General features: G+C 66.0%; 115 protein-coding genes and 1 tRNA gene (1 of these 116 running past the window's edge). 56 read left to right on the top strand and 60 right to left on the bottom strand.

Features of this window, described 5'->3' with window-relative positions; genetic code table 11:
* The 4 genes in view from WKW82_RS16170 to WKW82_RS16155 are tightly spaced (at most 23 nt apart) and all read right to left on the bottom strand, a layout consistent with a single transcriptional unit that may run on beyond the window.
* Positions 1-833, bottom strand: partial view of a CaiB/BaiF CoA transferase family protein gene (locus tag WKW82_RS16170; RefSeq protein WP_340343331.1) — the 5' portion only. Its footprint begins 376 nt before the window's first position; 833 of the gene's 1,209 nt are visible here — the first part of the coding sequence; the start codon lies at positions 831-833; its stop codon lies off the left edge, out of view.
* 19 nt (positions 834-852) lie between these two features.
* Positions 853-1,695 (bottom strand): HpcH/HpaI aldolase/citrate lyase family protein, encoded by an 843-nt coding sequence (locus WKW82_RS16165; protein WP_340343330.1) that lies wholly within the window; start codon positions 1,693-1,695, stop codon positions 853-855.
* A gap of 23 nt (positions 1,696-1,718) precedes the next feature.
* Positions 1,719-2,936, bottom strand: coding sequence for an iron-containing alcohol dehydrogenase family protein (locus WKW82_RS16160; protein WP_340343329.1), 1,218 nt, complete (start codon positions 2,934-2,936; stop codon positions 1,719-1,721).
* Positions 2,936-4,114 carry an acyl-CoA dehydrogenase family protein gene (locus tag WKW82_RS16155; protein WP_340343328.1) on the bottom strand — a complete coding sequence of 393 codons (1,179 nt, stop codon included), beginning with the start codon at positions 4,112-4,114 and terminating at the stop codon, positions 2,936-2,938. The genes WKW82_RS16160 and WKW82_RS16155 overlap by 1 nt, the downstream gene beginning before the upstream one ends.
* A 146-nt stretch (positions 4,115-4,260) precedes the next feature.
* Here WKW82_RS16155 and WKW82_RS16150 point away from each other — a divergent pair, with 146 nt between their 5' ends.
* From WKW82_RS16150 to WKW82_RS16135, 4 genes are all read left to right on the top strand, one after another.
* On the top strand, positions 4,261-5,169 hold the full coding sequence (locus WKW82_RS16150; RefSeq protein WP_340343327.1) for a LysR family transcriptional regulator: 909 nt from the start codon (positions 4,261-4,263) through the stop codon (positions 5,167-5,169).
* A 319-nt stretch (positions 5,170-5,488) separates the two neighbouring features.
* Positions 5,489-6,754 (top strand): acetyl-CoA hydrolase/transferase family protein, encoded by a 1,266-nt coding sequence (locus WKW82_RS16145; RefSeq protein ID WP_340343326.1) that lies wholly within the window; start codon positions 5,489-5,491, stop codon positions 6,752-6,754.
* Positions 6,751-7,539 carry an enoyl-CoA hydratase/isomerase family protein gene (locus tag WKW82_RS16140; RefSeq protein WP_340343325.1) on the top strand — a complete coding sequence of 263 codons (789 nt, stop codon included), beginning with the start codon at positions 6,751-6,753 and terminating at the stop codon, positions 7,537-7,539. The genes WKW82_RS16145 and WKW82_RS16140 overlap by 4 nt, the downstream gene beginning before the upstream one ends.
* A 544-nt stretch (positions 7,540-8,083) precedes the next feature.
* Entirely contained in the window at positions 8,084-9,130 is a 1,047-nt protein-coding gene (locus WKW82_RS16135) for a porin (protein ID WP_340343324.1), read from the top strand.
* A 202-nt stretch (positions 9,131-9,332) separates the two neighbouring features.
* Here the strand turns inward: WKW82_RS16135 and WKW82_RS16130 are convergent, their stop codons facing one another.
* Together WKW82_RS16130 and WKW82_RS16125 are read right to left on the bottom strand one after the other, a co-directional pair.
* Positions 9,333-9,803, bottom strand: coding sequence for a (R)-mandelonitrile lyase (locus WKW82_RS16130; RefSeq protein ID WP_340343323.1), 471 nt, complete (start codon positions 9,801-9,803; stop codon positions 9,333-9,335).
* An 82-nt stretch (positions 9,804-9,885) separates the two neighbouring features.
* Complete coding sequence (locus tag WKW82_RS16125; protein WP_340343322.1) at positions 9,886-10,875, bottom strand: aldo/keto reductase; 990 nt, start codon at positions 10,873-10,875, stop codon at positions 9,886-9,888.
* Positions 10,876-10,950: 75 nt separating this feature from the next.
* On the opposite strand from WKW82_RS16125, the gene WKW82_RS16120 reads away from it, so the two are divergent.
* From WKW82_RS16120 to WKW82_RS16105, 4 genes are all read left to right on the top strand, one after another.
* Positions 10,951-11,853: a LysR family transcriptional regulator gene (locus WKW82_RS16120; protein ID WP_340343321.1), complete on the top strand. Its 903-nt coding sequence runs from the start codon at positions 10,951-10,953 to the stop codon at positions 11,851-11,853.
* A gap of 13 nt (positions 11,854-11,866) precedes the next feature.
* A complete protein-coding gene (locus WKW82_RS16115; RefSeq protein WP_340343320.1) occupies positions 11,867-12,760 on the top strand; it encodes a LysR family transcriptional regulator in 894 nt (297 codons plus the stop codon).
* 124 nt (positions 12,761-12,884) lie between these two features.
* Entirely contained in the window at positions 12,885-13,667 is a 783-nt protein-coding gene (locus WKW82_RS16110) for a carboxymuconolactone decarboxylase family protein (RefSeq protein WP_340343319.1), read from the top strand.
* Positions 13,668-13,669: 2 nt separating this feature from the next.
* On the top strand, positions 13,670-14,746 hold the full coding sequence (locus WKW82_RS16105) for an alpha/beta hydrolase (protein WP_340343318.1): 1,077 nt from the start codon (positions 13,670-13,672) through the stop codon (positions 14,744-14,746).
* Between the two features lie 544 nt (positions 14,747-15,290).
* On the opposite strand, the gene WKW82_RS16100 is transcribed toward WKW82_RS16105, so the two are convergent.
* From WKW82_RS16100 to tolB, 5 genes are all read right to left on the bottom strand, one after another.
* Positions 15,291-15,366 (bottom strand) — tRNA-Lys (locus tag WKW82_RS16100).
* 45 nt (positions 15,367-15,411) lie between these two features.
* Positions 15,412-16,233, bottom strand: coding sequence for a tRNA threonylcarbamoyladenosine dehydratase (locus WKW82_RS16095; protein WP_340343599.1), 822 nt, complete (start codon positions 16,231-16,233; stop codon positions 15,412-15,414).
* 12 nt (positions 16,234-16,245) lie between these two features.
* Positions 16,246-16,998: a tol-pal system protein YbgF gene (gene ybgF, locus WKW82_RS16090; RefSeq protein WP_340343317.1), complete on the bottom strand. Its 753-nt coding sequence runs from the start codon at positions 16,996-16,998 to the stop codon at positions 16,246-16,248.
* Positions 16,998-17,510 (bottom strand): peptidoglycan-associated lipoprotein Pal, encoded by a 513-nt coding sequence (pal, locus tag WKW82_RS16085; RefSeq protein WP_340343316.1) that lies wholly within the window; start codon positions 17,508-17,510, stop codon positions 16,998-17,000. Before pal ends, ybgF begins: the two co-directional genes overlap by 1 nt.
* 20 nt (positions 17,511-17,530) lie before the next feature.
* Positions 17,531-18,844 carry a Tol-Pal system beta propeller repeat protein TolB gene (tolB, locus tag WKW82_RS16080; RefSeq protein WP_340343315.1) on the bottom strand — a complete coding sequence of 438 codons (1,314 nt, stop codon included), beginning with the start codon at positions 18,842-18,844 and terminating at the stop codon, positions 17,531-17,533.
* 162 nt (positions 18,845-19,006) lie between these two features.
* Between tolB and msbA the strand changes: the two genes are divergently transcribed.
* Positions 19,007-20,788, top strand: a complete 1,782-nt coding sequence (gene msbA / locus WKW82_RS16075) for a lipid A export permease/ATP-binding protein MsbA (RefSeq protein ID WP_340343314.1) — start codon at positions 19,007-19,009, stop codon at positions 20,786-20,788.
* Positions 20,789-20,910: 122 nt separating this feature from the next.
* On the opposite strand, the gene rng is transcribed toward msbA, so the two are convergent.
* Genes rng through WKW82_RS16035 form a run of 8 tightly spaced genes read right to left on the bottom strand, consistent with a single transcriptional unit; the run spans position 20,911 to position 27,749 of the window.
* Positions 20,911-22,440, bottom strand: a complete 1,530-nt coding sequence (gene rng / locus WKW82_RS16070) for a ribonuclease G (protein ID WP_340343313.1) — start codon at positions 22,438-22,440, stop codon at positions 20,911-20,913.
* An 11-nt stretch (positions 22,441-22,451) separates the two neighbouring features.
* Positions 22,452-23,057, bottom strand: coding sequence for a Maf family protein (locus WKW82_RS16065; protein ID WP_340343312.1), 606 nt, complete (start codon positions 23,055-23,057; stop codon positions 22,452-22,454).
* Positions 23,054-23,521 carry a 23S rRNA (pseudouridine(1915)-N(3))-methyltransferase RlmH gene (gene rlmH / locus WKW82_RS16060; protein WP_213959318.1) on the bottom strand — a complete coding sequence of 156 codons (468 nt, stop codon included), beginning with the start codon at positions 23,519-23,521 and terminating at the stop codon, positions 23,054-23,056. The genes WKW82_RS16065 and rlmH overlap by 4 nt, the downstream gene beginning before the upstream one ends.
* Positions 23,518-24,204: a ribosome silencing factor gene (gene rsfS, locus WKW82_RS16055; protein WP_340343311.1), complete on the bottom strand. Its 687-nt coding sequence runs from the start codon at positions 24,202-24,204 to the stop codon at positions 23,518-23,520. Before rsfS ends, rlmH begins: the two co-directional genes overlap by 4 nt.
* Complete coding sequence (gene nadD / locus WKW82_RS16050) at positions 24,204-24,827, bottom strand: nicotinate (nicotinamide) nucleotide adenylyltransferase (protein ID WP_340343310.1); 624 nt, start codon at positions 24,825-24,827, stop codon at positions 24,204-24,206. The genes rsfS and nadD overlap by 1 nt, the downstream gene beginning before the upstream one ends.
* The gene (gene hemF / locus WKW82_RS16045) at positions 24,824-25,744 is read right to left on the bottom strand and encodes an oxygen-dependent coproporphyrinogen oxidase (RefSeq protein WP_340343309.1); all 921 of its coding nucleotides are present in this window, start codon (positions 25,742-25,744) and stop codon (positions 24,824-24,826) included. The genes nadD and hemF overlap by 4 nt, the downstream gene beginning before the upstream one ends.
* The gene (gene purD, locus WKW82_RS16040) at positions 25,741-27,027 is read right to left on the bottom strand and encodes a phosphoribosylamine--glycine ligase (RefSeq protein WP_340343308.1); all 1,287 of its coding nucleotides are present in this window, start codon (positions 27,025-27,027) and stop codon (positions 25,741-25,743) included. The genes hemF and purD overlap by 4 nt, the downstream gene beginning before the upstream one ends.
* On the bottom strand, positions 27,024-27,749 hold the full coding sequence (locus tag WKW82_RS16035; protein WP_340343307.1) for a YebC/PmpR family DNA-binding transcriptional regulator: 726 nt from the start codon (positions 27,747-27,749) through the stop codon (positions 27,024-27,026). The genes purD and WKW82_RS16035 overlap by 4 nt, the downstream gene beginning before the upstream one ends.
* 226 nt (positions 27,750-27,975) lie before the next feature.
* Here WKW82_RS16035 and WKW82_RS16030 point away from each other — a divergent pair, with 226 nt between their 5' ends.
* The 5 genes from WKW82_RS16030 to WKW82_RS16010 all read left to right on the top strand — a co-directional run bounded on the left by WKW82_RS16030 (position 27,976) and on the right by WKW82_RS16010 (position 31,863).
* Positions 27,976-28,143, top strand: coding sequence for a hypothetical protein (locus WKW82_RS16030; protein WP_340343306.1), 168 nt, complete (start codon positions 27,976-27,978; stop codon positions 28,141-28,143).
* A complete protein-coding gene (locus tag WKW82_RS16025) occupies positions 28,140-29,171 on the top strand; it encodes a chorismate transformation FkbO/Hyg5 family protein (RefSeq protein WP_340343305.1) in 1,032 nt (343 codons plus the stop codon). Before WKW82_RS16030 ends, WKW82_RS16025 begins: the two co-directional genes overlap by 4 nt.
* A 15-nt stretch (positions 29,172-29,186) precedes the next feature.
* A complete protein-coding gene (locus WKW82_RS16020; protein WP_340343304.1) occupies positions 29,187-29,987 on the top strand; it encodes a lysophospholipid acyltransferase family protein in 801 nt (266 codons plus the stop codon).
* Positions 29,948-30,730, top strand: coding sequence for a glycosyltransferase family 2 protein (locus tag WKW82_RS16015; RefSeq protein WP_340343303.1), 783 nt, complete (start codon positions 29,948-29,950; stop codon positions 30,728-30,730). Before WKW82_RS16020 ends, WKW82_RS16015 begins: the two co-directional genes overlap by 40 nt.
* 116 nt (positions 30,731-30,846) lie before the next feature.
* Positions 30,847-31,863: a TIR domain-containing protein gene (locus tag WKW82_RS16010; protein WP_340343302.1), complete on the top strand. Its 1,017-nt coding sequence runs from the start codon at positions 30,847-30,849 to the stop codon at positions 31,861-31,863.
* A 12-nt stretch (positions 31,864-31,875) separates the two neighbouring features.
* Here WKW82_RS16010 and fabG read toward each other — a convergent pair whose 3' ends face one another.
* From fabG to WKW82_RS15955, 11 genes are read right to left on the bottom strand one after another with little or no spacing between them, the layout of a single operon-like run.
* Positions 31,876-32,616 (bottom strand): 3-oxoacyl-ACP reductase FabG, encoded by a 741-nt coding sequence (gene fabG / locus WKW82_RS16005; protein WP_340343301.1) that lies wholly within the window; start codon positions 32,614-32,616, stop codon positions 31,876-31,878.
* Positions 32,613-33,068 (bottom strand): hotdog family protein, encoded by a 456-nt coding sequence (locus WKW82_RS16000; protein ID WP_340343300.1) that lies wholly within the window; start codon positions 33,066-33,068, stop codon positions 32,613-32,615. The genes fabG and WKW82_RS16000 overlap by 4 nt, the downstream gene beginning before the upstream one ends.
* Entirely contained in the window at positions 33,065-33,808 is a 744-nt protein-coding gene (locus tag WKW82_RS15995) for a methyltransferase domain-containing protein (RefSeq protein ID WP_340343299.1), read from the bottom strand. The genes WKW82_RS16000 and WKW82_RS15995 overlap by 4 nt, the downstream gene beginning before the upstream one ends.
* Positions 33,809-33,949 (bottom strand): hypothetical protein, encoded by a 141-nt coding sequence (locus WKW82_RS15990; RefSeq protein WP_340343298.1) that lies wholly within the window; start codon positions 33,947-33,949, stop codon positions 33,809-33,811.
* A complete protein-coding gene (locus WKW82_RS15985; protein WP_422823498.1) occupies positions 33,946-34,779 on the bottom strand; it encodes a polysaccharide deacetylase family protein in 834 nt (277 codons plus the stop codon). Before WKW82_RS15985 ends, WKW82_RS15990 begins: the two co-directional genes overlap by 4 nt.
* Positions 34,779-37,175: an MMPL family transporter gene (locus tag WKW82_RS15980; protein WP_340343297.1), complete on the bottom strand. Its 2,397-nt coding sequence runs from the start codon at positions 37,173-37,175 to the stop codon at positions 34,779-34,781. The genes WKW82_RS15985 and WKW82_RS15980 overlap by 1 nt, the downstream gene beginning before the upstream one ends.
* A gap of 2 nt (positions 37,176-37,177) precedes the next feature.
* Positions 37,178-37,822, bottom strand: coding sequence for a LolA-related protein (locus tag WKW82_RS15975; RefSeq protein ID WP_340343296.1), 645 nt, complete (start codon positions 37,820-37,822; stop codon positions 37,178-37,180).
* The gene (locus WKW82_RS15970) at positions 37,794-38,771 is read right to left on the bottom strand and encodes an acyl-CoA synthetase (protein WP_340343295.1); all 978 of its coding nucleotides are present in this window, start codon (positions 38,769-38,771) and stop codon (positions 37,794-37,796) included. Before WKW82_RS15970 ends, WKW82_RS15975 begins: the two co-directional genes overlap by 29 nt.
* Before the next feature lie 28 nt (positions 38,772-38,799).
* Complete coding sequence (locus WKW82_RS15965; RefSeq protein WP_340343294.1) at positions 38,800-40,518, bottom strand: ApeI family dehydratase; 1,719 nt, start codon at positions 40,516-40,518, stop codon at positions 38,800-38,802.
* Entirely contained in the window at positions 40,518-41,153 is a 636-nt protein-coding gene (locus WKW82_RS15960) for a COG4648 family protein (protein ID WP_340343293.1), read from the bottom strand. The genes WKW82_RS15965 and WKW82_RS15960 overlap by 1 nt, the downstream gene beginning before the upstream one ends.
* Before the next feature lie 10 nt (positions 41,154-41,163).
* Positions 41,164-41,475 (bottom strand): phosphopantetheine-binding protein, encoded by a 312-nt coding sequence (locus WKW82_RS15955; protein ID WP_340343292.1) that lies wholly within the window; start codon positions 41,473-41,475, stop codon positions 41,164-41,166.
* Between the two features lie 103 nt (positions 41,476-41,578).
* Here WKW82_RS15955 and WKW82_RS15950 point away from each other — a divergent pair, with 103 nt between their 5' ends.
* Positions 41,579-43,099 carry a helicase HerA-like domain-containing protein gene (locus WKW82_RS15950; protein WP_340343291.1) on the top strand — a complete coding sequence of 507 codons (1,521 nt, stop codon included), beginning with the start codon at positions 41,579-41,581 and terminating at the stop codon, positions 43,097-43,099.
* 6 nt (positions 43,100-43,105) lie between these two features.
* Here WKW82_RS15950 and WKW82_RS15945 read toward each other — a convergent pair whose 3' ends face one another.
* Together WKW82_RS15945 and WKW82_RS15940 are read right to left on the bottom strand one after the other, a co-directional pair.
* Positions 43,106-43,747 (bottom strand): DUF1109 domain-containing protein, encoded by a 642-nt coding sequence (locus WKW82_RS15945; protein WP_340343290.1) that lies wholly within the window; start codon positions 43,745-43,747, stop codon positions 43,106-43,108.
* Complete coding sequence (locus WKW82_RS15940; RefSeq protein ID WP_340343289.1) at positions 43,744-44,325, bottom strand: sigma-70 family RNA polymerase sigma factor; 582 nt, start codon at positions 44,323-44,325, stop codon at positions 43,744-43,746. Before WKW82_RS15940 ends, WKW82_RS15945 begins: the two co-directional genes overlap by 4 nt.
* A 149-nt stretch (positions 44,326-44,474) precedes the next feature.
* On the opposite strand from WKW82_RS15940, the gene WKW82_RS15935 reads away from it, so the two are divergent.
* From WKW82_RS15935 to WKW82_RS15860, 16 genes are all read left to right on the top strand, one after another.
* Positions 44,475-44,774, top strand: coding sequence for a BufA1 family periplasmic bufferin-type metallophore (locus WKW82_RS15935; RefSeq protein ID WP_340343288.1), 300 nt, complete (start codon positions 44,475-44,477; stop codon positions 44,772-44,774).
* Between the two features lie 19 nt (positions 44,775-44,793).
* Positions 44,794-45,699: an MNIO family bufferin maturase gene (bufB, locus tag WKW82_RS15930; RefSeq protein WP_340343287.1), complete on the top strand. Its 906-nt coding sequence runs from the start codon at positions 44,794-44,796 to the stop codon at positions 45,697-45,699.
* On the top strand, positions 45,696-46,442 hold the full coding sequence (locus tag WKW82_RS15925) for an HvfC/BufC family peptide modification chaperone (protein ID WP_340343286.1): 747 nt from the start codon (positions 45,696-45,698) through the stop codon (positions 46,440-46,442). Before bufB ends, WKW82_RS15925 begins: the two co-directional genes overlap by 4 nt.
* A 5-nt stretch (positions 46,443-46,447) precedes the next feature.
* The gene (locus WKW82_RS15920) at positions 46,448-46,924 is read left to right on the top strand and encodes a DoxX family protein (RefSeq protein WP_340343285.1); all 477 of its coding nucleotides are present in this window, start codon (positions 46,448-46,450) and stop codon (positions 46,922-46,924) included.
* A gap of 95 nt (positions 46,925-47,019) precedes the next feature.
* A complete protein-coding gene (locus WKW82_RS15915; RefSeq protein WP_340343284.1) occupies positions 47,020-48,405 on the top strand; it encodes a GTP cyclohydrolase II in 1,386 nt (461 codons plus the stop codon).
* The gene (locus tag WKW82_RS15910) at positions 48,402-49,757 is read left to right on the top strand and encodes a URC4/urg3 family protein (RefSeq protein WP_340343283.1); all 1,356 of its coding nucleotides are present in this window, start codon (positions 48,402-48,404) and stop codon (positions 49,755-49,757) included. The genes WKW82_RS15915 and WKW82_RS15910 overlap by 4 nt, the downstream gene beginning before the upstream one ends.
* 57 nt (positions 49,758-49,814) lie before the next feature.
* Complete coding sequence (upp, locus tag WKW82_RS15905) at positions 49,815-50,444, top strand: uracil phosphoribosyltransferase (RefSeq protein WP_340343282.1); 630 nt, start codon at positions 49,815-49,817, stop codon at positions 50,442-50,444.
* A 230-nt stretch (positions 50,445-50,674) separates the two neighbouring features.
* The gene (locus WKW82_RS15900) at positions 50,675-51,682 is read left to right on the top strand and encodes a BMP family protein (RefSeq protein WP_340343281.1); all 1,008 of its coding nucleotides are present in this window, start codon (positions 50,675-50,677) and stop codon (positions 51,680-51,682) included.
* 29 nt (positions 51,683-51,711) lie between these two features.
* Positions 51,712-52,644, top strand: a complete 933-nt coding sequence (locus WKW82_RS15895) for a 5'-methylthioadenosine/S-adenosylhomocysteine nucleosidase (protein WP_340343280.1) — start codon at positions 51,712-51,714, stop codon at positions 52,642-52,644.
* Between the two features lie 4 nt (positions 52,645-52,648).
* Positions 52,649-54,202, top strand: a complete 1,554-nt coding sequence (locus WKW82_RS15890; RefSeq protein WP_340343279.1) for an ABC transporter ATP-binding protein — start codon at positions 52,649-52,651, stop codon at positions 54,200-54,202.
* Positions 54,199-55,260 (top strand): ABC transporter permease, encoded by a 1,062-nt coding sequence (locus WKW82_RS15885; RefSeq protein ID WP_340343278.1) that lies wholly within the window; start codon positions 54,199-54,201, stop codon positions 55,258-55,260. The genes WKW82_RS15890 and WKW82_RS15885 overlap by 4 nt, the downstream gene beginning before the upstream one ends.
* A gap of 160 nt (positions 55,261-55,420) precedes the next feature.
* Entirely contained in the window at positions 55,421-56,344 is a 924-nt protein-coding gene (locus WKW82_RS15880) for an ABC transporter permease (protein ID WP_340343277.1), read from the top strand.
* 2 nt (positions 56,345-56,346) lie between these two features.
* Positions 56,347-57,624, top strand: coding sequence for an amidohydrolase family protein (locus WKW82_RS15875; RefSeq protein WP_340343276.1), 1,278 nt, complete (start codon positions 56,347-56,349; stop codon positions 57,622-57,624).
* A gap of 13 nt (positions 57,625-57,637) precedes the next feature.
* Complete coding sequence (locus tag WKW82_RS15870) at positions 57,638-58,042, top strand: VOC family protein (RefSeq protein ID WP_340343275.1); 405 nt, start codon at positions 57,638-57,640, stop codon at positions 58,040-58,042.
* A 94-nt stretch (positions 58,043-58,136) separates the two neighbouring features.
* Positions 58,137-58,526, top strand: a complete 390-nt coding sequence (locus WKW82_RS15865) for a VOC family protein (RefSeq protein ID WP_340343274.1) — start codon at positions 58,137-58,139, stop codon at positions 58,524-58,526.
* A gap of 16 nt (positions 58,527-58,542) precedes the next feature.
* Entirely contained in the window at positions 58,543-59,091 is a 549-nt protein-coding gene (locus WKW82_RS15860; protein WP_340343273.1) for a hypothetical protein, read from the top strand.
* A gap of 21 nt (positions 59,092-59,112) precedes the next feature.
* Here WKW82_RS15860 and WKW82_RS15855 read toward each other — a convergent pair whose 3' ends face one another.
* From WKW82_RS15855 to icd, 7 genes are all read right to left on the bottom strand, one after another.
* Complete coding sequence (locus WKW82_RS15855; protein ID WP_340343272.1) at positions 59,113-59,634, bottom strand: GNAT family N-acetyltransferase; 522 nt, start codon at positions 59,632-59,634, stop codon at positions 59,113-59,115.
* Positions 59,631-59,936, bottom strand: coding sequence for a putative quinol monooxygenase (locus WKW82_RS15850; protein WP_340343271.1), 306 nt, complete (start codon positions 59,934-59,936; stop codon positions 59,631-59,633). Before WKW82_RS15850 ends, WKW82_RS15855 begins: the two co-directional genes overlap by 4 nt.
* A 43-nt stretch (positions 59,937-59,979) precedes the next feature.
* Complete coding sequence (gene sbcB / locus WKW82_RS15845) at positions 59,980-61,419, bottom strand: exodeoxyribonuclease I (RefSeq protein ID WP_340343270.1); 1,440 nt, start codon at positions 61,417-61,419, stop codon at positions 59,980-59,982.
* A 2-nt stretch (positions 61,420-61,421) separates the two neighbouring features.
* Positions 61,422-62,867 (bottom strand): cardiolipin synthase, encoded by a 1,446-nt coding sequence (gene cls / locus WKW82_RS15840; RefSeq protein WP_340343269.1) that lies wholly within the window; start codon positions 62,865-62,867, stop codon positions 61,422-61,424.
* 80 nt (positions 62,868-62,947) lie between these two features.
* Positions 62,948-65,269 carry an ATP-dependent Clp protease ATP-binding subunit ClpA gene (gene clpA / locus WKW82_RS15835; RefSeq protein ID WP_340343268.1) on the bottom strand — a complete coding sequence of 774 codons (2,322 nt, stop codon included), beginning with the start codon at positions 65,267-65,269 and terminating at the stop codon, positions 62,948-62,950.
* A gap of 54 nt (positions 65,270-65,323) precedes the next feature.
* Positions 65,324-65,683 carry an ATP-dependent Clp protease adapter ClpS gene (gene clpS / locus WKW82_RS15830; protein WP_213959357.1) on the bottom strand — a complete coding sequence of 120 codons (360 nt, stop codon included), beginning with the start codon at positions 65,681-65,683 and terminating at the stop codon, positions 65,324-65,326.
* Positions 65,684-65,876: 193 nt separating this feature from the next.
* The gene (gene icd, locus WKW82_RS15825; RefSeq protein ID WP_340343267.1) at positions 65,877-67,136 is read right to left on the bottom strand and encodes an NADP-dependent isocitrate dehydrogenase; all 1,260 of its coding nucleotides are present in this window, start codon (positions 67,134-67,136) and stop codon (positions 65,877-65,879) included.
* Between the two features lie 199 nt (positions 67,137-67,335).
* On the opposite strand from icd, the gene WKW82_RS15820 reads away from it, so the two are divergent.
* The gene (locus tag WKW82_RS15820) at positions 67,336-67,674 is read left to right on the top strand and encodes a cell envelope biogenesis protein TolA (RefSeq protein ID WP_340343266.1); all 339 of its coding nucleotides are present in this window, start codon (positions 67,336-67,338) and stop codon (positions 67,672-67,674) included.
* A gap of 189 nt (positions 67,675-67,863) precedes the next feature.
* Positions 67,864-68,316 carry a DUF192 domain-containing protein gene (locus WKW82_RS15815; RefSeq protein WP_340343265.1) on the top strand — a complete coding sequence of 151 codons (453 nt, stop codon included), beginning with the start codon at positions 67,864-67,866 and terminating at the stop codon, positions 68,314-68,316.
* 253 nt (positions 68,317-68,569) lie between these two features.
* On the opposite strand, the gene WKW82_RS15810 is transcribed toward WKW82_RS15815, so the two are convergent.
* Positions 68,570-69,151 (bottom strand): superoxide dismutase, encoded by a 582-nt coding sequence (locus tag WKW82_RS15810; RefSeq protein ID WP_340343264.1) that lies wholly within the window; start codon positions 69,149-69,151, stop codon positions 68,570-68,572.
* A gap of 84 nt (positions 69,152-69,235) precedes the next feature.
* Positions 69,236-70,516: an exodeoxyribonuclease VII large subunit gene (gene xseA / locus WKW82_RS15805; RefSeq protein WP_340343597.1), complete on the bottom strand. Its 1,281-nt coding sequence runs from the start codon at positions 70,514-70,516 to the stop codon at positions 69,236-69,238.
* A gap of 322 nt (positions 70,517-70,838) precedes the next feature.
* Here xseA and WKW82_RS15800 point away from each other — a divergent pair, with 322 nt between their 5' ends.
* The 6 genes from WKW82_RS15800 to adk all read left to right on the top strand — a co-directional run bounded on the left by WKW82_RS15800 (position 70,839) and on the right by adk (position 74,758).
* Positions 70,839-71,471, top strand: coding sequence for a MotA/TolQ/ExbB proton channel family protein (locus WKW82_RS15800; RefSeq protein ID WP_340343263.1), 633 nt, complete (start codon positions 70,839-70,841; stop codon positions 71,469-71,471).
* A gap of 84 nt (positions 71,472-71,555) precedes the next feature.
* Positions 71,556-71,981 carry an ExbD/TolR family protein gene (locus WKW82_RS15795; protein ID WP_340343262.1) on the top strand — a complete coding sequence of 142 codons (426 nt, stop codon included), beginning with the start codon at positions 71,556-71,558 and terminating at the stop codon, positions 71,979-71,981.
* Between the two features lie 3 nt (positions 71,982-71,984).
* Positions 71,985-72,965, top strand: a complete 981-nt coding sequence (gene lpxK, locus WKW82_RS15790; protein ID WP_340343261.1) for a tetraacyldisaccharide 4'-kinase — start codon at positions 71,985-71,987, stop codon at positions 72,963-72,965.
* Complete coding sequence (locus WKW82_RS15785; RefSeq protein WP_213959820.1) at positions 72,946-73,128, top strand: Trm112 family protein; 183 nt, start codon at positions 72,946-72,948, stop codon at positions 73,126-73,128. Before lpxK ends, WKW82_RS15785 begins: the two co-directional genes overlap by 20 nt.
* 95 nt (positions 73,129-73,223) lie before the next feature.
* A complete protein-coding gene (kdsB, locus tag WKW82_RS15780; RefSeq protein ID WP_340343596.1) occupies positions 73,224-73,970 on the top strand; it encodes a 3-deoxy-manno-octulosonate cytidylyltransferase in 747 nt (248 codons plus the stop codon).
* A 131-nt stretch (positions 73,971-74,101) separates the two neighbouring features.
* Positions 74,102-74,758, top strand: coding sequence for an adenylate kinase (gene adk, locus WKW82_RS15775; protein WP_340343260.1), 657 nt, complete (start codon positions 74,102-74,104; stop codon positions 74,756-74,758).
* Positions 74,759-74,804: 46 nt separating this feature from the next.
* On the opposite strand, the gene WKW82_RS15770 is transcribed toward adk, so the two are convergent.
* Entirely contained in the window at positions 74,805-75,797 is a 993-nt protein-coding gene (locus tag WKW82_RS15770) for an asparaginase (protein WP_340343259.1), read from the bottom strand.
* Between the two features lie 74 nt (positions 75,798-75,871).
* Between WKW82_RS15770 and lexA the strand changes: the two genes are divergently transcribed.
* The 4 genes from lexA to WKW82_RS15750 all read left to right on the top strand — a co-directional run bounded on the left by lexA (position 75,872) and on the right by WKW82_RS15750 (position 79,203).
* A complete protein-coding gene (lexA, locus tag WKW82_RS15765; RefSeq protein WP_340343258.1) occupies positions 75,872-76,558 on the top strand; it encodes a transcriptional repressor LexA in 687 nt (228 codons plus the stop codon).
* A gap of 113 nt (positions 76,559-76,671) precedes the next feature.
* On the top strand, positions 76,672-76,986 hold the full coding sequence (locus WKW82_RS15760) for a hypothetical protein (RefSeq protein ID WP_340343257.1): 315 nt from the start codon (positions 76,672-76,674) through the stop codon (positions 76,984-76,986).
* 55 nt (positions 76,987-77,041) lie between these two features.
* A complete protein-coding gene (locus WKW82_RS15755) occupies positions 77,042-78,049 on the top strand; it encodes a D-2-hydroxyacid dehydrogenase family protein (RefSeq protein WP_340343256.1) in 1,008 nt (335 codons plus the stop codon).
* Positions 78,046-79,203: an MFS transporter gene (locus WKW82_RS15750; RefSeq protein WP_340343255.1), complete on the top strand. Its 1,158-nt coding sequence runs from the start codon at positions 78,046-78,048 to the stop codon at positions 79,201-79,203. Before WKW82_RS15755 ends, WKW82_RS15750 begins: the two co-directional genes overlap by 4 nt.
* Before the next feature lie 49 nt (positions 79,204-79,252).
* Here the strand turns inward: WKW82_RS15750 and WKW82_RS15745 are convergent, their stop codons facing one another.
* The gene (locus WKW82_RS15745; RefSeq protein ID WP_340343254.1) at positions 79,253-81,511 is read right to left on the bottom strand and encodes a tetratricopeptide repeat protein; all 2,259 of its coding nucleotides are present in this window, start codon (positions 81,509-81,511) and stop codon (positions 79,253-79,255) included.
* 85 nt (positions 81,512-81,596) lie between these two features.
* Here WKW82_RS15745 and WKW82_RS15740 point away from each other — a divergent pair, with 85 nt between their 5' ends.
* From WKW82_RS15740 to WKW82_RS15720, 5 genes are all read left to right on the top strand, one after another.
* Positions 81,597-83,117: a 3-hydroxyacyl-CoA dehydrogenase gene (locus tag WKW82_RS15740; RefSeq protein WP_340343253.1), complete on the top strand. Its 1,521-nt coding sequence runs from the start codon at positions 81,597-81,599 to the stop codon at positions 83,115-83,117.
* A gap of 8 nt (positions 83,118-83,125) precedes the next feature.
* The gene (locus tag WKW82_RS15735) at positions 83,126-83,905 is read left to right on the top strand and encodes an oxepin-CoA hydrolase, alternative type (RefSeq protein WP_340343252.1); all 780 of its coding nucleotides are present in this window, start codon (positions 83,126-83,128) and stop codon (positions 83,903-83,905) included.
* 57 nt (positions 83,906-83,962) lie between these two features.
* Positions 83,963-84,682, top strand: a complete 720-nt coding sequence (locus WKW82_RS15730) for a Crp/Fnr family transcriptional regulator (protein WP_340343250.1) — start codon at positions 83,963-83,965, stop codon at positions 84,680-84,682.
* 145 nt (positions 84,683-84,827) lie between these two features.
* On the top strand, positions 84,828-85,913 hold the full coding sequence (locus WKW82_RS15725) for a phosphotransferase (RefSeq protein WP_340343249.1): 1,086 nt from the start codon (positions 84,828-84,830) through the stop codon (positions 85,911-85,913).
* Between the two features lie 30 nt (positions 85,914-85,943).
* Positions 85,944-87,215, top strand: a complete 1,272-nt coding sequence (locus WKW82_RS15720; RefSeq protein WP_340343248.1) for an acyl-CoA dehydrogenase family protein — start codon at positions 85,944-85,946, stop codon at positions 87,213-87,215.
* Between the two features lie 172 nt (positions 87,216-87,387).
* Here the strand turns inward: WKW82_RS15720 and WKW82_RS15715 are convergent, their stop codons facing one another.
* Positions 87,388-88,272, bottom strand: a complete 885-nt coding sequence (locus WKW82_RS15715; RefSeq protein ID WP_340343247.1) for a DUF3014 domain-containing protein — start codon at positions 88,270-88,272, stop codon at positions 87,388-87,390.
* A gap of 105 nt (positions 88,273-88,377) precedes the next feature.
* Between WKW82_RS15715 and WKW82_RS15710 the strand changes: the two genes are divergently transcribed.
* On the top strand, positions 88,378-89,007 hold the full coding sequence (locus tag WKW82_RS15710) for a flavin reductase family protein (RefSeq protein WP_340343246.1): 630 nt from the start codon (positions 88,378-88,380) through the stop codon (positions 89,005-89,007).
* 13 nt (positions 89,008-89,020) lie between these two features.
* Positions 89,021-89,419, top strand: coding sequence for a cupin domain-containing protein (locus tag WKW82_RS15705; RefSeq protein WP_340343245.1), 399 nt, complete (start codon positions 89,021-89,023; stop codon positions 89,417-89,419).
* A gap of 4 nt (positions 89,420-89,423) precedes the next feature.
* Here the strand turns inward: WKW82_RS15705 and WKW82_RS15700 are convergent, their stop codons facing one another.
* Both WKW82_RS15700 and WKW82_RS15695 read right to left on the bottom strand, forming a co-directional pair.
* A complete protein-coding gene (locus tag WKW82_RS15700) occupies positions 89,424-90,098 on the bottom strand; it encodes a DsbA family oxidoreductase (protein ID WP_340343244.1) in 675 nt (224 codons plus the stop codon).
* 49 nt (positions 90,099-90,147) lie between these two features.
* On the bottom strand, positions 90,148-91,089 hold the full coding sequence (locus tag WKW82_RS15695; protein WP_340343243.1) for a LysR family transcriptional regulator: 942 nt from the start codon (positions 91,087-91,089) through the stop codon (positions 90,148-90,150).
* A 133-nt stretch (positions 91,090-91,222) separates the two neighbouring features.
* Here WKW82_RS15695 and WKW82_RS15690 point away from each other — a divergent pair, with 133 nt between their 5' ends.
* Complete coding sequence (locus WKW82_RS15690; protein WP_340343242.1) at positions 91,223-91,615, top strand: cupin domain-containing protein; 393 nt, start codon at positions 91,223-91,225, stop codon at positions 91,613-91,615.
* 44 nt (positions 91,616-91,659) lie between these two features.
* Here WKW82_RS15690 and WKW82_RS15685 read toward each other — a convergent pair whose 3' ends face one another.
* From WKW82_RS15685 to WKW82_RS15670, 4 genes are read right to left on the bottom strand one after another with little or no spacing between them, the layout of a single operon-like run.
* The gene (locus tag WKW82_RS15685) at positions 91,660-92,427 is read right to left on the bottom strand and encodes an alpha/beta fold hydrolase (RefSeq protein ID WP_340343241.1); all 768 of its coding nucleotides are present in this window, start codon (positions 92,425-92,427) and stop codon (positions 91,660-91,662) included.
* A 19-nt stretch (positions 92,428-92,446) separates the two neighbouring features.
* Positions 92,447-92,878 (bottom strand): carboxymuconolactone decarboxylase family protein, encoded by a 432-nt coding sequence (locus tag WKW82_RS15680; RefSeq protein ID WP_340343240.1) that lies wholly within the window; start codon positions 92,876-92,878, stop codon positions 92,447-92,449.
* A complete protein-coding gene (gene pcaB / locus WKW82_RS15675; protein WP_340343239.1) occupies positions 92,878-94,089 on the bottom strand; it encodes a 3-carboxy-cis,cis-muconate cycloisomerase in 1,212 nt (403 codons plus the stop codon). The genes WKW82_RS15680 and pcaB overlap by 1 nt, the downstream gene beginning before the upstream one ends.
* Positions 94,090-94,107: 18 nt before the next feature.
* Positions 94,108-95,028 carry a shikimate dehydrogenase family protein gene (locus WKW82_RS15670; RefSeq protein WP_340343238.1) on the bottom strand — a complete coding sequence of 307 codons (921 nt, stop codon included), beginning with the start codon at positions 95,026-95,028 and terminating at the stop codon, positions 94,108-94,110.
* Between the two features lie 166 nt (positions 95,029-95,194).
* On the opposite strand from WKW82_RS15670, the gene WKW82_RS15665 reads away from it, so the two are divergent.
* Complete coding sequence (locus WKW82_RS15665) at positions 95,195-95,980, top strand: IclR family transcriptional regulator domain-containing protein (protein WP_340343237.1); 786 nt, start codon at positions 95,195-95,197, stop codon at positions 95,978-95,980.
* A gap of 22 nt (positions 95,981-96,002) precedes the next feature.
* Here the strand turns inward: WKW82_RS15665 and WKW82_RS15660 are convergent, their stop codons facing one another.
* The 3 genes from WKW82_RS15660 to aroC all read right to left on the bottom strand — a co-directional run bounded on the left by WKW82_RS15660 (position 96,003) and on the right by aroC (position 99,227).
* Positions 96,003-96,827 carry a phytochelatin synthase family protein gene (locus WKW82_RS15660; protein WP_340343236.1) on the bottom strand — a complete coding sequence of 275 codons (825 nt, stop codon included), beginning with the start codon at positions 96,825-96,827 and terminating at the stop codon, positions 96,003-96,005.
* 87 nt (positions 96,828-96,914) lie between these two features.
* Positions 96,915-98,105, bottom strand: a complete 1,191-nt coding sequence (locus WKW82_RS15655) for an MFS transporter (protein ID WP_340343235.1) — start codon at positions 98,103-98,105, stop codon at positions 96,915-96,917.
* Between the two features lie 3 nt (positions 98,106-98,108).
* Positions 98,109-99,227, bottom strand: a complete 1,119-nt coding sequence (gene aroC / locus WKW82_RS15650) for a chorismate synthase (RefSeq protein ID WP_340343234.1) — start codon at positions 99,225-99,227, stop codon at positions 98,109-98,111.
* A gap of 377 nt (positions 99,228-99,604) precedes the next feature.
* On the opposite strand from aroC, the gene WKW82_RS15645 reads away from it, so the two are divergent.
* The 3 genes from WKW82_RS15645 to WKW82_RS15635 all read left to right on the top strand — a co-directional run bounded on the left by WKW82_RS15645 (position 99,605) and on the right by WKW82_RS15635 (position 100,778).
* Positions 99,605-99,799: a hypothetical protein gene (locus WKW82_RS15645; RefSeq protein WP_340343233.1), complete on the top strand. Its 195-nt coding sequence runs from the start codon at positions 99,605-99,607 to the stop codon at positions 99,797-99,799.
* Between the two features lie 119 nt (positions 99,800-99,918).
* Positions 99,919-100,230 (top strand): hypothetical protein, encoded by a 312-nt coding sequence (locus WKW82_RS15640; protein ID WP_340343232.1) that lies wholly within the window; start codon positions 99,919-99,921, stop codon positions 100,228-100,230.
* A gap of 125 nt (positions 100,231-100,355) precedes the next feature.
* Complete coding sequence (locus WKW82_RS15635; protein WP_340343231.1) at positions 100,356-100,778, top strand: cupin domain-containing protein; 423 nt, start codon at positions 100,356-100,358, stop codon at positions 100,776-100,778.
* An 11-nt stretch (positions 100,779-100,789) separates the two neighbouring features.
* Here WKW82_RS15635 and WKW82_RS15630 read toward each other — a convergent pair whose 3' ends face one another.
* Both WKW82_RS15630 and WKW82_RS15625 read right to left on the bottom strand, forming a co-directional pair.
* Positions 100,790-101,767 carry an NAD(P)H-dependent flavin oxidoreductase gene (locus WKW82_RS15630; protein ID WP_340343230.1) on the bottom strand — a complete coding sequence of 326 codons (978 nt, stop codon included), beginning with the start codon at positions 101,765-101,767 and terminating at the stop codon, positions 100,790-100,792.
* A gap of 105 nt (positions 101,768-101,872) precedes the next feature.
* Positions 101,873-102,691: an enoyl-CoA hydratase gene (locus tag WKW82_RS15625; RefSeq protein ID WP_340343229.1), complete on the bottom strand. Its 819-nt coding sequence runs from the start codon at positions 102,689-102,691 to the stop codon at positions 101,873-101,875.
* A 205-nt stretch (positions 102,692-102,896) separates the two neighbouring features.
* Here WKW82_RS15625 and WKW82_RS15620 point away from each other — a divergent pair, with 205 nt between their 5' ends.
* A complete protein-coding gene (locus tag WKW82_RS15620) occupies positions 102,897-103,673 on the top strand; it encodes a VOC family protein (protein ID WP_340343228.1) in 777 nt (258 codons plus the stop codon).
* 223 nt (positions 103,674-103,896) lie between these two features.
* Here the strand turns inward: WKW82_RS15620 and cydX are convergent, their stop codons facing one another.
* The 5 genes from cydX to WKW82_RS15595 form a co-directional block, all read right to left on the bottom strand.
* Positions 103,897-104,043: a cytochrome bd-I oxidase subunit CydX gene (cydX, locus tag WKW82_RS15615; RefSeq protein ID WP_340343227.1), complete on the bottom strand. Its 147-nt coding sequence runs from the start codon at positions 104,041-104,043 to the stop codon at positions 103,897-103,899.
* A gap of 150 nt (positions 104,044-104,193) precedes the next feature.
* Entirely contained in the window at positions 104,194-105,348 is a 1,155-nt protein-coding gene (cydB, locus tag WKW82_RS15610) for a cytochrome d ubiquinol oxidase subunit II (RefSeq protein ID WP_340343226.1), read from the bottom strand.
* 3 nt (positions 105,349-105,351) lie between these two features.
* Positions 105,352-106,953, bottom strand: coding sequence for a cytochrome ubiquinol oxidase subunit I (locus tag WKW82_RS15605; RefSeq protein ID WP_340343225.1), 1,602 nt, complete (start codon positions 106,951-106,953; stop codon positions 105,352-105,354).
* Positions 106,954-106,994: 41 nt separating this feature from the next.
* Positions 106,995-108,689 (bottom strand): amino acid ABC transporter ATP-binding/permease protein, encoded by a 1,695-nt coding sequence (locus tag WKW82_RS15600; protein WP_340343224.1) that lies wholly within the window; start codon positions 108,687-108,689, stop codon positions 106,995-106,997.
* 58 nt (positions 108,690-108,747) lie between these two features.
* Positions 108,748-110,715, bottom strand: a complete 1,968-nt coding sequence (locus WKW82_RS15595; protein ID WP_340343223.1) for an ATP-binding cassette domain-containing protein — start codon at positions 110,713-110,715, stop codon at positions 108,748-108,750.
* Positions 110,716-111,029: the final 314 nt, after the last annotated feature.

The raw sequence follows: 111,029 nt of genomic DNA, 5'->3' as shown, positions 1-111,029 counted from the left end.
AAGCGCGGGTCGTCCTTGAGTTCGCCGCGGCCCATCACGTCGAGGATCGCGCGGAAATGGTGGTCACCCGGCGCGTTCAGCACCACGTGACCATCGGCCGTGGCGTAGACGTTGTAAGGCGACACGCCCAGGCCGCCATGGCGATTGCCGGTTCGCGCGGGCGCCTGTTCGCCGCGTGCGTGCAACATGCCGAGATTCGAGGCGAGCGAGGCATAGGTCGCATCCTGCATGGAGACCTCGACGACGCGGCCCTCACCCGTTTTCTCGCGCTCGTACAACGCCGTCATGATGGCCGCATACAGGTGGATGCCGGCCATGAAATCGCACAGCGCGGCGCCGGACTTCACGCCGGGTTGATCGGGGTGGCCTGTGGAGCTGATCACGCCGCACATGGCCTGCATCACGAGGTCCATGGCCGGGTAGTCGCGGTAGGGGCCGTCCTTGCCGTAGCCGGAACTGGAGCCGTAGATGAGCCGCGGGTTGATCTCGTGCAGCGCTGCCGCACCAAGGCCCAGGCGGTCCATCACGCCGGGTGCGAAGTTCTCGACCAGGATGTCGGCGCGCTCCACCATCTCGCGCAATAGTTGGCAGCCCTCCTCCGACTTCAGGTTCAGCGTGACGGGCTGCTTGTTCGAATTGAGCATCGCGAACGGCAGCGCCACGCCGCCCAGGTCGCCGCGGCTGCGCAGGTTCTCTCCGCTCAGGGGCTCGACCTTGATGACTTCGGCGCCGGCCATGGCCATCAGGAAAGTGGCGTAGGGGCCGTTGTAGATGTGCGAGAGGTCGATGACGGTGATGCCGGCAAGCGGCAAGGGTTTCGTGGGCTCGGTCATGGGTATCTCCGGGTGAAGGTCAACGCGCGAGCAGACGCTGCGCGGCGAGGTAGTGCGGTCGGTCCAGCATGCGGCCGTCCAGTGCGAGCGCACCGGCCGTGGGTGCTGCATCGAACGCGGCGACGATGCGGCGCGCTTGTGCCAGCGCGGCCTCGGTCGGCGTGAAGGCGGCATGGATGGGCGCGATCTGGTCGGGGTGTATGGCCACCTTGCCCGAGAAGCCGTCGCGCTCGGCTTCGTCCGCCTCTTCACGCAGGCCGTCCGGGTTGCGGAAGTCCGTGTAGACAGCGTCATAGGCCGGCACGCGTGCCGCGGTGGCGCCCAGCAGCGTGAGCGCGCGGGCCATCGCGTAAGGCGCGGTGTAGCGCTGTGGCGCGTCGCGGTTGGCCCTGGCGCCGATGTCGGCCGCCAGGTCTTCGCCGCCCCAGAACAGGCCGCACAGGCGAGGGCCGGCGTCGGCTGCATAGCTGCCAAGGTGGAACAGGCTGGCGGCGGTCTCGGTCACGATGGGGAGGATGCGCAGCGGTTCGGCTCCGGCCTCGCGTTCGGCAATCAGCGCGGCCAAGCGGGCCACGTCACGGCCGCTCTCGCACTTGGGCAGCATCAGGCCGTAGGGAGCTGCGGGCACGATGGCATCGAGGTCAGCCAGGGCTTCGCCCGTCGCCAGCGCGTTGATTCGCACGAACAGCCGCATGCGCTCGCGGTGGCGGGCCACGAAGTCGGCGCAACGCTGGCGCGCCAGCGCCTTCTCGGCCGGCGGTACGGCATCTTCCAGGTCAAGAATCAGCGCGTCGGCGCCGCTGACGAGGCCCTTGTCGCACTTGCGGTTGTCGTGCGCCGGCACGAAGAGCAGGGATCGCATCGCAATGTCTTTCTTGAGCGCGCCTACCAGGCGCTTTCGAGCACGCCGAGCAGGTCTGCCGCATCCCGCACGGGTCGCGGGTTGTCGCGCACGAACCAGTCGTCCGTCGAGACCGCGGCCAACGCGGGTAACGAATCCCGCGTGACGCCGATGTCGCGCAGACGGTTTGGGCTGCCGAGCTGCGCGAGCAGTTGCGCCATGCCATGCACGACGGCATCCGCCGCGGCGACACCTCGTTCGGTCCGTCCGAAGGCCACGGCCAGTTGCTCCAGACCCGCCACTGCGTGCCGAGCGTTGAAACGCACGACATGCGGCAACACGATGGCATTGGCCAGCCCGTTATCGACATGGAAACGCGCGCTGATTGCATGGCCGAGCGGAATCGCGATGCCGGCGCCGGTGTAGTCCGTCCCGTGACCGCACAGCAGCGACGCAAACATCAAGGCCTCGCGGCCCGCGGGCGCCTCCGCACCCGGCAAGTGCTGCACGATCAGCCGCGTCGCATGCACCAGCAACGCGTCCGAAAACGGATCGCCACGCAGCGACATCAGGCCCTCAAGCGCCATCGCCAGCGTGTTCAGTGTCGCGCTGACGACCAGTGAGCGCGGTGGGGTCTGCAGCAGCGCAGGATGCACGAACACAGCCTTGGCGCGCGTCTTCGGGTCGAACAACGCGAGACGGCTGCCATCCGTGGGATCGAGCAGTGCACTGCCTGCCTTCAGTGTTGCGGTGGTCGGCGTAGTGGGCACGACCAGCTGCGGCAGCTTGGGCGCCAGCAGGCGCGGGCTGCGCAGCACACCATCGGCGCCGCGCTGCGTGCAAAGCTGTCGCGCGTCCGCCTGCTCGGCCAACAGAATGCTGGCCCCGCGCGCCGTGACCACCGCCGAGCCGCCACCGACAGCCACGACGGCATCGGCGCCCAAGGCCTGCAGGTCGGCCGCCGCCGCTTCAACCGCGTCCAGCGGACTGTGCGCGCGCACGCAGGGCAGCACGCCCGCACCACGCTTGCCCAGTGCCTCGTGCAGCAATGCCATCGCCGCCCCATCGCGCGCCAGCGATGCACCGCAGACGATGACCGCGCGCGTGCTCCCCAGTCGCGCTAACTCGCCCTGCAGCGCACTGAGGCTGTCCGCCCCATGGAACAGCCTCAGCTCCGGCACCAGGTGCCGCAATGGAGCCGCCGTTGCACCTTGGGCTTCGCTGGTGTTGCGCGCCTCTTCTGACAGCCGAGCCGAGTTCATCAGAACGTGCCCTGCGACAGGAATCCATCGACCGGGTCGAAGCTCTCGACCAGCCTCTTGCCGACCAGGTCCTTCAGCGCCTCGGTCGCACCACCGCCCAAGGTGCCGTAGCGCACGCCGCGGTAGATGCGCGAGATCGGGTAGTCGTTCGTGAAGCCGTAGCCGCCGTGCACCTGCAAAGCCTCGTTCGCCACACGGATGGCCATCTCGTTCACGAACATCTTGGCAATGGCAGCCTCGTGCGGATCGGGGAAAGGGTTGGCCGTCAGCGCCGCGCGGTACAGCAGGCTGCGGCCGGCCTCGATGTCGCGGTACATGTCGGCCAGCTTCCACCGGATGCCCTGGAACTCGGACACGTGCTGGCCGCGGATGGTCCGCTCACGCACATAGCTGATGGCCTCTTCAAAAGCCGCTTCGGCCAGGCCCAGCGAGATGCTGGGGTTCAGGCAGCGCTGCGTGTTGAATGCCGTCAGCAGCTTCTTGAATCCGCCTTGCCGCAGCAGCACGTTTTCAACCGGCACCTCGACCTGGTTGAACTGGATTTCGGCCAGGTACTCGCCGCCCATGGTGTGGTAGCGGGCCGTGACCTCGAAGCCGGGGCTGTCGCGGTTCACGAGCACGCAGCCGATGCCGTCCCGTCCCGGCGTGCCGTCGATGCGCGTGAACACCACGAACCACTGCGCCTCGTTGGCCTTGCTGATGAGCGTCTTGACGCCCTGGACGATGGCGCGATCTCCCCTGATGACGGTGTTGGTCTTGTAGTTCGGCACGTCGGTGCCGGCATGGGTTTCGGTCATGCACACGGCCAATGCGATCTCGCCGGTCGCAACCTTGGGCAGGATGTCCTGCTTCATGTGCTCGGGCGCATAGGTCGCGATGACCCGGGTCTGTACGCCAAGGCTGCTCATGACGCCCATGGCCGTGGGGTAGCAGTTCTTGGCAATCTCTTCCAGCACCAGTGCGGTGTCGAACACCGGCAGGTTGGAGCCGCCGTACTCCTCAGGAATCGACATGCCCAGTACGCCGATCGCGGCCAGGTCCTGCAGGTTCTCGGACGGGTAGGTGCCGTCCAGGTACTTGATCGAATTGCCCTTGAAATTCTTCGCCTTGCACAGGCTGCGCACGGCACCGATCAGGGCGCGCTGGTCTTCGTTGAGCATCAATCTCTGGCTTTGCATGGGGGATATTCCTTGGGGTGTCTGAACGATGCCGTGCAGTGTCGAATCCGGTCGCCGTCGTGTCCATGGCGATTGCCGGGAGCGTTTGTGCTCGATTCGTGAAGCATCACAATCGGGCCGCTACCACCCGTGGAGAAATGCCTGTGATGATCGATCTCGTGCAGTTGCGCACCTTCGTCGCCGTCGCCGAGGAGCAGCACCTGACGCGCGCCGCCGAACGCCTGCACATCAGCCTGTCAGCCGCCAGCGCGCACGTGCGTGCGGTCGAGTCCACGCTGGACACGCAGCTGTTCGTGCGGGCCAGCCGTCGGCTTGAACTGACACGCGCTGGCGAATTGCTGCTGGGCCGGGCCAAGGCGGTACTGAACGAAGCGACGCTGTTCTCGTCGTTCGCTCGCGAACTCGGTGGCAAGGTCGAAGGGCGCATCGTTGTGGCGTCCAGCAGTGATCCATCGGCCAGCCGTGTCGGCGAGGTGGCCAGTGCGCTGCGCCAACGCCATCCGCTGGTCAGCGTGGACTTGCGAGCACGGCCGTCCTCCAGCGCACGCGAGGGTCTGACGACCGGCGAACTGGACATCGCGCTGCTGCTGGGCCGGCCGACCGACACCGGCTTCAGCTGCTATGCACTCGAGACTTTCGCGTTCCGCGTGGCCGGCCCGGCCGCTTGGAAGCAGCAGATCGAGGAGGCCGACTGGGCCGCGCTGGCCGCCCTGCCCTGGGTCACGCCGACAGGGGGAAGTGCGGCCTACACCACCATGCTCCAGCAGATGTTCGATGAGCGCGGGCTGGTACTGAACTCGGTGGCGACTTTCGACAATGCCATGCTCGGCCGGTCGATGCTGGAGGCTGGTGTGGGCCTGGGCCTGGTGCGCGAAGACTACGCACTGCAGGCCGAACGCCAGGGCAGCGTGGCGCTGTCGCCGCTGGCGCAGGCGCAGTACCCGAGCTACCTGGCGCACCTGGCGAGCCGGCGCGACGACCCGCTGATCCGCGCATTCCTGGAAGCAACCACGGACGTCTGGCCCGACCTGCGGCTCGCCAAACCGCTGGCCTGAAAAGAAAGCCCACCCCCGAATGCGCCTGCGGCGCCGGTGCGACCGCCAGAGGCGGCTGCTCTTGCGGTCCGTCCAACCCTGCACTGGCAGGCTTGGAACCGCGGCCCTCAGCCCCTCGAGGGGGCGCACCCAACGGCCCGGCAAAGCCGGTTCCGTGGGTGCCCACGAACAGGCATTGCCCGCCCGGGTTTCATACGTCGCGGGTCACTCGATTGCGTAGTGGAAAACTGAGATGACGTGCCATCTGCGGCAATCGCGCAGTGACGGTCCCGCAATCGCGCATGGACTTGGCAGGAGGCCCGTTTCTACACTGGCTCGCATGCAGCAGTGTCCCCTTGAGCAACTCGATTTCGCGGAGCTGGTCCGCCCCTCCGAGGTCATCGCCTGGCCGCAAGGTCCGGGCGAACCCCTGGCGCTGACCGAGAGGCTCGTAGCGCAGGGCCCGACGCTGCAACGGCCTACCTTGCTGTTTGGGCTGACGCAGTCCAACACCTTGCAACCTTCCGTCGCGCGCGACTTTGGCCTTCATGCGCTGAACGGTGCGGGCAACAGCCGCCGCGTGACCGCGGTGGCCGAAATCTTTCCAGCGCACCTCAGCGCGCTGCCGAGACTCTTTCGCTCCGGTGATTTGCGCGTGGATGTGTGCCTCGTGCAGGTTCGACCGCTGGCCGACGGCCAATTCACGCTGGGTGTCATCTGCGACTTCACACAGGCCATGCTGCAGAAGGCGCGGCTGGTCGTCGCGCTGCTGAACCCCGCCCTGCCCGCAATGAGGGGCGACACCATCGTCTCGGCGCAGGACATCGATGTTCTGGTTGAAGGCGATGAGCGCATCCTTGATCTGCCGGACGCGGAGCCATCGACGCTGGAGCACGCCGTCGCGCAGCGTGTGGCCGAACTGATCCCCGACAAGGCCACAGTACAACTCGGTGTGGGCACGCTGCCGGCTGCCGTGGCGCTGGCCTTGCGTGGCCATCATGGGCTGGGGCTGCACAGCGGCGTGGTGTCCGATGCGGTGATCGACCTGATCCAGCGCGGCGTGATCACGAACGCGCACAAGGGACCCGACGCAGGCCGCACCGTCACAGGCGGATTGTTCGGCACACAACGCTTGCGCAGCTTCGCCGAGGGGTCGGGCCTCTTCGACATGCGCAGCGCCGACTACACACACCAGCTTTCCGTGATGGCCGGCCTCTCGAAGTTCCACTCCATCAACTCGGGCATCGAGATCGACCTGAGCGGGCAAGTGAATGCCGAGGTGGCCGGTGGCCGCTACCTGGGCGCTGTCGGCGGCTACGTGGACTTCGTCCGCGGTGCTCAAGTCTCACCCAACGGCCGCTCCATCATCGCGTTCCCATCGACCACGCCCGACGGTCGGCATTCACGCATCGTCGCGAGCCTGGGCGAGCGGCCCGTGACGGCGGCCCGCAGCGACGTGGACACCGTCGTCACGGAGCATGGCGTCGCACACCTTCGCGGCTGCTCGCTGGCCGAGCGCGAACGTCGCTTGATCGCCATCGCGCATCCGGAACATCGTGACGCACTGGGCCGCGTCTCGCAACAGAACAAGGACTTGCATTCATGAGCGAACAAGGGGACGTGATCCTGGAGGACATGGGCAACGGCATCTACCGCATCCGCTTGAACAGGCCGGAGCGGTTGAACGCGCTGGGCATGGACAGCGTCGTGGCATTGAAGGCATGCGTGGCCGAGGCGGCGGCCCGGCACGCACGCGTGCTGCTTGTGCAAGGCACCGGACGGGCCTTCAGCGCCGGCGCCGATCTCAAGGAGCGCAAGGGCATGGACCTGGCAGGCAAGCTGGCGCACAACGCGTTGATCCGCGCCGCCATCGATGCGCTGGGCGCTGCGCGCTGCGTGACGGTGGCCGTGCTGAACGGCCTGGCGCTGGGCGGTGGCACCGAGCTTGCGCTGGCTTGCGACCTGCGCATTGCCGCCGCCGGCATCAGCCTGGGGTTGACCGAAAGCCGCATCGGCGCTTTTCCAGGCGCTGGCGGTACGCAGCGCTTGCCTCGCGTCATCGGAGTCAGCCGGGCCCTGCAACTGATGCTGACCGGCGAGCCCGTCAGCAGCGAATACGCCCTGTCGATCGGCCTCGTCAACGAGGTGGTTGCGGCAGTCGAACTGGACGCACGTGCTGAGGCGTTGGCTCGGTTGCTCGCGGGCCGCTCGGCGACCGCACTGGCGACCATCAAGCGGCTTGTGCATGCTGGCATCGAACTGCCGTTGCAATCGGCATTGCAGTTGGAACGCGCGGCGCTGCCCGAGACCCTCGGGTCGGCCGACTACGCAGAGGGGCTGGCCGCGTTCGCGGAGAAGCGTGCTCCTGTGTTCACGGGCGTGCTGCTGTAGGCATTGCGATCGTTCGCAGATCGAGGACGCCGGGTCCCGAAAGCCGCGATGGACGATGAGCGCCCGCCGTTCCGGGACTCGATCTCCAACAGACAAAGCTCAATCCCATTCCCCGAACGCGACTTGCCGACCGCCGTGGCCGTGGCCGTGCTTCAAGTTGGCAAGGGCGGGAGAATCGCAACAACGTTTCCGGATTGATTGCAGGCAGCCCCATCGGATCCACCGATGGCGCTGTGCATGCGCCATCGCGATGAAAAAAGACCCCTGTTCCATCGTCCACGAAATCAGCAACTCGTGTCCCAGAAATGCCGATGGACCGCATGTTTGCTCGTTTCTAGACTGACTCCTGTGTACGAAAGATCAGCTTCGTACCTCTGCACTGGGGTCAATCGGTTCGACCAGAACGCAAAGCCACTCAGAGCAAAGCCGGCCAACGAAAGCCGGAAGCTGAAGAAGACGCGGAGGTCGCCACGTCGGCAATCTCGAACGCACCCTCGCGAGTGCCAGCCACTTTCCACCTGGAACAACCCGGAGACATAGACCCGTGAAAAAAACGCTGCTGATGCTTGCCCTGCTCGGAGCGGCAACCGCCACTTATGCCCAGTCGTCGTTGACGCTGCAAGGAACCGTCGACGTTGGACTGGCCTACTCCAAAGGCTCGCTCACAAGTCGCACAGGATTGCTCAGTGGCGGCAACGCAACCAGCAAGCTGATCTTCCGCGGCGTCGAAGATCTTGGCGGCGGAATGTATGCCATGTTCTGGCTCGAGTCGGGATTCAACGCCGACGACGGCACCGGCCAGCCGAGCAACACCAACAATCAACCGACAGGCGCTACCCCTGCCATTGGCGCCATGACCTTCAACCGCAGGTCGATCGTCGGCCTCGGCGGAGCCTGGGGCGAGATCCATCTTGGCCGCGATTGGTCACCCAGCTACGAGACATTCATCAGCAAATATGACCCGTTTGCATTGGCAGTGGGGCTGGGTATCAACTACTCAGGTGGCATCAATCCAAACCAGATTCGTGCTTCGAACGCCATCACCTACCTCACACCGAAGTTCTTCGGTGGGTTCGGCGCCAACGTTCAGCACTGGTTCGGCGAGAACGTCAGCGGAACACCCACCTCGCGCAATGGCACGGGCAGCGGAGTGCGATTGACCTACGACAACGGCCCGATCAGTGCGGCCGCGTCGTTCTTGCAAACCTCGTACGCCACCGGGGATGCCATCTATCGCAATATCGCCGGCTCGTATGACTTCGATGTCGCCCGGGTCTCGTTCAACGTGAACAACGACCGGCAAGGCCAGCTCAAGCAATCCGGCTGGCTTGTGGGCCTGACGGTGCCGGTGGGAGTGACGCTGCTCAAGGCCTCCTACTCGACGATCAAGACAGAGCAAACCGGAGAGGACCCCGTAGGCAAGAAGTTGGCGTTGGGAGCGGTCTATAACCTTTCGAAGCGGACTGCCCTCTATGCGACCGTTGCGACGATCCGCAACAGCGGTGGAGCGAAGTACGCAACCGTCGGCGTCACGACGGCGCCCAACAAATCCTCCAGCGGCATCGACCTCGGAATGCGTCACAACTTCTGAAGCCCCACGGCCGTCCTGCACCGCTTCGAGAGGATTGCACGGGGAGCGCACCTGCAAGGAAATCGGTCGAGAGATCATGAGCGATGTCATGGGGGCGTGCTGCGTCGAAGGCAAGGGCAAGCAAGTCAACGCGTTTACAGCCTTCCTCCACAAGTATTCGCGGCCCGTCGTGATGAGCAACGGGGCGCACAAGCGGCCGCGCTCACTGGCCGTACTGTTCCTTGCTCACCTTCTCCATCCATTCCACCGATTTGCCGTCCAGGGACTCGGAGATTGCCACATGGCTCATGCCCACGGTGGGGCTCGCGCCATGCCAGTGCTTGGCCCCCGGGGGGATCCATACGACATCGCCTGGGCGAATCTCCTGGACGGCATCGCCCCATTTCTGCACGCGGCCGACGCCGGTGGTGACGATGAGTGTCTGCCCCAGCGGATGCGTGTGCCAGGCGGTACGCGCGCCGGGCTCGAAGGTCACGATGCCGCCGCCTACCCGAGCCGGGGCAGAGGACTGGAAGCGTGAATCCACGCGCACAGCGCCGGTGAAGTTCTGCTCGGGGCCTGCGCTGGATGGCTGGGCACCGAGCCGGGTGACCTGAACAGGGGCAGGCTCCGATACGGAGGCGGAGGACAGCCCCATGGACAGGGCGATGGCGGCGGCTGAGGGTAGTTCCATGTTCAATCTTTCTGCAGCTTACGGGGCCATCACCGATCGTCGGCCCGAATCATGAATCGTCGTGACCGTGGCTACCGTCGCATCAGCGCCCGACGCGCGCCTGCAACGCTGCCGGATAGCGCTCTCCCTGGATCCTTGTTTCGTGCAGTGCGCCTGCAATCCTGCCGAGGTCGGCCTCGGTCAGTTCCACCGATGCGGCGCCCAGGTTCTCCTCCAGGCGGTGCAGCTTGGTGGTGCCCGGGATCGGCACGATCCACGGCTTGCGGGCCAGCAGCCAGGCGAGTGCGATCTGCGCGGCCGTCACGCCCTTGTCGCTGGCAATCTGGCCGAGCAGGTCCACCAAGGCCTGGTTCGCCTTGATCGCCTCCGGCGCGAAGCGTGGCACCTTGCTGCGGAAGTCGTCGCTGCCGAACGTTGCACCCTCCTTGATCGCGCCCGTCAAGAAGCCCTTGCCCAAGGGACTGAAGGACACGAACCCGATGCCGAGTTCCTCCAGCGTCGGCAGGATCTCGACTTCTGGCTCGCGCCACCACATCGAGTATTCGCTTTGCAGGGCGGTGACGGGCTGCACCGCGTGCGCGCGGCGGATGGTCCGTGCACCCGCTTCGGACAATCCGAAATGCTTGACCTTGCCCTCGGCGATCAGGTCCTTGACGGTGCCCGCCACATCCTCGATCGGCACATCGGGATCGGCACGATGCTGGTAGAGCAAGTCGATCACGTCGGTCCCCAGGCGCCTGAGCGAGCCTTCCACGGCTTGCCTGATGTGTTCCGGCCGGCTGTTGAGGATCTGCTGCTGGTTATCGTCCCCAAAGGTGAAGCCGAACTTGGTGGCGATCACCACCTGGTCGCGCACCGGGGCCAGTGCCTCGCCGACAACTTCCTCGTTCAGGTAGGGGCCGTACACCTCGGCCGTGTCGAAGAAGGTGACGCCGCGATCGACTGCCGTGCGAATCAAGGCGATGGCCTGCCGGCTGTCCGTGGCCGGGCCGTAGCCATGGCTCAGGCCCATGCAGCCGAGGCCGAGGGCGGAGACTTCCAGATTGCTTTTTCCAAGTTTGCGTTTTTGCATGCCTCGATTCTGGAGACCACACCCCTCTGCGACTAGATGGCAGAATTCGCAAGGACTTGTGAGGAGCCCTCATCAATGAGCATGGAAAGCTACAACGATCTGCTGGCTTTCATTGCCGTCGCGCGCGAGCGCAGCTTCACGCGCGCGGCGGCCCGGCTCGGTGTCTCGCAGTCCGCGCTGAGCCATACCATTCGCGCGCTCGAAGCCAGGATGGGCGTGCGGTTGCTGACCCGCACGACGCGCAGCGTGTCGCCTACCGAGGCGGGCGAGCGCTTGATGCACAACGTCGCTCCCCACTTCGAAGAAATCGCGGCAGAGCTGACAGCGGTGGGCGAACTGCGCGACGAAGCCGCGGGCACCATTCGCATCACGGCGTCTGAATATGCGGCCGAGACGGTGCTCTGGCCGGCGTTCGCGAAACTGCTTCCCAAGCATCCCCAGATCAAGGTCGAGATCACCGCAGAGCACCGCTATACCGACATCGTGGCCCAACGGTACGACATGGGTGTTCGACTGGGCGATGAAGTGGCGCGGGACATGACCGCAGTGCGTATCAGCCCGGACGTTCGCTTTGCGATCGTCGGATCATCGAAGTACCTGGCGAAGCGCCCTGCCCCCATGAAGCCGCAGGACCTGGCCGATCACGAGTGCATCAATCTGCGCTTGATGAGCAACGGGGACCTCTACGCCTGGGAACTAAAGAAAGGCAAGCAGAAAGTCAATGTGCGGGTCGAAGGCCAACTCGTCTTCAACCGACCCCGGCAGATCCTGCAGGCGGCACTTGAAGGCTTTGGCCTTGCGTACGTGCCGCAGGAAATGGCGCAAGCCCATATTGCCAAGGGGCAGCTCATGCCGGTCCTCCAGGCGTGGTGTCCGTTGTTCCCCGGATACCACCTCTACTACGCGAAGCGCCTGCACCTGTCACGCGCCATGTCAGTGGTCATCGACGCGCTGCGCCATCCGGCCACAACCCCCTGAGCCAGGTCGACGCATGGCCATCCAGACCTTCAACGACGTCCTCGCCTTCGTCCATGTCGTGCGCGCGGGCAGCTTCACGCGGGCAGCAGCCGTCGTTGGCGTGACGCCCTCTGCGCTGAGTCATTCCATCCGCGGACTGGAAGCCCGGTTGGGCGTGCGGCTGCTCACACGCACCACGCGAAGCATCGCGCCGACCGAGGCAGGCGAACGACTGTTCAGCAGCGTCGCTCCACGGTTCGAAGACATCGATGCCGAACTGGCCGCAGTGAAGGAACTGCACGACAAGCCAGTTGGCACGATCCGCATCACGTCGGCCGAGCATGCCGCCAACAGCATCCTGTGGCCCAAGCTGTCAAAGGTCCTGCACCAGTATCCAGACATCAACATCGAGATCAGTGTCGATTACGCGATGTCGGACATTGCCTCGCAGCGCTACGACGCGGGCGTGCGCATCGGCGATCAGGTGGCCAAGGACATGATTGCCGTGCGCATCGGTCCGGACCTGCGCATCGCCGTCGTTGGCTCGCCCGCATATTTTGCAAAGCGTGCAAGGCCCAGGACACCGCATGATCTGGTGCATCACGACTGCATCAACCTTCGACTGCCGACGCAAGGTGGCCTGATGCCGTGGGACTTTGAAAAGGACGGGCAGGACGTCAAGTTCCGCGTCAGCGGCCAATGGGTGTTCAGCAGCAGTTCGCCCATCGTGCGGGCGGCCCTGGCCGACTACGGCCTGGCTTTTGTTCCTGAGGACATGGCGCTGGAACACATCGCCGCCGGGCGGTTGGTCCGGGTGCTCGACAAATGGTGTGCGCCCTATGCGGGCTACCACCTCTACTACCCGAGCCGTCGGCAATCCTCCCGCGCACTGGTCGTGATCGTCGAAGCCCTGCGGCATCGCGCCTAGCGCCGTCGTCGAACCCCCGCGCGCAAACCACTTATGAGTTCCGCTCAGTAGTGCATGCGCAATCATGGGCTATATCAAAGTGGCCCGGCTCCGTACGATTTGATCATCCAGGAGCAAATCGAAGATGACCCATGAGACGCCCGCCACATACCGTGCGATTGCAGCACTGGCTGCAGTCATCACCCTTGGCTTCGGGCCGACGGCCGGCCATGCGGCTCAAAACGCCGCGGCGCCGCAGGCCATGAGCAGCACACCCCCCACTTCCGACACGTTGTCCGCCAAGCAGCAGTCCATCCCGCTGATCGCGGCCGCCATGGCGACGAGCGACATGCCCAAACTCACCACCTTCTTGAACCAGGGGCTGGACGCAGGCCTGACGATCAGCGAGGCCAAGGAGATCCTGGTGCAGCTGTACGCCTATGTCGGCTTTCCGCGCAGCCTCAACGCGCTGGGCGAATTGATGAAGGTGGTGGACGCGCGAAAGCAGCGCGGCGTCCAGGACGCGCCGGGGCGTGAACCTGGCCGCGCCATTCCCTCCGGTGACGCCCTGCGCGCGGCCGGCACAGCCAACCAGACCCGCATATCGGGCGCGCCCGTCACAGGCCCGGTGTTCGACTTCGCGCCCGTCATCAACCAGTTCCTGCAGGCCCATTTGTTTGGCGACATCTTCGAACGCGACAACCTCGACTGGCAAAGCCGCGAGTTGGCAACGGTCGGTGCGCTGGCCGCAACGCCCGGCGTGGAGGCGCAGTTGCTCTCCCACATGCGTGCCAGCATGCGGGTGGGCCTGAGCGCTGCGCAGTTGCGGCAATTGACGCAGGTCCTTGCCGATCGCGGGGATGAGCAGGCCGCCAAACGTGCCAACACCGCACTGACGCAGGCGCTTGCCGCTGCGCCGGGGCGCTGATCATGAAAGCGATCCCGCGTTTGCTCAATATCGTCATGGCGACCTTGCTCACCGCATGTGCAACAGGCGGACCCGGCAGCACGACGGGTGCGCTGCAGATTCGGGAGCAAGGCAGCTTCGCCGCTGGCGGAACGATGACCATCGCGCCCGGCACCTTCGACCCGCGCAAGCCCATGGCGCCGGACGGACAAACCTACCGCGGTGATCACGCCTACGCCTTCTATCAACTCCCTGTCGACGCCCGCAAGTACCCGATCGTCATGTGGCACGGCGCGGGGCAGTTCTCCAAGACCTGGGAGACCACTGCCGACGGCCGCGAAGGCTTCCAGACCATCTTCCTGCGTCGCCGGTTCGGCGTGTACCTGATTGACCAGCCGCGCTGCGGCAACGCCGGCCGAAGCACGGCCGAGGCGACGCTCAAGCCGACGCCGGACGAGCAGTTGTGGTTCAACCAGTTCCGCGTCGGACTCTGGCCGAACTACTTCCAGGGCGTGCAGGTCGACCGCAAGCCGGAGACGCTCGACCAGTTCTTCCGCGCGATGACACCGAACACCGGGCCGTTCGACATGAACGTTGTCTCCGACGGGGTTTCGGCGGTATTCGACAGGGTCGGCCCGGGCATCTTGTTTACCCATTCGCAAGGCGGCGGTCCAGGCTGGCTGACCGCCGTCAAGAACGACAAGGTCAAGGCCATCGTCTCGTTCGAACCGGGCAGCAGCTTCATCTTTCCGCAAGGCGAAGTGCCGGCGCCCATCCCGAGCGCCTTCGACACCGTGAAGGGCGAAGCCGTACCGTTGCAGCAATTCATGGCGTTGACGCGGATTCCGATCCTGATCGTCTACGGCGACAACATCCCGGAGCAAGCCATCGACTTGCCGGCCCAGGACAGTTGGCGCGCCCGGCTGCAGATGGCCCGCCTGTGGCGCGACACGGTCAACAGGCATGGTGGCGATGTGACGATGCTTCACCTCCCGGAAGCAGGGATCAAGGGCAACACGCATTTCCCCATGTCGGACTTGAACAACGTCCAGATTGCGGACCTGGTTTCGAAATTCCTCGCCCAGAAGGACTTGAACTGACGGGCGAGCGCGGCAATGCAGCAGTGGTGAACGAGGGAACGGCCGATTTTCGTGGCGACGCCTCGACATCTTTCCAGGGCTTGAACGTCAAGAAGACTTTCATGAAGCACTCAGCATTGAAGAACACCCTCATGGCGGCAGTGATCGGCATTCGCGGGCAGCGAGGCAGACAGCCTGTAGTTGAGCGAAGACACGTTTGCCGAGGCCACCGGTACGAGGGAGAAGGGTTTGTTCGAGATAGAGGGCGCCACGCATATCGAACCGTATTGGGTTCCGAAGTATGTGGACGTCGCCACGGCCAAGCTGACAGCCTTCTATGCAAAGACTTTGTGATTGAAATTGGTTGCTTCGACCGCCTTGCGTCGAGCCCAAGGTGTCTGACCGTCCGCATCGGTCGAGACCAAACGCGCGACTCATGCCCGATCGCATCGGCAGGGCGCCTCCGCGAAAATCGTCAATCTGGCAACGATCTGGCAACCGCCAAAAAACAAAAAAGCCTGCTACCAATTTGATAGCAGGCTTTTCAATAACCACGCGGTGTTGGTGGTAGGACGTACTGGATTCGAACCAGTGACCAACGGATTAAAAGTCCGCTGCTCTACCAACTGAGCTAACGTCCCACACTTGGATTCTCTACAGCGCGTCAAGCGCGGCAAAGCCAAAGATTATAACGTGCCGTCCTGCGCTATTTGATCCAATGCCCAGCCCGCTGCACATTGACCGAAGGTCGCGGTGACGCTCACCACCGAGCCGTAGCCATGGCAGTTGAGACTGCCGTCGCCCTCCTCGATCGCGCATGAGGCATCGGGCGGCGCCACGGCCTCGCGGCTGAAGACGCAGGTCACGCCGATCTTCTTGCCCTCGCGCGGCGCGCCGTGCAGCCTGCGCAGGCGATTGCGCATCTGCGCCAGCAACGGATCGTGCGTGACCAGCGCGATGTCATCGATCTCGACCTTGTGCGCGAGGCGCTTGCCCCCCGCCGCACCCACCGAGATGAAGCGATGCTTGCCGCCACGCGCCCACACCGCCATCGCGAGCTTGGCCCGCACCTCGTCGCAAGCATCGATCACGGCATGCAGCGGACCGTGTGCCTGCACCGAGCGTTCAAGCATCGCCGCCCAGTTGTCCGGCTCCACGAAGTCGTCGATCGCCAGCACCCGGCAGTCGGGGTTGATGTGCCCGATGCGGCTTGCCATCGCTTCCACCTTGGCCTGCCCCACCGTGTCATCGAGTGCGTGGATCTGGCGGTTGATGTTCGATTCGGAAATGTGGTCGAGGTCAACCAGCGTCAGCCTGCCCACGCCGCTGCGGGCCAGCGCCTCCACCGCCCAGGAACCGACGCCGCCGATGCCGACAACCATCACATGCGCTTGCCGGATACGCGTCGCGCCCGGCACGCCATACAGCCGCTCGAGCCCGCCAAAGCGCCGCGCCAGATCGGCGGCGACTTCGGGAGCATCGGCCACGGTCAACGTCGCGTCATCCAGGACCACGTCTCGCTACTTCAGGCGCGCCAGCCGCTCTTTGGCAGCGGACGCCGCCTCCGACTGCGGATAGGCCTTGATCAGGTCTTCCAGCGTCCGGCGCGCGGCCCGGGTGTCCTTCAGTTCGATCTGGCAGTTGGCGATCGACAGCACCGCCTCGGGTGCCTTGGCATGGTCCGGCGCCAGCGAAAGCATCGAACGAAAATTCGCGATCGCCTCGTTGTAGTTGCGCGTGGCGTACTGCGCGTTGCCGAGCCAGAACAGGGCCGATGGGTTGTAGCCGCTCTGCGGATAGCGCTTGATGAAGTCCGCGAAGGCCGACTGTGCCTGCGGGAACTGGCCCGCGCGAAAGATCCCGAGCGCGGCATCGTAGTCGGACTTCTCACGTGGGTCCGCGGTGAACTCGCGGCCGTCCACGTTCACCGGCGCTGGCTCGCTCTTCTTCAGCCTGTCATCGACCGACTGCTGGCGCAATTGCATGTCCGAAACTGTCTTGGCAAGCTGCTCGTTCTGCCCCGTCAGGCGCGCAACGTCGCTCCGGAGCCCCTCGATCTGGTTTTGCAGCTCAAGCACCGTGCGCGCGTTCTGTTCGCCGGCGCGCTGGCTCGCGGCTTCATATTGCGTGCGCAATGTTTCCACGCGCTGGCGCAAGTCGAGGATGGCGCGGCGCGCCTCGTCGTCTTCGAAAAGGGCTGCATGCGAGCCCACCGATGCGCACATGACGATGGCGGCGCAAGCCACGCGCCGCAAACTCAATGCGGGGCTCATCAACGGTACGAGATCTCGGCGCGGCGGTTCTGCGCCCAGGCTTGTTCACCGGAGCCCTGCACGGCCGGCTTCTCCTTGCCGAAGCTGATGGCTTCCACCTGCGAGTCCGCCACGCCCAGCAAGGCCAGCGCACGACGCACGGCTTCCGAGCGCTTCTGGCCCAGCGCCAGGTTGTACTCGCGGCCACCGCGCTCGTCGGTATGGCCTTCGATGAACACGTGGCGCGACGGATTGGCCTTGAGGAAGCGCGCATGCCCATCGATCAGCGACTGGAATTCGGGCTTCACGGTGTAGCTGTCGAAGTCGAAGTACACGATGCGGGCGACCCCGACCGGGCCTTGGGCATTGAGCGAACCCGTGTCGGCACTGACCGGCGCCACAGCACTCTGGCCGCCCTGCTGCCCGGTGCCGCCGCGCGCATCCGTGACCGGCACGTCGCTCAACTTGGTGCTGGACGAGCATCCGGCGATCAGGGCCACCACGGCCAGCGAGTAAATCGTGCGTTTCAACATTTGGAACTCCTCAGTGTTAATCATTGCTTTTGAAACGGACCCCAGTCCGGTTCGCGTATGTCGCCTGCCTGTCCTGCCAATCGAGCCTTGATCTTGCCGTCGAGTGTTGTGGTCATCAGCGCTTCCCTGCCGCCAAGCTGCGTCGCGTACGCGATGAGCTTGCTGTTGGGCGCGAAACTGGGCTTCTCGTCGGCCGAGGTGTCAGTGATGGCTGACACGCTGCCGGTCGACAACTCCATCACATGGAGTTTGAAGGCTCCGCCCACCCTGGAGATGTAGGCCAACCACCGCCCATCGGCGCTGACGGACGGAGAAATGTTGTAGGTGCCGGTGAAGGTGACCCGCGTCGGGTTGCCGCCGCCCGCGCCCATCTTGTAGATCTGTGGTGCACCGCCGCGGTCGCTCACGAAGTAGATCGTGCCGCCGTCGGCCGAGTAGACCGGCTCGGTATCGATGCTGTTGCTCTGCGTGAGGCGCTTGGCTTCGCCGCCGTTGGAAGAGATGGTGTAGAGCTGCGAGCCGCCATCGCGACTCAGCGTTACCGCCAGCGTGCCGCCATCCGGCGACCAGCCCGGCGCGCTGTTGTTGCCGCGGAAGTTGGCGACCAGGCGACGCTGGCCGCTCGCCACGTTGTGCACATAGACAACGGGCTTGCGCGATTCGAAGGACACGTACGCGAGCTGTCCGCCGTTGGAAGACCAGCGCGGAGAGATGATCGGCTCGGGGCTGGTCAGCGCCGCTTGCGCATTCTCGCCGTCGGCATCCGCGACCCACAGCGTGTAGCGGCCGCCCTTGGTGACGTAGGCGATGCGGGTCGAGAAGATGCCTTTCTCGCCGGTGAGCTTTTCATAGACGAAGTCGGCGATGCGATGCGCGGCGAGGCGCAGGTCGCCTTGGGGAACCGTGTAGCTCTGGCCGCCGAGGTCTTGCCCGCGCACCACGTCCCATAGACGGAACAGCACCGAGTAGCGGCCGTCCGCAAGGCGCGTCACGCTGCCACCGACCACGGAGTCCGCCGTGCGCTGGCGCCACAAGTTGAGGTCGGGCCGCGAGGCTTCGTCCATCACCTGGCCCGATGCATCGACACCGCGGAACTGGCCGCTGCGTTCGAGGTCGGCCTGCACGATGGCGGAGATCTTTTGGGGCGACGCGTCCTGTCCCTTGAAAGGCACCAACGCGATCGGCAACTGCGTCAAGCCAACGCCGGTGACTTCGACCCGGAACTGGGCGAGTGCAGGGAGCGCAGGGGAGGCAGCGAGTGCCGCGATGAGGCTGCGGCGGGCGAGGAACGATGAAGAAGGAGTTGGGGAGGAGTCGTGCAACGGCTTGATCATGCGGTTCGGAGATGTTTCCGGCCAGAAAGTTTCTGGGCCGGGCGTAACGAGACGACATGGTACACACTGCGCTGACAGCCACGTCACAAACTGTGTATGGCATGACCATCGCCAGGCAGGCTGTTGAAATGCGATTGCGGGCCCCCCGTAGAATGCGCCGCCATGCAGCCTTCTACAGCCGACGCGACCACGCGCACTCCCCTGACGCGCCGGTTGGCAAGGCTCATGACGTGGTTCGGCCAGTCGCGCCAATGGTGGGCGCTCGGCGTCGTCACCGCGTTGATCGCCGCGCTCACCGAACCGCTGATACCCGCACTGCTCAAGCCGCTGCTCGATCGCGGCTTCACCGGCAAGCTGCAGATGTGGCTGGTGCCGACCTTCGTCATAGGCTTGTTCGCAGTGCGCGGGCTGGCCCAGTTCGTATCGCAATATGCGCTGGCCCGCATCGCCAACGAAGGCATGCAGCGCTTGCGGCGCGTGCTGTTCGACAGCCTGCTCGGCGCGGAGCTGGCGCTGTTCTCGCGGCAATCCGCCAGCGCGCTTTCCAACACCGTGGTCTATGAAGTGCAGACCGGCGCGATGCTGCTGGTGCAGGCGCTGCTGGGCCTGTCGCGCGACGGCTTCACGGCCGTGGCGCTGCTGTTCTACCTGCTCTACCTGAACTGGAAGCTCACGCTCATCATCGGGGTCCTGCTGCCGGGCGTGGCCTGGATCATGAAGTTCTTTTCGAAGCGGCTCTACCACTTCACGCGGCTGGGGCAGCAGGCCACGGATGAGCTCGCCTATGTGGTGGAAGAGAACGTGCTGGCCCATCGCATGGTGCGATTGCATGGCGCCGAAGCCGGCCAGTTGGGCCGTTTCGAAAAGCTGAGTGCCAGCCTCAACCGGCTGGCGGTGAAGTCGACCATCGCGTCCGCCGCGATGACGCCGCTGACGCAATTGCTTGCCGCGGTGGCGATGTCGATCGTGGTTGTGATCGCGCTGTGGCAGAGCGGAGAGCAGGGGCTCACGGTCGGAGGTTTTGTCGCCTACATCACTGCCATGCTGATGCTCATCGCGCCGATCCGGCGCTTGGCCGACATGGCCAACCCGATCACGCGCGGGCTCGCTGCGCTGGAGCGCGGCATGGTGTTGATCGACGATGTCGCGCCGGAGCAGCAAGGCAGCTATGAAACCAAACGCGCCACCGGTCACATCGAGTTGCGCGACATCCGCGTCAACTACCGCGGCAAAGACGAAGCGCGCGCGCTCGACGGCGTCAGCCTCACGATCGAATCCGGCGAGACCATCGCGCTGGTCGGCCCCTCCGGCTCCGGCAAGACCACGCTGGTGAACCTGTTGCCGCGCTTCGTGCTGCCTAGCGCCGGCACCGCCTTGCTGGACGGCCACGCGATCGGCGAATGGAAGGTGCAGAACCTGCGCGCCCAGTTCGCGATGGTGAGCCAGGACGTGGTCATGCTCAACGACACGCTGGCCGCCAACGTCGCGCTTGGCACCACGGTGGACCGCGAACGCGTGATTGCCTGCGTGGAGGCCGCCAACCTCACCAAGCATGTCGCCAGCCTGCCGGAGGGCATCGACACCGTGCTGGGCCACAACGCCACGCAGCTCTCCGGGGGACAACGGCAGCGCCTTGCGATTGCACGCGCTCTCTACAAGGATGCGCCGATCCTGCTGCTTGACGAGGCGACCTCCGCGCTCGACACCGAATCCGAACGGCTGGTGCAGGAGGCCCTGGCCCGCCTGATGCAAGGCCGCACCACACTGATCGTCGCGCACCGCCTCAGCACCATCCAGCATGCCGACCGCATCGTCGTGATGGACCACGGCCGCATCGCCGAGATCGGCAGCCATGCGCAGTTGATGCAGCTCGACGGCTTGTATGCGCGGCTGCAAACCCATGCGATGCGCACCGCGCACGCCGGCCAGCCCGCAACGCTCTGACAGCGGACGAACCGCGACCACGTCGCTCTGTTCGTGAAACACCATGGAACCGGCTTCGCCGGGCCATTGGTGTTGCCCCCGGTAGGGGGTGAGAGCCGCGAAGCGGCGACCTGGGGGCGAGCCTAGAGAAGCACGATGTCGTACTGCCCCTGCCCCATCGCGGGCTCGGACTGCAACGAGATCGGCTTGCCGATGAAATCGCTCAAACCCGCCAGGTGCTGGCTCTCCTCGTCGAGGAACAGTTCGATCACCTGCGGCGACGAGACGATCCGGAACTCGCGCGGCGTGAACTGACGCGCCTCGCGCAAGATCTCGCGCAGCACGTCATAGGCCACGCTGCGGGCCGTCTTGACGATGCCCTGCCCATTGCAGGCCGTGCAGGGCTCGCACAGCATATGGGCCAGCGACTCGCGCGTGCGCTTGCGCGTCATCTCGACCAGGCCAAGTTGCGAGAAGCCGCCCGCCGTCGTCTTCACCCTGTCGCGCGCCAGCTGCTTGCGGAATTCGCCCAGCACCTGTTCACGGTGGTCGTCGCGCACCATGTCGATGAAGTCGACGATGATGATGCCGCCCAAATTGCGCAGCCGCAGTTGCCGCGCGATGGCTTGCGCGGCTTCCAGGTTGGTCTTGAAGATGGTGTCGTCGAAGTTGCGCGCACCGACGAAGCCGCCCGTGTTCACGTCGATCGTGGTCAATGCCTCGGTCTGGTCGACCACCAGGTAACCACCCGACTTCAGGTCGACCCGCCGTCCGAGCGCGCGGGCGATCTCCTCGTCCACCGAGCACAGGTCGAAGATCGGCCGCTCGCCCTTGTAGAGCTGCAGCTTCTCGGCCGCCTTGGGCATGAACTCCCGGCCGAACTTGTGCAGCGCGTCGAACTGCTCGCGCGAGTCGATGCGGATGGCCTGCGTTTCCTCGTTGGTCAGGTCGCGCAGCACACGCTGGAGCAGGCTCAGGTCCTGGTGCAGCAGCGACATCGGCGGCAGCCGGGTCGACAGCTCGCGCACACGCGTCCAGGTCTTGCGCAGGTAGGCGATGTCATCGGCCAGCTCGGCATCGCTCGCGTCCTCGCCGTTGGTGCGCAGGATGAAGCCGCCGGTGTTGGCGGGCACGGTGCCGTTGCCGTCAGCTTTCGCCGCCGCTTCGATCAGCGCCTGCATGCGCGTGCGCAGCGCATCGCGCAAGTCCGACGGGATCTTCTGCGAGACGCCAATGTGCTTGTCCTGCGGCAGGAACACCAGCAGCCGGCCTGCGATGCTGATCTGCGTCGAAAGCCGCGCGCCCTTGCTGCCGATCGGATCCTTGATGACCTGCACCAGCAGCGACTGCCCTTCGAACACCTGCTTCTCGATCGGCACCATGCCGCTGGCATTGCCGCGATGGTCGCGTTCAGGCGGCGCGCTCATGGGGCGCGAACCCGGCGTGAACGGCGCGACGATATCGGCCACGTGCAGGAAGGCGGTGCGCTCCAGGCCGACGTCGATGAAAGCCGATTGCATGCCGGGCAGCACGCGCGAAACCTTGCCGAGGTAGACGTTGCCAACCAGTCCGCGCTCCAGCGTTCGTTCGACGTGAAGCTCTTGCACCGAGCCATATTCGACCAGCGCTACGCGGGTCTCCTGCGGAGACCAATTGATCAGGATGTCTTGCATGGGTTGTGGGGTCAGGCCTTGAATCCGGCCTGCCGGAGCAATGCGTTTGTCTCGTACATGGGGAGTCCCATGATGCCCGAATACGACCCCGTCATGTGCTCGATGAATGCAGCCGCGCGCCCCTGGACCGCGTACGCGCCGGCCTTGCCGAGCGGCTCGCCGCTGGCCACGTAGGCGGCGATGTCCTTGCGGCTGACCACGCCGAAGGTGACGCGGGACACGCTCAGCGCGGCCACGCGGCGACGGCCGTTCTGGACGGCGACTGCGGTCAGCACGCGATGGGTGTGGCCGGAGAGCATGGCGAGCATGCGATGGGCGTCGCGCGCGTCTTCCGGCTTGCCGAGGATGGTGCGGCCCAGCGCGACGGTGGTGTCGGCGCAGAGGATCGGCGCGGGCGGCAATCCCAGCCGCGCGTGGCGTGCGACGGCGGCATCGAGCTTGAGGCCGGTCACCCGTTGCACGTAGGCGCTAGGCGACTCGCCGCCACGCACTTCTTCCAGCGCCTCGGCGTCTTCATCGGGGGCAGCCAGCAGCAACTCGTGCTTCACGCCAAGTTGGCCCAGCAACTGCGCGCGGCGCGGGCTTTGCGATGCGAGGTAGATGAACGAGGACTTCATTCGCGGTGGTAAGGGTGGCCTGCATTGACCGACCACGCGCGATACAGCTGCTCGACCAGCAGCACGCGCGCCATCGCATGCGGCAGAGTCAGGTCCGACAGGCGGATGCGTTCATGCGCTGCCGCCTTGAAGGCCGGGTCAAGGCCGTCGGGCCCACCGATGACCAGCGCCACGTCATCGCCCTCGCCTTGCCAGGCCTGCAGGCGCGCGGCCAGCGCCTTGGTTGTCAGCGAGGTACCGCGCTCATCGAGCGCGACGATGCGCATGCCCCGCGCGATCGCACCTTCGATGCGCTCGCGTTCGGCGGCGTAGAGGGTCTCGAGGGTCTTGGAGCCGCGCGGCTCGGTCTTGACGGCACGCAGTTCCAGCTTCAGTTCGGGCGGGAAACGCTTGGCATAGTCGTCCCAGGCGGTCTGCGCCCAGTCGGGCATGCGCTGCCCGACCGCGACCACCAGCAGCTTCATTTGCTGCGCGAGGCAGTGGTCTTGCGTGCGGCAGTCTTGGCCGCGGGTTTCCTGGCAGCGGGCTTGCCGGCGACCACGGTCTTGATCGGGGTCTTGCTGGCGGCGGTCTTCTTCGCCGGCGCCTTCTTCACGGCGGTCGTCTTTGCCACGGCCTTCTTCGTGGCCGGCTTGCGGCTCGAGGGCTTTTCGGCCTTCGCAGCTTGCTCCGCCGCACGAATGGCGGTCTTGGCCGCGCTGGTGCGACGCAGTGTCGTAGGCGCCTTCTTGGCCGCCGGTGCAGACGCGGCGCTGCTGGACGTAGACACCGGCTTGGCCGCGCCGAACTTCAGCCGCACCGGCTTCTCGCCCCAGATCTCTTCCAGGTGGTAGTACTGGCGGATCGCCGGTTGCATGATGTGCGCCACCGCCGCACCGCAGTCCACGATGATCCACTCGCCGTTGTCTTCACCCTCGATGCGCGGCTTGCCGAAGCCGGCCTCGCGCACCGCATCACGCACGCTCGCGGCCAGCGCCTTGGTCTGGCGGTTCGACGTACCCGAGGCCACGATCACCCGCTCGAACAGCGGTGAAAGATGCTCCGTATCGAATACCTGGATGTCCTGCGCCTTGACGTCTTCGAGCCCATCGACGATGGCTCTCTGGAGTTTCTGGGTGTCTTTCTTGGCGGCGGCTTCAGTGGTCATCAGGCGGGTGCGTAGAGGTGGTGGCGGTCAATATAGCGCGCAACGGCAGGTGGAACCAGACCAGAGATGTCGGCGCCGCGGGCTACGCGGGCGCGAATATCGGTGGCGCTGATGTCCATCGGTGCCAGATCGATCGCCTCGAATCGTGCGCCGCGGGGAAGCGGCGCCAGACTGCTGAGCGGATCGAATCGGGCTGTGGCGCGTGTGGGGTCTGCCCTGTGCGCTATCGAAACAATAGCGATCGAAAGGATCTCCTCAAAGCCATGCCAACTGCGCAAGGCAGCCGCTTGGTCGGTGCCGATCAGCAACACAGGTTGCATGTCCGGACACTCCTTTTTGAGTTCGAGCAGGGTGTCTAGTGTATAGGTTGGCCCGGACCGCCGGATTTCGCGCGCATCGACGGCCACATTTGGCAAGCTTTCGAAGGCCAGTTCAGCCATCGCGAGACGGTGTTCCGCACTGCTCAATCCACGCGCCTTGTGCCAAGCCTGGCCCGTGGGAAAGATGCGCAATTGCATGAGATTCAGTTGTTCCAGCGCTGCCTGCGCAAGGGCCACATGCGCGTTGTGCGGCGGGTCGAAAGCACCGCCGAACACACCGATGCGCGGCAAGTCTTCAGTCACACCCACTCGCGCCGAACGAGGAAATCCCGCGTCAATGCGGCCTCGGGCGAACCCGGCTCGTCCTCGCGCCGATAGGCCCAGCTGGCCAGCGGCGGCATCGACATCAGGATCGATTCGGTGCGCCCGCCAGATTGCAGGCCGAAGTGCGTGCCCCGGTCCCACACCAGGTTGAACTCCACGTAGCGCCCACGCCGGTACAACTGGAACTGGCGCTCGCGCTCGCCGTAAGGCGTGTTGCGGCGGCGCTCGACGATGGGCATGTAGGCGGGCAACAAGCCATCGCCGACCGCCTGCAGCATCGCGAAGCTCTGCGCAAAGCCAAGCTCGGAGAAGTCGTCAAAGAAGACGCCGCCCACGCCGCGCGCCTCGTTGCGGTGCTTGAGAAAGAAGTAGTCGTCGCACCAGGTCTTGAAGCGCGGGTACTTGTCGTCGCCGAAGGGCGCCAGCGCATCGCGGCAGGTCTGGTGGAAGTGCCGCGCGTCTTCCTCGAAGGCGTAGTACGGCGTGAGGTCCATGCCACCGCCGAACCAGCAGACGGGTTCACCGCCGGCCGGCATCGCGGCCAGCATGCGCACGTTCATGTGCACCGTCGGCACGTACGGGTTGCGCGGGTGAAACACGAGCGACACACCCATTGCCTCGAAAGGCGCGCCGGACAGTTCCGGCCGGTGCTGCGTGGCCGAGGGCGGCAGCTTCGGCCCGCGCACCTGCGAAAAGCCGCAGCCCGCACGTTCGAACAATTCGCCGCCTTCGAGGATGCAGGTCAGGCCGCTGCCTTGCAAGGGTTCGCCGGGTGCCTTCTGCCAGGCATCGCGCACGGCCACGCCGCCATCCGCCTGCTCGACAGCCGCGACGATGCGCTGCTGCAAGGCACGCAGCCACTCGCCGACCGCTTCGGGCGAAGCCGCCGTGCTCATCCGCGTTGCGGCAAGGCCCGGAAGCCGATGTCATGTCGGTATTGCACGCCGTCGAATTGAATGCGCGCCGCGACTTCATAGGCCCGGTGCTGCGCCTGCTTGACGCTGTCGGCCAGCACGGTCACGCAGAGCACACGGCCGCCGCTGGTGCGGACTTCGCCATTCGACAGCGCAGTCCCGGCATGGAACACCATCGCATCGGGCGCCTCGGGCGGCAGGCCGGTGATCAGGTCGCCCTTGCGCGGGTCCAGCGGGTAGCCATGCGCGGCCATCACGACGCCGAGCGCGGTGCGGCGGTCCCATTGCAGTTCGACCTGGTCGAGCGTGCAGTCGGTCGCATGCCACAGCACTTCGAACAGGTCCGACTTGAGCCGCATCATGATCGGCTGCGTTTCCGGGTCGCCCATGCGGCAGTTGAATTCCAGCGTCTTGACATGGCCCTGCGCATCGATCATCAGGCCGGCGTAGAGGAAGCCGGTGAACAGGATGCCGTCACGCTCCATGCCGCGGATGGTCGGCAGGATGACCTCGCGCATCGCGCGCGCATGCACCGTGGCCGTGACCACCGGCGCGGGCGAATAGGCGCCCATGCCACCGGTGTTCGGGCCCTGGTCGTCGTCGAGCAGCCGTTTGTGGTCCTGGCTGGTGGCCAGCGCCGTCACGTTGCGGCCATCGGACATGACGATGAAGCTGGCTTCCTCGCCCTGCAGGAATTCCTCGATGACGACGCGCGCGCCGCCCTCGTTGTGGGTCACGCCGAACTTGTTGCCTTCGAGCATGAAGTCGACGGCCTCGTGCGCCTCGGCCAGCGTCATCGCGACGACGACGCCCTTGCCTGCCGCCAGTCCATCGGCCTTGACCACGATCGGTGCGCCCTTGGCGTCGATGTACGCATGCGCTTGCGCCGGGTCGGTGAAGGTCTCGAACTCCGCCGTCGGGATCTTGTGGCGCTTCATGAACGACTTGGAAAAAGCCTTGGAGCTTTCAAGCTGCGCCGCCGCTTTCGTCGGGCCGAAGATGCGCAAGCCATGCGCACGGAATTCGTCGACCACGCCGGCCGCAAGCGGTGTTTCGGGGCCGACCACCGTCAGCACGATCTTTTCCTTGGCAGCCCACTCGCGCAGCGCGACGGGGTCGGTGAGCGGCACGCATTCGAAGCGATGGTCGAGCGCGGTGCCGCCGTTGCCGGGCGCCACGTAGAGCTTCGACACGCGCTCCGACCGGCCGAGGCGCCAGGCCAGTGCATGCTCGCGTCCGCCGCTGCCGATGACGAGGACTTTCATTCGGACAGCTCTGCGTTGTGATAGACCTCTTGCACGTCGTCGAGGTCTTCGAGCACGTCGAGCAGCTTCTGCATCTTGGCGGCATCCTCGCCCGTGACGGCAATGGGATTCTCGGCCCGCATCGTGACTTCGGCCACCTCGGGCTTGAGGCCCGCGGCTTCCAGCGCGTTCTTTACCGCTTCAAAGTCGCCGACCGCGGTCAGCACTTCGATGGCGCCGTCGTCATCGGTGATGACGTCTTCGGCACCCGCTTCCAGGGCCACTTCCATGATCTTGTCCTCGCTCGCGCCGGGCGCGAATACGAACTGGCCGCAGTGCTTGAACTGGAAGGCCACCGAGCCTTCGGTGCCCATGTTGCCGCCGTGCTTGCTGAACGCATGCCGCACTTCAGCCACTGTGCGGACGCGGTTGTCGGTCATGGTGTCGACGATGATGGCCGCGCCGCCGATGCCGTAGCCTTCATAGCGGATTTCCTCGTAGTTGACGCCTTCCAGATTGCCGGTGGCCTTGTCGATGTTGCGCTTGACCGTGTCGATCGGCAGGTTGACGGCCTTGGCCTTTTCCACCGCCAACCGCAGCCGCGGATTGATGCTCAAGTCGCCGCCACCGAGCCGTGCGGCGACCATGATTTCGCGAATCACCCGGGTCCAGGCCTTGCCGCGCTTTTCGTCTTGCCGGCCTTTCCTGTGCTGGATGTTTGCCCATTTGCTGTGTCCGGCCATAGCTCTATATCTCGCGTTCTCGTGTTTGCAAAGCAGTCCGCGAGTTTACTGTCCGGCGAACACAACGCCGCCGTTCCGCCGAATGGTGGCTTCAAGCTTTTTGGGATAATCCGCCGATGACGCCGAAGCAATACGCCCGGCTGCCGCTCCTGGCACACCAACCTGCGCGCCCCGCCCTTTCTTGCAGGGACCGGTCCCACTTTTTGCACCCGAGTCTCCGACCGGCATGAACAACCAGAACAACACGACGACTGCCGCGAGTTCCGCAATGCGGCCATCGCGCACGAAGGAGGCATGGATGGCGCTGCTGCCTGGAGCCGTTCTCGACGACATGGCAACGACCCTGACTACGCTCCGCGCGGCCGGCACCGTCAGTTTCGCAGGGGCCACGTGACGACCACTGTCGCGGCGGAAGTGCCGCCCCTTCGCGTTGAAAGGCTGACCCTGGCCCAGGGCCTGGCCCGCGCGACCGATGGCGCCCGCCCCTTTGCCGCGCTGAGCTATGGCGCCGGCAGCGACAGTTCCTGGGTCAGTGGCGTGGCGGCGCGCGTGCTGCTGGACAGCGAACCCGTCGTCGACCTGTGGCATGCAGGCGAGGCGGTGCAGTCCGGCACCACCGGCGTGGTGCGCTGGCGTACCGATGGACACTGGCTGCTCGGCGTGGTCGACCTGGACGAGAGCGCGCTGGGCGAAGACCTCTCCACCCTCTCCTACCGGGCCTACCGCAACGTGTTCGAGGCCATGAAACTCGCGGGTTGCCCGCACCTGCTGCGCATCTGGAACTACCTGCCACGCATCAACGCGGACGGCGGCGGCATGGAGCGCTATCGTCAATTCAATGTCGGACGCCAGCAGGCCTTCCTGGAAGCCGGACAGGCGACGTTCGAAGGTGCCCCCGCTGCCTGCGCGCTGGGCGTGCACGAGGGCGCGCTGTGCGTTCGCTTCCTGGCCGGTCGGATGCCGCCGGTGCCCGTTGAAAACCCGCGCCAGGTGTCGGCCTACCACTACCCCGCCGACTACGGTCCGCGCTCGCCGACCTTCTCGCGTGCCGCGCTGGCTGCGCTGGGCGGCGGCCAGGTGGCGCTGTTCATCTCAGGCACTGCCAGCATCGTTGGCCATCGCACCGTGCATGCTGGCGACGTCCATGCGCAACTGGCGGAGACGCTGGTCAACCTGCGCAGCGTGATCGAGGCGGCCAACCAGCGCACCAGCGCGCAGTTTTCGCTGGAACGCAGCGACGTGGTGGTGTACGTTCGCCACCCTGCCGACGCGCCGGCCATCCGGGCGCAACTGGTGCAGGCGCTCGGTGCGCGCTCGCGCTTCATGCAGCACGCGGTGTTCCTGGAGGCCGACATCTGCCGCAGCGACCTCCTGGTCGAGATCGAGGCGCACGCGACTGAAGCCGGCGCGCTCGGCGACTGAAAGGGCCTGTTCGAGATGCAGCTACTACGCACGCTCAGGAAGGTCTTGCTGGCCGTGCCGCTCTATGCGTTGCTGACGTTGCTCGGCATCATTTCGCTGGTTTGGAACTTCATCGCGATGCTGTTGCAACCGGTGCTGCCCTCTCGCATCGCACGTCCCTTGGGCCGTGCCGCCATCGCACTGGCCTACCGCTGGTTCTGGGCGATCGCATCGTTCACCGGCATGATGCGCATCGACGCGCGCTGCCTGGACGCCCTGCGCGACGAGCGCGGGCTGATCTTCGTCGCCAACCATCCCACCATGCTGGACGCACTGCTGCTGGTGGCCCACCTGCCGCGCAGCGCCTGCATCATGAAGGCCGACCTGATGAAGAACATCTTCCTCGGGGCCGGCGCGCGGCTCGCGCACTACATTCGCAACGACTCGGCCCGCTCGATGGTTCGGCTTGCCGTCGAGGACCTGCGCGCAGGCGGGCAGCTGGTGCTGTTCCCTGAAGGCACGCGCACGGTCGAGCAGCCCATCAACCACTTCCGCCCTGGCGTCACGCTCATTGCCAAGCTGGCGCAGGCACCGATCCAGACCGTCTTCATCGACACCGATTCGCCCTACCTGGGCAAGGGCTGGCCGATCTGGAAGGTGCCGCCGCTGCCGATCGTCTTCAAGCTGCGGCTCGGCCAGCGCTTTGCGCCGCAGCAGGACAGCAATGCGCTGTTGATGCAGCTTGAACAGTACTTCCGCCACAACCTCGAACAACGCGCCCTCGACGCCCAGCCCGAATGCCCCAAGACGCCGACCCGCGCACACACCTCGTACTGATCCCGAGCTACAACACCGGGGAGCGCCTGTTTTCGACCGTCCGCGAGGCACGTGCCCAATGGACGCCGGTCTGGGTGGTCATCGACGGCAGCACCGACGGCACGGGTGAGCGGCTGGCGCACCTCGCTGCGAACGATGCCGGCCTCAAGGTCCTGCAACTGCCTCTCAACGAGGGCAAGGGCGCCGCGGTGCTGCATGGCCTGCGCAAGGCACGGGAAGCCGGCTTCACGCATGCGCTGACCATGGACTCCGACGGCCAGCATCCCGCCGACCTCATCCCGGCCTTCATGCAAGCGTCCATCGCACGGCCCGAGACCATGGTGCTCGGCCGCCCCGTGTTCGATGCCAGCGCCCCGCTGCTGCGCGTGCGCGGACGCCGCGTGTCCAACAGCTGGACGCAACTGGAGACGCTGTTCGCCGGCATCGGCGATTCGCTCTATGGCTTTCGTGTCTATCCCGTCGACGCGTTGATCCAGGTGATGTCGCGGCAGTCCTGGATGCGCCGCTTCGACTTCGACACGGAGGCCGTGGTGCGGCTGGCCTGGCGCGGGGTGAAGCCGGTCAACATCGATGCGCCGGTCAAGTACCTCACTGCCGCCGAAGGTGGTGTCTCGCACTTCCGCTACGGGCGCGACAACGTGCTGCTGACCTGGATGCATACGCGCCTGATGGTGGAGTTCGTGCTGCGGCTGCCGTGGCTGCTGGTCAAGCGCGTGCTGGGAATGCCACCCTTCCAGCAGTAGCGCGCGCCGCGTGCCCGCGACGCTTCCCGGGCAAGCATCCCCAATAAGTTGGATTGCGCTCGCCTGTTGCGGCGGTCAGGATGACAAGGCCGTTTTGGCCTGCATCGGACCGCGCCATGGACAAGAGACCCACTGTCTTCATCGGTTCCTCGACTGAAGGACTGGCGGTTGCCGAAGCCCTGGAAAGGCGTTTTGGCGACCAGGCGGTCGTACGTATGTGGAATGGCGCCGGCAATGTATTTCGACGTCAGGAGTCCTATCTCGATTCGCTTCTGACCGCCTCGAGCCTCTACGAATTTGCTGTCCTGGTGTTCACGTCGGACGACGAGATGATCAGCCGAGACGAAACCTACGCCACCGCCCGCGACAACATCCTGTTCGAGTACGGTTTGTTCTTGGGCCGGGTCGGAAAGCACCGTGCCTACGCCCTTGTTCTCGACAAGCTGCGTGTTCCTTCCGACTTGCAAGGCATCCAATTCGACAGGTTCAAATTCGGGCCGGATGGCAAGACGCCCGACGACGAATTCGAGGCGATGGCGGATCGCATCGTTGGGGACATTCTTCGCCACCACGCCACCTCGGCCGAGTTCTCGCAATTGCCTTCCACCGCGCTGGCGATTGGATACTTCGAGAATTTCATCTCGCTGGTGTGCAGTCAACTCGATGACTACAAGCCTCTGGTCTTCAAGGGAAAGGCCCTGGGCAGCGATCAAGTCATCAAGCGCAGGCTCAAGTACAAGACGTTCACGCTGACCATCGTGATACCGGACGACTTGCAACTTCTCGAGCAGACCAACCTGAAGGGTCTGCTGCGGGAACTATCGCAAGTGACCGTCAGCGGCGGCGTGCTGCGCGACTTTCCGTTCTACATCAAGGCATTGCCCGCCGGGGACTCGACACACCTCGAACTGTTCGACGTCCCGACCACGATGAAATCGGCAAGACGGGCCATTGAAAAGATCTTTCCAGCTGCGTATCTGGGCGACGACGCGAGGCAGGCGGCCGCGGAATTGCGTGAGATCTCGAACTTCGAGCGTGCGCTTCGATTGCTGATTCGCCCGCACCTGCTTTGGGAGGCGAACATCAGATACCGCTACTTGTCCGAGTTCATTCCGAAGAGCGGCGGTACGTGAAGCCACACGTTGTCAGAACATCCCGCCGTTGATCGAGATCACCTGGCCTGTGATGTAACCGGCTTCGTAGCTCGCCAGGAAGCCGGCCAGCGCCGCCACTTCCTCCGGCGTACCGGCGCGCTTCACTGGCACCATCTGCTGGATCAGCGCCGGGTCGAACGCCGCATCGGCCATTGGGGACGCGATGATGCCGGGCGCAATCGCATTGACCGTGACGCCGCGCGCCGCGACTTCGAGCGACAGCGCCTTGGTCGCGCTGTTGAGCCCGCCCTTGGCGGCGGCATAGTTGACCTGGCCGCGGTTGCCCATCAGCGAGGCCACCGAGGACACGTTGAGGATGCGCCCCCAGCGCGTGCGCAGCATCGGCAGCAGCAGCGGCTGCGTGACGCGGAAGAAGCCGTTGAGCGACACGTCGATGACCTTGTGCCATTGCTCGGCCCGCATGCCCGGCAGCACCGCATCGTCATGCACGCCGGCGTTGTTGACGATGATCTGCACCGGTCCGACTTGCAGCATCGCGGCACAGCCGGCCGCCGTGGCTTCGTCACTGCGCAGGTCGAAGACGTGGCATTCGGCACTGCCGCCCGCGGCCTTGATCGATTCGGCCAGTTGCTCGATGGCCTCGGGGCGCGAACTGGCATGCAGCAGCACGGTGGCGCCGTCGCGCGCGAGGCGCTGGGCAATGGCCGTGCCCAGGGCGCCGCTGGCGCCGGTGATCAGGGCACGTTTTCCGGAGAGGTTCGTCGCAGTCATGTGGGCATGGGGGTGTTGAGCACGACCACCGCGCGGCCATCCGCGAGCGCGGCGCCGTCCGCGTCGGTGACGCTGAATTCGTAGAGCACCTGGCGCGCATCGCCCGAGAGCCGTGTGGCACGCACCTGCAGCGCGCCAGGCACGTCATCGAGCCGGGTGACGGCAAGGCGCACGTTGCGCACGCTGGCGATGAATCCGGCCGAGGCCGTTTCGCCCTCCGCCATCAGCAAGCCACCATGCAGGGCCATCACCTGCGCGGCGTACTCGATCGCGTTCGGCGCCATCAGCCCGCTGGCGGTGCGCAAGGGGTTGTCGGGCAGCGAGTGCGTGGAGGTCGTGCAGTGGATCGCCTGCGCGTCCCAGCTTTCCAGCCGCTCCAGCAGGCACATCGTGCCGCGGTGGGGGATGAGGGCCTCGATCGCGTCGCGGTTCAGGATTTGGGGATGGGTCATGCTTCGATCCGGTCGGCCACGAGCAGCACGTTGGCGAACGGCGTGCCCTCGCTCATGGGGATGCTCTGCACGCTGAAGCCGAGCCGCTGCAGCAGCGCGGTCCATTCCTGCAAGGTGCGGCCCCAGGTCGGCGAGACCTTGTGGCCGCGGATACGGGTCACGGTGCGGTCGACCCACTGGCTGATGGCAAAGCCGCGCCGGTTGGCCGCATCGCCCACGCGCAGCAGCAACCTGCCACCTGTCGGCAAGGCATCGCGCACGCGGCGCAGCACGCCCTCCTGCGCCGCGTGGTCGACGTAGTGCAGGACGTCGAGGATCACCACGAGATCGCTGGCGGGAAAGGAGGCTGTGCACATGTTGCCGCAGACGAAACGCGGCGTGGGCTGCAGGTGCCCGATGGAGGACTCCGCACGGGCCACGTCGCGCGGCATCAACTCAATCCCGGTGTAGTCCGCACGCGCAGGCGTCGCGGCCCAGCCGGACGGCCATTGGCCGCGTGCCTGCATCGCGGCCATCGAAGACAGCAGGCTCGCGAACAGGCTCTGTCCGCAGCCGATGTCCAGCACCCTGCCTCGCCCGCCGCCGATCAGGCCGCGCTCGATCAGCCCGCGGAAGACCGGATCGCGGCCCAGCTTGCCGCGCGCGAATTCGTAGGCGAACTTGCCGGCCTTTCGATAGGGCTCGGTGGCAGCGTCATGCAATTGCCGCCAAGCGGCATCGGAAGAAATCAAGTTACTCATTCAATCGATCTCGAACTGCGCAGATGCGAGCGTCGTCGGGCTGGCAATCGGCGTCTTCAAGCCCCCTGCCGGGCGGTTCATGTCCACGCCGTCCCCGGAGGGGGTGCGAGCTTGCTGGAGACGGCCAAGCGCCGTGCTCATTCAGCAAGGCCTTCGGGCAAGGTGACGGCTCGAAGCTTCGCCTGCGCGATCTTCTGAAGCAACGATGGGAGGACCTCCAGCACGACAGGTGTGCCGCCGGCCGTGCGCGCGGCGTTACCGTCGTGCATCAACAGGATGTCGCCTGCAGCCAGCTTGTGCGAGAGGCGCGCCAGCACCTTGGCCGGATCGCGCTCGCGTGTGTCGAAGCCGCGGCGCGTCCAGCTCACGAGCGAGAGCCCGAGCCGGCGCAGCACCGGCGCGAGGAACGGGTTGCGGAAGCCTGCGGGCGCGCGAAAGCAGGTCGGTCGCTGGCCGGTGACGGCCGCGAGCATGTCCTGCGCACGTAAAACCTCGGCGGTGTAGCCACGCGGGCCGAGCAGGGAGAAGTCATGGCGATGGATCGCCGTGTGGTTCTGGATGCTGTGCCCGCGCGCAACGATCTCGCGTGCCAGCGCCGGGTGTGCGGCCACGCGTTCGGCAATGCAGAAAAAGGTTGCGCGTGCGCCGGCCGCATCCAGGAGGTCCAGCACCTGCGGCGTGACTTCGGGGTCCGGCCCGTCGTCGATGGTCAGTGCGACCTCACGGCGCTCGATGGCCGCTTGCGGCAGGCGCGTGACATTGGGGCCGATCAGGCTGCCGCGCGGCATCAACACGGCGCCGGTGATCAGCGCATGGTTCAGCACCACCGCGCCCAGGGCCCACGGCCAGGCGCCCGGCACCAGGATCGCCGCGCCCAGCGCCAGCACGTGCACGCCCGCACTGGCCACGAAGATGGGCGGCATGCGGGCGGCATCGGGCATCGCCGAAGCAGAAGAAACGGTGGTCGACATCAGGGCGGTATTTTGCTTCCAACACCTGCGACGGTCTTCTTCCTGTGCATGAAAGCAGCCGACAACAACAACGCCAGCAAGGCCCCCGGCGCCACCACGCGGCCGATGGCCGACAGCGCCGGAATGTCCGAGATCGCGATCAGCCCGAAGGACACCACCGTCGTCAGGTTGGCCAGCATCAGCGAGGCCAGCGTGTCTTCGTCGGCCGTGCCCGTTTCCTGCAACTGGTCGAAGAACAGCGCGTAGTTGGAGCCCACCGCCACGATCAGCAGCAGCCCCACCAAGTGCAGGATGCCGAGCGCGACATGCAGGGCCGCCATGCCGCCGAGGGTGAGCAGCACGGCCAGCGCCAGCGGCTCGCACACCGCCAGCAGCCGGCGGCCCGACCGCAGGTAGACGCCGAGCAGCACCACCACCGCGAGCGCGCCCACCATCACCTGCACGAAGGCCTCGTGCAGGTAGTGCGCATAGAGGCTGTTGAGTTCATTGCCGACATCCACCACCTGCACTTCCGGCAAGGTCGACAGCGCCGCGGCCAGTCGCACCGCGTCGAACTTGGGACCGGGATGCAGCGGGATCAGCGCAGCCCAACCGCCGCCCGGCCGCTCGTACAGCATCGCGTTGACGACGGCGCCGAGCGGCCCGTCGATCAAGTTGGCACGCGTGATCGGCTTCAGCGTGCGCGCCTTGTCGATCTCGGCGATGAAGGGCGCCAGCCGCGCGGCCGGCAGCGGGCCTCCGGCGGTGGCTTCGGCCAGGCGGGTGCGCAGCGTCGTCGCGTCGGGCAGGCTCGCGATCCGGTCCTGCTGGGCCTGGATGCTCGGCAGCATGCGCGTGACGGTCTCGAAGCCCAGCAACTCTCCGCCCTCGATCAAGGCATCGAGCCGCGCGCTGGCGGCCTCGGTCGCGCGCAGCACGGCCTGCTGGTCGCCCGCCTGCACCACGACCAGCGTGCTGGCGTCGCTTGCACCGATGTCATCGCGCAGCCTGGCGTCGAGGTCGCTCATCTCCTGCTTGATCGGGCTCATGGATGACAGCCGGGCGCGCCACAGGTCCGAGCCTTGCCACGCCACCAAGACGGCGGCGACGATGCCAAGTGCAACGAAGCCCCAACGCAGCTTCGGCAGCGTGCGCGCGATGGCGCCTGCAGCGCGGGCCATGAGGTGGCGCATGCCCATGCCGGAGGCGCCATCGGGCGCGAGCATCGGCAAGCCGTGGCGCGTTGCCATGGCCGCCGCGATCAGTCCGGCAATGGAGAACACGCCAAGCTGCGCCAGACCCGGAAAGCCCGAAAACACCAGGGCCGCGAAGCCGCACACCGACGTCAGCAGGCCGAGCCGCACCGTGGGCCAGTTGAGGTCGCGCCAGCGCTGCCAACCGGTGCCAGGCACGCTCGCGCCGCGCGCCTGGATCAGGTAGTAGATCGCGTAGTCGACGGTCTCGCCGATCAGCGTGCTGCCGAAGCCCATGGTCATGCCGTGCACATGGCCGAACACCAGAGACACCGCAGCCGTCCCGCCGACCACGCCGGTCGCCACCGGCAGCAAGGCGATGACCAACGCGCGCGGGGACGCGAAAGCCAGCATCAGCAAGCCGCTCATCACGATGCCGCCGATGACCGCGAGGTGAAGGGCCTCGCGCTTGATCTGGTCGCGGCTGGTCACCGAGAACACGGGCGCACCGCTCATCAGCAGCTTCGGCGCATTGGCGCCAAGCCCTTGCGTGGCCTTGGCGAATTCGGACTCCACGCGCGCGATGACGACGGCCTGCGCATCGAGGTCGCCACCGGAAGCCCTGGTGCCGGCCAGCAGCATGGCGCGCGGCGCATCGCGCGAGGCCCAGACGCCGTGATCGGTGCGTGGCGACGTGGCGGGCAGCAGGCCCTCGGCGATGCGGCGGGTCTCGCCGGTCGGGTCGCGCTCGAGCAGCGGCTTGACGAGGTTGCCCGCAGGCGTGCCCAGCAGCGACAGCGTGTCGTCGATGGCGTTGCGCAGGCCTTCGACGGTGAAGCGGTCGGGCGTGACTTCCGGCGAGAGCTGGTAGCGGTGGTCGAACACGAACGTGCCCGACGCCTCCCATTCACTGGTGTCGCCGTTCTGCACCTGGTCGAACAGGCCGCTCGCACGCATCGCCTTGCCGAGGGCGCGCGACACGTCGGCACGCTGCGCCGCGTCCTTGCCTCCCTCGACGCCGATCAGCAGCGTGCGCGAGGCGACGCCGGCCTGGAGCTGCTCGATCAGCACGCGCTGGTGCGGGTCGGGACTGGCTGGAAGGAAGGCCGACAGGTCGGCGCTGAAATGCGTGCGCGAAATGACGGCGACACCTGCCAGCACCGACGCCAGCCAGATCAGCAGCACCAGCGCCCTGCGCGAGCGGCTGGGTCCGGCCGCGGCCACCGTCACGGCGTAGTGCGCCCGGCCGGCGCCTGCGTCGATCCGGCCGCGCCGCCACGCTGCGGCACGATGGTCATGACCGACCGGTCGCCGCCGCGGAATTCCATCTCCACGCCAAGCACCTCGCCGCCCTTGCCGCTGAGGCGCATCGATGCCACCTGCGCGGACAGGCGCTCGTCGATGGGCTCCAGGTCGAGCGTCCAGTCGCCGCTGCTGCCCTTGAGCGTGCTGCGGAAGTAGCGCTGCAACACAGCCCCGTTGCCGCTCAACGTGCCGCGCATGGCTTCGACCATGCCGAGCAGCTCGGGCATGCTGTCGAGCGCCATGCTGCGCGTGCGGTTGCCGCGCGTGAGCGTGAGGTTGTTGCCGTCGACCACCATCGACTCGGGCCGCGGGGTGAGCGTGCGCCGCGTCATCTGGTCGGGCGCGACAAAGCTCAGCGTGCCGCTGGCGGACAGCGGGCCTTCGAGGCCGTGCACATAACGCTGCTCGGTGAAGGTGCCCTCGCCCTGCTTCTTCTTCGCCAGCAGGCCCATGAGTTCGTTCAAGTCGAAGGCCCATGCCGGCGCGGCCGCGCACAACAGCACCAGCACCAGCGCGCGCCATCCGTTCGACATGCGGTCAGCGCCCATCTTCCAGCCAGAAATCATGGAAATTGAACCAGTTGTAGGGGTACTTTCGGCACAGGTCCTCGAGGCGCGTGACATAGCTTTGGACGGCCTCGCGAATGCGGCGTTCCCGCTCGGCCGGGTCGGTGATGCGCACGCTGAAATCGGCCAGCGGTTCGAACTGCACATCGTAGCGGGCGCCGCCGAGGTAGAGCCCGGACATGAAGTAGACCTTCCGGCGCAACAGCACGGCGAGCCGGAACGGGCCGTCGTTGAAGATGGCCGGCTCGCCGAGGAAGGGAATCGACAGGTTGTTGCCGCGCTGCACGCCTGGGTCACTGTCCTGCCCTGGCAAGGTGCGATCGGCCAGCAGGCCGGCCATGCCGCCCGCGTCGAGCCAGTCGCGCAGTTCCAGCATCGAATGCGCGCGGCCGAGCGCGATGACGTGCGGACGCATTTCAGGCAGGCAGATCGCGTGGAGGATGGCGTTGATCTGGCGCGCGTTGTCCGGGAACATGAGCATCGCGGCACGCAGCCGGGGTGCATCGGGGCTGCGGTGCTTGCAGGCCCCCAGCGCCTCGAAGCTGCCCACGTGCGCGCCCAGCAGGAAGGCGCCGCGCCCGGCCAGCGCCTCGGCTTCGACCGGCACGTTGCCGGTGATGCTCACGTCGAACAGGTCCCAGCGTCCGCGCAGGAAGTACACGCGGTCCAGCACGGTCGACGCGAAGGAATACAGCAAGCGGTAGCCGTCGCGCCATCCGATGTCCGGGCCGATCGCGCGCCGCAGGTAGCGCTTGATGTTGCGCCGTGCAGTGGGCGAGAACAGGAAGAAATAGATGGAGATCGGATGCAGCACCAGCCGCGCCACGCTGCGCCCGCAAGTCAGTGCGATCCAGCAGATCACCCGCAGCGCCAGCATGTTGCTGCGTTCGGGCTTGCGCGACCAATCGTCGGGGCGCGGGTTGCTGTCGGAGGGATCGACCACGCTCATGGCCTAGCCGCGCTCATCGCAGAACGCGTCACGAAGACTCGGCACGCGGCAACCACCGCCCGTTGGCGGCAACGCGGTCGCCGCAGCGCACTTCGAAGCGCACGCCGCGCGCTGCCCCCTCCTCCGGTTGCAGCTCGATGGTCATGGTGCTGCCCGGACGCACTGGCGCCAGGAACTTCACCTGCGCCAGCGTCGGATGCGGGCCGAGGCGCGCGAGCAGCGCGGGCACGCCGTTCGCAGCTTCCAGCACCTCCGACAGCAGCAGCGCACCCGGCAACAACGGCTGGCCCGGAAAGTGCCCCTCGAACACCGGGTGGTCCAGCGGCACCTCCCGCGTCACCTGCACCGCCGTGCCGTCACCGGCGAGTTGCGCCAGCGCGAATTCGCGCATCGCGCGCACCGTGAGCTTGCCGGTGCCTTCATGCGGCAGCGAGGTCACATGCACCACGCGGCGCGGCACGAACACAGGTTCGAGCCTTTGCCTCAGGGCCGCGATGACGGCGTGGGCGTCCAGCTCCGGCGCCACCACGAAGGCAATCGGCCGCACCACGCCATCGGTCACGTCATCCGGCAGCCAGAAGGCGCCGTCCAGCACGCCTGGCACGCTGTTGAGATGGAAGTTCAGGTGCCCCAGCGAACTGCGTCGACCGGCCACATGGATGATGTCGTTGGCACGACCCAGCAGGCGGAAGTGCTGCGCGTCGATGAGTTCCAGCACGTCCGCCATCGGCGTCGGCTGCGGTATGAAGTCGCCATCGAAAACGAAACGCTCGTCGCCGGCCGCATCGCGTTCGGCATGCACCTCGATGGCCCCCATCGCATGCCAGACGTCGCTTTGCGACGTGTGGCGGGTGGCCACCTGGCCGGACTCGGTGCTGCCGTAGATCTCGATCAGCACCGCGCCCATGGCCTGCTCGGCCTGGGTCGCCAGTTGCGGCGACAGCGGTGCGGTGGCCGACAGGATCAGGTCGACGGAGGGCAATTCGATGCCGGCCAGCAGCAGGTTCTTGAGATGGAACGGCGTGGTGACCAGTGCGCGCGGACGCGGCAACGCGGCCAGCGAGGCGGCCACGTCCGCCGGAAAGAACGGCCGGCCGCAATCGAAGGCCGCGCCACCCAGCATGCCCAGCAGCGCCGACGATTCCAGGCCGTAGCTGTGTTGCACCGGCACGGTGGTGACCAGGTTCAGGCCCGTCAACGACGGCAGGTCCAGCAGCTCGCGCAGGCGCGGCACCGCGGCCGCCACGTCGTAGACCAGGGTGTGCCAGCTCTTCGCATGCGGTTGCGGCACGCCGGTGGAGCCGGAGGTGAGCAGGCTCACGGCATGCATCGCGGACGGCAGTTCGGGCGCGGTTGCGCCTGGGTCGACCTCGGCATGCGCGGCCGGATCGATCCACATCACGGGGATGCCCTGCACATCGAGCCGCCGATCGTCTGCCACCGCGAACACATCGGGCTGCCCCTGGCGCAGCCGGTCCACCGTGTCCTGCCGCGCATCGGGCGGCAACAGGCTCGGCAGCCCCCGCAACAGCGCGGCGCCGAGCCCGATCGCGAAGGCGTAGCGGTCGACGCAGAGATTGACCACCGGACCACGCTCCGGCAGCCGCGCGGCAAATTGCGTCACGTCGGCAAGGTACTGTCGCCCCGAAATGGCCTGGCCGCCACGCCACGCCAAGGGCGCGTCCAAGTTGCGCGCCCCCAGCAAGGGAAGAACCGCGGTGTCTTGTGTGTTCAGTCGTGCGTTCATCATGGAGCGCGGCGATCACCGCTGGCACCGGCAAAGGCGCGCACGGCATCGACGAGGCGCGAGCGCTCGAACTCGGGATGGATGCGATAGCGCACCAGATGTTCGCCCAGGAACAACGTCACCACGCCAATCGGCGACAGCACATTCGACAGCAGCGACCAGGCGGAAAACGGCATGCTCAGGTAGACCACGATGGAAGACACCACCGTGAGCGCGAAGAACGCCGTCCAGACCATCGTGACCTGCCGTGTGTAGCGCGGCATCTCGCCCACCAGCGGGTGCACGCGCTGCGCGAGTTGTCCGATCAGCGACAAGCCACCGCCGCGCAGCGTGCTGCCGAACCAACCGCACAGCAAGGCATTGATACCGACGTGCTGCACCACGTAGAGCCGATTCGTGTCCCCCGCCTCGCCATTCATCACCATCCAGAACAAGGCGACGCCACCCGTCGCAACCGCCAGCAGGCCCCAGCGTCCGAAGTAGGACCCGGCCACGCCGAGCGCCGTGAGCCACAGCGGCACGAGCAGCACCAGCATGGCCCACGGATCGTTGGCGTGATAGAGCATCATCCAGTGCGACAGCACCGCGTAAGCGGCGCCGCCCAGCAGCAGGATGGCCAGGCGCCAGCGCGTCATGCGCAGCGGATCACGCAGCGCTGCGGTTCTGGGCGACGTGGGTCGCGAGACTGCGCAGCGATTCGAAGATCTGTTGGTTGCGCTCGTCGTCCGAGCGCAACTGGAAGCCGTACTTGCGCGACACCTCGAGCGCGACTTCGAGGATGTCGATCGAATCGAGGCCCAGGCCGTCGCCATAGAGAGGAGCGGTGGGAACGATGTCGTCCGGGGCGACCTCGAGGTTCAACGATTCGACCAGCAGCACGGCCAATTCGTTTTCGAGTGCGGTCTGCGAGGAGGTATCGCCATCGGCGGGAAGGGAAGACTGGGCGGTCGATGACAAAGCAGACTCCGAGACGAATGTGGGGAACTATTGCGATACGCGATCGAGAATTATAGGAGGCCGCTTGGATAGACTGGCGCCCTCTAATTGCCCCGGAGAACCCATGGCCGAACCCCTGCTGATTGCCCGCCACGCCACGACCGAGTGCCTGCTCCTTCCCGCGCTGGCCAACCGCCACGGACTGATCACCGGCGCCACCGGCACCGGAAAGACGGTCACCCTGCAAACCATGGCCGAAAAGCTCTCGTCCATCGGTGTGCCGGTGTTCCTGGCCGACGTCAAGGGCGACCTGACGGGCATCAGCCAGGCCGGCAACATCGGGGCCAAGCTGGCCGGCGTACTGGCTGAACGCGGGATCGAGGTTCCCCCGCCGCTGGCCTGCCCGGTCACGCTGTGGGACGTATTCGGCGAACAGGGCCACCCGGTGCGCGCCACCATTTCCGACATGGGCCCGCTGCTGCTGGGCCGCATGCTGGACCTCAATGAAACCCAATCGGGCGTTTTGAACCTGGTATTCAAGATCGCCGACGACAACGGCCTGCTGCTGCTCGACCTGAAGGACCTGCGCGCCATGCTGCAGTACGTCGGCGAGAACGCGAGCCAGTTCACCACCCAGTACGGCAACGTGAGCGCGGCCAGCGTCGGCGCGATCCAGCGCGGACTGCTGCAGATCGAAACCCAGGGCGGCGACAAGTTCTTCGGCGAGCCGATGCTCAACATCGCCGATTTCATGCAAACCGTGGGCGGCAAGGGCGTGATCAACATCCTCGCGGCCGACAAGCTCATGAACTCGCCGCGGCTGTACGCGACCTTCCTGCTGTGGCTGCTGTCGGAGTTGTTCGAACAACTGCCCGAGATCGGCGACCCGGAGCAGCCCAAGCTGGCATTTTTCTTCGACGAGGCGCACCTGCTGTTCAAGGAGGCGCCCAGTGCCTTGGTCGAACGCATCGAGCTGGTGGTGCGGCTGGTCCGCTCCAAGGGCGTCGGCGTGTATTTCGTGACGCAGAACCCGCTCGACATTCCCGATTCGGTGCTGGCCCAGTTGGGCAACCGGGTGCAGCATGCGCTGCGCGCCTTCACGCCGCGCGACCAGAAGGCTGTCAAGGCCACGGCAACCACGATGCGGCAAAAGCCCGGGCTCGACATCGAGGCGGCCATCACCGAACTGGCCGTGGGCGAGGCGCTGGTGAGCCTGCTCGACGAGAAAGGGCGGCCCAGCGTGACCGAGCGCGTGTTCGTCTTGCCGCCGGGCAGCCAGCTCGGGCCGATCACGGCGGTGCAACGTCAGGCACTGCTGGCCAATTCGCTGGTAGCGGGCGTGTATGAGAAGGCAGTCGACCGCGAATCGGCCTATGAGAAGCTGAAGGGCCGCGCCGCCTCGGCCCCCGGCGCTCCGCCGACAGCCGGAGGCGCGCCGGGCACCGCGCAGTCGAGAGGTTCGAGCGCGATCATGGATGGGCTGAACAACCTGCTCTTCGGCACCACCGGCCCGCGCGGCGGCAAGCACGACGGACTTGTGCAGACCATGGCCAAGTCGGCGGTGCGCACGGTGGGCACGAGTGTGGGAAAGGAAATCCTGCGCGGCGTTCTTGGTGGGATCTTCGGGGCGAAGAGTCGTCGGTAGGCGGCTTCACCAGCGCAGGATGCGCGGCCCCAGCAAAGCTCCGGCCGCCATCGGCAGCGCCATGCCGCCCACATACCAGATCGCCAGGAAGGGCGCGGTCAATTCCGTGCAGTGCAGCGCATAAACGGCGGCCCCGGCCGCACCCGACATGGCGCCGGCGATGGCCCCCGCCCATGCCGGCCGCGTCGGCGCCAGGCTGCGCAACGCCACCAGCGCAGCAACGAAAACCGGCACGGAGATCTCCGCGATGCTGAACATGCAGGTGCGCCAGGTCTGGCCCCAGACCATGTCGGACCGGCGCTCCTCCGGCGCCATCAGGTAGCTCACGATGGCCATGGTCCACAGCATCAGCACCGGCAGCGCCAAGCCGAGCCAACTGGCGCCGACCTTGACGCCCGGCCGGGCCAGTCGCTGAAGCATGACGAAACCTGCCACGGCCAACGTGACAGGCACCAGCACCTTCATCCAGAACATCGGCCAGAACATGACCTGCACCAGGTCGCGCCGCACGCCGTATTCCAGTTGCATCAGCAGCAGCGCCAGCAGAACGCCGACCACAAGGGCCAGCACAAGCCGCCGCGAGGCCGCGCGACGCGGCACCGGCAGGGTGTCGGCGGCGAGCAGCGAAACCAGTTCGTCGGTCTTCATGATGCGCTGCTCCGGATGCGGGCGGCCAGCGCCTTCAGCCCGCGATGAATGCCCACCTTCACGGCCGACTCCGACATCCCGGTCGCAGCCGCCGTCTCCGCCACGGAGAGCCCTTGCAGCTTGACGTGCTCGATCGGCAACCGTTGCCGGTCCGGCAGGGTTTCCAGCAGGCCGGCCAGGTCGCGCCGGGCATCGCTGGCGTCCGTGTCCGAATCGGCGAACACGGCCAGGTCGTCATCGAGCGGATCATGCAGGGCCTCCCGGCTCGACTTGGCGCGCAGCAGGTCGATCATCTTGAAGCGCGCGATGGCCTGCACCCAGGCCGTCAGGGGCTGGTCCGGCTGGTAGGTGTGGCGCTGGTTGTGCATGGCGAGCAGGCATTCCTGGACAAGGTCTTCCACTTCATCGGGCCAGCCAAACAGGCGCTTGCCCAGAAAAGCACGCAGGTGCGCGCTGAGTTTTTGCAGAAACTGGTGGTAGGCCGCGGCGTCGCCGTCGAGGCCGCGCAAGAACAAGCCGCGCAAGATCGCCTCGGCTTCCTTCGCTTGCACCAGACTCCCAACTGTTGTTCGTGCCATCGGGTCGGTTGGTTACAGCCGTGTGGAGAAAAAGAATTCGGCGCATTGTGCCGCCTGATGTAACCGGCGCCAAAGACGCCACGAAATAGAAGCGACTGCGCCAATTGGCGCGGTTCCATACCTCAACTGTCTTCAGGAGCGAATCGACCATGAACCGTACCATTGCCATCACCGCCTTTACCCTCAGCGCCCTCGCCGCCGGCGCCGCCATGGCCCAGGATGCCAAGCCCATGACCGACAAGATGGGCGACAAGATGGCCAACGTCGAAAAGTGCTACGGCGTCTCCCTGGCCGGCAAGAATGACTGTGCCGCCGGTCCCGGCACCACCTGCGCCGGCACCAACAAGGTCGACTACAACGGCGTCGCCTGGAAGAACGTCCCGGCCGGCACCTGCGCGACCATCAAGACGCCCAAGGGCATGGGCTCGCTGACGCCGATCAAGAGCTGAACCCGTCGCGGCCCGCATCATGGATTTGACAGCCGGCCTCGGCCTCAAACCCGAGCACTACGACGCGGCGCGAGCGTGCACGGCACGGGGCCTGTGGTTCGAGGTGCACCCGGAGAACTACATGGTGGCCGGCGGGCCGCGCCTGCGCTGGCTCGAGGCCGTGCGCGAGGTGCATCCCGTGGCACTGCACGGGGTCTCGCTCTCGCTGGCTGGCGATGCGCCGCCCGATGAAGACCACCTGGCCCGCTTCGCCGCACTGGTGCGGCGCATCGAGCCGGCGCTGGTCTCCGAACACCTGGCCTGGTCAACGTTGAACGGCCAGTACTTTCCAGACCTGCTGCCCTTCTCGCGCAGCAACGAGGCGCTGCGCCGCATCACCGCGAACATCGAGCGCACGCAAGCTGCACTGGGGCGCCGCATCGCCATCGAGAACCCATCCCACTACCTGCACATTGACGGGCACGACTGGGACGAGATCGAGTTTCTCCGCGAACTGGCCCGCCGTACGGGTTGCGGCCTGCTGCTGGACGTCAACAACGTGCATGTGTCGGCACGCAACCTCGGGTTTGACGCGGGCACGTACCTCGATCGCTTTCCGGGCGCGGACGTGATGGAGATTCATCTGGCCGGCCACAGTTGCGATCCACGGCTGGGCGAGGCCTTGCTCATCGACTCGCACGATGCGCCGGTCGCGCCCGAGGTCTGGGCGTTGTACCGCCGGCTGATCGGCCGCATCGGCGCACGGGCGACCTTGGTGGAGCGCGATGGCAACGTGCCTGCCTTCGACGAACTGCTGGCCGAGCGCGATGTTGCTGCGGCCGAGCTTTGCGCGGCCGAGATGGCGATATCGGACGCGAACGGCTTGCCACGACGCCCGAAGCCCGTGCGCGCCGCCGCCGCCCGAAGCATGGAGGCCTACCGATGAAGCTCGGCACCTTCCAGGCGGGCCTTGCCGCCGCATTGCTCGACCTCGACGCCAAGGTCGAGTTGGCATCGCAGCCCGCCTTCGCGGTCTACCGCAACACGGTGATGAAGGGTTGCGTCGATGCGCTGGAGGCCAACTATCCGAGCGTGGCGCGGCTGGTCGGCAGCGACTGGTTTCGTGCCGCGGCTGCAGTCCACGTCGCCGCCCGGCCGCCACAGGATGGCCGCATGCTGACCTACGGCGCGGCGTTCGCAGACTTCCTCGCTGGCTTCGAGCCGGCGGGCGATCTGCCCTACCTGGCCGGCGTGGCCCGGCTGGACCGGAGCTGGACGCAGGCCCACACCGCCGCCGATGCCGATGCCATCGACGGCGCCTGGCTCGCCGGGCTGAGCCCCGAGGCGCTCGGCAACGTGCGCGTCGCACCCCATCCCGCCGCGCGCTGGCACTGGTTTCCCGACGCGCCGATCTACACCATCTGGCAACGCAATCGCAGCGCCAGCGACAGCACCGACGAGATCGAATGGCAGGGCGAAGGCGCACTGCTGACGCGGCCGCGGGACGCCGTCATCTGGCGTGAGGCGAGCCTGGCCGACTGCGCCTTCCTCGACGCTTGCGCCCGAGGCATGTCGCTGGCAGACGCGGCCGTCGCAGCGGTCACGGCCCAGGCCGACGCCGACATCGCCGACCTCCTCGCCGGACTGCTGCGTGCCGGCGCTCTCGTCGTCGCCCCCTCTACGGAGTGAACACCATGAACCACGCCACCACCACCTCGATCGCACCCTCCGCCACAGGGCTGCGCGCCACCTGGAACACGATCGCGAACGGCCTGCAACGGCTGATCACGCACGACGTGCTTGCCATTGCCGGTCGCTTGTCGATCGCGGCGATCTTTTTCATGTCCGGCCGCACCAAGGTCGACGGCTTCCTTCACATTACCGACGGCGCCTACGAACTGTTCCGCACCGAGTACAAGCTGCCGCTCGTGCAACCCGAGATCGCGGCGCACCTGGCCGCCTATGCCGAGCACCTGTTCCCGGTGCTGCTGGTGCTGGGCCTCTGCACGCGGCTCTCCGCAATGGCGTTGCTGGGCATGACCCTGGTCATCGAAATCTTCGTCTATCCCGATGCCTGGCCCACGCACTTGTCGTGGGCAGCGATCCTGCTCTACCTGGCGGGTCGAGGCGGCGGCACCTTCTCGCTCGATCGGTTGCTGAAGATCGACTGACGGCCAACCCGATACGGCGGATGGCGTACGCACGCCACGCCGCGGCTTGCCAGCTACGGAGGTGGTCGCTACATTGCTGTTTTTGAGGGACCGCAATGTCTGTAGACACCGCTTCGATTTCTTCCTCCGTTCCGCCAATCGCGACGACTTCCCCTCAAGTCCCTGCCGATGCCATCGAGCCGACAGTCGTGGTGGAGTCGGTCTCCATTTCCCCGATCATCCCGCCCGCAAGCGCGGCTGCGGCGACGCCGAGGCACATCCGGCTGACCTCGCACGCCGGTGGCTTCGGCGCCCTGCCCATCCACTGGGGCGCTGGCACCGCTACGGAACGCGGCCCGGTGGTCGGCACGACCACCAAGCGCGCCCACCGCAATGTGATCGGCACGCACAGCGGCTCGTACAGCGTATACCGCGCCTTGGCAGTAGCGGCCGGCGCGCTCAATCCGCAGCACAAGGCGGACTTGACCAACACCTCGCCCACCGACGTGATCGGCCCTTATCCGCAGTGGAGCGAGCCCGGCAAGATCGTCTCGCTCGACCCCTGGGGCGCGACCATCGCCAACGTGTTCTCCAACGAACTCGCGGCCGGCTACGACATCCGCCCCACCATCGCCATCACCAAGGCGCATGTGATCCTGCCGGAGGTGATCGAGGCGCTGCAATCCGGCCGCCTCAAGGCCGATGGCAAGTTCCTCACCCCCAATGGCGCCGCGGTCGTGACCAAGGCGGCCATCGAGCCCGTCTGGTACCTGCCCGAGGTGGCCAAGCGCTTCGGCTGCTCGGAGGCCGACCTGCGCCGCGTGCTGTTCGAGGAAACCGGCGGCATGTATCCCGAGCTGGTCACGCGCTCCGACCTGGAAGTGTTCCTCCCGCCCATTGGTGGGCAGACGCTCTACATCTTCGGCAACCCGGCCGACCTGGCCAACCCGGAGGTCGAACTCACGGCGCGCATCCATGACGAGTGCAACGGCTCGGACGTGTTCGGCTCCGACATCTGCACCTGCCGCCCCTACCTCACGCACGCGATCGAGGAATGCATCATGGGCGCGCAACGCGGTGGCGTGGGCCTCGTCGCCTACTCGCGAAAGGAAGGCCGCGCGCTTGGCGAGGTCACCAAGTTCCTGGTCTACAACGCACGCAAGCGTCAAGTCGGCGGCGACACGGCCGACCAGTATTTCGCCCGCACCGAATGCGTGGCCGGCGTGCAGGACATGCGCTTCCAGGAGTTGATGCCCGATGTCTTCCACTGGCTCGGCATCCAAAAGATCCACCGACTCGTCTCGATGAGCAACATGAAGTTCGATGCCATCAGCGGCTCGGGCATCGAGATCGGCGAACGCGTGAACATCCCCGACGAATTGATCCCTGCCGATGCGCGCGTCGAGATGGACGCCAAGATGGCCGCCGGCTACTTCACGCCCGGCGTGGTGCCCGATGCGGCAGAGCTGAAGAAGGCCAAGGGCCGGGGCCTGGCGGAATGAGCGAGGCCACCCATCGACAGATCGACCCTGCGAGCGAACTGGCCGTAGACACGACCCATCCCGCAGGCGCTGCGGCATACCTTCGCTCCACCACCGAGGTGCGTGGCCGTGCCCGTGCGTTGCTGGCCCGTGCGCGCCGCGGCGAATCGCAGTGGTTCACCATCGGCGACGCTACGAAGATGGACGACACGGCCCGCATCGTCGCCGAGGTCACGCGCGACCGCTATACGTGGGGGCCGATCCCGTACCACAGCCGCTGGCGCCATTTCGAGGCCGGCGGCGTCAATCGCCTCAAGGAACTCGACGACCTGCTCGGCCCCGATGTGCACGAGCGCGAACGGGCCCGTGCGCGCATCGACCTGGTGCTGGTCAGCGTGCTGCTGGACGCCGGCGCGGGCCCGGACTGGCACTACATCGAGTCGTCCAACGGCCAGCGCTTCTCGCGCTCGGAAGGCTTGGGCGTGGCGAGCTTCCATGCGTTCACGAGCGGGCTGTTCTCGTCCGACCCGGCGCATCCGTTGCGCGCCGATGCGGCCGGTCTCCGGGGCCTGGTGACCGACAGGCTCGGCGACGCATTCCAGGTGAGCGCCAGCAACCCTCTCGTCGGGCTGGCAGGCCGCGCGATGCTGCTGCGCCGCCTCGGCGAGGCGCTGGCGGCGCAGCCCGAAGTATTCGGCGAGGACGGTCGCCCCGGCGGCATGTTCGATGCGCTGCTCGGGCCCTACGGCCCGGCAGTTCCGCCCACGGCCGAAGTCACGGCGCACGAGATCCTGACGCTGTTGCTCGACACGCTGTCGGGCATCTGGCCGGCCGCCAACGCGGTCGACAGCATCGCGGCCGATGGCAGGGACATGCCCGGCGGCATAGCCTCCGGCGACCCGGCCTTTGCGCTCGGCGATTGCTGGCGCCACAGCGCCGTGAGCGGGCCCGGCCTGACCAATGGCTGGATGCCTTTCCACAAGCTGTCGCAATGGCTCACCTATTCGCTGCTCGAACCCTTCGAATGGGCCGGCGTGCGCGTCAGCGGGCTCGACCAGCTGACCGGTCTGCCCGAGTACCGCAACGGCGGCCTCTTCATCGACAGCGGGCTGATCGTGCCGCGCAATCCGGCATTGCTGGAGCGCCATTGGAAGGTGCATGACGAGTTCATCGTCGAATGGCGCGCCCTCACCGTCGCCCTGCTCGACGAGGTCGCAGAACGCGTGCGCCATGTGCTCGGCCGTGGCATCGACGAACTGCCGCTGGCCTGCGTACTCGAAGGCGGCACCTGGGCAGCCGGCCGCGCAATGGCACAACGCTTGCGTGAAGGTTCGCCTCCCCTGCACATCGAAAGCGATGGAACCGTTTTCTAGTACTGCGCATTCAACTGCTAGCCTTGCGGGTTCCACAACGAAACAACCTCTCCGATCATGAGCAACGTCCACCTGATCGACCACCCGCTGGTCCAGCACAAACTCACCCTGATGCGTCGCAAGGATGCATCGACCAACAGCTTTCGCCGGCTGTTGAACGAACTCAGCATGCTGATGGCCTACGAGGTCACGCGCGACATGGCGATGCAGGAGATCGAGATCGAGACCCCGCTGGAGACCACCACCGGCCGCATCATCGACGGCAAGAAGCTGGTGCTGGTGTCGATCCTGCGGGCCGGCACCGGCATCCTGGACGGCATGCTCACGGTGGTGCCCGGTGCACGCGTCGGCCACATCGGCCTGTACCGCGACCCCAAGACGCTGACGGCGGTCGAGTACTACTTCAAGATGCCCGGCGAGATGGAGAACCGCGACATCGTCGTGGTGGACCCGATGCTGGCCACCGGCAATTCGGCCGTGGCCGCGGTCGACCGCCTGAAGGAACTCAACCCCAAGTCGATCAAGTTCGTCTGCCTGCTGACCTGCCCCGAAGGCGTAAAGACGATGCAGGCCAATCATCCCGACGTGCCGATCTACACCGCCGCGATCGACCGCGAACTCAACAGCCATGGGTACATCCTGCCGGGCCTGGGCGATGCGGGCGACCGGATTTTCGGGACCAAATGAGCCCACCCCCGAATGCAGCTGAGGCGGTCCCTGAAGGCGCGCACCCAGCACCCCGGCAATGCGGGAGCTGCGGGTGCTTCCGAACGAGTTGCGCTGCATTGCGCCGGGTCGGTATCTGAAACATGAGTCCGGGCCGCGGCGGACCGGCCAGGCCACTCGGCGTTTCACGCAATTGCCACGTCCGCTGGATTGTTGGAGCCTGTTGATTTTCTAACCCGAGGAGTCCTACTGTGACCGCACGCCGTGAGTTGATCGTCCGTTCCGCCGCCATTGCGGCCGTTCTCAGCGTGGGCAGCCTGCCCGGGCTTGCGCTCGCGCAAGGCGCCAAGCTCAAGGTGGCGGGCGTCTACACCGTGCCCTTCGAGCAGCAGTGGGTGAGCCGGCTGCACAAGGCGCTGAAGGCGGCCGAGGCGCGCGGCGAGATCGAATACAAGGCCAGCGAGAACGTCACCAACGCCGACTACGAACGCGTGATGCGCGAGTACGCGACGGGCGGCAACCAGCTCATCGTCGGCGAGGCCTTCGCGGTGGAAGCCGCGGCGCGCAAGGTGGCCAAGGACTTCCCGAAGACGTATTTCCTGCTCGGCTCGTCCGGCAAGCCGCAGGCTCCGAACCTCAGCGTGTTCGACAACTTCATCCAGGAGCCTGCCTACCTCACCGGGATGATCGCCGGCGGCATGACCAAGTCCAACAAGATTGGCATGGTCGGTGGCTTCCCGATCCCGGAAGTGAATCGCCTGATGAATGCCTTCATGGCCGGCGCGAAGGAGACCAACCCGAAGGTCGAGTTCAGCGTGAGCTTCATCAACAGCTGGTTCGATCCGCCCAAGGCGAAGGAAGCCGCCTTCGCGATGATCGACAAGGGCGCGGACGTGATGTATGCCGAGCGCTTTGGCGTGAGCGATGCCGCCAAGGAAAAGGGCAAGCTCGCGATCGGCAATGTGATCGACACGCAGGCGCAGTATCCGGACACTGTGGTCGCCTCCGCGCTGTGGAACTTCGAGCCCTCGGCCGACCGCGCCATCAAACTGGCGAAGGAAGGCAAGTTCGTCGCCGAGGACTACGGGCCTTATTCGATGATGAAGCACAAGGGCTCGGAGCTGGCGCCGCTTGGCACCTTCGCGAGCAAGGTGCCGGCCGACATCGTGACCAAGGTCAAGGCGAAGGAAGCGGACATCCTGGGCGGCAAGTTCACCGTCAAGGTCGACGACAGCCAGCCCAAGTCCACCGCGAAGTAGACGCAGGTCAAAAACGGGAGCACGGCGGCATGCGCAACATTCATTTCATCCGCCGTGTCGGCGCGGCCTTGGTTCTCGCAGCGACGCTCGCCGGCTGCGCTGGCATGCAGGCAGGCGGCACGCGCCTCGACGGCACGCCGCGCATCGCCGTGCTGTCGGCCTTCGAGCCCGAGCTGGCGCTGCTGCTGAAGCAGGTCCAGTCACCGACCAGGTACAGCGTCAACGGTGTCGAGTTCACCACCGGCACGCTGCAAGGCAAGCCGGTCGTGCTGTTCCTGTCCGGCATCAGCATGGTCAACGCGACGATGAACACGCAGCTTGTGCTGGACCGCTTCAACGTCGAGCGCATCGTGTTCAGCGGCATTGCCGGCGGCGTGAACCCCACGCTGCACATCGGCGACGTGACCGTGCCCGCGCAATGGGGCCAGTACCTCGAGGTGCTGATGGCGCGCGAGACCGCGCCGGGCAAGTTCAGCGCGCCGCCATGGATGAAGGACGCCACCTTGCCCGCCTTCGGCATGATGCATCCGCGCCCGGTCGAGACACGCACCGCGGCCAGTCCCAAGGTCACGCCAAAGTTCTGGTTCGAGGCCGACCCAAGGATGCTCGACGTGGCGCGCAACCTGCGCAACGTCGACCTGGCCAATTGCAGCGCCGGCAAGTGCCTCGCGCGCAAGCCTGAGCTGGTGGTCGGCGGCAACGGCGTCTCCGGCCAGGCCTTCATGGACAACAAGGCCTACCGCGAATACACCTACAAGACCTTCCAGGCCAACGTGCTCGACATGGAGACGGCCGCGGTAGGCATGGTCGCGTACAGCAACGGCGTGCCCTACATCGCTTTCCGCTCCCTGAGCGACCTGGCCGGCGGCGGCGAGGAAGAGAACGAGATGGGCACCTTCATGGGCATCGCGGCGGACAACTCGGCCAAGGTGCTGCTGGCATTCCTTGCCGCCTGGAAGTAGGACTGTGACGGTCCTCCGTCTGCAGGGCATCACCAAGCGCTTCGGCACGCTGGTCGCGAACGATGCCATTTCGCTGACGCTTGACCGTGGCGAGGTGCTCGCGCTGCTCGGAGAGAACGGCGCCGGCAAGTCCACGCTGATGTCGATCCTGTTCGGCCACTACCGCGCGGACGAAGGCGACATCGAGGTGTTCGGCGCACCGCTCGCGCCCGGCAATCCCAAGGCCGCACTGGCCGCCGGCATCGGCATGGTGCACCAGCACTTCACGCTGGCCGACAACCTCACGGTGCTCGACAACGTGATGATGGGCAGCGAATCGCTCTGGCAACCGTTCACGCGGCGCAGCGAGGCGCGCACGAAGCTGCTCGACGTCGCGAAGCGCTTCGGCCTGCCGGTGGCACCGGAATCGAAGGTCGGCACGCTGTCGGTGGGCGAACGGCAGCGGGTGGAGATCCTCAAGGCGCTGTACCGGGGTGCGCGCATCCTGATCCTCGACGAGCCGACCGCCGTGCTCACGCCGCAAGAGAGCGAAGCGCTGTTCGACACGCTGGCGCAGATGGTGGCGCAGGGGCTGTCGATCATCTTCATCAGCCACAAGCTCAGCGAAGTGCTGCGCGTGTCGCATCGCATCGCGGTATTGCGCGGCGGCAAGCTGGTGGCCGAAATGCCGGCCGCCGGCGCGACGCAGGCGCAACTGGCGAACGCGATGGTCGGTCATGCCGTCAAGCCGCCGGAACGGCATCCGGCTGGCCGCATCGGCGAGTCGGTGTGCGTGCTGCGCGATGTGCAATCCGGCGGCGATGCGCGCGATGCCTTGCGCGGCGTTTCGCTGACGCTGCATGCGGGCGAGATCGTTGCCGTCGCGGGTGTGTCGGGCAATGGGCAGGTGGCGTTGGCGGAACTGCTGTGCGGGACGCGCCGAGCAAGTGCTGGCACGGTCGAACTGATGGGCCAGGCCTTGCGTGCCTCGCCTGCGGTGCTGGTCGAACAGGGCGTCGCACGCATCCCCGAAGACCGGCACACCGTGGGCGTCATCGGTGACCTGCCGCTGTGGGAGAACGCGGTGTCCGAGCGCCTGCGCGGCCCTGCGTTCCGACGTGGGCCCCTTGTGCGACGCGCTGCGGCGCGCGTGCAGGCGCAGCGCATCGTCAAGGCCTTCGACGTGCGCGGCGGCGGGCTCGATGCCACCGCGCGTTCGCTGTCGGGCGGCAACATGCAAAAGCTCATCCTCGGCCGCGCGCTGCTGGCACCGGACGGCGCCGTCGCCACGCCCAGGCTCATCGTCGCGCACCAACCGACCTGGGGCCTCGACATCGGCGCGGTGGCCTATGTGCAGCAGCAACTCGTGGCCGCGCGCGATGCGGGCGCGGCGGTGCTGGTGATCTCGGACGACCTCGACGAAGTCATGGTGCTGGGCGACCGCATTGCCGTGATGCACGGCGGCATGCTCGGTGATGCGCGGCCGGCCGATGCCTGGACGCGCGAATCCATCGGGCTGGCGATGGCAGGCGTCCATGCCGAAGCGGGCATGCATTCCGATGCGGGCTTGCCGGCATGAGGCTCGAGAAGCGTCCCGCCGTCTCGCGCGCCGCGATGGTGTTTGCGCCCTTCGGCGCCGTGCTGTTCACGCTTGCCATCACGGCGCTGCTGGTGCTGTGGGCCGGCCAACCAGTCGCACAGACCTACGCCTTGCTGTTGAAAGGCGGCTTCGGGTCGGTGTTCGCTTTGAGCGAGACGCTGACGCGCGCGATCCCGCTGACGCTCACCGGCCTGTCGGCGGCCGTGGCTTTCAGGGCGCGCCTCTTCAACATCGGCGCCGAGGGCCAGTTGTACGCCGGTGCGCTGGCGGCGATCGCGGTCGGCGGGATGCACGGCGGCACGGGTTTCGAAGTGTCGCCCTGGGTTCTTTTCCCCCTGATGATGGCCGCGGCGGCGATTGCCGGCGCGCTGCTGCTGCTCGGCCCTGCGCTCATGAAGGCAAAGCTCGGCGTCGATGAAGTGGTGACCACCTTGCTCTTCAACTTCATCGTGCTACTGGGTGTCGGCGCGCTGCTCGACGGCCCGATGAAGGACCCGAGCGCGATGGGCTGGCCGCAGAGCGTGGCGCTGCAGGGCGACCTGGAACTGGGCAAGCTCATCGCCCAGACCCGAGTCCACACCGGCCTGTTGTGGGCCTTGGTGCTGTCAGTCGGTGTCTGGGCGCTGCTCAAGCACACGGTGCTTGGCTTCGACATCCGCGCCGTCGGCGCCAATCCGCGTGCGGCGGCCTTCGCGGGCGTCGGCACCACGCGCACCGTGGTCGCGGTGGCGCTGCTCTCGGGCGCGCTGGCCGGGCTGGCCGGTGGCATCGAGGTAGCCGGCCGCACCAGCTACGTGACGCTCGACATGTCCCCCGGCTACGGCTACAGCGGTATCGTGATCGCGATGCTTGCCGGCCTGCATCCGCTGGGCGTGATGGCCGCGAGCGTGTTCGTCGCCGGCGTGCTGGTCGGCGCGGACAGCATGAGCCGTGCGGTCAGCGTGCCGACCTACATCGCGGATGTGATCGTAGCGACGTCGCTCATTTCCGTGCTGGTGGCGATGCTGCTGGCACAGTACAGGGTGCGTTGGAAATGAACCGGTCGGCTGAATACCAATACGGACTTCCGTACGCAGAGGACGCGAAGGTTCCGCGAAGGACGCGAAAGGAATACAAGAAGATTTCTTCCTGTCGTTTTCGCGCCAGTTGCGTACCTTCGCGCCCTTCGCGGCCGGTCAAGTCCGAATTTGCGCCCACATGAGCGACCTCCTCGACATCCTCGCCAACCCGGCCTTCTGGGTCGCGGTGTTGCGCATCGCCACCCCGTTGATCTTCGGCACGCTGGGCGTGTTGCTCTGCGAGCGCGCGGGCGTGCTCAACCTTGGCATCGAGGGAATCATGGTGGCCGGCGCCTTCACGGGCTGGCTCGCCGTGTATGCCGGGCAGCCGCTGTGGGTTGGCGTGGGCGTGGCCGCGATGACAGGTGCGGTGTTCGGGCTGTTGCATGCGTGGCTCACAGTGGGGCTTGCGCTATCGCAGCACGTCTCCGGCCTGGGCATCACGCTGCTCGCGACATCGCTCAGCTACTACGGCTATCGCGTGAGCTTTCCAAAGGTGAACACGCCGCCGACCATCACGCCCTTCGCGTCGATGGACTGGCTGCCCATTCCCGTGCTCAACGCGCAAACCGCGCTCACCCTGCTTGCGCTGCTGCTGGTGCCGCTGATCGGCTGGCTGCTGTACCGCACGCCCATCGGCCTGGCAGTGCGCATGGTCGGCGAGAACCCGCAGGCGGCGGAAGGCCAGGGCGTGTCGGTGGTCGGCACGCGCACCGGCGCCATCGTGGCGGGTTCGGCGCTGATGGGCATTGCGGGCTCCTTCCTGACACTGTCGGCGTTCAACGCCTTCTTCTTCAACATGATCAACGGCCGAGGCTGGATCTGTGTCGCGCTGGTGGTGTTCGCCTCGTGGCGGCCCGGCAAGGCATTGCTGGGCGCCCTGTTGTTCGCCTTCTTCGATGCATTGCAATTGCGCCTGCAGCAGTCCGGCGACGCCATGCTGCCCTACCAGCTCTACCTGATGCTGCCGTACCTGCTGTCGATCCTTGCGCTGGTCCTGGTCGCGCGCAAGGCCGCCTACCCGCAGGCGCTGATGAAGCCCTACCGAAAGGGAGAAAGATAGCCATGCTCGACCTGCTCGTCACCAACGCCACCCTCCCCGACGGCCGCACCGGCATGTCCATCGCCGTGCAGGACGGCCGCATCGCCGAAGTCTCGGCCGGCCTGGTCGCACCGGCGCATGAAACGCTCGATGCCCAAGGCCTGCTCGTCACGCCGCATTTCATCGATCCGCACTTCCACATGGACGCGACGCTGAGCTACGGCCTGCCGCGCGTCAACCAGAGCGGCACGCTACTGGAAGGCATCGCGTTGTGGGGCGAACTCAAGCCGCTGCTGACGGCCGACGCCTTGATCGAACGCGCCCTCGCCTACTGCGACTGGGCCGTCGCCAAGGGCCTGCTCGCCATCCGCACGCACGTGGACACCAGCGATCCCAGCCTGCTCGCGGTCGATGCCTTGCTGGAGGTCAAGCGCCGCGTCGCGCCGTACCTGGACCTGCAACTCGTCGCCTTCCCGCAAGACGGTGTGCTGCGCACGAAAGGCGGTGTCGACAACCTGACCCGCGCGCTGGACAAGGGCGTCGACATGGTTGGCGGCATCCCCCATTTCGAGCGCACCATGGCCGACGGCGCCGCCAGCGTGAAGCTGCTGTGCGAACTCGCCGCCGAGCGCGGCAAGCGCGTCGACATGCATTGCGACGAATCCGACGACCCGCACTCGCGCCACATCGAGACGCTGGCCTTCGAGGCACAGCGCCTCGGACTGCAGGGCCGCGTCACCGGCTCGCACTGCACCTCCATGCACAGCATGGACAACTACTACGTCAGCAAGCTGTTGCCGCTCATCGCCGAAGCCGGCGTGAGCGTGATCGCCAACCCGCTCATCAACATCACGCTGCAGGGCCGCCACGACACCTACCCCAAGCGCCGCGGCATGACGCGCGTGCCGGAACTCATGGCCGCCGGCGTCAACGTCGCCTTCGGCCACGACTGCGTGATGGACCCCTGGTACGGCATGGGCTCGGGCGACATGCTGGAGGTCGCGCACATGGGCCTGCATGTGGCGCAGATGACCAGCCAGGCCGGCATCCAGCAGTGCTTCGACGCGGTGACGGTCAACGCGGCCAAGGTGTTCGGATTGCCGAACTACGGGCTCGCGGCTGGCTGCGATGCGAGCTTCGTGCTGCTGCAGGCGCGTGATCCGGTGGAAGCCATTCGACTTCGCGCGACGCGGCTCAAGGTCTACCGCCAAGGCAAACTGCTGGCTGAGTCGCCTGCGGCCACGGCCTCGCTGCACGTGGCGGGCAGGCCTCCAAGCACGGCCTTCATGAGCTCGCCGTAGACTTCTTCGCACCATGATCCACATCCGCGAAATCGACCACCTCGTGCTGCGCGTGGTGGACTTGGAGAAGATGGTCCGCTTCTATTGCGACGCACTCGGATGCGTCGTGGAAAAGCGCCAAGACAACATCGGACTCGTGCAACTGCGCGCTGGTCGCTCACTCATCGACCTGATCCCCGTTGATGGAGAACTCGGCCGCGCCGGCGGCGCAGCACCAGGACGAGAAGCACGCAACCTCGACCACTTCTGCGTGCGCGTCGAGCCCTTCGACGAAGCAGCCATCCGAGAGCATCTCCAGGCGCACGGCCTCAGCGCCGGCCCGGTCGAGCCGCGCTACGGCGCGGAGGGCAACGGCCCGTCCATCTACCTCGACGATCCCGAAGGCAACGTCGTCGAACTCAAGGGCCCGCCCGACTGATCAGACTCTCCTGGAGTCATCGCCGTTCGATGGCGACTGCTGCCATTCGCACAGCAAAAGCGCAGAATGAGCGCCGCAATGAAAGGGGAATGCCATGCTCCTGAATGATGCTCCCGTGACAACGATGTTGCCGGTCAAGGACCTGGAACGCGCCCGGCAGTTCTACGAAGGCAAGCTCGGGCTCAAACCCGAGGGACTCAAGCCCGATGGCAAGTTCACCTACCGCTGCGGCGGCACCACGCTGGCCTTGTTCCCCAAGGACGGCGGCACCAAGGCCGACCACACCACATTGAGCTTCCAGGTCCAGGACATCGCTAGCGCCATCGCCGGCTTGAAGCGCGCCGGCGTCGTGTTCGAGGACTACGACTACCCCGACTTCAAGACCGTCGAACACGTCTGCGTGCTGGGTTCCGAGAAGGCCGCCTGGTTCCTCGACACCGAGGGCAACATCCTCTGCCTGCATGAAGACATCCCGCAGAATTGATCCTCCAGCAACGACGATGAAACCATTGCTCGCCTCGATCCTGATCTCCGTCGCCCTCGCGGCCATCCCGGCTGCCACCCTGGCCCAGGACGGCGTCTGGAAGGACCGCTACGGCAACCCCATCCCCCAGACCGAATCCCGGCGCACGCTCAACGGCCTGGGAGGCTGGGTCGTCGTGACGCCGGACGCGGACTGGGAAGAAAAATGGTCTCGGCCTTCGGTCGTCGGCCCCGTGTTCACGCAGGCGAAGAAGGTCCCCAAGGGCAAGCAGGTGTTCGTCCTCGTGTTCTTCGGCAACCCCGAGGTCGGTGCGGATGGCCGGGCGGACGTGAGTTGCGACCTGGATGTCACGGGCCCGGACGGAAGAAGCCTCGTCCAACGCAGCATCGCCTGCTTCCAGGGCACCCCCAGCGGCGCCCGCAACAGCATGTACCTCTCCAAACCCGTACTTGGCATCACCAGCGAGCCCTCGGACCCGAGCGGCACCTGGACGGTTCAGGTCTCCCTCAAGGACAAGCTGAGCGGTACCGCATTGCCGCTGAAGACCACCTTCGTCGTGGAGTGAACGCCGCGGCTGCAGCGCCGATCACGCCGACAGCAGCAGCCACATGTGGACCTTCGACACGAAGCCGCCGTCCACTGCCACCGCCATCGGCTCCACTCCGAAAGGCACGAAGCCAACGCGCTCGTAGAGTGCCTGCGCCGAAACGTTGCCCTCGGTCACCGTGAGCTGGACCAGCCGGACACCGTCACGCTGGCGCGCCGCATCGATCGCCGCATCGACGATCTGGCCGCCCAGGCCAAGCTTCCGAAACGCCGGCGCCACGTACATGCCGAAGAAATCGCACTTGTGGCGCGCCTTCTCCCGCGTCTCGAACGACAGGCCCGCCACACCGGCCAATGTGTCGCCTTCGAACGCGCCGAACACGATCTCCCTGGCCACAGGCTCGACCGACAGGCGCCCTTCCCACCACGTGATCGGCAAGGCCGCGCGCTCGCCGACGCTGGACGTGAAGGCATCCGGATGGCGCGCATAACCGTCGAGCATCAACGCCCGATAGGCCGGTGCGTCGGAGGGCACCAGCCGCCTGACCAAAGGCGCGGTCACAGCCTGGCAGGCTCGACGATCTCGGCGTCGTAGATCTGGATGGTCGGCAACTCGGTCGCCAGCGCGCCGACGGCCTTGGCAAAGGCGCGCGAAGCCGGCACCACGAAGTGCGCCTTCAACGCCGCGGCATCGGCCCACTGCTCGAAGAACACCAGGCGCCACGGATTCGCGGTGTCACGAAACACCGCATGCGAGATGCAGCCCGGCTCGGCCCGCGAGCGCTCGACATGCTCCTGGCTCAGCCTGAGGACTTCTTCGAATGTCGCGGCGCTTGCGACGATGGCGCCAGTCACGAGGATCACGTTTTCTGTCTCCGATGGATTTGAATCAGTCGGCACCGCGACTTCAATGTTCGGGTGCAATGGCTTCCGCGTATTCATACAACTCGCCCAGGATTGCCTCCGCCCGCTCGTCCGCCGTCGCGGCCAGCGTGTCGATCTCGGCAAAGAACTGGTCGACATTGAGCGCCCCGCCCTCGCCTTCGATCAGCTTCGCCGCCCGATGCGCCTCCCAGCGTTCGCCTTCTTCAGGACTCAGCGTCTCGACGAAGTTCCGAGCCCGGTAGCGGAACAGCAGTTCCTCCAGCCGCGCATCATCGAAACCGGTCCGTGCGTGGGCGAGTTCGACGCCCGGCAGGCTGCGCAACTGGTTCAGTCGGCGCCGGTCGGCATTGCCGACGAAGCCGCCGTACAGATCCTCATCCACATCGGGCTTGCCCTCGGCCGGCCGCTTGAAGACCTCGGGCCAGATCGCGCTCATGTCCGGCAGCGCAGCGGCGATCCCCGCATGCCGCATGGCCTGGTCCATGTCGATCTGCCAGCGCCGGGCCATCTCTGGCACCAGCGTCTTGCGGTTCCCGACCACCATCGGCGATTTGTTCAAGTGGATCGATTTCACCGGCAGCCGGGTCATGCCCTCGGGCAGGTCGGCGGTGCGCGAAAACAGGCGCTGGCGCAGGGTGGCCACGTCGATCATCGGCAGCTCGCTCGGGTCATGGGCCAGGTCCCAGGCGAGCAGTTCGTTCTTGTTGGTCGGATGGCTCGCCAGCGGCCACATCACGGCCAGGCAACCGCGCTCGACCGGGAACATGCCCGACACATGCAGGAACGGCCGCGCGGTCTCGCGCGTGGCCGGGAAGCCGAGCTCCGCGGCGACCTGGTCCTTCCTGTGCAGGCGCAGCGCGAAGTCGAAAAGCCGCGGCTGTTTCGAGCGAATCAACCGCGCCAGCGCGATGGTGGCGCGCACGTCGGACAGCGCATCGTGCGCCGCCTCATGCACCAGCCCGTTCGCGCGCGCCAGGTCTTCCAGCTTGAAGCTCGGCTTGCCGTCCGCCTTCAACGGCCACTGGATGCCATCCGGGCGCAAGGCGTAGGTCAGGCGCACCACGTCGAGCAAGTCCCAGCGACCGCAGTCGTTCTGCCACTCGCGCGCATACGGATCGATCAGGTTGCGCCAGAACATGAAACGCGTGATCTCATCGTCGAAGCGGATCGTGTTGTAACCCACGCCGATGGTGCCGGGCTCCGAGAACACCCGCTCGATGCGCGCCGCGAATTCGTTCTCCGGAATGCCGCGCGCCAGGCAGGTTTGCGGTGTGAGGCCGGTGATCAGGCAGGACTCCGGGCTCGGCAGGAAGTCCGGCGCCGGCTTGCAATACAGCATCAGCGGCTCGCCGATCTCGTTGAGTTCCGCATCGGTGCGGATGCCCGCGAACTGCGCCGGGCGGTCGCGACGCACATTGGCCCCGAAGGTTTCGTAGTCGTGCCAGAGAAAAGTGTGGGGCATGGTCAGAGAAGAGGTGAAAACAGTCGCGCCGTGGCCTCGCCAAGGCGCCTCCAGAAGGCTTGGCGCCGCAAGCTGCGCACGGGTGACGAGCTGTGCAGATCGATCTCGAATTGCGCCGCCAGGGGTTTGAGCAGCGCCGGGCCGTAGACCACCGCCATCACTTCGTAGTTGAGGCGGAAGCTGCGATTGTCGAAGTTGGCGGTGCCCACCATGGCGCAGTTGTCATCCACCACCAGCGTCTTCGAATGCAGCATGCGCTCCTTGTATTCCCAGACCTTCACGCCCGCGGCCAGCAGTTCGTCGAAATACGACCGGGCGGCGGCACTCACGATCAACGAATCGCTGCGACGCGGCACCAGCACCCGCACGTCCACGCCACGCAATGCCGCGCTGGTCAGCGCCATCAGCGCCGGCTCACCCGGCACGAAATAAGGCGTGGTGAGCCAGGCGCGCTGCGTCGACGAGTTGATGGCCGACAGGTGCACGCGATGGATGGCCTCCAGCGCGTTGTCCGGGCCGCTGGTGACGATCTGCACCGGGATGTCGCCGGCCTCGACCTCCGGCATCAAGTTGGCCAGCTTCTCATGAAGCTGCCGCAAGTGCTCGCCAGTGGCATAGGTCCAGTCCTCGAGGAATGTGATCTGCAGCCAGCGTACCGCCGTGCCCTTGATGCGCACATGCACGTCGTGGTAGGCGTCCGGGCGCGTCCGCCTGTCCTCCGAGTCCGTGATGTTGACGCCGCCGGTAAAACCCACGCGGCCGTCGCACACCACGATCTTGCGGTGGGTGCGGTAGTTGGTCACCGGACGCAGACGCCGGCCGATGCGCGTGTCGTGGAACAGCGCGACCTGAATGCCCGCCTCGTGCATCGGCGCCATGAACTTGCGCCCGATCCGCTTGGAGCCCAGCGCATCCAGCAGCAATCGCACCGCGACCCCTTCCTTCGCCTTGCGAATCAGCAGGTCGCGCAACGCGGTGCCGATGTTGTCGGGTTCGAAGATGTAGTACTCGATGTGCACATGGTGGCGCGCCGCTTCGATGGCTTCGAAGATCGCGTCGAAGGTCTGCGCGCCGCCCGACAGCAGGTCGACGGACCTGGCGCTCGACACCGGCAGTCCGCACGCCGCGGTGCCCAGCGCCGCCATCTGCCGCAACGCCGGCGGGGAGGCTTCCAACGACTGCCCGAGCCGCGCCAGGTCGCCCGTGCTGTGGGAACTGACCCGGCTGCGCAATCGCTTGATCCGCTGCTTGCGCAGCCGCTGTGGACCGAGGAAGTAGTAGATGAGAAAGCCACCGAAGGGAATGAACGCCAGTGACAGGATCCACCCCAGCGTCGACACTGGCGCCCGCTTCTGCATCACTATCCACACCGACAGCACCGCGATGTAGCCACTCCAGGCCAGCGAGAGGCCTGTTTTCCATTCGTGGCTGAGTGCGGGGAAGTTCAAGGCGTTGGAGGGGCGCAGGTGACAAAGAAAAAGGTCGGGAGCGAATGCTACCGACCTTGGGTCTGAGCGCCAGAATCGTATCAGCCCGTCGCAGTTTCCTCGGCTTCAGGCTTCGACTTGCCTTCCTTCTTCGGCAACGGCGTGATGTCGAGCTGGACTTCTTCCTTGTCGTCGAGGTCCACCGTCAGGCGGCCACCGTCGATCAGGCGTCCGAAGAGCAACTCGTCGGCCAGCGCACGACGGATCGTGTCCTGGATCAATCGCTGCATCGGCCGTGCGCCCATCAGCGGATCGAAGCCCTTCTTCGCCAGGTGCTTGCGCAGCACGTCGGTGAAGGTGACGTCGACCTTCTTCTCGGCCAGCTGCGTTTCCAGTTGCAGCAGGAACTTGTCGACCACACGCAGGATGATCTGCTCGTCCAACGCCTTGAAGCTCACCATCGCGTCCAGGCGATTGCGGAACTCCGGCGTGAACAGGCGCTTGATGTCGCCCATTTCATCGCCCTGCTGCCGCGGGTTCGTGAAGCCGATGGTCGCCTTGTTCATGATCTCGGCGCCCGCATTGGTGGTCATCACGATGATCACGTTGCGGAAGTCGGCCTTGCGTCCGTTGTTGTCGGTCAAGGTGCCATGGTCCATCACCTGCAGCAGCACGTTGAAGATGTCCGGATGCGCCTTCTCGATTTCGTCGAGCAGCAGCACCGCGTGCGGCTTCTTCGTGATCGCCTCGGTCAGCAGGCCACCCTGGTCGAAACCGACGTAGCCCGGAGGCGCACCGATCAGCCGGCTCACCGCATGGCGCTCCATGTACTCCGACATGTCGAAGCGGATCAGCTCGATGCCCATGATGTAGGCCAGTTGCTTCGCCGCTTCGGTCTTGCCGACGCCCGTGGGGCCGCTGAACAGGAACGAGCCGATCGGCTTGTCCGCACGGCCCAGGCCCGAACGCGCCATCTTCACTGCGGAGGCCAGCACTTCCAGCGCCTTGTCCTGACCGAACACCACGCTCTTGAGATCGCGTTCGATGGTCTGCAGCTTGCCGCGGTCGTCGTTGCTGACGTTGGCCGGGGGAATGCGCGCGATCTTCGCGACGATGTCCTCGACCTCGGTCTTGCTGATGGTCTTCTTGCGCTTGTTCGGCGCGAGGATGCGCTGGGCCGCACCGGCCTCGTCGATCACGTCGATGGCCTTGTCGGGCAGGTGACGGTCGTTGATGTACTTGGCGCTGAGCTCGGCCGCAGCTTGCAGGGCCGCCACCGCGTACTTCACGCCATGGTGCTCTTCGAAGCGCGACTTCAAACCCTTGAGAATTTCAACAGTTTCCTGCACCGTCGGCTCGCCCACGTCGACCTTCTGGAAACGCCGCGACAGCGCCGCGTCCTTCTCGAAGATGCCGCGGTATTCGGTGAACGTCGTCGCGCCGATGCACTTCAGCGCGCCGCTCGAAAGCGCCGGCTTCAGCAGGTTCGATGCGTCCAGCGTGCCGCCCGAGGCCGCACCGGCGCCGATCAGCGTGTGGATTTCGTCGATGAAGAGAATCGCGTTCGGCTTGTCCTTCAGCGACTTGAGCACACCCTTCAGGCGCTGCTCGAAGTCACCGCGGTACTTGGTGCCAGCCAGCAGCGCGCCCATGTCCAGCGAGAACACGTTCGACTCGGCCAGGATTTCCGGCACTTCGCCCTGCGTGATGCGCCAAGCCAGGCCCTCGGCGATCGCCGTCTTGCCCACGCCAGCCTCGCCCACCAGCAGCGGGTTGTTCTTGCGTCGGCGGCACAGGATCTGGATCACGCGCTCGACTTCGTAGTCGCGCCCGATCAACGGATCGATCTTGCCGTCCTTGGCTGCCTGGTTCAGGTTCTGGGTGAACTGCTCGAGCGGCGACGACTTTTCGTTCTTCTCGCCACCGCCCTCTTCGCTCTCGTTCGAGGACGATTCGCTGCTGCCCTTGGCGGCTTCCGGCGGATCGCTCTTCTTGATGCCGTGGGCGATGAAGTTCACCACATCGAGGCGCGTCACCCCTTGTTGGTGCAGGTAGTACACGGCGTGCGAGTCCTTCTCGCCGAAGATCGCAACCAGCACGTTGGCGCCGGTGACTTCCTTCTTGCCGTTGCCGGTGGACTGCACATGCATGATGGCGCGCTGGATGACGCGCTGGAAGCCCAGCGTCGGCTGGGTGTCCACGTCATCCGTGCCCGCGACTTGCGGCGTGTTGTCCTTGATGAAGTTCGTCAACGAAGCCCGCAGGTCGTCGACATTCGCAGAGCAGGCCCGCAGCACCTCGGCAGCGCTTGGGTTGTCCAGCAGGGCGAGCAACAGGTGCTCCACGGTGATGAACTCGTGGCGCTGCTGCCTGGCCTCGACGAAGGCCATGTGCAGGCTGACTTCCAGTTCTTGGGCAATCATGTGATTTCCTTTTTGCCTTGCTGTAAATATGTTCGATATGGGTTGGATTGCAATTTATTCAACGGGTTCGCTGACGCACTGCAAAGGGTGGCCCGCCTGGGCCGCCGCTTCCATCACCTGATTGACCTTCGTGGCCGCCAGGTCCCGTGAGAACACGCCGCACACACCCCGGCCATCGAGGTGGATCTTGAGCATGATCTGGGTCGCGGTCTCGCGGTCCTTGTTGAAGAATTCCTGGATGACGACGATCACGAACTCCATCGGGGTGTAGTCGTCGTTGAGCATGACCACCTGGTACATCTGCGGTGGTGCTGTTTTCTGCGGGCGCCGCTCCAGGACGACCGCGTCGCCGTCGTCGCGCGCCGGCTTGCGCACCGGGGGCGTTTTCGGAGTCGAGGGGATTCTGGTTGCCATGAAAATCATTCTATAGATCGAGCAAGCGCCATGCCGGCGCAAGAGGAATTGGTGGCGCGTTCCCGACAAAACAAGGGCCGGGTGGCGTGAAAGACGGCACGCGCCGCCCGAATGTCACAAAAAAACCCCGGTGCTTTGCGGGCCGCCGGGGTGCTCCTGGTGAAACTGCCGGCGATGGCCGGCAAGCTTTCCACTACATGTTTTCGATCATCACCTGGCCGAATCCCGAACAGCTCACCTGCGTGGCGCCATCCATCAGTCGGGCGAAGTCGTAGGTCACCTTCTTGCTGGCAATCGACTTCTCGATCGAGCTGATGATCAGGTCCGCCGCTTCCTTCCAACCCATGTGGCGCAGCATCATTTCAGCCGAAAGGATCTCGGAACCCGGGTTCACGTAGTCCTTGCCGGCGTACTTGGGCGCCGTGCCGTGAGTGGCCTCGAACATGGCCACGGTGTCGCTGAGGTTTGCCCCGGGAGCGATACCGATGCCGCCGACCTGGGCCGCCAGGGCGTCGGAGATGTAGTCGCCATTCAGGTTCAGCGTGGCGACCACCGAGTACTCGGCCGGACGCAACAGGATCTGCTGCAGGAACGCATCGGCGATGCTGTCCTTGACGGTGATTTCCTTGCCATTCTTCGGGCTCTTGAACTTCATCCACGGACCGCCGTCAATGAGTTCCGCGCCAAATTCCTTGGCGGCCAAAGCGTAGCCCCAATCACGGAAGCCACCCTCGGTGAACTTCATGATGTTGCCCTTGTGCACCAGGGTCACGCTGGACTTGTCATTGTCGATGGCATATTGATATGCCTTTCGGACTAGCCGTTCGGTGCCTTCGCGCGAAACCGGCTTGACGCCAATACCCGAGGTATTGGGGAAACGGATCTTCTTGACGCCGAATTCCTCTTGCAGGATCTTGATGAGTTTTTTGGCCTTTTCACTTTCGGCCTCGAATTCGATGCCGGCGTAAATGTCTTCCGAGTTCTCACGGAAGATGACCATATTGGTCTTGTGCGGCTCCTTCACCGGGCTGGGCACACCCTGGAAATACTGAACCGGGCGCAGGCACACATAAAGATCCAGTTCCTGGCGCAACGCGACGTTCAGCGAGCGAATGCCACCGCCCACGGGCGTGGTCAGCGGGCCCTTGATCGAAACCACGTAGTCGCGAACGGCATGCAGGGTTTCCTCGGGGAGCCAGACGTCCGGCCCGTAGACCTTGGTCGACTTTTCGCCGGCATAGACTTCCATCCACTGGATCTTCTTCTTGCCGCCGTAGGCCTTGGCCACGGCCGCGTCGACCACCTTGATCATCACCGGCGTGATGTCCAGGCCGGTGCCGTCGCCCTCGATAAAGGGGATGATCGGCTGGTCAGGCACATTCAGAGAATTGTCGGCGTTGACCGTGATCTTCTGGCCTTCGGTCGGGACTTTGATGTGCTGGTAGCTTGGCATGTGATCGGGAGCTCCGAGGAGAAATTTCGGGGAGTGGTGACTAGGAGACAGTTTGTTCCCAGCCGGCTGAATAGCCGTAGAATTTTAAGCGCAACCGGCAAAGGCTCGGCATCTGTCAACCGCAGATCAGGCGCCTTCGTTGTTGGCAGACCTTCTGCTGGCCGGGAGGCGTTTTCAACCATCCATGAGGAATTCAGTAATGAGCAAGATTCTCGCAGTCATGATCGCCGGCCTGTTCGCAGTTGGTGCGTACGCCCAAAACCCGGCTGGCACTTCGGCCGAGCAAGGCAACGCCACCAACAGCAAGGCGCAACAGCGCGCCGAGGCCAAGAAGTCCTCGAAGGCGCAAGGCCAAGTGAAGGGACCCGCCGGCGACATCGCCAAGACGCCCGAAGGCGGCGCCATCGGCACCGACAAGGCTGCTACCGCCGGCGAAGCACGCGCCGAAACGCGCGACACCCGTCGCCGCAACAAGGACGGCAGCAAGAAGCGCCGTTCGACCCAAGGCGGCACGCCTGACATGCCGGGCGCAAAGTAAATCGCACCGCGTGTCATCAGGAGCGCCCCGCGGGGCGCTTTTTTGTGGGCGTCGCCCGTGGGAGTGGCGGCCCGCATCGTCGCGGTCGATCGTGCGCGGCTGGATGTAAGCTTCGCAAGCCCGAATGAAAGCCTCAGGCTCGATCGACTCATTGGCAACCTCTCCACCTTCTACTTTCAAGACCTGTCCATGTTCCAGCGACTTTTCGCACTCCTCGCCCTGTCATTGACGGCCATGTCGCCCGTCCTGGCGCAAGAACCGCAGATGGATTTGCAGCGCGTGCGCCTCACCGCCGGGATGTACCAAATCGACGCCCAGGTTGCGCAGCAGCCGCGCGAACGCGAGATCGGCTTGATGTTTCGCAAGGAAATGCCGCAGCAGGAAGGCATGCTGTTCGTTTTCGAGGAGCCGACCACCCAGTGCTTCTGGATGAAGAACACGATCTTGCCGCTCACGGCCGCATTCGTGGCCGACGACGGGCGCATCGTGAACCTTGTCGACATGCAACCCCAGACCACCAACACGCATTGCTCCGAAGCGCCGGTGCGCTATGTCCTGGAAATGAACCAAGGCTGGTTCGCCAAGAAGAACATCAAGAAGGGTGTCAAGTTGGGCGGCGCGCCGTTCGAGGCGCGCCGCTGAAAACCGGCGTCCCATCCGGATAGGGGCCAATCAGCGCTGATCGGAACCCTCCCACACCTCCCGGCATGCAGGTCCGCACCGGAGAAGCTCGGGGTCGATCAGGGGTCGCAGCACCTGCAGCAGCGTCTGCTGGATCAGCCGGTCCACCACCGTCGGTATTGGGACTTGCACCCGCAAGAGTGCGCCCATGCTGGACGCACATGAAAAAGGCCGACCTCGCCGGGTCGGCCTTACCTGATCTCGAAACGGCGGATCAGCCGAAGTTCTTTGCGGCGAAGTCCCAGTTGGCCAGCTTGGCCAGGAAGGTTTCGACGAATTTCGGGCGCAGGTTGCGGTAGTCGATGTAGTAGGCGTGCTCCCAGACGTCGATGGTCAGCAGCGCGGTGTCAGCGGTCGTCAGCGGGGTGCCGGCGGCGCCCGTGTTGACGATGTCGACCGTGCCGTCCGGCTTTTTCACCAGCCAGGTCCAGCCCGATCCGAAGTTGCCGACGGCCGACTTGGTGAAGGCTTCCTTGAACGCATCAAAGCTGCCCCATTTCGTGTCGATGGCCTTGGCCAGGGCGCCGGTGGGCGCGCCACCGCCTTGCGGCTTCATGCAGTTCCAGAAGAAGGTGTGGTTCCAGATCTGGGCGGAATTGTTGTAGATGCCGCCGCTGGACTTCTTGATGATTTCTTCGAGCGTCATGGACTCGAACTCGGTGCCCTTCTGAAGATTGTTCAGGTTCACCACGTAGGCGTTGTGATGCTTGCCGTAGTGGTACTCGAGGGTTTCCTTCGAATACTCGGGGGCCAGCGCATCCAGTGCATACGGCAGCGGAGGAAGTACGTGTTCCATGTTTCTAGACTCGTGGTTGGGTTGTGGGAGTCGTGCATTCTAGAAAGGATTGCCGCGCCCCATGTCGGACACAAACGCTTCCCCTCAGACCCCATCGACCGTCATCGCCACGGTACCGTCCGCCAGGCGCGCCCTCACGGCATCGCCGGGAGCAAGTTGCGCCGCGCTCGTGATCGCGCGCCCCTGCGGGTCGGCCAGCCACGCATAGCCCCGCTGAAGGACCAGCGCCGGGTCGAGCAGATGCAGTCGCTCGGCGAGCCGCCCAAGGCGATCCTGTCGCTGCGCCAGCGAGCGCGCGAGCTTCAACGGCAGATCGGCTTGCAGCGCACGCTGTGCTTGCGCCAAGCGCTCGGTTTTCGAGACGACCGCGTGGTGCAGCCGCTGGGCCTGATGGGCCAAGCCCAGGCGCTGGCGGCCGACCAGGCCGGACGGACGCCCAAGCCGGCCTGCGGCCAGATCGAGCCGCTGGCCGAGCACGTCAAGCCGTCTGCCAAGTGCGTCGTCCAAGCGTTCACCCACGAGGCCGAGCGCGTCCAGCCACAGCGTCCGCGGGGCGGCTGCCAGTTCGGCCGCCGCCGTGGGCGTGGGAGCGCGCACATCTGCGCAGAAATCGGCGATGGTGAAGTCGGTTTCATGACCGACGCCGCTCACCAACGGCATCGGGCTCGCCGCAATCGTGCGCGCCAGGGTCTCGTCATTGAAGGCCCAGAGGTCTTCGATAGAGCCGCCACCGCGAACCAGCAGGATCACATCCGGTACTTCTGCCAGCGCATAGAGTGCTCGCAGCGCCGCGACCAGTTCGGCCGGCGCCTGCGCGCCCTGCACTGCCGCGGGCGCCAGCACCACTTCGACATGCGGCGCGCGCCGGCGGAGCGCCGTCACGACGTCATGCAGCGCGGCAGCGCCCAGCGATGTCACCAGGCCGATGCGCCTGGGCATCACCGGCAGCGGACGCTTGCGGGCGGGATCGAACAGGCCCTCGGCCTCGAGCCGCGCCTTGCGCTGCAGGAACTGCTCGAACAGCGCGCCCTGGCCAGCGCGGCGCAGACTTTCCACCACCAGTTGCAGGTCGCCCCGGGGCTCGTACACCGCGAGCCGACCGCGGACTTCGACCTGGTCTCCGTCGCGCGGATTGAAGTCGAGCAGGCTTGCAGCGCGGCGGAACATCGCGCAACGCAACTGCCCGGATTCGTCTTTCAACGAGAAATAGCAGTGGCCACTGGAGGCACGGGAGAAGCCTGAAATCTCACCACGCACGGTGACCGGGTTGAAGCGCGCATCGAGCGCATCGGCCACGGCGCGACAGAGCGCCCCAACGGGCCAGACGCGGCGCACGAACGCCGAATTCTCATTGAATTCACTCACGCGCAAGCCACGGGAAGAGAGTTGGCCCGGCGATTGCTCCACAGCCGCATGCACCACGCCCGGGCGGCCCGCCAATGCCGTCACGCATACAGGCTCTCCCGTGCAAGTGATTGATTTGATTGAAGAATTTGCTGCTCAAAATTAAGTCGATCTAATGGGAGCCCCTGTTCATGCGGCTCCAGGCGCCTTTCCAGCGCAGTTACTCACAAAGTTGTCCACAGAAACTGTGCGTCGGGTCTTGCAGGGTTGGCGCTCCCTTCGGATGCCGGTCCCTCGGAGATAATCGCGCCGAATTTTGCAATCCACCCGGTCGGAGAATCATTTGTTATCGATCATAGTTGCCGCGGGCTGGCCCATCTGGCCACTGCTCGCTTGCTCGGTGTTGGCGCTTGCGCTGGTCATCGAGCGCTTCTTCAACCTGAAGACTGTGCGTGTCCTGCCGCCCAAGTTGCTCGACGAAGCCATCACGGTATCGCATTCCTCGATACCCGGGCCGGACGTGGTGACCAAGCTGGAACAGAATTCGGCGCTGGGTCAGGTACTGGCCTCCGGGTTCCGGGCGCTCAACGCGAATCCGCGCTGCACGGAAGACGACTTGCGCGCCGCCATGGAAGCGGCCGGTCGCACCGTCGCGCACAAGCTGGAGCGTTGGTTGCCGGCGCTGGCGACCATCGCTTCCGCCGCACCGTTGCTGGGGCTGCTCGGAACGGTGATCGGGATGATCGAGATCTTCGGCTCCCAGTCGCCGGCGAGTGGTGCCGTAGGGACCGGCAATCCGGCACAACTCGCGCATGGCATCTCGATTGCGCTCTACAACACGGCCTTCGGCCTGATCATCGCGATCCCGACGCTGATCTTCTGGCGATACTTCCGCACGCGCGTCGACGAATACCTGCTGAACCTCGAACTCGCCGGCGAGCGATTCGCGCGGCACTTGAACGCGCTGAGAAAATAGCCCCATGCCCCGTCACCTTTTGAATTCGCCGGCCCCTGCCTCTGCAGGACAGCCCGCAGCAAGCTTGCAATGACGCGGGGCCGCATGCACTTCCGCCACGGCGCGCGCGATGAGCCGGAGATCAACCTGATTCCGTTCATCGACGTGCTGCTGGTGGTGCTGATCTTCCTGATGCTGTCGACCACCTACAGCAAGTTCACCGAGATGCAGTTGCGCCTGCCCGTGGCCGACGCGGAGCCGCAACGTGACTACCCCAAGGAAATCATTGCCGCCGTGTCGGCCGACGGACGCTACTCGATCAACAAGTCCATCCTGCCCGACCGCAGCGTCGAGGCCGTGGCAGCCGCGCTCTCCTCCGCTTCGCGCGGTGGCAAGGATTCGGTGGTGGTCATCAGTGCCGACGCCAATGCCTCGCATCAATCCGTGATCACGGTCATGGAAGGCGCTCGCCGCGCCGGCCTGATGCAGATCACCTTTGCGTTGCAGTCGGCCACGCAGGCCGGGCGCTGAGCTTTGGACCTGCAGCGGGCATGGCTCGGTCGCGGCCCGCTGGCGTGGCTATTGTGGCCCGTCTCGTTGATCTTCGGAGCGTTGGCGGCGCTGCGGCGCTGGCTGTTCCGGATCGGCGTCCTGCGCACTGAGCGTGTCGACGTTCCAGTGCTGGTCGTCGGCAACGTGATCGCGGGAGGCTCGGGCAAGACCCCGGTGGTGATCGCACTGGTCCGGCATCTGCGCGCGCAGGGGCTCGAGGTTGGCGTCATCTCTCGGGGCTACGGCCGCAAGACAAGAGATTGCCGGGAGGTGCTGCCGGGCGCCGATCCACGCGACGTGGGTGATGAGGCCGCGCTGACGCACCAACTCACAGGCGTGCCGGTCTTCGTCGCGGCACGGCGCATCGAGGCCGCACGCGCATTGCTGCAACGGCATCCGCAGACCCGGCTCATCGTGAGCGACGATGGCCTGCAGCACCTCGCGCTCGCACGGGACATCGAGCTATGCGTGTTCGACGATCGCGGCATCGGCAACAGATGGCTGCTGCCAGCGGGACCCTTGCGCGAACACTGGCCACGGCGCTGCGACCTGGTGCTGCACACCGGCGCCCGACCGGCCTTCGCCGAGGGCTTTCGCTCGCAACGCACGCTGGCCGACCACGCGTTGCGCAGCGACGGCAGCCGAGTCTCCCTCGCGGAATTGGCCGGAAAACCCGTTGTCGCCTTGGCCGCGATCGCCAAGCCCGAGGGCTTCTTCGCGATGCTGCGCGCACGCGGCATCCAGCCCGAGCGCTGCATACCGCTGCCAGACCACTTCGACTTCGAGGACTGGCGGCGTCCACCAGGAGGCCATTTCCTCCTCTGCACCGAGAAGGACGCAGTCAAGCTTTGGCACGTGGCGCCCGAAGCATTGGCCGTGCCGCTTGTGTTCACACCCGAGCCCGCGTTCTTCGCCGCGCTCGACGCAAAGCTATCATCGCTCGATGGACACCAAGCTGCTTGAATTGCTGGTCTGCCCCGTGACCAAGGGGCCGCTGACCTGGAATCCGGAGAAACAGGAACTTTCTTCCCGCTCCGCACGCCTCGCCTATCCGGTGCGCGACGGCATTCCCGTGCTGCTCGAGAACGAGGCGCGAACCCTTACCGACGACGAGTTGGGGCTTTGAGCAACGCCAGCCCGCTTCCGGGCGCCACTGCGCGCGCCGAAGGACGCAAGGACAACGCGCATGCGACTGGCGCAGGTGTTCCCTTTGTCGTTCTCATTCCCGCACGGCTTGCGTCGACACGCCTGCCGGACAAGCCGCTGGCCGACATCTGCGGGATTCCGATGGTGGTCCGGGTGGCGCAGCGCGCGGATTTGTCCGGCGCGGCGCGGGTGGTAGTCGCCGCCGATGACGCGCGGATCGTGGATGCATGCCGCGCCCATGGCGTCGAAGTGCTCCTCACCCGCACGGATCATGTGAGTGGCAGTGACCGGTTGGCAGAGGCCTGTACCCTGCTCGGCCTGGACGACGACGATATCGTGGTCAACGTGCAGGGCGACGAGCCCCTGATCGACCCGTCGCTGATCGACGCCGTGGCGATCACCCTCTCCAAGGAACCCGACGCGTCGATGAGCACCGCCGTGCATGCCATCGATTCAACCGAGGACTTCCTGAATCCGAACGTCGTCAAGGCAGTGCTCGATGCACGCGGCCACGCGCTCTATTTCAGCCGCGCGCCGATACCGTGGTGGCGCGACGGCTTCGCGGCCAAGCCCCTTGACGAATTGCCATCGCCGGCACCGTTGCGGCACATCGGCATCTACGGTTATCGAGCCGGATTCGTGCGCCGGTTTCCGGCCCTGCCTCCGGCCCCCATCGAATCCATCGAAGCGCTCGAACAACTGCGTGCCATGTGGCATGGCCATCGCATTGCGGTGCATGTAAGCGACCATGCGCCCGGTCCTGGCGTCGACACGCCCGAGGACTTGGTGCGCGTACGAGCGCGAATCGCTGCAAACTCTTAGCGGACGCCGGTTTTCCCGCAGAAGTGTGGCAAATGCCCATGCTATCCTCGACGCAGTCATGACACCTGACCTTGTCCAAGCGGCATGCGCGGGGTGTCAATCGATATCCCAAGAACCCGTTCGAGGACACCATGAGACTGATTTTGTTGGGCGCCCCCGGCGCAGGAAAAGGCACGCAGGCGACTTTCATTTGCAAGAAGTACGGCATACCACAAATCTCGACGGGCGACATGCTGCGCGCCGCGGTCAAGGCGGGCACGCCGCTCGGGCTTCAGGCCAAATCGGTCATGGAATCCGGTGGATTGGTCGGCGACGACCTGATCATCAATCTCGTCAAGGAACGCATCGCGCAGCCGGATTGCGCCAATGGCTTCCTGTTCGATGGCTTCCCACGCACCATTCCCCAGGCAGAAGCGATGAAAACCGCTGGTGTCAAGCTCGACTACGTGCTTGAAATCGAGGTGCCTTTCTCCGACATCATCGAACGCATGAGCGGCCGCCGCTCGCACTCGGCATCGGGCCGCACTTACCACGTCAAGTTCAATCCGCCAAAGGTCGAAGGCGTCGACGACGTGACTGGCGAGCCGCTCATCCAGCGCCCCGATGACAATGAAGAAACCGTGCGCCATCGCCTTGAGGTCTACAGCCAGCAAACCCGTCCGCTGGTGAGCTATTACGCCAACTGGGCCGCGACCGAGCCCGCAGCCGCGCCCAAGTACCGCGCCATCGCGGGCGTCGGCAGCGTCGACGACATCACCCAGCGTGCCTTCGCGGCATTGAGCAGCTGAACGTGACGAGGGGCCCGCACATTGGCCCCTCTCTCATTGCGCGGTGTCAGCGCGGCGCCTGACGAGACAGCAACTCGAGCATCAGCGCAATGCGCGCCTTGACCGGGCTCAGCCCGCCAGCATCGCGCAGGGCGTCGCCGGGCTTTGGCAGGATGCGGCCACTGGCACAGCGGGTGGCTCGCAGCACCGCGACGCCGGCCGCCTGCGCCCTCATCGCAGCCGCTTCGAGCGCATGGTGCAGCGTGCCGTTGCCGGTCGTAGCCAGCACCACACCCCCTACCGCGCCAGCGCCTTCAAGCGCACGTTGCGCGACCAACGCATCAATGATTGCGCCGCTGGCGCCCGCATGGCTCAGGATGACCTCCACGCGGGGCGCATCGATCGCAGTTGAAACGGAGTCGATGGCTGCCGCCGACCATTGCGTGTTCATCGCAGGCCAGTTCCGCACGGAACGCACCATGCCCTCCTCGACGTAACCGATCGGCCCTGCGTCACCGGAGGCGAAGGCATCGAGCCTATAGGTGTGCACCTTCTGTACATCGAGGGCCCCGTGAATCACGCCTGCGCAAACCGCCACGACACCGGCTGCACCCTCCGTCGCAGCAACCACCACCGCATCACGCACGTTTTGCGGTCCATCAGGCGACAGTGACGTCGCCGGGCGCATCGCACAGGTCAGCACCACAGGCTTGTGCAAGCGCAGCACCGAATGCAGGAAGAAGGCGGTCTCCTCCAGCGTGTCAGTGCCGTGCGTGATCACGACGCCAGTCACATCGGGTTGCGCCAGCCAATGCGTACAGCGCGCGGCAAGGCGCTGCCAGATCGCTAAGTCCATGTCCTTGCTGTCGACCTGCGCCACCTGCTCCGCGTGCAGCGTGACGCCTGCCACCTCGATGCCGCCGAGCAGTTCTGCAACGCCAACTTCTGCGGCCGTATACCCGATGTTGTCGCCAGGCTGCGCCGCACGACCGGCAATGGTGCCTCCCGTGCCGAGCACCACCACACGCCTCGACTCCTTCGCTGCTGCACTCGCCACCATGCTTGCCAACTTTCAGAAACTGGTTAAAAATACAGCTACTGGATATTCAGCCAGTGCCGCAAGGAGTCAAGCGCATGCTCAACCTGTCGAACTTCGCCGTCAAGCTTACCGCCCGGCAACAGCAGATCCTGGACTTGATCCAGAGCGCTATTGCACGCACTGGAGCGCCGCCGACACGTGCTGAGATCGCGGCTGAGCTGGGCTTCAAGTCCGCCAACGCAGCCGAGGAGCATCTGCAGGCACTGGCGCGCAAAGGCGTCATCGAACTGGTCAGCGGCACCTCGCGCGGCATCCGCCTGAAGGGCGAGGTGCTCCGCGCCATCAACGAAACCCGCTCCAGCCAGTACTCGCTGGGCCTGCCCGGCATGGCGCAACTCGCGCTGCCGCTGGTCGGCCGTGTTGCAGCGGGCTCCCCCATCCTTGCGCAGGAACACATCGACCAGACCTACTACGTCGAGAACACGCTGTTCCAGCGCCAGCCCGACTACCTGCTCAAGGTCCGCGGCATGTCGATGCGCGACGCCGGCATCATGGATGGCGACCTCCTCGCCGTGCAATCCACCAAGGAAGCACGCAACGGTCAGATCGTCGTCGCCCGGATCGGCGACGAAGTCACCGTCAAGCGGTTGCGGCGGAACAAGCAGGTCATCGAACTGCACGCCGAAAACCCCGACTACCCCACCATCATCGTGCAGCCCGGCGAGCCCTTCGAGATCGAAGGCCTGGCCGTCGGCCTGATCCGCAACACGATGCTGATGTAGCCCCATTTCGCATGCAACAAGTGGCGGGCGTATGGCGAAGAGGCCATCACCCTGTTGCAGTCGACCTTAAGAAATCCTGCCTGTGTTCAACCTCTGACCAATCTGGAGTTCACATGGGAATCGCTTTTCTGACCTTGGCCGAAATCTTCACGCCCCTGCAATCGCTGGCCACCCGGTGGATGCCCGCGCGCCGCGCGGACGGACTGCGCTACGTGGCGGTCCGCCCCGGATGCACGGTCCGCGCCTCCGCCAACAAGCCGGCGGCTGCCACGAGGCCCTTGCGCGTAGTGCGCGTGCTGGACGCACAGCACACGCCCAACGGCGCGGGCCGCGTCGTCATCTCGGGCCGCATGGCCGACGTCTGCGCCGAACTCGATCGACTCGCCGCCCTGGAAGCTGCGGATGACGCCAGGCGACTGATGCATTGAAGGCGTACGGCACGCGGCGCACGCGCTCGGAGGGTGCAAGGCACAATAACGTGCCATGAATATCGTGATCCTCGACGACTACCAGGATGCGGTGCGCAAATTGCGCTGCGCCAGCAAGCTCGACGCCTATGCCGCCAAGGTCTATACCAACACTGTCAAGGGGATCGGGCAGTTGTCGGTGCGACTGAGAGACGCCGATGTGATCGTGCTGATTCGCGAGCGAACGCAGGTCTCGCGGCAGTTGGTCGAGAAACTGCCCAAGCTCAAGCTCATTTCGCAAACCGGCCGGGTGGGAAGCCACATCGACGTGAACGCATGCAGCGAGCTGGGCATCGCGGTGGCTGAGGGCAGTGGTTCACCGTTGGCACCAGCGGAGCTGACCTGGGCATTGATCATGTCCGCGATGCGTCGGCTTCCACAGTACATCAGCAACCTCAAGCACGGCGCATGGCAGCAGTCCGGCCTCAAGTCGGCCTCGATGCCGCCAAACTTCGGCCTGGGGTCCGTACTCAAGGGCAAGACGCTCGGCATCTGGGGTTACGGCCGCATCGGGCAACTGGTTGCACGCTACGGGCAGGCCTTCGGCATGCAGGTCGTCATCTGGGGCCGCGAGGCGAGTTGCGCCAGGGCGCGGTCCGACGGACTGCAGATCGCGCCGAGCCGCGAGGCGCTGTTCGAAATGTCGGATGTGCTGTCGGTTCACTTGCGGCTGATGGAAGAGACACGCGGCATCGTGACACTCGCGAATTTGTCGCGGATGCAACCGACCGCGTTGTTCGTGAACACTTCACGCGCCGAACTCGTCGAACCCGATGCGCTGCTTGCCGCACTCAATCGCGGGCGGCCGGGCTTGGCCGCGATCGACGTGTTCGAAAGCGAGCCGCCACTGCAAGGGCACGCACTCCTGCGGCTGGAGAACTGCATCTGCACGCCACACATCGGCTACGTGGAGCAAGAGAGCTACGAGCTCTACTTCGGGCAGGCTTTCGACAACGTCGCCAGTTTCATCAAGGGCAGTCCGACCAACATCGTCAATCCTGGCGCTCTACAGGTCCGGCGTTGACTCGCCCTCCCCTCCCGGCCGCGCTTTGGGCGTTGCTGGCGGGCAATTTCGTCATCGGCACCGGCGTCATGCTGGTCGCGGGCACGTTGAATGAGATCAGTGCCTCGTTTGGCGTGAGCGTTGCTGCGGCAGGTCAGTTGATGACCGCAGGGGCGCTGGTCGTGTGCTTTGGCGCCCCGCTGCTGGCAGCGCTGGTGGCGGGGTGGGACCGGCGCGCGCTGCTGGCGCTGACGATGGTCTGGTACGCAGTCTGCAATGTGGCGGCATCCCTGATGCCGAGCTACCTCGGCCTGCTGCTCACACGCATGCTGACGATGCTGGCCCCCGCCATATTTACCGCGCAGGCAGCGGCGTCTGTGAGCCTGCTGGTTCCGGCCGACCAGCGGGGCCGGGGTGTGACCTTCGTATTCCTGGGCTGGTCGATGGCGTCAGTGCTGGGTTTGCCACTGGGAGCATGGCTCGGCGGCCACTACGGCTGGCGCACTGCATTCGTGGCCATTGCCGTGGCCGCACTTCTCAGTGCCGCCTCGATCTGGTGGACCATGCCAGGCGGCATCCGCCCTGCAGCACTCACGCGGGCGGCTTGGGTGCGGGTCTTCCGCAGTCCTGCCTTGATGGGCGTGCTGATGGTCACCGCACTGCAGAGCACCGGCCAGTTCGTGCTCTTTGCCTACTTTGCGCCGCTGCTCAAGCTGCAGCTCGGGGCTGACGCGACGGCGCAAAGCTTCATGTGGGCCTGGTTTGGCGCCTGCGGGCTGGTCGGAAACCTGCTGGTCAGCCGGTACATCGACCGCATTGGCGCCGGCCGTGCGTCCCTGGTGACCACGATGCTCATGGCGACGAGCCTGCTGCTATGGCCGCTGGGCATCAATTTCCTGATCTTCGCGTTGGTGCTGTTGCCCTGGGGTCTCGGCTGCTTCGCGGCCAACTCGGCCCAGCAGGCACGCCTGGTCGGACTGGCGCCAGCGATGGCGCCTGGGTCCGTGGCGCTGAACAGCTCCGGCATGTTCATCGGGCAAGCCATCGGCGCCGCCACCGGGGGGTGGCTGCTGGCGCACGATGCTGCAAGCTGGATGCATTGGGTCGGCTTTGGCACCATGCTCGCTGCGATGGCGCTCAGCATCATGGTCGAGCGCCTGCCCAGGCCCCAATGAGTCGCGCGTAGCCGCGCAACCACGCAGTGCTGCAGCGCTACGCGCCGACTCAACGCTTGATGATGCGCCTCGGGGCGATCTCCGCTTCCGTCTCCGGATCGAACAACTCGAAGTCGATGATGTGCGGATCGATCGCGGCGGTCGCCGTGGGCGCGGGAGCCTCGATGGGCGCGGCGATGGTTTCGAACGCAGTCTTGTCGAACTGCGCAAGATCCAGGTTGACGGGCGGCTGCGCCGACGGCTCCAGCGCACTGATGTCGGTCTGGGCATGCAAACCCGCATCGATCGCGCCGTAGAGCGAAGGGAACGGCTCGATGGGTGCGTTGGGCATCGACGGCGACTTTGTCGGTGCCAGTGCGGGCGCGGGGATCGATGCAGCAGGCATCACCATCACGGCGGCCGGCTCTGTCATCAGCGTGGCGCGCGCCGTTGGCTGCGTCTCATGGCTCAGGGTGTCGACGAACGGGATCGGCGTAATGGGGGCCGGTGCCGTGTCGGGGTCGACGACTTCCTTGGCAATCGCGTAAAGCAAGAGCAGTTCCTGGTATGCGGCGAGATCGAAGGCCTCGTCCTCATGCACGCCCGGCTTGCGAAAAACCAGTTCCTCGATGAGCGCGAGTGTTCCGGCTGTCGGCCACTGCGATTCAATGCGGGCGAGCGCACTGCGGTAGTGCTCCAGGCCCCGACCGCCAAGGGAAAATTCATCGAACTCGGGGACCTCGGCGTTGAACGCGCGCTCGAAGTCTGTCGCCAGTTTCGCGTACTCGTCGCGGCGCCCCAGCGAGTGATAGATCTTGAACAGGTCGAGATAAGCCAATGCGCTGGTATCCGGGCTGGCCGCGATGTGTTCCACCAGCACAGCGATGGCCTGGTCGTGCTGGCCCAGCGACAGGAAGAAGTCCGATTGCTGCTGCACATCGAACAGTTCCTCGGTATTGACCGGGCGCGTTGCGGCAATCTCGATCGGTGCCACCACCGGCACTCCGGTGGGACCATATGTCGTGTCGGCGTTGGTCGCCGCCAGCAAGGCGGCATGACGCGGATCGAGTTCCCGGCCGCGCAAAGGAGCAGGCTGCGTGGGTTCGCGCTCGTCGTCCTCCTCGGCGAACTTGCTGTCGGCTGGCAGCGCAGGCCGGCCGCTACTTGCCGGACGCGGCTCGAAACCTTCGCCCCACCATGCCGGCGCCGTGTTGCGACGCGTCATGCGCCACAGCAACCCGATCGCGAGCAATGCCAAGGCCAGCAGCACACCCAGTGCGTAGACCAGCGGATTGCGATAGCGGCTGTCGCGCGCATCTGCCAGTTCGCTGCGCATTTCGAGCAAGGCGCGCTGGTTCTGCGCGGTTAGTTCCCGCAGTGCGGCCAGCGTCGCTTCAAGGGATTGAATGCGCTGGGATTCACGCTGTGCGTCTTCCGGTGGCGCCGCGAGCGCGCGCCATTGGGCTGCCGCCTCGGCGCGTTTGGCCAGATCCTCGGTGGCAGGCGCTTTCAACTCGGAGGACGTCTTCAGGCCACCATCACGGGTCAGCGCGGGGTCCAGTGCCTCGAGTTTCAGTCGAGGTCCCGCAGGAGGGGACTCAGGGGCCGCGGCGGGAACCGGCGGCGGCACCACAGGCGCTGCAGGTGCCGCGGCGACGGGCGGCGGTGCGGGCTTCGGCGCAGGCGCGGGGCGGACCACCGGCGCCTGCGCCGCGATCACGCGACGGGGCGGTGCGGGGGGCGCCGAAGGCGCAGCACCGGCATCGGCAGTGCGAGGAGTCGGCCTTGCCGCGGGACGGCGCACCGGCGGTGGAGATCCCGCGCTGGATCCGAATTCGCCGCCACCCGCGCCGCGTCCCCCGCGCCCACCGCGATCTGCAGTGCCCGGATCCATCGAAGAACCGGTGGATGGCAATGGCGCCGCCCCGAATCGCGAGGCGGAGGGCAGGCTTGCCGACTCGACCGGCACATCGGCCAGCAGCACGAAGGTGCGATTGGAGCGCGCATCGCAACCGGCACGAACTGTGACGTTGACCACTGGCTCTTCGATCGCAACGGTCGTGCGCACGTGCAATCGCGGTGCGGCCGCCGATGCACCGGGTTCAAGCGATAAAGTCACCCGCTTGTCGTCAATGCGTGTATCACCCTGCACAACCTCGCCCTCGATGCACAAGGAATTCCCTTCGCTATCGCCCAGCGTCAGAGGAATCACCAGATCGAGTGGCTTGCCAATCCATGCCGTACCTTGCGGGCGGCCAATCGTCAAGGCGAACGATGGGAGTGCAAGCCCCAACAGGATCAGGGTCGCGGCAGTGCGTCGATGTTTCAAGATTGGACGGGCACTTTGCAATCTAAAGTAAACACAGTTTGACACAGTGATACACCAAATTCTTTCATCAGGAGACTTTTATCAAATGACCGTGAATTATTCCAATGTCGCCATTGTCGGTGCTGGCGCCATGGGCCGGGGAATCGCGCAAATGGCCGCCCAAGCCGGCAGCGAGGTATGGCTCGTGGACAACATGCCCGGCGCCGCAGAACGTGCCTTGGTCACACTCACAGAGCAATGGGGGAAACTGCATGACAAGGGCCGGCTCGAAGCGACAGCGCGCGATGCGCTCGTTGCAAGGGTGCACGCCGCCGCAACGATCCGGGAACTGGCGCATTGTGATCTGGTGATTGAGGCGATCATCGAAGACCTCGATGTGAAACGCCAGTTGTTTCGCGAATTGGAGGAAATCGTCGCGCCGTCAGCGGTGTTGGCGACCAACACCTCGTCGCTATCTGTAACAGCAATTGGCAAAGCATTGCGCAATCCCGAGCGCTTCGCCGGTTTTCATTTCTTCAATCCGGTTCCGCTGATGAAGGTGGTCGAGGTCGTGGCCGGATTCAGGACGTCTGCGGATGTGTGTTCGCGCCTGGGCGTCTTCGCCGGGCAGATGGGCCACAAGGCGGTGCAGGCGCAGGACACGCCGGGCTTCATCGTGAACCACGCGGGCCGCGCCTATGGCACCGAGGCCTTGCGCATCGTCAGCGAGGGCGTAGCCGATTTCACGACCATCGACCGCATCCTCCGCGACCAGGCCGGCTTCAGGCTCGGCCCGTTCGAGTTGCTCGACCTGACCGGGCTGGACGTGTCGCATCCGGTGATGGAATCGATCTACCGGCAGTACTACGAGGAGCCTCGTTATCGCCCGAGCGCGATCGCAGCGCAGCGCGTGGCGGCCGGCGTGCTCGGCCGCAAGACCTCGGAGGGCTTCTACCGCTACACCGAAGGCGCCATGCAGGTCGCTGCCGAACTGCCGGCGCCCGTCATCGCCACGCTGCCCTCGTTCTGGATCTCCCCGCGTGCCTCGCGCCGCGCCGAATTGATCAAGCTGGTGCACGAGCTCGGCGGGCAGATCGAATCGGGCGCGACGCCCTCCTCCGCCGCGTTGATCCTGGTGGCGCCGCTCGGCTTCGACGTGACGACGGTGGCGGCCGTGGAACGCCTCGACGCCACGCGCACCGTCGGTATCGACATGCTGATCGACGACGCGGCCACCAAGCGCCGCGTACTGGCCACCAACCCGGCCACGCGCATCGACATGCGCGACGCAGCCCATGCGCTGTTCGCCCGCGACGGCAAGCCGGTGAGCGTGATCCGCGACAGCGGCGGCTTCGTCACGCAGCGCGTGATCGCGGCCATCGTGAACATCGCGGCCGACATGTGCCAGCAGCGCGTGTGCACGCCGGCCGACCTCGAAACCGCCGTGACACGCGGCCTCGGCTATCCGCAAGGGCCGCTGGCAATGGGCAACCTCTATGGCCCGACCAACATCCTCGAAGTACTGTTCAACCTGCAGACCGTCTATGGCGATCCGCGCTATCGCCCCAGCCCGTGGCTGCGCCGCCGCGGCGCGCTGGGATTGAGCATGCTTCACGAAGAGGAATAGGGAGACACATGACCGCAGAACTCAAGAGCCGCACCGAGGGCCGGACCATGGTGCTGACGATCAGCAATCCGTCGATGCGCAATGCGCTCGGGCCGGAGATGTATGCCGCCGGCGTGGAGGCACTGAACGGCGCGGACAACAGCCCCGACGTGCGCAACGTCGTGATCGTCGGCGAAGGCGCCTGGTTCTGTGCCGGCGGTTCGCTGCAGCGCCTGGCCGGAAACCGCGAGCGCGATCCTTCGGTGCAGGCCGAGAGCATTGATGGTTTGCACAACTGGATCGACTCGATCCGCGCCTTCCCCAAGCCGGTGATCGCCGCCGTCGAGGGCGCGGCCGCAGGTGCGGGCTTCTCGCTCGCGCTGGCCTGCGACTTCGTGATCTCTGCGCGCGATGCGGTGTTCGCCGCGTCGTACAGCAACGTCGCGCTGTCGCCCGATGGCGGCCTGAGCTGGCAGCTCGCGCAGGCACTGCCGCGGCAGATCGCGAGCGAATGGCTCATGAACGGCGAGCGCATTGCGGCGACGCGACTGCACGAGTTGGGGCTGGTCAACAAGTTGACGGAACCCGGCCAAGCCCTGCAAGGCGCGATGGCGCTGGGCGAGGCCCTCGGCGCACGCGCGCCCAATGCGCTGGCCAGCATCAAGGATCTCCTCAACGAGGCCAGAGGTGCCACGCTGGTGAACCATCTCGCACAGGAGCGCGACCACTTCGTGCGCAACCTTCACCACGCAAATGCCGGCATCGGCATTGCCGCCTTCCTGGGCAAGACGAAGCCGCGCTACGAATAGCTGCGGGTCGCGACAGCGACAATCCGACCCCTTTTCAGTCGCCGACAGGACAGAACAATGGACGACCCCATTCTTACCATCGAAGAACGAGAAGCGATCAACTCCGGTCGCTGGTTCTCATCCCTCTCACCATCGCTTCGTCACGACATCCTCCGATGTGCTTTCGTCAAACGCTACAAGGACGGCGACCTGCTGGCCGCACGTGGCGATCCAGCCGAACAGTGGATCGCCTGCGCCAAGGGCGCGGTACGCGTGAGTTCGACAGCGGTGTCGGGCAAGCAGGTCACGCTCACGTACGTGGAACCGGGCATCTGGTTCGGCGATGTGGCGATGTTCGACGGGGACCGGCGCACGCACGATGCCTATGCACGCGGCGACACGACCACGCTGAACGTGGCGCGTGCCGATTTCCAGAAGATCCTCGCGACGCACGTGGAGCTCTACGAAGCCTTGATGCGCCTGCAGGCGCGCCGCATCCGCACGCTGTTCGGACTGGTGGAAGACCTCAACACCTTGCCCTTGCGTGCCCGCCTGGCCAAGCAACTGATTCACCTGGTTCGCAGCTACGGTGTGCCCAACCTGGCCGACGGCAGCCAGATGCGCATCGGCCTGCAACTGGCGCAAGAAGAGTTGGCGCAACTGCTCGGTGCCTCGCGCCAGCGCGTCAACCAGGAACTCAAGGCCATGGAGCGGGAGAACGCGATCCGCATCGAACCGGGCGGCCTGGTGGTACTCGATCGCAACGCCCTCATGCGCATTTCCGACGCAGACGTCTAATGACCACCCCCGAACGCGCCTGCGGCGCCTCCCCCTCAAGGGGGCGCACCCAGCGGCCCGGCGAAGCCGGTTCCGCGGGTGCTCCCGAACAGGCATCAGTTTGCTCACCTTGGTTCCTTGCGTCACGGACGCCCAGTACCCCGACATGACCGACTACCAGAATTTCATCGGCACGCGTGCCGTATCGCCGCAGCATGCCTTCGACATCGACGCGCTGACGGCATGGCTCGAAGCCAACCTCGAAGGCTTCAAGGGCCCGCTCACGGTGGAGATGTTCAAGGGCGGCCAGTCGAATCCGACCTACAAGCTGGTCACGCCCGGCCAGAGCTACGTGATGCGCGCCAAGCCCGGTCCGGTGGCCAAGCTTCTGCCCTCCGCGCATGCGATCGAGCGCGAGTACAAGGTGATGAGTGGCCTGGCAGGCACCGACGTGCCGGTGCCGCGCATGTACTGCCTCTGCATCGATGAAAGCGTCATCGGCCGCGCCTTCTACGTCATGGAATTCATGGCCGGCCGTGTGCTGTGGGACCAGTCCCTGCCCGGCATGAGCAACGATGAGCGCAGCAAGATCTACGACGAGATGAACCGCGTGATCGCGGCGCTGCACACCGTCAGGTTCGCCGATCGTGGCCTGGCCGACTACGGCAAGCCTGGCAACTATTTCGAGCGGCAGATCGGCCGCTGGAGCAAGCAGTACATCGCGTCCATCACGCAGCCCATCCCCGAGATGGACAAGCTCATGGAATGGCTGCCGGTGCACATGCCGGCCAGCGCGCGCGACGAGAAGATGACCAGCATCGTGCATGGCGACTTCCGCCTCGACAACCTGATGTTCCACGCGACGGAGCAGCGCCCCATCGCCGTGCTCGACTGGGAGCTGTCGACGCTCGGCCATCCGCTCGCCGACTTCAGCTACCACTGCATGTCGTGGCACATACCGGAAGGATTCGGCCGCGGCATTGGCGGGCTCGACCACAAGAGCCTGGGCATCCCGACCGAGAGCGAATACATCCGCAAGTACTGCGAGCGCACCGGCCTCACCACGCCCGAGGCGCTGGCGCCAGACTGGAACTTCTACCAGGCCTACAACCTGTTCCGCATGGCCGCGATCCTGCAAGGCATTGCCAAGCGGGTCGAGGCCGGTACCGCGTCGAGCGAGCAAGCCGTGGCATCTGGCCGCGGCGCCCGCCCGGTGGCCGAGATGGCATGGGCCTTCGCCCAACGCGCCTGACGACCCTTTTCACCCCTGGAGACAGCAAAGATGGATTTCGAATATTCGGCCAAGACCCAAGAACTGCAGAAGCGCGTGCGCGCTTTCATGGACGAGCACATCTACCCGGCCGAGGCCGACTACACCGCGGAGCTGGCCGCCAACACTGCGGCGGGCAAGCGCTGGACCGCTTTGAAAACCGTCGAAAAGGTCAAGGAGAAGGCCAAGGCCCAGGGCCTCTGGAACCTGTTCCTGCCGGTAGACAGCGCGCATGTCGCGGGCTATGCCGGCGCCGGCCTCACGAACCAGGAATACGCGCCGCTCGCCGAAATCATGGGCGCGGTGCCCTGGGCCAGCGAAGCCTTCAACTGTTCGGCGCCCGACACGGGCAACATGGAAACCATCGCCCGCTACGGCTCCGAAGCCATCAAGGCGCGCTGGCTCAAGCCGCTGCTGGAAGGGGAGATCCGATCGGCCTTCGCGATGACCGAGCCGGCCGTGGCTTCGAGCGACGCCACCAACATCTCGACCCGTATCGAACGCCAGGGCGACGAGTACGTCATCAACGGCCACAAGTGGTGGATCTCTGGCGCGGCCGATCCGCGCTGCGCCGTCTACATCACCATGGGCAAGACCGACCCGGATGCGCCCAAGCATTCGCAGCAGAGCATGGTCATCGTGCCGGCCGACACCAAGGGCATCCGCATCGTGCGCCCGCTCAACGTCATGGGCTATGACGACGCGCCGCACGGCCACGTCGAGATGCACTTCGAGAACGTGCGCGTGCCCGTCGACAACATCCTGCTGGGCGAAGGCCGCGGCTTCGAGATCGCCCAGGGTCGCCTTGGCCCGGGACGCATCCACCACTGCATGCGCCTGATCGGTGTGGCCGAGCGTGCGCTCGAGCTGATGTGCAAGCGCGCCTCGTCGCGCGTCGCCTTCGGCAAGACCGTCGCCTCGCAGACCGTCACGCAGGAGCGCATCGCCGAAGCGCGCTGCAAGATCGACATGGCCCGCCTGCTCACGCTCAAGGCTGCCTGGCTGATGGACGTGGCCGGCAACAAGGTCGCCAAGAACGAGATCGCGATGATCAAGGTCGTGGCACCGAACATGGCCTGCCAGGTGATCGACTGGGCCATGCAGGTGCACGGCGGCGGCGGCATGAGCGACGACTTCCCGCTCGCCATGGCCTATGCCCACGCCCGCACGCTGCGCTTTGCGGACGGCCCGGACGAAGTGCACCGCAACGCGATCGCCAAGTGGGAACTGGGCAAGTACGCAGCCGACAAGCGCGAAGCGGACATGCCCGTCACGCGTTTCTGATGGATGAGCAGGGCCGCGGCCTGCGGCACTGACGCGAGGCTCGGCTCATTCAACTTGGCAATCAAACGCCAAACAAGGCGGCGTGCTGTGGACAGTGCTGCAGTACGGCCAAGGCGATCCAGCGCAGTGAGGCGTATGAAGGCGAAATCAAGTCAGGCGGATGGCGCCCGCATCAACCCTTCGGCACCGCGCCACCCGCAATCCCCTTGCGGAACTCCGACAGCTTCGCCTTCAGCCGCTTCTCGTTGCCCGCACCCATGCGGACCATCATCTTCTGCCCCGCCGACAGCGACTCCAACTGCGGGTCCGCGAACTCGTAGCGCGTCCAGGGCTGCGCGGAGGCGTACTCGCCCTTCACTTCGGTGAGCTTCACCTGCGGCGGCGCGTCGGGCTCCGGTGCCTGCAGCAGATGGTCGAGCACCGCGACCAGCCGGTCGTTGAAGTAGCCCTTGGGATAGCCCAGTTCCTCATACGCCTGCTGGAAGCGCGGGTACAGCTTCACGTACAGCGCCACGGCCTTGCGCGTGTCGACTCCCTCGGCAAACGCCACAAAGGGTGCATAGCGCTTCGCGTTGTCCGCCGCGATGTGCTGCGAGGCGCCCTCGCCCGCCACGCTGAAGCGCTGCGGTGTGGGCTGCACCGGCCACATGCGCGTCGTGGCCTGCTCGCGGGTCAGGTTGTCGACCGTGGCGACCACGCGTCGCGTGAAGCCGTCGACCTGCAGGAACGAGGAAACCGCCTGCTGGCCGAGCAACGCCATCAGCAACTGGGCCATTTGCGCATCGGGGTCGGCCGGCGGCGCGGCCTCGGGGGGCTGTGGCTCGATCGGGAACAGCGGGCCGGTCGCCACCGGCGCAGGGGGCGGCGCCGGCTCGTCTTCCACCGGCGGTGTCACAGCCGGCGCCACGGCCACCGGTGCGGGTTGCTGCCGCTGCGTGCTGTACCACCACCAGCCACCGGCACCGATCGCCGCCGCGATCAGCACCCCCACGATGATGCGGGAGGCCGAGGATTCACGCTGGACTGGCCTGAAATCTGCTGTGTCCCATTCGGGCATGGACTTCGCTCCTTGCTGGACCTTGAATACATCGCTCATTGGAAACCCGTCATCCCGCTTTCGGGGTAACGTGCTGTGAGCAATCCCCTGACTCATCATCCTCCCATGGACATCGACTTCGCCGCACTCACCGAGCACCAACGCTACAAACTCATGGCCAGCCTGATCGTGCCACGCCCGATCGCTTTGGTCACTACGCTCGGACCCGATGGCGTGGTCAACGCCGCGCCCTTCAGCATGTTCAACATGCTCGGCGAAGAACCGCCCATCGTCATGATCAGCGTCAACCGCCTGGAGAACGGCGTGCTGAAGGACACGGCCGCCAACATCGTTCGCACCGGCGAATTCGTGGTGCACCTGCCCGACGAGGACACGGCCGAGCAGATGCACCGCTGCGGCGACCGCCATCCGCCGCACGTCTCCGAACTCGACGTGGTCGGCTTCACCGCCCTGCCAAGCAACGCCGTGAAGCCGCCGCGCATCGCGGAGGCGCCCGTGGCCTTCGAATGCACGCTGTGGGAAAAGCTGGAAACCACCAGCCGCCAGATCTTCATCGGCCAGGTGCGGTGGATGCACGCGCGCGACGAACTGATCGACACCGAGACCTGGCGCGTGCGGCTGCAGAACTACTACCCCATCGGCCGCTTCGGCGCGAGCTTCTACGTGAAGACGCGCGAGCGCTATTCACTCGCCGCGCAGGGCGCGACACGCAGCACGTCGATCGACGAGATCTGAGGAGGAGCCTTCCATGTCATCGGTTTTCAATGAACGACTTTCCGGCAAGCTCGCGCCGACGCCGGGTGGCTCGGTGTACGTCGACCCCTCCCAACTGGAATGGCAGCCTTCGCAATTTCCCAAGATCCAGATGATGGTGCTCTACCGGGACGACGCAGTGGGCGAGATGACGGTGCTGCTCAAGTGGGAACCGGGCGCCGTGCTGCCCTTCCACAAGCATCCGGAAATCGAACAGAGCTTCGTGCTCGAAGGCTCCTTCTACGACCACGACGGCATCTGCCGCGCGGGCCAGTTCGTCTATCGCGTGCCGGGCTCCATGCACGAGACCCGCTCCGACGAGGGCTGCCTGCTGCTGGCGGTCTATCGCAAGCCCAACATCTTCTTCAAGAGCGCCAGGTTCGTCGCAAGCTGAACGGCTACGCGACCGCTGTCGTCGACGGCTGCGCGCCGGCGATCTGCCGCAGCGCCCGCTCGAACACCTCGACCGGCTGGCCACCCGAGATCAGGTGCTGGTTGTTGATGATGATCGCCGGCACCGAGTGGATGCCTGCATCCGTGTAGAGCTTCTCCCTCGAACGGGTTTCGGAGGCGTACTCGTCGCTGTTCAGGATTTCGCGGGCGCGCGCCACGTCGAGGCCGACCTCGCCGACCACGCGCAGCAGCAAGTCGTGGTCCGAGGGGTTCTCGCCCTTCGTGAAGTAGGCGGCCAGCAGCGCCTTCTTCAGCGCGCGTTGTTGTTCTGCGCCTTGCAGTTCAGCCCAGTGCAGCAGCCGATGCGCGTCGAAGGTGTTGTAGATGCGCTTGCGCAGGCCGATGCCGAATTCGAAGCCGACCGCCTCGCCGCGCTGGCGGATCATCTCGCGCATCTGCGCCTGCTGCTCCGGCGAGGAGCCGTACTTCTCGCGGATGTGCTCCTCGATGTCCTGGCCCTCGGGCACCATCCTCGGGTTCAATTCGAAAGGCTGGAAGCGCAACTCGGCCTGCACATCGGCCGCGACACGGGCCAGGGCCGCCTCGAGGGCACCCAGCCCGATGGCGCACCAGGGGCAGGACACATCGGACACGAAATCGATCTGGAGTTGGGCTGTCATGTGGGGGCAGGCCGCACCGGCGGCCGAGTGAAAAAAGTAGCGACATTCTTCACTGTGGTGGCGACCCTCGGCGTTTCAAGGTCTTGGGCCTCGGAGGCGGAGGCGTGACCCCGAGCGCCGTCAGCGCATCCAGCAGCACCCGCACGCGCGGCGGCAGCAGTCGCTGCGACGGGTACACCGCGCTGATCGGCATCGGCAGCGGGCGCAGCGACGGCAGCAGCTCGACGAGGCGGCCGTCCCGCAACTCGTCGTCCACCATGACGCTGGGCAACTGCACGATGCCCAGGCCCAGCACGGCGGCCTGCACCAGCGCCTCGCCATCGTTCAGGCGCAGTTCGCTGCGCGGTTGCAGGTTCACGGCCTTGCCACGCTGCACCAACTGCCAGGGCCGATCGCGGCCGCTGCTCGGCATGCGGAACAGCACGGCCTTGTGCTGTTCCAGCGCGGCGAGCGTGGAAGGAATGCCGTGCCGGTCGACGTAATCCGGGCTTGCGCAGAGCAACAGGTACTGGCTGTCGAATCGGCGTGCCACCAGCGTCGAATCCTGCAGCGCGCCGATGCGCACCGCCAGGTCGATCCCATCCCTGACCAGTTCGACGAAGCTGTCCTGCAAGCGCAGGTCGAGTTCCAGTCCCGGATGCTCGGCCTTGAGACGCGCCAGCACCGGCAGCACCACGCGGCGGCCGTAGACGATCGGCATGTCGACGCGCAGCGTGCCGACCACGGTGGCGCGAGTGCCGGCGGCATCGGCATGCAGGTCCTCGATCTCGGTCAGCACGCGTTCGCAACGCCGGTAGAGGCGCTCGCCGTCCGGCGTGAGGCTCACCTGCCGGGTGGTGCGATGGAACAGCTTGACGCCGAGCGAGGCTTCCAGCCGCGACACCGCCTTGGCCAGCGTCGAGGGCGCACTGCCCAGCTCGCGCGCCGCTGCGGCAAAGCTGCCATGCCGGGCCGTTTCCGCGAACGAAAGGAACTGCTGGACGCCTTGCATGCGAGGGCTCCCATTGAGGAAGAAACGTCCTCAATGTAGTGGCATAGAGCCCGCTTCACAACGCACCAGCGTTTTTTGAAACTTGCGTTTGCCGATCCCCCGGCCCCCGCCCCCTCAATCACCGGAGCCTTCGATGACCACACCAGCTTTCTCGACGCCCATCGTCTCCCACGCCGATCTGCCGGTCGCGCACATTCCCGGAATCGAGCACCGCACGTTGGCGGACGAACGCAGCGGCCTGCACGACCTCAGCGTCTGGCAGCAGACCATGGCGCCGGGCGCGGCGACGCCGCCGCACCGCCATGACGCCGAGGAAGTGGTCGTGTGCCACAGCGGCCACGGCGAGTTGCACATGCAGGGCCGCGTGCATCGCTTCGGCCCCGACAGCACGCTGCTGATCCCGCGCAACGTGCCGCACCAGATCTTCAGCGTCGGCCCGGAGCCGATGTTCTGCACCGCGACCTTCGCGACGTCCCGCGTCGAAGTCTTCGGCCCCGACGACGAGCGGATGGAACTGCCGTGGTAGTCGGCATGGAAGGCGTGAGGACTTCGTAGCGAGTGCGTCGAGAGTCAGAGGCTGCGCCAGAAGTCGATGAGCAACTCGGCAAACTCCGCCGGCCGTTCCACCGCGCTCAGATGCGCCGCGTTGATCGTCACGAGCCGCGCGCGCGGAATCGCGTCGGCCATCTCCTGCGACATCGGCATCGGCGTGGCCTCGTCCTGCAGGCCGCCGATGACAAGCGTCGGCACCGCGATGCGCGGGTTGCTCTGCCGGAAATCGATGGCCGCGACGGCATTGCAACTGGCGATGTAGCCCGCCGCGTCTGTCTTTTCCAGCGTGTCCTGCAGCGCCTTCGCAGCGGCCTGCCCTTCGAAGGTCGACACCCATTCCGGCGTGAGCCAGCGCGACACCGCGCCCGGCGCAATGGCCGCGACACCTTGCGATGCGACCGTCTGCACCCGCGCAAGCCACGGCGACTGGTCCGGGTAGAACGCCGATGAATTCGCAATGACCACGCTGCGCAACAGGTCGGGCCGACGCTCGGCCAGCGCCTGCGCCGTCATGCCGCCCATCGACAGGCCCACGAAATGCACCGTCTCGCCCGGAGCCTCGCGCTCGATCAGCGCGACGGCATCGTCGGCCAGCGTCTCGATGCCGAAGGCGCCCGCCGAATTGGCCGAGAGGCCATGGTTGCGGTGGTCGTAGCGAATCACCGTGTGCGCGCGTGCAAGCGATGCGGCCACGCCGTCCCACATGTGCAGGTCGCAGCCCAGCGCATGGCTCAGCACGACGATGGGGCCCTGGCCTTCACGGACGACGTTCAGTTCAATGCTCATGGTCTCTCCTTGAAATTGCTCAGGCCGCGGCGGCGGGCAACAGGCCCTTCTCGCGCAGGATGCCGGTCGCGATGCCGAAGGCATGGTTGGCCACCGGCACGCCGCAGTAGATGGCCGACATCATGATCACTTCCTTGATCTCGTCGGGCGTGAGGCGCGATTCCGCCGGACCGTCCAGCGCGGCGCGAACGTGCATCGCGAATTCCTCATAGGCATGCACGCCCAGCATCATCGACAGCACCATCAGCCTGCGCGTCTTGTCGCCGAGCGCGGGCCGGCCCCAGATGTCGTTCCACGCATGGCGCGTGATCATTTCCTGGAACTCGCTGTTGAAGGCGTTGCGGTTGGCCAGCGCGCGGTCGACCCAGGCGTCGCCGAGCACGCGGCGGCGGTGCACCAGGCCTTGCGTGTAGTCGGCGTGGTCGGCCGAGGAGTCGTTGTGGTTGCTCATCAAAGGTTTTCCTTGTTCGGTTTATCGAGGCCACGCAGACGCTCGACCTGCGCCAACGCGAGGCGCCCGGCGTTTTCCGCGAGCGCGGGGTTGAACCATTCATCGGCCGCTTCCTTCGGCAATTCGGCGCGCAGCCGATCGATGTTGGCGCGCATGCGGACCACATCGACCTGCAGGCCCGGCAAGGCCGAGGCGAGCGCGCGCACGCTGCCATGCGCCGACATCAGCAACTGCGGCCATTCGGCCAACTCGGCCTGCCAGGCGCCGAGCGCGCGCTCATGTTGCTGCGGCATCGCGCCCAGCAGCGCGGCCACGCGTTGTGGCGCGCGCTGCGCAGCCGCCAGTGCGACCATCGATGCGACCGGATTGCGCTTGTGCGGCATCGCCGAAGACCCGCCGCGGCCGGGCTCGGTCGGCTCCATGACTTCAGCGACTTCGTACTGGCCGAGCAGCGAGATGTCGAGCGCGATCTTGCCGAGCGCGCCCACCATCAAGCCCAACTCGCAACCCAGCGCAACCCATTCGTCGCGCTGCGTGTGCCAGGTCGCGCCGGCGTTGCCCAGTTCGAGTTCATCGGCCATCCGTTGCATGACCTCGCCGCCCTTGCCGCCCATCTGCGCGAGCGTGCCGACGGCGCCGCCCAACTGGACGTTCAGCGCATTGGCCTTCGCCACGCGGAGACGGTTGCGGCTGCGCACCAGCGGCGCGACCCAGCCCGCGCACTTGTAGCCGAAGCTGGTGACGGAGGCCGGCTGCATCAGCGTGCGCGCCAGCATCGGCGTGGTCGCATGCTGGACGGCATGCTCCAGCAGTGCGTCGATGGCGCGCGACAGATCGGCCTCGATCAGCGCCATCGCGTTGCGCGTGACCTGTGCCGTCGCCGTGTCGATCACGTCCTGGCTGGTGCTGCCGAAATGCGTGTACGCGACCGCGTCGGCATTGAACAGTCCCACCGCTTCCTTCAGCGCCTTGACCAGCGGGATCGCCACGCTGCCGGCGCGACCGCTCTCGCGCACGATGCGGGCCACGTCGAACAGTTCGACCTTGCAACTGTTGACGATCGAATTCGCCGCCGATTCGGGGATCAGCCCGACCGCAGCCTGGGAACGCGCCAGCGCGGCCTCGAAGCGCAGCATGGCGTCGACGAAGCTGCGGTCGTCGAACGCGTCCAGCGTCTCGGGGGTGGAAAGAAAACCTTCGAAGATGCTCATGAGTGGGTCCCTGTGGATCTAGGCCACATTGGCCGAGTGGTAGCGCAGCGGCTTGTCGATCTCGCCGCGCATGGCCTCGGGGTAGATCTGCTCGCGCAGGAAACGCATGTCGTGCCGCACGCCATTGGCGGCCGCGCCGTAGCCGAAGTAGTCGAGGTAGTTGGGCATCTGCTGGATCAGCATTTCGAAGCCCGCCTGCGCATGGAGCCCGCGTGCGCGCACGGCCTGTACCAGCGGCGTCGGTTGGCCGCGCAGCAGGATGTCGAACAGCGCCGCATGCGACTCCATGCGCGACACGTCGCAGGCCAGCGGGTCGCCCGGTTGCAGGCCGGCTTGCGAGGCGTTCACCACCAGGTCGTAGCTGGCCGGATCGCTGGAATCGACCGACACCACGGTCGCGTCGAAGAAGGAGTCAAGCTGCGTCGCCAGGCCGATGGCCTTGCCCGCTACCGGATCGTAGAAGGCGATGTGCTCGGCGCCGTCGACCGTGCCGCCCTCCGCCAGCGCCACGCCGATGGCCGCGGCGCTCACGCCCGCGCCCAGCACCAGCACTCGCTTGCCGCGGAACGGGATGTTGTAGTAGTCGAGCGCATGCACCAGGCCTTCGCCGTCGAACAGGTCGCCTTCGAGCTCGCCGTTGCTGAGGCGCCGCACGATGTTGGCGGAGCCCGCCACGCGCCCGAACAGCCCGCAGCCATCCAGCAGGCTCACGATCAGCGGCTTGTGCGGCGGCGCGATCACCATGCCCTTGAGGTTCTTCGCGAGGAAGCTCGCCTTCAGGAACACGGCCAGGTCACGCGCGGCGACCCGCGTGGGCACCATGACCGCGTCGATGCCAAAGCGCTCGAACACCGCGTTGAACATGCGCGGTACGCGGACGTTGGCGATCGGATCGCCCGGGATCAGGTAGAGGTCGGTGGTGCCGTTGATGGCCTGCATGTCTCGCTTCCGTTGTTCCGGCATCGCTCGCGCGGCGATGCCGTTTCAGCCGGACTTTAACGGCTCACATGGCTTGGTGATCCACTTTTCAACCCGTTCGTGCGATCATCGATCCGCCTCAGGCGATCATCGTCCGCTTGCCGGGGTTTCACCGAGGAGACGCTCGATGGCGAGAGAAGAAAACGAAGCCCCGCCGGGACTCGAGAAGCGCGACTGGATCGCCGGCCTGGAGCGCGGCATCAGCGTGATCGAAGCCTTCGACGACGCCAACCCGCGCCTCACCGCCAGCCAGGCCGGCCAGCGCACCGGCATGACCCGCACCGCCGCCCGCCGCTACCTGCTGACGCTGCAATACATGGGCTACGTGGCCAGCGACGGCAAGCTGTTCTGGCTCACGCCGAGGGTGCTGCGGCTGGGCCAGTCGTACCTGGAGTCGGCGCGGCTGCCACGCATCGTGCAGCCCTTCCTCCAACGCGTGTCGGCCGGCACGCACGAGGTCGTCTACCTCAGCGTGATGGACGGCGACGAGGTGGTCTACATCGCGCGCAACGGCCCGAATCGCAACATGAGCACCGGCTACGTGCTGGGCGCGCGCGTGCCGGCGCAGGTGACGGCCGCAGGCATGCTGATGCTGGCCCTGCGTACCGATGCCGAAATGGACAGCTGGCTCGCCTCGCACGAGTTGGCGGTGTTCACCTCGCACACGATCGCCAGCAAGGAGCGCATGCGCTTGGAGTTGATGCGCATCCGGGCGCAGGGCTGGTCCTTGTCGGAGCAGCAACTCGACCTGAACTCGCGCGGCATCGCGGTGCCGCTGCGCGACCGCCGCGGCGACCTGGTCGGCGCGCTCAACATCACGATGCCGATGGGGCATGAGGGCAGCGAGGACGCGGTGAAGCGCGTGCTGCCGGTGCTGCGGGAGACGGCGCAGGCGATGCGGAATTTGATCTAGCCGCAGCGCAATCGCGGCGGCCTCATGGCCCGTTGACCACGACGTACCCGCGGTTCTCCACGGTGTCGAAGGTGCGCATGGCCTTGACTAGCGCCGCCGTCGGCACCCACGCCCAGCCCGCCGCGCCCGGATTGACGTCGAGCACGAGGAATGAGTCCGACGCGGCGTCGTACGCACCGAGCGGCGAGATGTGGCCACCGCCCTTCTGGCCCAGGGCTTCCCGCCGGTAGTTCACGATCACGTAGTCGCCGCTGCGCGCGAGGTTGTCCGCCATGTCGGCGCGGATGGTCTGCTCGGACAGCGCATCGTCGACGACCACGGCTCTCGTGACGAGGCCGTTCCCGCGCAACATCGCGTCGAACTGGCGCAACTGGTAGCCAAAGTCCCGCACCTGCTTGCCGCCAATGTCGGCAGGCTCGCCCAGCACTTGGGCACGCGTCTTGGGGCCCTTGTCGATCACCAGATCCTGCGTGAAGCGCGGCACGATCGGGTCGGCACCGGGCGGCAGGAACTGCACATCGTCCTTGCGCAGGCGCGTGCGGTCGCGCGGCAGGTCGGCGCTGCGGCTGTGCATCGTGTTGAGCACGATCGCGGCCGAAGTGGGTCCGCAGAACGCGCTGTTGTACTGGGCTTCGAACTGGTTGGCGAGCGCCGCGAAGTCCGCCTTGGCGCGTGAACGGGCCAACCGGGCCACCCCTTCGTCGGAGGCGAAAGGGACCAGCGCAGGCGACGCATTCGCCTTAGCGCTGGTCGTGGCCGCGTTCGTCGCGCCGTCCGTGGCACAGGCCGACAGCAGCGCCGCGACGGAGAGCAATGCGGCACTGGCGAGGCTTCTGATCGGGGGCACGGCGGACTCCATGGGTTGAGGCGAGCGGCTCATTGTCATGGACTGCATCACGTTGCGTACGAGCGGCACGAATACGGCCCCACGCAGTCAAGCCACCGCGGGCTGCGGCGACTGTCGCTCGATGCGTTCCAGCTGCAAGGCACACCCGGTGGCCAGCACGCACAGCAAGGTGGAGGCGCCGAACATCACGCCAAAGCCGAACCGGCTCGCAATCGCACCGCCGAGCAGCACACCCGCCACACCGCCCACGCCATACCCGACGACGGTGAACAGCGCCTGCCCGCGCCCGCGCAACCGGCCGGGAAAGAAGCGCGTGACCATGGCGATGCAACTGGTGTGGTGCGCCGCGAAGCTCAGCGCGTGCAATGCCTGCGCCAGCATGATGGCCACCAGCCACTGCCCCGCCGCGCCGGTGATCGCCATCCGCATCGCGCCGGCCACACCGCAGACCACCAGCCACCGCGCCATCGGCATGCGCGCAATGAAGCGCCCCTGGCCGAAGAACCAGGCAATCTCCCCCACCACCGACACGGCCCAGAGCACACCGATCATGGCCTTGCTGTAGCCCAGCGAATCGAGGTACAGCGACAGGAAGCCGTAGACCCCGAAATGCGCCGTGACATGCAGGCACAGCGAGGCCAGGAACCAGCGCACCGCCGGCTGGCGCAGCACCGGCCCGATCGGTGCGTGCGCCTCGTGCGAGGCGGCCGGCAGCTCCCGCATGTCCGGCAGGCGCCAGGCCGACAGCAGCACCAGCGCCAGCGTCACGGCCGCCCAAGCCGGAAAGTGCCGCATGCCGAAGCGCTCGAACCATTCGCCCGCGATGAACACCGTCACCAGGAAGCCCGCCGAGCCCCAGAGGCGGATGCGCCCGTAGCGCCCCCAATCGCCGGCCACCAAGTGCGCCATGGCCGCCTCGGTGAGCCCCATCATGGAACTGGTGTGCGTGAACAGCAGCAACAGCACCAGCGCGATCCACCATGCCCCGCCCTGGATCCACAGCCCGAAGGACACCACCAGCGCAATCGCGGCACTGATGCGCAGCAGTCGCACCCGCTCGCCCGTGTGATCCGAAAGCGCGCCCCACGCATACGGCGCGAACACCCGCGTGAACGATTGCACCGCCGCCAACAAGCTGATCGTGAAGATCGGCAGGCCCTGGTCCTTCAACCAGAGCGGCAGGTAGGGGTTGAAGAAGCCGATGTGCGCGAAGTAGCTGGCCGACAAGGCAGCGAACGCCAGCAACTGGCCGCGGCTCGCGCCGCCCGTCGCCGTCACCGCCTAGAGCAGCGACGATTGCGGAACGGAGGCGTCGCTGGTGGCAGGCTCGCCGTTCGCGCCCACGTCGCCGTTCTGCGCGCGATTGCGCAGCGCATGCTCCATCACGACCAGCGCCAGCATCGCCTCGGCGATCGGTGTCGCACGGATGCCGACGCAGGGGTCGTGGCGGCCCTTGGTGACGACTTCCACCGGCTGGTTGTTCACGTCGATGGACTTGCGCGGGCTGATGATGGAACTGGTCGGCTTGATGGCGATGCTGACTTCCAGGTCCTGCCCCGTGCTGATGCCGCCGAGCGTGCCGCCCGAGTTGTTGGTGTCGAAGCCTTCCGGCGTGATCGAGTCGCCGTGCACGGTGCCGCGCTGCGTCACGCTGCCAAAGCCGGCGCCGATCTCCACGCCCTTCACCGCATTGATGCCCATCATGGCGTAGGCGATGTCGGAATCCATCTTGTCGAACAGCGGCTCGCCCAGGCCGACCGGCACGTTCGATGCCGTCACGCGGATGCGGGCACCGCAAGAGTCGCCGGCCTTGCGCAGCGCGTCCATGTAGGCCTCCAGTTGCGACACATCGGCCACCGGCGCGAAGAAGGGATTGTTGGGCACGTGCTCCCAGCTCTCGAACGGGATCACGATGTCGCCGATCTGCTGCATGCAGCCGCGGAACACGGTGCCGTACTTCTCGGCCAGCCACTTCTTGGCGACCGCGCCGGCCGCGACCATCGGCGCCGTGAGCCGCGCCGACGAACGCCCGCCGCCGCGCGGGTCGCGGATGCCGTACTTTTTCCAGTAGGTGAAGTCGGCATGGCCCGGTCGGAACTGCTGGGCAATGTTGCCGTAGTCCTTGCTGCGCTGGTCGGTGTTCTGGATCAGCAGCGCGATCGGCGTGCCGGTGGTCTTCCCTTGGTACACGCCGGAGAGGATCTGCACCGCATCAGGCTCATTGCGCTGCGTGACGTGACGGCTCGTGCCGGGGCGGCGGCGGTCCAGGTCGCCTTGGATATCGGCCTCGCTGAGCGACATGCCGGGCGGGCAGCCGTCGATGACGCATCCGATCGCAGGGCCATGGGATTCACCGAAATTGGTGACTGCGAAAAGGGTGCCGAAGGTGTTGCCGCTCATGGCGCGGGATTATCCCAACAAACGCCGGTCGGCCGGTTTCGCCCGCATGGTGCCTCGCATCGCGTCACGGATGCGGCTTTCATACAACACATGGTCAACGCCAACATTTAACCAATTGCAACGTTGATTACTACTTTTGGCGCAATGGACAAGGCATGGAATGGTCGTTCGAACCATTGCAAGACATCGATACCGGCAGTAGGCCCTTGCTAGGCAAACAGCACCCAGCCCTCGATGGACAGGGCCGACCTGGGCAATTGCCACAAAAACCGTCAGGGCCGTTGTTTAAAGTGCAAATCGCGGGGAGACTCAGGAATGGGAGAAGCAGCAATGGTTGGCCAGTACACGCCGGGACGGCGGAAGCGGATTGCCACGAAATGATGAGCGCCAAGAGCGACATGGGCATTGCCTTCAGTCAATGGCAGGAGTTGACGGATGCCTATGCCATGCAGATCGACGCCCTGGCGCGCCGCATGCCCGGCGCTGCAGCAGAAGTCGCGCGCCTGGCCCAGGCCATGAAGGCGCACGAACTCGCGTTTCGCGCCTCTGCGTGGGCGTTGCCGCCCGCATAGGGCCGCGCCAGTACTCTTGATCTAGTCGCGTGGCCATACGACGTATGGACACCCTATTTCCCGCTGAATACCTTAGGTCTCGGTCGAATGACGACCGTCTCCCGCAAAGGTATTCGCCCATGCAACCACACCTGCAGATTCGCTGCATCCGCCCTCAGGTCTATGCCTACAGCCTGAGCGCCAGCGCCAAGTCGTTCCTGCACAGCGAGACCACGCTCGAGTCGCTGGAACGGTGTCTTCTGGATGCCTGCGATGCATTGGGCCACTACTTCACGAGCGTTCAGATCAGTCTTGAAGGCCAGCCATTGGGCAGCTACGGAGTCGCGTTGGTCCGGCGCAATGCACCCGCATTGGCGCGCCAGTTGCGGGAGCGATTCGTGATGGCGCGGGAGCGCCAGGCATGCCCACTTTCGGTCGTCGGCACCGCATAGGGGCACGCCTTCACGACGCCGTTCGCAGTGCGAGCAGGCCCCAGATTCGCGCCAAACGGGCGCCTCCCTCGGGAATGGTTTTTGCGTGCTGCGGCGCAGCATCAACCATCCCGAAGGAATGCCCCATGCTGGACCGAACCGCTACCAAGTTCTCGCACGTCAAGCCCGGCGACACGCAGTTCGTCTCTGGCGGCTTGCGCGATTTCTTCCTGTACCGCGACCTTGGCATTGCCGAAGCCACCAACGGCGCCGTCATCGCGCACCTGGTGAAGGCCAACATGCCACCGGACGAGGGCACCGGATGGCACCGCCATGAGGCGGACTTCCAGATCGTGATCATGATGAAAGGCTGGGCCCGGTTCATGTACGAGGACCAGGAGACGCTGGTGGAGGCCGGCGACGTCGTGCACCAGCGCCCGGGCATCCGCCACTACCTGTTCGACTACTCGCCCGACATGGAGTACCTCGAGATCGTCTCTCCGGCGGATTTCAAGAGCGTCGACGTCGAACCCGCCGCCGCAGTGCCGCCCGCCACGCCCTGGAAATAGCCAGCAGCCGATCAGCGCGCGGCAAAGCCCGCCAGGCGCTTTCCGATGATGGCCTCGGCCTCGCCCATGATCCGATCGATCAATTCCTTGACGGTCGGCACATCGCGGATCAGGCCGGCCACCATGCCGCAGGACCAGGCGCCGGCATCCATCGCGCCCTCTTTCATGATCTTCGGATAGACGCCGGCGACCTCGTCGATGATGTCCTCGAAGGTCAGCGCAGCGCCCAGCGATTTTTCCTTCTCGATCAGGCGATCGACCGCGTCGTTGCGGAGCACGCGCTCGGTGTTGCGCAGCGGGCGCATCACCAGCCGCGTGTCGAGTTCGCTGGCGGCCACGATGGCCTGCTTGACGTTCTCGTGCACCGGCGCCTCCTTCGTGGCGATGAAGCGCGTTCCCATGTTCATGCCCTCGGCGCCCAGCGCCATCGCGGCCACGAGCGAGCGGCCGTCGGCCATGCCGCCCGAGGCGACGAAGGGGATCTTCAACTCTTCGGCCGCGCGCGGCAGCAAGATGAAGTTGGGCACGTCGTCCTCGCCGGGGTGGCCACCGCATTCGAAGCCGTCGACGCTGACCGCGTCGCATCCGATGGACTCGGCCTTGAGCGAGTGGCGCACCGAGGTGCACTTGTGGATCACCTTGACGCCCGCTTCATGCAATGCAGGCAGCCACTTCTGCGGATTGTTGCCGGCGGTCTCGACCGCCTTGACGCCGCCGTCGACGATGGCGCGGATGTAGCCCGGATAGTCGGGCGAGCTCACGGTCGGCAGGAAGGTGAGGTTCACCCCGAAGGGCTTGTCGGTCATCTCGCGGCAGCGCGCGATCTCCTGGGCCAGCAGTTCGGGCGTGCGCTGCGTCAGGCCTGTGATGATGCCGAGGCCACCGGCGTTCGACACAGCGGCGGCCAGCTCGGCAAAGCCGACGTAGTGCATGCCGCCCTGGATGATCGGATGCTCGATGCCGAAGAGTTCGGTGATGCGGGTCTTCATGAATAAGGGTCTGGTCTTGTTGAATGTCTGTCGTGCGGGCGCCATGTGCCGTGCCACAGGCGGAAGGAAGCGTAGCGCCGGTCCCCCTGCGCTTTCACACCGATGTCAGCGCCCGCTGAACGCCGGCGCGCGTTTTTCCAGGAAATGCGCCACGCCTTCCTTGAAGTCCTCGCTCTTGAACGATGCATGCATCTCCTCGTCGGCACGTTCCCAGGCACCGTCGAGATCCTGGAACAGGCCGTCGTACACCTGCCGCTTGATGACGCCGATGGAGCGCGGCGAGGCGAAGTGCACCAACTCGCGCGCGGTCTGCTGCACGCTGGCCAGGAAACCTTCGGCCGGTACGGCTTTCACGAGGCCCAGCGCTGCGGCTTCGCTCGTCACCACCGTGCGGGCCGACATCAACAGGTCCAGCGCATTCGTCACGCCGACCAGCCGCGGCAGCATCCACGACGTACCGTGCTCCGCGATGAGCCCCCGCCTTGCAAAGGCGGTGGTCAGCTTCTGCCCCTCGGCCATGTAGCGGAAGTCGCAGAACAGCACCATGCACAGGCCGATGCCAGCGATAGGCCCGTTGATCGCCGCGATCACCGGCTTGGGCACGCGCAGCAGGTAGCTGAAGCGCCAGGCATAGTTGCGCTCGATGCCCTGAACGCGCGGCTTCAGCGAACTTGCGTCCGCGGTGCCTTCACCGCCCGAGGCCGCGCCGGCTTCGAGGATGTCCATGTCGGCACCGGCACAGAAGCCGCGACCGGCGCCGGTCACGACGATGGCACGCACGGCGTCATCTGCAGCAGCCTCTTCGATGGCGGCGCGGAACTCGTTCTCCATGCGCTGCGTCCACGCGTTGAGCCGCTCAGGGCGGTTCAGCGTGATGGTGCAGACATGGGCCTCGACGGCGACGGTGATGTCCTGGTAAATCATTTGCAAATCCTTCGGTTCGTGTGTCGGCCGTCGCCCGTGGCATGCGTGTCGGACGGCGCCACGATGCAGTCGCGGCTGCGCACGCGCGTCATCGAAGTGCCGAAGAGCATCTGCAGCGCAATGGCGAGTGCCTTGTCTCTTTGATCCTGGCATTTTTAGTTGATATTTCCGGGTTCGACAGTCACTCGAGCAACAAAGGAGACATGTGACGAACACCTACCTGCGCCTGCGCCAGATCTGCCTCGTGGCCCGCGATCTCGACCTCGTGGTCGACGACCTCTGCGCCGTGTTCGGCGTGAAGGTCTGCCACCGCGACCCGGCGGTCGGGCAGTTCGGCCTGCGCAACGCCCTCATGCCCTTTGGCAGCAGTTTCCTTGAAGTGGTCGCGCCGGTGCGCGACGGCACCACCGCCGGCCGCTACCTGGAGCGGCGTGGCGGCGATGGCGGCTACATGGTCATCCTGGACAGCGAGGCCTTGCCGCGCTGGCGCGAGCATGTCGCCCACATCGGCGTGCGCATCGCCGCGCCCCTGGCCCTGGGGGACTACGAAGGCATGCAACTGCACCCGCGCGATACCGGCGGCGCGCTGCTCGAGATCAACACCACCAAGGACGGCGCCGACCTGCAAGGCCCCTACTGGCCGGCTGGCCCGCACTGGCGCGACGCAGTGGTGACCGACCGCGTCGAAGGCTTTGCCGGTGCCGTGCTGCAGAGTGCCGACCCTCTGGCGCTCGCGCACAAGTGGGGGCAGATCCTGCAACGCCCGGTCGAGAAGAACATGGCCGATCGGCAACTACAGGTCGACAACGCCACGTTGCGCTTTGCGCCAGCCACCGACGGTCGCGGCGAAGGCCTCGCGGCCGTCACGCTGAAAGTGCGCGATGCCGATGCCATCCGTCGAGCCGCAAAAGCACGCGGCCTGCCGTCGGACGCCGAGTGCGTGACCGTCTGCGGCACCCGCTTCGAACTTGCCAACCGATAGGACTTTGCAATCAAGCGCAGAACGCCGCAGACAGTGCTGCAGCACGGCAAGGCGATTCAACGCAGTCAGGCGCTTGATTGCGAAGTCGTACGAGACCGGGCGATTCCGAGCCTGCCTGGGGCTCCGTCCTCGCCTCGCCCGTCACGCGCGCGAAAGACCGCCAGATCCCGCGCAACATCATCGCCACGCAGGTGCGCGGCCTATGGCGTCCCCGCTACAGCCGCTACAGCCGCTCCTGCCCTTGCGGCCCTTCCGGCTCCAGCGCCGCCTTGCGAATCGCCTCGTCGTCCATCAGCTCGTACCACATGGCATTGAGCACCGCAAAGGCCGCCGCCAGCGGCAGCCCGAGCATCCACGCGAAGTACCACATCAGACAGTCCTTTCTCCAGATCTGATCGAGCCAAGGCAAGCGTCACGAAACCTGGTCGTGGGCACCCGCGGAACCCGTGGAAACGGCTTTGCCGGGCCGCTGGGTGCGCCCCCTCGAGTGCGCCCCGCCGCAGGCGCTTCGGGAACGCGCCTAGTAGGCATGACCACGCTCCTCGCGGATCGCGTCTTCATCCACCTTGCCCCACAGCACGTGATAGACCCATGTCGTGTACGCCAGGATGATTGGCAGGAAGATGCCGGTGCAGACCAGCATGATGAACAGCGTCAGGTGGCTCGATGAGGAGTCGAACACCATCAGGCTGGCGCGCGGGTCCAGGCTGGACGGCAGGATGAACGGGAACATCGATGCGCCCACGCTCAGGATGATGCCCGCGATGCCCAGCCCCGAGCACAGCAGTGCCAGCCCGCCGCGCCGCGCCATCAACGCGAGCAGCGAGCCGATGGCGCCGACGAACCCGAGCACCGGCGCGAGCAGCGTCCACGGATGGGCCGCGTAGTTGCTGAACCAGGCACCGGCGCGCACCTCCGCCGTCTTGAGCATCGGGTTCGAAGGTCCCAGCACATCGACGACGCTGGTGACGCGATATCCGGTCATCACCGTCAGCAGCAAGACGCCGGCCAACGCATACAGCGCCACCGTCAGCAGCGCCGCCAGCATGCCCAGCGAGCGAGCGCGCTCAGCCACCGCGCCATCCGTCTTGAACACGAGCCAGCCGGCGGCATGCATCGCCAGCATCGCGACGGACACCAGCCCGCACAGCAACGCGAACGGATTGAGCAGCGCCCAGAACGTGCCTTCGTAGAGGATGTGCATGTCGGCCGTGAAGCGGAACGGCACGCCCTGCAGCATGTTACCGATCGCGACACCGAAGATCAGCGAGGGCACCAGCCCGCAGTAGAACAGCGTCCAGTCCCAGCGCGTGCGCCACGCGGCGTCTTCACGCTTGCTACGGAACTTGAAGGCCACCGGCCGCAGGATCAACGCCGTGAGGATGACGAACATCGCGAGATAGAAGCCGGAAAACGACACTGCATACAACTGCGGCCAGGCCGCGAAGATGGCGCCACCACCCAGCACCAGCCAGACCTGGTTGCCTTCCCAGACCGGCCCCACGCTGTTGATGACCACGCGCCGCTCGATGTCGTTGCGCCCGACGAAGGGCAGCAGGATGCCGGTGCCCAGGTCGAAGCCGTCCGTCACCGCAAAGCCGATCAGCAGGATGCCCAGCAGCAGCCACCAGATCATGCGCAGCGTGTCGTAGGCCAGGAGTTCGTGGAGGATCATGGTTCAGCTCCCTGGGGCGAAAGGCCGGGACGGGTTCCGGCCGAAGCCGCGCAGCACATCGCCCACCAGGGGCGAATGCTCATCGAGCGGCCCCTTGCGAATGGCCTTGAGCATCAGCTTCATCTCGATGATCAACAGCACCGTGTAGATCACGACAAAGCCAAGCAGCGTGATGAGCAATGTCGTGGCCCCGAGGTTCGACACCGCCAGGGCCGTCGGCAGAACACCTTCGATGATCCACGGCTGTCGCCCGAACTCGGCCACCATCCAGCCGGCCTCTGCCGCAATCCACGGCAGCGGGATCGACCACACGGCGACGCTGAGCAGCCACCGGTGCCGGTCCAGTCGCCGTCGCGCCGACAGCACGAAGAAGGTTGCCGTCAACAGGATCAGGAACACACCGATCGCCACCATCACACGGAAGGACCAGAACAGCGGCGACACCTGCGGCACGGTGTCCCAGGCCGCTTGGCGGATCTGCTCGGGCGTGGCTTTGCGCGGATCATCGACATAGCGCTTTAGCAGCAGCGCGTAACCCATGTCCGGCCCGTTGAATTCGAAGGCATCGCGCACGCCCTGCGTCACCGCCGTGGTGCTGCCGGCCTCGCGAATCTGTTGCAGCGCGTCGTAGGCCTTGAGGCCCTGGACGATGCGCACCTCGGCCCGCTTGACCAACTCATCAATGCCGGGAATCACGGTGTTGAGCGAACGCGTGCCGATCAGGCCCATCACCCACGGGATGTGCACCGCATAGTGCGTCTCGCGCGCCTCCTGGTCAGGGAAGCCGAAGGCGGTGAAGTGCGCCGGCGCGGGCTCGGTCTTCCACATCGCCTCGATGGCCGCGAGCTTCATCTTCTGGTGCTCGCTCGACTGGTAGCCGCTCTCGTCGCCCAGCAGCACGACCGACAGCGAGGCCGCCAGGCCGAAGGAGGCAGCCACCGTCATCGAGCGTTTCGCAATCTCCACGTGCCGGTTGCGCAGCAGGTACCAAGCCGACACGCCCAGCACGAAAATCGACGCGCACGCATAGCCCGCCGACACCGTGTGCACGAACTTGGCCTGCGCCACCGTGTTGGTCAGGATCTCGTAGAAGTCGCTGACCTCCATGCGCATCGTCTTCGGATTGAACACCGCGCCAACCGGGTTCTGCATCCAGCCATTGGCGATCAGGATCCACAAGGCCGAGAAGTTGGTGCCCATCGCCACCGCCCAGGTCGTCACCAGGTGGCCCACCTTCGACAGCTTGTCCCAGCCGAAGAAGAATAGACCGACGAAGGTCGCTTCCAGGAAGAAGGCCATCAGCCCTTCGATGGCCAGCGGCGCGCCGAAGACGTCGCCGACATAGTGGCTGTAGTAGCTCCAGTTCATGCCGAACTGGAACTCCATCACCACGCCCGTGGCCACGCCCATCGCGAAGTTGATGCCGAACAGCGTGCCCCAGAACTTGGTGATGTCGCGCCAGATGACGCGGCCCGTCATGACGTAGACCGTCTCCATGATGGCCAGCAGGATCGACAGGCCGATGGTCAGCGGCACGAACAGGAAGTGATAGAGCGCCGTGGCGCCGAACTGCAATCGCGACAGTGCAACGATGTCCATGTCCATGGGGACGCTCCTCGTGTGTCTTGCTTGCTTTTTCTTGTCGATCAGTCGGGGCGCAGCGCATGGAGCGCGGCGTCGAAAGCGTCCGTGCCGCGCTTCAGGTCGGCAACCACGCACCCCTCCCTCAGGCAGACCAGCCGATCCGCCAGTTCTGCCTCTCGTCGCAGATGGGTGGCGATCAGCAGGCTCTTGCCTGCGACATGGCTGGACAGGCAGCGCAGCACATCGTGTGCAGTGGCGGTGTCCAGCGCTTCGGTGGGCTCGTCCAGAACCCACAGCAGCGTATTACGCAAGAAGAGCCGCGCGAGCGCAAGTCGTCTGGATTGCCCACCCGACAAGCCTAGACCGCCCTCGCCCAATGTGGTATCGAGGCCCGCCGACAGGGCTCGCACCTCGTCGCCAAGCCCTGCGTCATCGAGTGCGGACCACAGGCGCGCGTCATCGGCGGATGGGTCGGCCAGGCGCAAGTTGTCGCGCAAGCTGTCGTGGAACAGTTCGGTGCGCTGGGTCAGGAGGCAGGCGGGTTGCCGCGCGATGGTGCCGGCGATGGGTGTCATCTCTCCGGTCGCCATTGCAAGCAGTGTCGACTTGCCTGCGCCGCTTGGGCCGATCAGTGCCACGCGTTCGCCGGTGGCGATGGCGAATGACAGATGGGTCAGCACGTTCGCGGGGCTGCCGTCGTAGCGTGCCGACACGTCTTGCAGGCGCAATGCGAAAGGTATTGCGACTTCCGATGACGAAGGCACAGTCCCATCCGCCACGGCCATTCGCGGACCCAGGCGCTTCACCGCGAGCCATGTGCGGCCAGCATCGAGTGCGCCGCGCCGCAATGCGGCAAAGGGTTCAATCGCGGTCAACGCGAGGAGCAATGCCAGCGCCGCGCCGGGCGCGCCAATGACGCCCTCGCCCACCAGCCAACCCACCGCCAGCAACATGCCGACCAGGCTCACCGTGCCGGCCGCGCCATAGCCAAAACCGGCAGCGGTCTCGAGTCGGTTCAATGCCAGGTCGGCCCTGGCCAGGCGCGCATCGGCAGACGCCAGCGCATCGCATTGCGCGTCGATGCGGCCCGCCATCACGAGATCGGTCTGGCCCGCCACGAGGTCCACCGTGCGCGCACGCAAGGCTTCGATCGCATGGCCCCGCAGCACCGCAGGCCGAAGCGCGTGACGCGCGATGACCATCGCCAGACCCCAACCGCACACGACGAGCCAGAGCCCCAGCGCGAGGCCCACGCCCACATGCATGAAGCCGACGACGACGCCTGCCAGCAGTGCCGCACCCAAGGCCGCAAGGGCCGGCACCAGCAGGCGCAGGTAGAGCGATTCCAGTGCGTCGATGTCGGCGGTCAGGCGGAACAGCAGCCGCGATGGTTGCGCCAGCAACGCACGCGCGGCCTCGGGCTGCGCCCAGCCACGGAACAGCCGCACGCGCAACGCGGCCAGCACGCCGAAGGTCGCATCGTGCGTGACCAGCCGCTCCGCATAGCGCGAGGCCGTGCGCCCGAGCGCCAGCATGCGAATACCGGCCGATGGCGTGAACACGTCGAACACCACGGCGGTTGCGGCATTCAGGCCCGCCAGCGACGCCGCGGTGATGAACCAGCCCGACACGCCCAGCAAGGCCATGCCCATCAACACCGTGAGCACAGCCAGCAGCGCGCCCAGCCACAGGGCGCGCGGCTGCGCGTCGAGGAAAGGCCGCAGCACCGGCTTGAGCTGGCGCCATGCGGTGGTCATTGGATAACCTTCGCGCTGCGCGCTGCGGTGCGAGCGCCTTCGGGCGGCCGGGCGGCGCTCACGCGGCCCGCTCCAACGGCCCGGCATCCAGGCGGACCACGCGGCCGATGCGCGCGGCCAGCACCGGATCATGCGTGGCCACGACCATGGTCTTGCCGCGTCCCAATGCCAGCAGCGCATCGGCCACGCGCGCGGCGGTTTCGGTGTCGAGGTGCGCGGTGGGTTCGTCGACCAACAGCAGGTCGGCGTCCACATGCACGGCCATGCGCGCCAGCGCGAGCCTGGCGGCCTCACCGCCCGAAAGCCCCAATCCGCCCTCGCCCAATCCCACACCCGTATGCGCTTGCACCACGGACGCCAGTCCCGCAAGACGCATGGACTGCGCGACCTCCGCCACGCCGATGCCGACACGGCCCAAGGCGACGTTGGCTTCCACGGACGCCGCGAACACATGCGGCTTCTGCCCCATCCAGCCCATGCGCTGGCGCAATGCGCTTGCGGTGCGCTCGGACATCTGCACGCCGCCGATCTCGATCGCACCCCGTTCGGCAGGGAGCAGGCCCGCGAGCAGCGATAGCAGTACGGTCTTGCCCGAACCGCTCGCGCCCAGCAACGCGACGTGCTCGCCGGCTGCGATGCGGAGGTCGAAGTCCTCGAACACCGGCCGCTCACCGGGGTGCGCGAAGTGCAGGCGGCGAACGGTCACGGACGGCGTGGACGGCGTGGACGCCGTGGTCGGCGTGGACGCCGTGGTCGGCGTGGACGGGGTGGACGACGTGGACGGAGTGGACGACGTGGACTGAGTGGACGACGTGGACTGAGTGGACGACGTGGACGGCGTGGACGGCGTGGACGGCGTGGACGGCGTGGACGGCGTGGACGGCGTGGACGGCGTGGACGGCGTGGACGGAGTTGACGGAGTGGACGGCGTGCACTGTGCATGTGCATGTGCATGTGCGTGTCCGGACGCGGATGCGGATGCGGATGCGCGTGCGTGTGCAGGCACGGCCACCGCGTCGCCGCCAAAAACCGCCGCGTGCCCGCCGGGCAATGCAACACCATGCCGTTCCATCTGGCGGAGCGCATTCAATGCCGCCTCTCCTGCTGCCCGGTCATGCCAGACCGCCGCGATGTCCCGCAACGGCTCGAAAAACGCCGGTGCCAGCAGCAGGATGAACACGCCTTCGCCCAGCGTCAGCCGATCGCCCCAGGCGCCGAACTCCAGCGTCCCCAGCAGGTGAAATCCCACATACGCCGCCACCATCGCCACGCCGAGCGCCGAAAACAGTTCGAGCACCGCCGATGACAGGAACGCGATGCGCAACACCGCCATGGTGCGCTGCCTCAACGACTGCGCGGATTCGCCCAGCCGCTGCGCCGTGGCATCCACCGCGCCCAGCGCACGCAAGGTGGCGAGGCCGCGCAATCGGTCCAGCAGGAAGGCATTCATGCTGCCCATCTCCACCATCTGCGCCTTGCTCGCCGCCTGCGCCCGCATGCCGACGATCGCCATGAAAACCGGGATCAGCGGCGCCGCGACCAGCAGCACGACCGCCGCGACCCAGGAGAGCCAAGCCACCACGGCGGCGATCGCCAGCGGCACCACCATCACGCGCCAACGCGCCGGCTGATAGCGCACCAGGTATGGCACCACCGCCTCGGCCTGTTCGGCGACAACGCTGGCCGCCAAGCCCGAGGGCACACGCATGCGATCCGAGGGAGAGCCCGCTGCCAGCGCTGCCGCCGCCCGCGCCCGCAAGGCCGTCAGGTGGGCACGGGCCTGCACGAAGACACGACGCGCACCCCAGGCTTCGCAAGCACTGCGCATGAGGCCCAACAGCAGGATGCCCGCGGCCGGCCACCCCACTGCTGCCATGCCGTGCCCCGACGCGAGGCCGTCCACCGCCCAGGCCAACAAGGCCGCCTGCGGCAACCACAGCAAGGCCGCGACACCCTGCACCAGGCTGCCACTCTGTTGCACGGGGAGCGATTGCAAGTGCGGGCGCTGCGATGGAGGCGCTGTCATCCGTCGATGGGCTTGTCCAGACCGCCGCAGCGTGCGCCCTCCGGACGCCTTGCGCAACAGGCCATTCGCCCGGTTGCGCGAATTCTGGTCAGGGCGAACTCAGAATCTAATCCTTCTTGAAACCCGGCAATCGATAACGGTGCCACGGTCGCGGCTGCGCTTTGCGCAGCCCGGGACTCAAGAACTTTAGGCTACTATTGCCCCTCCAAAAAAGATCCACAGGGAGTGAGTTCACATGGCCACCAGAGCCCAGACTCTGCGCGCGTTGCTGCGCGACCGCCAGCACGCGCGGCTCCTGCGCCTGTCCTTCCCCC

Origin of the sequence: Variovorax rhizosphaerae (assembly GCF_037889975.1) — a bacterium.
Lineage (GTDB): Bacteria > Pseudomonadota > Gammaproteobacteria > Burkholderiales > Burkholderiaceae_C > Variovorax > Variovorax rhizosphaerae.
The sequence above is the reverse complement of the archived record's forward strand: the minus strand, read 5'-3'. Positions and strand labels throughout refer to the sequence as shown.

What these genes read in the sequence shown, in the direction of transcription:
- WKW82_RS16165 (WP_340343330.1), bottom strand. Translation starts at nt 1,695, where the DNA reads ATGCGATCCCTGCTCTTCGTGCCGGCGCACGACAACCGCAAGTGCGAC.
- WKW82_RS16160 (WP_340343329.1), bottom strand. Translation starts at nt 2,936, where the DNA reads ATGAACTCGGCTCGGCTGTCAGAAGAGGCGCGCAACACCAGCGAAGCC.
- WKW82_RS16155 (WP_340343328.1), bottom strand. Translation starts at nt 4,114, where the DNA reads ATGCAAAGCCAGAGATTGATGCTCAACGAAGACCAGCGCGCCCTGATC.
- WKW82_RS16150 (WP_340343327.1), top strand. Translation starts at nt 4,261, where the DNA reads ATGATCGATCTCGTGCAGTTGCGCACCTTCGTCGCCGTCGCCGAGGAG.
- WKW82_RS16145 (WP_340343326.1), top strand. Translation starts at nt 5,489, where the DNA reads ATGCAGCAGTGTCCCCTTGAGCAACTCGATTTCGCGGAGCTGGTCCGC.
- WKW82_RS16140 (WP_340343325.1), top strand. Translation starts at nt 6,751, where the DNA reads ATGAGCGAACAAGGGGACGTGATCCTGGAGGACATGGGCAACGGCATC.
- WKW82_RS16130 (WP_340343323.1), bottom strand. Translation starts at nt 9,803, where the DNA reads ATGGAACTACCCTCAGCCGCCGCCATCGCCCTGTCCATGGGGCTGTCC.
- WKW82_RS16125 (WP_340343322.1), bottom strand. Translation starts at nt 10,875, where the DNA reads ATGCAAAAACGCAAACTTGGAAAAAGCAATCTGGAAGTCTCCGCCCTC.
- WKW82_RS16120 (WP_340343321.1), top strand. Translation starts at nt 10,951, where the DNA reads ATGAGCATGGAAAGCTACAACGATCTGCTGGCTTTCATTGCCGTCGCG.
- WKW82_RS16115 (WP_340343320.1), top strand. Translation starts at nt 11,867, where the DNA reads ATGGCCATCCAGACCTTCAACGACGTCCTCGCCTTCGTCCATGTCGTG.
- WKW82_RS16110 (WP_340343319.1), top strand. Translation starts at nt 12,885, where the DNA reads ATGACCCATGAGACGCCCGCCACATACCGTGCGATTGCAGCACTGGCT.
- WKW82_RS16105 (WP_340343318.1), top strand. Translation starts at nt 13,670, where the DNA reads ATGAAAGCGATCCCGCGTTTGCTCAATATCGTCATGGCGACCTTGCTC.
- ybgF (WP_340343317.1), bottom strand. Translation starts at nt 16,998, where the DNA reads ATGAGCCCCGCATTGAGTTTGCGGCGCGTGGCTTGCGCCGCCATCGTC.
- pal (WP_340343316.1), bottom strand. Translation starts at nt 17,510, where the DNA reads ATGTTGAAACGCACGATTTACTCGCTGGCCGTGGTGGCCCTGATCGCC.
- tolB (WP_340343315.1), bottom strand. Translation starts at nt 18,844, where the DNA reads ATGATCAAGCCGTTGCACGACTCCTCCCCAACTCCTTCTTCATCGTTC.
- msbA (WP_340343314.1), top strand. Translation starts at nt 19,007, where the DNA reads ATGCAGCCTTCTACAGCCGACGCGACCACGCGCACTCCCCTGACGCGC.
- rng (WP_340343313.1), bottom strand. Translation starts at nt 22,440, where the DNA reads ATGCAAGACATCCTGATCAATTGGTCTCCGCAGGAGACCCGCGTAGCG.
- WKW82_RS16065 (WP_340343312.1), bottom strand. Translation starts at nt 23,057, where the DNA reads ATGAAGTCCTCGTTCATCTACCTCGCATCGCAAAGCCCGCGCCGCGCG.
- rlmH (WP_213959318.1), bottom strand. Translation starts at nt 23,521, where the DNA reads ATGAAGCTGCTGGTGGTCGCGGTCGGGCAGCGCATGCCCGACTGGGCG.
- rsfS (WP_340343311.1), bottom strand. Translation starts at nt 24,204, where the DNA reads ATGACCACTGAAGCCGCCGCCAAGAAAGACACCCAGAAACTCCAGAGA.
- hemF (WP_340343309.1), bottom strand. Translation starts at nt 25,744, where the DNA reads ATGAGCACGGCGGCTTCGCCCGAAGCGGTCGGCGAGTGGCTGCGTGCC.
- purD (WP_340343308.1), bottom strand. Translation starts at nt 27,027, where the DNA reads ATGAAAGTCCTCGTCATCGGCAGCGGCGGACGCGAGCATGCACTGGCC.
- WKW82_RS16035 (WP_340343307.1), bottom strand. Translation starts at nt 27,749, where the DNA reads ATGGCCGGACACAGCAAATGGGCAAACATCCAGCACAGGAAAGGCCGG.
- WKW82_RS16030 (WP_340343306.1), top strand. Translation starts at nt 27,976, where the DNA reads ATGAACAACCAGAACAACACGACGACTGCCGCGAGTTCCGCAATGCGG.
- WKW82_RS16020 (WP_340343304.1), top strand. Translation starts at nt 29,187, where the DNA reads ATGCAGCTACTACGCACGCTCAGGAAGGTCTTGCTGGCCGTGCCGCTC.
- WKW82_RS16015 (WP_340343303.1), top strand. Translation starts at nt 29,948, where the DNA reads ATGCCCCAAGACGCCGACCCGCGCACACACCTCGTACTGATCCCGAGC.
- WKW82_RS16010 (WP_340343302.1), top strand. Translation starts at nt 30,847, where the DNA reads ATGGACAAGAGACCCACTGTCTTCATCGGTTCCTCGACTGAAGGACTG.
- fabG (WP_340343301.1), bottom strand. Translation starts at nt 32,616, where the DNA reads ATGACTGCGACGAACCTCTCCGGAAAACGTGCCCTGATCACCGGCGCC.
- WKW82_RS16000 (WP_340343300.1), bottom strand. Translation starts at nt 33,068, where the DNA reads ATGACCCATCCCCAAATCCTGAACCGCGACGCGATCGAGGCCCTCATC.
- WKW82_RS15995 (WP_340343299.1), bottom strand. Translation starts at nt 33,808, where the DNA reads ATGAGTAACTTGATTTCTTCCGATGCCGCTTGGCGGCAATTGCATGAC.
- WKW82_RS15990 (WP_340343298.1), bottom strand. Translation starts at nt 33,949, where the DNA reads ATGAGCACGGCGCTTGGCCGTCTCCAGCAAGCTCGCACCCCCTCCGGG.
- WKW82_RS15985 (WP_422823498.1), bottom strand. Translation starts at nt 34,779, where the DNA reads ATGTCGACCACCGTTTCTTCTGCTTCGGCGATGCCCGATGCCGCCCGC.
- WKW82_RS15975 (WP_340343296.1), bottom strand. Translation starts at nt 37,822, where the DNA reads ATGATTTCTGGCTGGAAGATGGGCGCTGACCGCATGTCGAACGGATGG.
- WKW82_RS15970 (WP_340343295.1), bottom strand. Translation starts at nt 38,771, where the DNA reads ATGAGCGTGGTCGATCCCTCCGACAGCAACCCGCGCCCCGACGATTGG.
- WKW82_RS15965 (WP_340343294.1), bottom strand. Translation starts at nt 40,518, where the DNA reads ATGAACGCACGACTGAACACACAAGACACCGCGGTTCTTCCCTTGCTG.
- WKW82_RS15960 (WP_340343293.1), bottom strand. Translation starts at nt 41,153, where the DNA reads ATGACGCGCTGGCGCCTGGCCATCCTGCTGCTGGGCGGCGCCGCTTAC.
- WKW82_RS15950 (WP_340343291.1), top strand. Translation starts at nt 41,579, where the DNA reads ATGGCCGAACCCCTGCTGATTGCCCGCCACGCCACGACCGAGTGCCTG.
- WKW82_RS15945 (WP_340343290.1), bottom strand. Translation starts at nt 43,747, where the DNA reads ATGAAGACCGACGAACTGGTTTCGCTGCTCGCCGCCGACACCCTGCCG.
- WKW82_RS15940 (WP_340343289.1), bottom strand. Translation starts at nt 44,325, where the DNA reads ATGGCACGAACAACAGTTGGGAGTCTGGTGCAAGCGAAGGAAGCCGAG.
- WKW82_RS15935 (WP_340343288.1), top strand. Translation starts at nt 44,475, where the DNA reads ATGAACCGTACCATTGCCATCACCGCCTTTACCCTCAGCGCCCTCGCC.
- bufB (WP_340343287.1), top strand. Translation starts at nt 44,794, where the DNA reads ATGGATTTGACAGCCGGCCTCGGCCTCAAACCCGAGCACTACGACGCG.
- WKW82_RS15925 (WP_340343286.1), top strand. Translation starts at nt 45,696, where the DNA reads ATGAAGCTCGGCACCTTCCAGGCGGGCCTTGCCGCCGCATTGCTCGAC.
- WKW82_RS15920 (WP_340343285.1), top strand. Translation starts at nt 46,448, where the DNA reads ATGAACCACGCCACCACCACCTCGATCGCACCCTCCGCCACAGGGCTG.
- WKW82_RS15915 (WP_340343284.1), top strand. Translation starts at nt 47,020, where the DNA reads ATGTCTGTAGACACCGCTTCGATTTCTTCCTCCGTTCCGCCAATCGCG.
- WKW82_RS15910 (WP_340343283.1), top strand. Translation starts at nt 48,402, where the DNA reads ATGAGCGAGGCCACCCATCGACAGATCGACCCTGCGAGCGAACTGGCC.
- upp (WP_340343282.1), top strand. Translation starts at nt 49,815, where the DNA reads ATGAGCAACGTCCACCTGATCGACCACCCGCTGGTCCAGCACAAACTC.
- WKW82_RS15895 (WP_340343280.1), top strand. Translation starts at nt 51,712, where the DNA reads ATGCGCAACATTCATTTCATCCGCCGTGTCGGCGCGGCCTTGGTTCTC.
- WKW82_RS15885 (WP_340343278.1), top strand. Translation starts at nt 54,199, where the DNA reads ATGAGGCTCGAGAAGCGTCCCGCCGTCTCGCGCGCCGCGATGGTGTTT.
- WKW82_RS15880 (WP_340343277.1), top strand. Translation starts at nt 55,421, where the DNA reads ATGAGCGACCTCCTCGACATCCTCGCCAACCCGGCCTTCTGGGTCGCG.
- WKW82_RS15875 (WP_340343276.1), top strand. Translation starts at nt 56,347, where the DNA reads ATGCTCGACCTGCTCGTCACCAACGCCACCCTCCCCGACGGCCGCACC.
- WKW82_RS15870 (WP_340343275.1), top strand. Translation starts at nt 57,638, where the DNA reads ATGATCCACATCCGCGAAATCGACCACCTCGTGCTGCGCGTGGTGGAC.
- WKW82_RS15865 (WP_340343274.1), top strand. Translation starts at nt 58,137, where the DNA reads ATGCTCCTGAATGATGCTCCCGTGACAACGATGTTGCCGGTCAAGGAC.
- WKW82_RS15860 (WP_340343273.1), top strand. Translation starts at nt 58,543, where the DNA reads ATGAAACCATTGCTCGCCTCGATCCTGATCTCCGTCGCCCTCGCGGCC.
- sbcB (WP_340343270.1), bottom strand. Translation starts at nt 61,419, where the DNA reads ATGCCCCACACTTTTCTCTGGCACGACTACGAAACCTTCGGGGCCAAT.
- clpA (WP_340343268.1), bottom strand. Translation starts at nt 65,269, where the DNA reads ATGATTGCCCAAGAACTGGAAGTCAGCCTGCACATGGCCTTCGTCGAG.
- clpS (WP_213959357.1), bottom strand. Translation starts at nt 65,683, where the DNA reads ATGGCAACCAGAATCCCCTCGACTCCGAAAACGCCCCCGGTGCGCAAG.
- icd (WP_340343267.1), bottom strand. Translation starts at nt 67,136, where the DNA reads ATGCCAAGCTACCAGCACATCAAAGTCCCGACCGAAGGCCAGAAGATC.
- WKW82_RS15820 (WP_340343266.1), top strand. Translation starts at nt 67,336, where the DNA reads ATGAGCAAGATTCTCGCAGTCATGATCGCCGGCCTGTTCGCAGTTGGT.
- WKW82_RS15815 (WP_340343265.1), top strand. Translation starts at nt 67,864, where the DNA reads ATGTTCCAGCGACTTTTCGCACTCCTCGCCCTGTCATTGACGGCCATG.
- WKW82_RS15810 (WP_340343264.1), bottom strand. Translation starts at nt 69,151, where the DNA reads ATGGAACACGTACTTCCTCCGCTGCCGTATGCACTGGATGCGCTGGCC.
- WKW82_RS15795 (WP_340343262.1), top strand. Translation starts at nt 71,556, where the DNA reads ATGCACTTCCGCCACGGCGCGCGCGATGAGCCGGAGATCAACCTGATT.
- WKW82_RS15785 (WP_213959820.1), top strand. Translation starts at nt 72,946, where the DNA reads ATGGACACCAAGCTGCTTGAATTGCTGGTCTGCCCCGTGACCAAGGGG.
- adk (WP_340343260.1), top strand. Translation starts at nt 74,102, where the DNA reads ATGAGACTGATTTTGTTGGGCGCCCCCGGCGCAGGAAAAGGCACGCAG.
- WKW82_RS15770 (WP_340343259.1), bottom strand. Translation starts at nt 75,797, where the DNA reads ATGGTGGCGAGTGCAGCAGCGAAGGAGTCGAGGCGTGTGGTGGTGCTC.
- lexA (WP_340343258.1), top strand. Translation starts at nt 75,872, where the DNA reads ATGCTCAACCTGTCGAACTTCGCCGTCAAGCTTACCGCCCGGCAACAG.
- WKW82_RS15760 (WP_340343257.1), top strand. Translation starts at nt 76,672, where the DNA reads ATGGGAATCGCTTTTCTGACCTTGGCCGAAATCTTCACGCCCCTGCAA.
- WKW82_RS15755 (WP_340343256.1), top strand. Translation starts at nt 77,042, where the DNA reads ATGAATATCGTGATCCTCGACGACTACCAGGATGCGGTGCGCAAATTG.
- WKW82_RS15740 (WP_340343253.1), top strand. Translation starts at nt 81,597, where the DNA reads ATGACCGTGAATTATTCCAATGTCGCCATTGTCGGTGCTGGCGCCATG.
- WKW82_RS15735 (WP_340343252.1), top strand. Translation starts at nt 83,126, where the DNA reads ATGACCGCAGAACTCAAGAGCCGCACCGAGGGCCGGACCATGGTGCTG.
- WKW82_RS15730 (WP_340343250.1), top strand. Translation starts at nt 83,963, where the DNA reads ATGGACGACCCCATTCTTACCATCGAAGAACGAGAAGCGATCAACTCC.
- WKW82_RS15725 (WP_340343249.1), top strand. Translation starts at nt 84,828, where the DNA reads ATGACCGACTACCAGAATTTCATCGGCACGCGTGCCGTATCGCCGCAG.
- WKW82_RS15720 (WP_340343248.1), top strand. Translation starts at nt 85,944, where the DNA reads ATGGATTTCGAATATTCGGCCAAGACCCAAGAACTGCAGAAGCGCGTG.
- WKW82_RS15715 (WP_340343247.1), bottom strand. Translation starts at nt 88,272, where the DNA reads ATGCCCGAATGGGACACAGCAGATTTCAGGCCAGTCCAGCGTGAATCC.
- WKW82_RS15710 (WP_340343246.1), top strand. Translation starts at nt 88,378, where the DNA reads ATGGACATCGACTTCGCCGCACTCACCGAGCACCAACGCTACAAACTC.
- WKW82_RS15705 (WP_340343245.1), top strand. Translation starts at nt 89,021, where the DNA reads ATGTCATCGGTTTTCAATGAACGACTTTCCGGCAAGCTCGCGCCGACG.
- WKW82_RS15700 (WP_340343244.1), bottom strand. Translation starts at nt 90,098, where the DNA reads ATGACAGCCCAACTCCAGATCGATTTCGTGTCCGATGTGTCCTGCCCC.
- WKW82_RS15695 (WP_340343243.1), bottom strand. Translation starts at nt 91,089, where the DNA reads ATGCAAGGCGTCCAGCAGTTCCTTTCGTTCGCGGAAACGGCCCGGCAT.
- WKW82_RS15690 (WP_340343242.1), top strand. Translation starts at nt 91,223, where the DNA reads ATGACCACACCAGCTTTCTCGACGCCCATCGTCTCCCACGCCGATCTG.
- WKW82_RS15685 (WP_340343241.1), bottom strand. Translation starts at nt 92,427, where the DNA reads ATGAGCATTGAACTGAACGTCGTCCGTGAAGGCCAGGGCCCCATCGTC.
- WKW82_RS15680 (WP_340343240.1), bottom strand. Translation starts at nt 92,878, where the DNA reads ATGAGCAACCACAACGACTCCTCGGCCGACCACGCCGACTACACGCAA.
- pcaB (WP_340343239.1), bottom strand. Translation starts at nt 94,089, where the DNA reads ATGAGCATCTTCGAAGGTTTTCTTTCCACCCCCGAGACGCTGGACGCG.
- WKW82_RS15670 (WP_340343238.1), bottom strand. Translation starts at nt 95,028, where the DNA reads ATGCAGGCCATCAACGGCACCACCGACCTCTACCTGATCCCGGGCGAT.
- WKW82_RS15665 (WP_340343237.1), top strand. Translation starts at nt 95,195, where the DNA reads ATGGCGAGAGAAGAAAACGAAGCCCCGCCGGGACTCGAGAAGCGCGAC.
- aroC (WP_340343234.1), bottom strand. Translation starts at nt 99,227, where the DNA reads ATGAGCGGCAACACCTTCGGCACCCTTTTCGCAGTCACCAATTTCGGT.
- WKW82_RS15645 (WP_340343233.1), top strand. Translation starts at nt 99,605, where the DNA reads ATGATGAGCGCCAAGAGCGACATGGGCATTGCCTTCAGTCAATGGCAG.
- WKW82_RS15640 (WP_340343232.1), top strand. Translation starts at nt 99,919, where the DNA reads ATGCAACCACACCTGCAGATTCGCTGCATCCGCCCTCAGGTCTATGCC.
- WKW82_RS15635 (WP_340343231.1), top strand. Translation starts at nt 100,356, where the DNA reads ATGCTGGACCGAACCGCTACCAAGTTCTCGCACGTCAAGCCCGGCGAC.
- WKW82_RS15630 (WP_340343230.1), bottom strand. Translation starts at nt 101,767, where the DNA reads ATGAAGACCCGCATCACCGAACTCTTCGGCATCGAGCATCCGATCATC.
- WKW82_RS15625 (WP_340343229.1), bottom strand. Translation starts at nt 102,691, where the DNA reads ATGATTTACCAGGACATCACCGTCGCCGTCGAGGCCCATGTCTGCACC.
- cydX (WP_340343227.1), bottom strand. Translation starts at nt 104,043, where the DNA reads ATGTGGTACTTCGCGTGGATGCTCGGGCTGCCGCTGGCGGCGGCCTTT.
- cydB (WP_340343226.1), bottom strand. Translation starts at nt 105,348, where the DNA reads ATGATCCTCCACGAACTCCTGGCCTACGACACGCTGCGCATGATCTGG.
- WKW82_RS15605 (WP_340343225.1), bottom strand. Translation starts at nt 106,953, where the DNA reads ATGGACATGGACATCGTTGCACTGTCGCGATTGCAGTTCGGCGCCACG.
- WKW82_RS15600 (WP_340343224.1), bottom strand. Translation starts at nt 108,689, where the DNA reads ATGACCACCGCATGGCGCCAGCTCAAGCCGGTGCTGCGGCCTTTCCTC.
- WKW82_RS15595 (WP_340343223.1), bottom strand. Translation starts at nt 110,715, where the DNA reads ATGACAGCGCCTCCATCGCAGCGCCCGCACTTGCAATCGCTCCCCGTG.